At 63.0% G+C, this 109,310-nt stretch carries 121 protein-coding genes and 1 riboswitch (1 of these 122 running past the window's edge); of the genes, 59 read left to right on the top strand and 62 right to left on the bottom strand.

Features of this window, described 5'->3' with window-relative positions; genetic code table 11:
• From JQ558_RS27660 to JQ558_RS27645, 4 genes are all read left to right on the top strand, one after another.
• On the top strand, nt 1-259 hold the final stretch of the coding sequence (locus JQ558_RS27660; protein WP_212295761.1) for a hypothetical protein. The gene continues 896 nt to the left of window position 1, outside the view; only the last 259 of its 1,155 coding nucleotides appear in the window; its start codon lies off the left edge, out of view; the stop codon is at nt 257-259.
• A gap of 149 nt (nt 260-408) precedes the next feature.
• Nucleotides 409-1,392 (top strand): Tim44-like domain-containing protein, encoded by a 984-nt coding sequence (locus JQ558_RS27655; RefSeq protein WP_212204373.1) that lies wholly within the window; start codon nt 409-411, stop codon nt 1,390-1,392.
• A 179-nt stretch (nt 1,393-1,571) separates the two neighbouring features.
• A complete protein-coding gene (locus JQ558_RS27650) occupies nt 1,572-2,405 on the top strand; it encodes an amidohydrolase (RefSeq protein ID WP_212295760.1) in 834 nt (277 codons plus the stop codon).
• 316 nt (nt 2,406-2,721) lie between these two features.
• A complete protein-coding gene (locus tag JQ558_RS27645) occupies nt 2,722-3,099 on the top strand; it encodes a hypothetical protein (protein ID WP_212273283.1) in 378 nt (125 codons plus the stop codon).
• 128 nt (nt 3,100-3,227) lie between these two features.
• On the opposite strand, the gene JQ558_RS27640 is transcribed toward JQ558_RS27645, so the two are convergent.
• Nucleotides 3,228-3,677, bottom strand: a complete 450-nt coding sequence (locus tag JQ558_RS27640) for a DUF3606 domain-containing protein (protein WP_212204377.1) — start codon at nt 3,675-3,677, stop codon at nt 3,228-3,230.
• Between the two features lie 233 nt (nt 3,678-3,910).
• On the opposite strand from JQ558_RS27640, the gene JQ558_RS27635 reads away from it, so the two are divergent.
• On the top strand, nt 3,911-4,618 hold the full coding sequence (locus JQ558_RS27635) for a glutathione S-transferase (protein ID WP_212204379.1): 708 nt from the start codon (nt 3,911-3,913) through the stop codon (nt 4,616-4,618).
• Nucleotides 4,619-4,770: 152 nt separating this feature from the next.
• Here JQ558_RS27635 and JQ558_RS27630 read toward each other — a convergent pair whose 3' ends face one another.
• The 6 genes from JQ558_RS27630 to JQ558_RS27605 form a co-directional block, all read right to left on the bottom strand.
• The gene (locus JQ558_RS27630; RefSeq protein WP_212204380.1) at nt 4,771-5,130 is read right to left on the bottom strand and encodes a GFA family protein; all 360 of its coding nucleotides are present in this window, start codon (nt 5,128-5,130) and stop codon (nt 4,771-4,773) included.
• 7 nt (nt 5,131-5,137) lie between these two features.
• Nucleotides 5,138-5,812 (bottom strand): isoprenylcysteine carboxylmethyltransferase family protein, encoded by a 675-nt coding sequence (locus JQ558_RS27625; protein WP_212295759.1) that lies wholly within the window; start codon nt 5,810-5,812, stop codon nt 5,138-5,140.
• Between the two features lie 89 nt (nt 5,813-5,901).
• The gene (locus JQ558_RS27620) at nt 5,902-6,102 is read right to left on the bottom strand and encodes a hypothetical protein (protein ID WP_212204382.1); all 201 of its coding nucleotides are present in this window, start codon (nt 6,100-6,102) and stop codon (nt 5,902-5,904) included.
• A 141-nt stretch (nt 6,103-6,243) separates the two neighbouring features.
• Nucleotides 6,244-6,717 carry a hypothetical protein gene (locus JQ558_RS27615; protein WP_212273278.1) on the bottom strand — a complete coding sequence of 158 codons (474 nt, stop codon included), beginning with the start codon at nt 6,715-6,717 and terminating at the stop codon, nt 6,244-6,246.
• Nucleotides 6,718-6,789: 72 nt separating this feature from the next.
• Complete coding sequence (locus tag JQ558_RS27610) at nt 6,790-7,239, bottom strand: hypothetical protein (protein ID WP_312015036.1); 450 nt, start codon at nt 7,237-7,239, stop codon at nt 6,790-6,792.
• Nucleotides 7,240-7,368: 129 nt separating this feature from the next.
• Nucleotides 7,369-7,899 carry a hypothetical protein gene (locus JQ558_RS27605; RefSeq protein WP_212295758.1) on the bottom strand — a complete coding sequence of 177 codons (531 nt, stop codon included), beginning with the start codon at nt 7,897-7,899 and terminating at the stop codon, nt 7,369-7,371.
• A gap of 123 nt (nt 7,900-8,022) precedes the next feature.
• Between JQ558_RS27605 and JQ558_RS27600 the strand changes: the two genes are divergently transcribed.
• From JQ558_RS27600 to JQ558_RS27590, 3 genes are read left to right on the top strand one after another with little or no spacing between them, the layout of a single operon-like run.
• Nucleotides 8,023-9,690 (top strand): fumarate hydratase, encoded by a 1,668-nt coding sequence (locus tag JQ558_RS27600; RefSeq protein WP_212204385.1) that lies wholly within the window; start codon nt 8,023-8,025, stop codon nt 9,688-9,690.
• A gap of 31 nt (nt 9,691-9,721) precedes the next feature.
• A complete protein-coding gene (locus JQ558_RS27595) occupies nt 9,722-10,162 on the top strand; it encodes a MaoC family dehydratase (RefSeq protein WP_212295757.1) in 441 nt (146 codons plus the stop codon).
• Nucleotides 10,162-10,848, top strand: coding sequence for a DUF429 domain-containing protein (locus tag JQ558_RS27590; protein ID WP_212295756.1), 687 nt, complete (start codon nt 10,162-10,164; stop codon nt 10,846-10,848). Before JQ558_RS27595 ends, JQ558_RS27590 begins: the two co-directional genes overlap by 1 nt.
• A 27-nt stretch (nt 10,849-10,875) precedes the next feature.
• On the opposite strand, the gene JQ558_RS27585 is transcribed toward JQ558_RS27590, so the two are convergent.
• From JQ558_RS27585 to JQ558_RS27565, 5 genes are all read right to left on the bottom strand, one after another.
• Nucleotides 10,876-11,568: an SH3 domain-containing protein gene (locus tag JQ558_RS27585; RefSeq protein WP_212295755.1), complete on the bottom strand. Its 693-nt coding sequence runs from the start codon at nt 11,566-11,568 to the stop codon at nt 10,876-10,878.
• A 38-nt stretch (nt 11,569-11,606) separates the two neighbouring features.
• On the bottom strand, nt 11,607-11,903 hold the full coding sequence (locus tag JQ558_RS27580; protein ID WP_212295754.1) for a hypothetical protein: 297 nt from the start codon (nt 11,901-11,903) through the stop codon (nt 11,607-11,609).
• A 106-nt stretch (nt 11,904-12,009) separates the two neighbouring features.
• Nucleotides 12,010-12,564, bottom strand: a complete 555-nt coding sequence (locus tag JQ558_RS27575) for a septation protein IspZ (RefSeq protein ID WP_212295753.1) — start codon at nt 12,562-12,564, stop codon at nt 12,010-12,012.
• A 111-nt stretch (nt 12,565-12,675) separates the two neighbouring features.
• On the bottom strand, nt 12,676-13,254 hold the full coding sequence (locus JQ558_RS27570) for a hypothetical protein (RefSeq protein WP_212295752.1): 579 nt from the start codon (nt 13,252-13,254) through the stop codon (nt 12,676-12,678).
• 392 nt (nt 13,255-13,646) lie between these two features.
• A complete protein-coding gene (locus tag JQ558_RS27565; protein ID WP_212295751.1) occupies nt 13,647-15,050 on the bottom strand; it encodes a carotenoid oxygenase family protein in 1,404 nt (467 codons plus the stop codon).
• Between the two features lie 123 nt (nt 15,051-15,173).
• Between JQ558_RS27565 and JQ558_RS27560 the strand changes: the two genes are divergently transcribed.
• Entirely contained in the window at nt 15,174-15,902 is a 729-nt protein-coding gene (locus JQ558_RS27560) for a TetR/AcrR family transcriptional regulator (protein WP_212295750.1), read from the top strand.
• A gap of 126 nt (nt 15,903-16,028) precedes the next feature.
• Nucleotides 16,029-17,897, top strand: a complete 1,869-nt coding sequence (locus JQ558_RS27555; RefSeq protein WP_212295749.1) for a dihydroxy-acid dehydratase — start codon at nt 16,029-16,031, stop codon at nt 17,895-17,897.
• A gap of 53 nt (nt 17,898-17,950) precedes the next feature.
• On the opposite strand, the gene JQ558_RS27550 is transcribed toward JQ558_RS27555, so the two are convergent.
• Both JQ558_RS27550 and JQ558_RS27545 read right to left on the bottom strand, forming a co-directional pair.
• The gene (locus tag JQ558_RS27550; protein WP_212295748.1) at nt 17,951-19,354 is read right to left on the bottom strand and encodes a hypothetical protein; all 1,404 of its coding nucleotides are present in this window, start codon (nt 19,352-19,354) and stop codon (nt 17,951-17,953) included.
• Between the two features lie 245 nt (nt 19,355-19,599).
• The gene (locus JQ558_RS27545) at nt 19,600-20,217 is read right to left on the bottom strand and encodes a hypothetical protein (protein ID WP_212295747.1); all 618 of its coding nucleotides are present in this window, start codon (nt 20,215-20,217) and stop codon (nt 19,600-19,602) included.
• 200 nt (nt 20,218-20,417) lie between these two features.
• Here JQ558_RS27545 and JQ558_RS27540 point away from each other — a divergent pair, with 200 nt between their 5' ends.
• The gene (locus tag JQ558_RS27540) at nt 20,418-21,137 is read left to right on the top strand and encodes an SET domain-containing protein (RefSeq protein ID WP_212295746.1); all 720 of its coding nucleotides are present in this window, start codon (nt 20,418-20,420) and stop codon (nt 21,135-21,137) included.
• Nucleotides 21,138-21,251: 114 nt separating this feature from the next.
• On the opposite strand, the gene JQ558_RS27535 is transcribed toward JQ558_RS27540, so the two are convergent.
• Together JQ558_RS27535 and JQ558_RS27530 are read right to left on the bottom strand one after the other, a co-directional pair.
• The gene (locus JQ558_RS27535; protein WP_212273265.1) at nt 21,252-21,539 is read right to left on the bottom strand and encodes a DUF6522 family protein; all 288 of its coding nucleotides are present in this window, start codon (nt 21,537-21,539) and stop codon (nt 21,252-21,254) included.
• A complete protein-coding gene (locus tag JQ558_RS27530) occupies nt 21,536-21,970 on the bottom strand; it encodes an Rrf2 family transcriptional regulator (protein ID WP_212204423.1) in 435 nt (144 codons plus the stop codon). Before JQ558_RS27530 ends, JQ558_RS27535 begins: the two co-directional genes overlap by 4 nt.
• Before the next feature lie 84 nt (nt 21,971-22,054).
• On the opposite strand from JQ558_RS27530, the gene JQ558_RS27525 reads away from it, so the two are divergent.
• Both JQ558_RS27525 and JQ558_RS37955 read left to right on the top strand, forming a co-directional pair.
• Nucleotides 22,055-22,516, top strand: coding sequence for a group III truncated hemoglobin (locus tag JQ558_RS27525; protein WP_212295745.1), 462 nt, complete (start codon nt 22,055-22,057; stop codon nt 22,514-22,516).
• Nucleotides 22,513-22,647 (top strand): hypothetical protein, encoded by a 135-nt coding sequence (locus JQ558_RS37955; protein ID WP_283813770.1) that lies wholly within the window; start codon nt 22,513-22,515, stop codon nt 22,645-22,647. The genes JQ558_RS27525 and JQ558_RS37955 overlap by 4 nt, the downstream gene beginning before the upstream one ends.
• Nucleotides 22,648-22,673: 26 nt before the next feature.
• Here the strand turns inward: JQ558_RS37955 and JQ558_RS27520 are convergent, their stop codons facing one another.
• From JQ558_RS27520 to JQ558_RS27490, 7 genes are all read right to left on the bottom strand, one after another.
• Nucleotides 22,674-23,117, bottom strand: coding sequence for a DUF1801 domain-containing protein (locus JQ558_RS27520; protein ID WP_212295744.1), 444 nt, complete (start codon nt 23,115-23,117; stop codon nt 22,674-22,676).
• 74 nt (nt 23,118-23,191) lie between these two features.
• Nucleotides 23,192-23,680 (bottom strand): DUF1801 domain-containing protein, encoded by a 489-nt coding sequence (locus JQ558_RS27515; RefSeq protein WP_212295743.1) that lies wholly within the window; start codon nt 23,678-23,680, stop codon nt 23,192-23,194.
• Between the two features lie 14 nt (nt 23,681-23,694).
• On the bottom strand, nt 23,695-23,901 hold the full coding sequence (locus JQ558_RS27510; protein WP_212295742.1) for a hypothetical protein: 207 nt from the start codon (nt 23,899-23,901) through the stop codon (nt 23,695-23,697).
• Nucleotides 23,902-23,957: 56 nt separating this feature from the next.
• The gene (locus JQ558_RS27505; protein WP_212295741.1) at nt 23,958-24,386 is read right to left on the bottom strand and encodes an SRPBCC domain-containing protein; all 429 of its coding nucleotides are present in this window, start codon (nt 24,384-24,386) and stop codon (nt 23,958-23,960) included.
• Nucleotides 24,383-24,706, bottom strand: a complete 324-nt coding sequence (locus tag JQ558_RS27500; protein ID WP_212295740.1) for a helix-turn-helix transcriptional regulator — start codon at nt 24,704-24,706, stop codon at nt 24,383-24,385. Before JQ558_RS27500 ends, JQ558_RS27505 begins: the two co-directional genes overlap by 4 nt.
• A gap of 225 nt (nt 24,707-24,931) precedes the next feature.
• On the bottom strand, nt 24,932-25,330 hold the full coding sequence (locus JQ558_RS27495) for a hypothetical protein (RefSeq protein WP_212295739.1): 399 nt from the start codon (nt 25,328-25,330) through the stop codon (nt 24,932-24,934).
• Nucleotides 25,331-25,369: 39 nt separating this feature from the next.
• Complete coding sequence (locus tag JQ558_RS27490) at nt 25,370-25,579, bottom strand: hypothetical protein (protein ID WP_312015035.1); 210 nt, start codon at nt 25,577-25,579, stop codon at nt 25,370-25,372.
• Nucleotides 25,580-25,679: 100 nt separating this feature from the next.
• Here JQ558_RS27490 and JQ558_RS27485 point away from each other — a divergent pair, with 100 nt between their 5' ends.
• Nucleotides 25,680-26,501 (top strand): helix-turn-helix domain-containing protein, encoded by an 822-nt coding sequence (locus tag JQ558_RS27485; RefSeq protein WP_212295738.1) that lies wholly within the window; start codon nt 25,680-25,682, stop codon nt 26,499-26,501.
• A gap of 130 nt (nt 26,502-26,631) precedes the next feature.
• Nucleotides 26,632-27,444: a helix-turn-helix domain-containing protein gene (locus JQ558_RS27480; protein ID WP_212295737.1), complete on the top strand. Its 813-nt coding sequence runs from the start codon at nt 26,632-26,634 to the stop codon at nt 27,442-27,444.
• On the opposite strand, the gene JQ558_RS27475 is transcribed toward JQ558_RS27480, so the two are convergent.
• Nucleotides 27,441-27,878 (bottom strand): MarR family winged helix-turn-helix transcriptional regulator, encoded by a 438-nt coding sequence (locus JQ558_RS27475; protein WP_212204432.1) that lies wholly within the window; start codon nt 27,876-27,878, stop codon nt 27,441-27,443. The two genes, JQ558_RS27480 and JQ558_RS27475, sit on opposite strands and share 4 nt — an antisense overlap.
• Nucleotides 27,879-28,090: 212 nt before the next feature.
• On the opposite strand from JQ558_RS27475, the gene JQ558_RS27470 reads away from it, so the two are divergent.
• From JQ558_RS27470 to JQ558_RS27440, 7 genes are all read left to right on the top strand, one after another.
• Complete coding sequence (locus JQ558_RS27470; RefSeq protein WP_212204983.1) at nt 28,091-29,227, top strand: substrate-binding domain-containing protein; 1,137 nt, start codon at nt 28,091-28,093, stop codon at nt 29,225-29,227.
• 145 nt (nt 29,228-29,372) lie between these two features.
• Nucleotides 29,373-30,887: an amidase gene (locus JQ558_RS27465; protein ID WP_212295736.1), complete on the top strand. Its 1,515-nt coding sequence runs from the start codon at nt 29,373-29,375 to the stop codon at nt 30,885-30,887.
• Nucleotides 30,888-30,922: 35 nt separating this feature from the next.
• Nucleotides 30,923-31,780 (top strand): branched-chain amino acid ABC transporter permease, encoded by an 858-nt coding sequence (locus tag JQ558_RS27460; RefSeq protein ID WP_212204436.1) that lies wholly within the window; start codon nt 30,923-30,925, stop codon nt 31,778-31,780.
• Nucleotides 31,781-31,783: 3 nt separating this feature from the next.
• Nucleotides 31,784-33,004 (top strand): substrate-binding protein, encoded by a 1,221-nt coding sequence (locus JQ558_RS27455; protein WP_212295735.1) that lies wholly within the window; start codon nt 31,784-31,786, stop codon nt 33,002-33,004.
• A gap of 72 nt (nt 33,005-33,076) precedes the next feature.
• Nucleotides 33,077-34,126 carry a branched-chain amino acid ABC transporter permease gene (locus JQ558_RS27450; protein WP_212295734.1) on the top strand — a complete coding sequence of 350 codons (1,050 nt, stop codon included), beginning with the start codon at nt 33,077-33,079 and terminating at the stop codon, nt 34,124-34,126.
• Nucleotides 34,113-34,847, top strand: a complete 735-nt coding sequence (locus JQ558_RS27445; RefSeq protein WP_212295733.1) for an ABC transporter ATP-binding protein — start codon at nt 34,113-34,115, stop codon at nt 34,845-34,847. Before JQ558_RS27450 ends, JQ558_RS27445 begins: the two co-directional genes overlap by 14 nt.
• Before the next feature lie 73 nt (nt 34,848-34,920).
• Nucleotides 34,921-35,544 (top strand): ABC transporter ATP-binding protein, encoded by a 624-nt coding sequence (locus JQ558_RS27440; RefSeq protein ID WP_249142663.1) that lies wholly within the window; start codon nt 34,921-34,923, stop codon nt 35,542-35,544.
• A 118-nt stretch (nt 35,545-35,662) separates the two neighbouring features.
• On the opposite strand, the gene JQ558_RS27435 is transcribed toward JQ558_RS27440, so the two are convergent.
• Nucleotides 35,663-36,460 (bottom strand): thioesterase family protein, encoded by a 798-nt coding sequence (locus JQ558_RS27435; RefSeq protein ID WP_212295731.1) that lies wholly within the window; start codon nt 36,458-36,460, stop codon nt 35,663-35,665.
• A 166-nt stretch (nt 36,461-36,626) separates the two neighbouring features.
• On the opposite strand from JQ558_RS27435, the gene JQ558_RS27430 reads away from it, so the two are divergent.
• Both JQ558_RS27430 and JQ558_RS27425 read left to right on the top strand, forming a co-directional pair.
• Nucleotides 36,627-37,289, top strand: a complete 663-nt coding sequence (locus tag JQ558_RS27430) for a DsbA family protein (RefSeq protein ID WP_212295730.1) — start codon at nt 36,627-36,629, stop codon at nt 37,287-37,289.
• A gap of 138 nt (nt 37,290-37,427) precedes the next feature.
• Nucleotides 37,428-38,066 (top strand): NIPSNAP family protein, encoded by a 639-nt coding sequence (locus tag JQ558_RS27425; protein WP_212295729.1) that lies wholly within the window; start codon nt 37,428-37,430, stop codon nt 38,064-38,066.
• Between the two features lie 112 nt (nt 38,067-38,178).
• On the opposite strand, the gene JQ558_RS27420 is transcribed toward JQ558_RS27425, so the two are convergent.
• From JQ558_RS27420 to JQ558_RS27405, 4 genes are all read right to left on the bottom strand, one after another.
• On the bottom strand, nt 38,179-39,123 hold the full coding sequence (locus JQ558_RS27420; protein ID WP_212295728.1) for a cupin-like domain-containing protein: 945 nt from the start codon (nt 39,121-39,123) through the stop codon (nt 38,179-38,181).
• A complete protein-coding gene (locus tag JQ558_RS27415; protein ID WP_212295727.1) occupies nt 39,120-40,325 on the bottom strand; it encodes a GNAT family N-acetyltransferase in 1,206 nt (401 codons plus the stop codon). Before JQ558_RS27415 ends, JQ558_RS27420 begins: the two co-directional genes overlap by 4 nt.
• A gap of 284 nt (nt 40,326-40,609) precedes the next feature.
• A complete protein-coding gene (locus tag JQ558_RS27410) occupies nt 40,610-40,813 on the bottom strand; it encodes a cold-shock protein (protein ID WP_192734282.1) in 204 nt (67 codons plus the stop codon).
• Nucleotides 40,814-41,118: 305 nt separating this feature from the next.
• Nucleotides 41,119-42,042: an aminotransferase class IV gene (locus tag JQ558_RS27405; RefSeq protein ID WP_212295726.1), complete on the bottom strand. Its 924-nt coding sequence runs from the start codon at nt 42,040-42,042 to the stop codon at nt 41,119-41,121.
• A gap of 326 nt (nt 42,043-42,368) precedes the next feature.
• On the opposite strand from JQ558_RS27405, the gene JQ558_RS27400 reads away from it, so the two are divergent.
• A complete protein-coding gene (locus JQ558_RS27400; protein ID WP_212295725.1) occupies nt 42,369-44,288 on the top strand; it encodes an adenylate/guanylate cyclase domain-containing protein in 1,920 nt (639 codons plus the stop codon).
• A 29-nt stretch (nt 44,289-44,317) separates the two neighbouring features.
• Here JQ558_RS27400 and JQ558_RS27395 read toward each other — a convergent pair whose 3' ends face one another.
• Both JQ558_RS27395 and JQ558_RS27390 read right to left on the bottom strand, forming a co-directional pair.
• Complete coding sequence (locus tag JQ558_RS27395; RefSeq protein ID WP_212295724.1) at nt 44,318-44,947, bottom strand: ferric reductase-like transmembrane domain-containing protein; 630 nt, start codon at nt 44,945-44,947, stop codon at nt 44,318-44,320.
• Between the two features lie 19 nt (nt 44,948-44,966).
• Complete coding sequence (locus tag JQ558_RS27390) at nt 44,967-45,455, bottom strand: Twin-arginine translocation pathway signal (RefSeq protein WP_212204458.1); 489 nt, start codon at nt 45,453-45,455, stop codon at nt 44,967-44,969.
• 534 nt (nt 45,456-45,989) lie between these two features.
• On the opposite strand from JQ558_RS27390, the gene JQ558_RS27385 reads away from it, so the two are divergent.
• Complete coding sequence (locus JQ558_RS27385; protein WP_212204460.1) at nt 45,990-46,568, top strand: hypothetical protein; 579 nt, start codon at nt 45,990-45,992, stop codon at nt 46,566-46,568.
• A 46-nt stretch (nt 46,569-46,614) separates the two neighbouring features.
• Here JQ558_RS27385 and JQ558_RS27380 read toward each other — a convergent pair whose 3' ends face one another.
• Complete coding sequence (locus tag JQ558_RS27380; RefSeq protein WP_249119562.1) at nt 46,615-47,268, bottom strand: winged helix-turn-helix transcriptional regulator; 654 nt, start codon at nt 47,266-47,268, stop codon at nt 46,615-46,617.
• A 285-nt stretch (nt 47,269-47,553) separates the two neighbouring features.
• Here JQ558_RS27380 and JQ558_RS27375 point away from each other — a divergent pair, with 285 nt between their 5' ends.
• Both JQ558_RS27375 and JQ558_RS27370 read left to right on the top strand, forming a co-directional pair.
• Nucleotides 47,554-48,711: an acyl-CoA dehydrogenase family protein gene (locus JQ558_RS27375; protein WP_212204462.1), complete on the top strand. Its 1,158-nt coding sequence runs from the start codon at nt 47,554-47,556 to the stop codon at nt 48,709-48,711.
• Between the two features lie 363 nt (nt 48,712-49,074).
• Complete coding sequence (locus JQ558_RS27370) at nt 49,075-50,046, top strand: ABC transporter substrate-binding protein (protein ID WP_212204463.1); 972 nt, start codon at nt 49,075-49,077, stop codon at nt 50,044-50,046.
• Nucleotides 50,047-50,306: 260 nt separating this feature from the next.
• On the opposite strand, the gene JQ558_RS27365 is transcribed toward JQ558_RS27370, so the two are convergent.
• On the bottom strand, nt 50,307-50,885 hold the full coding sequence (locus JQ558_RS27365) for a hypothetical protein (protein WP_212204464.1): 579 nt from the start codon (nt 50,883-50,885) through the stop codon (nt 50,307-50,309).
• Nucleotides 50,886-51,401: 516 nt separating this feature from the next.
• On the opposite strand from JQ558_RS27365, the gene JQ558_RS27360 reads away from it, so the two are divergent.
• On the top strand, nt 51,402-52,385 hold the full coding sequence (locus tag JQ558_RS27360; RefSeq protein ID WP_212295723.1) for an ABC transporter substrate-binding protein: 984 nt from the start codon (nt 51,402-51,404) through the stop codon (nt 52,383-52,385).
• Between the two features lie 902 nt (nt 52,386-53,287).
• On the opposite strand, the gene JQ558_RS27355 is transcribed toward JQ558_RS27360, so the two are convergent.
• Nucleotides 53,288-53,695: a hypothetical protein gene (locus tag JQ558_RS27355; RefSeq protein WP_212273232.1), complete on the bottom strand. Its 408-nt coding sequence runs from the start codon at nt 53,693-53,695 to the stop codon at nt 53,288-53,290.
• A 186-nt stretch (nt 53,696-53,881) separates the two neighbouring features.
• On the opposite strand from JQ558_RS27355, the gene JQ558_RS27350 reads away from it, so the two are divergent.
• From JQ558_RS27350 to JQ558_RS27340, 3 genes are all read left to right on the top strand, one after another.
• A complete protein-coding gene (locus tag JQ558_RS27350; RefSeq protein WP_212295784.1) occupies nt 53,882-54,118 on the top strand; it encodes a hypothetical protein in 237 nt (78 codons plus the stop codon).
• A 172-nt stretch (nt 54,119-54,290) separates the two neighbouring features.
• The gene (locus JQ558_RS27345) at nt 54,291-55,721 is read left to right on the top strand and encodes a caspase family protein (RefSeq protein ID WP_212295722.1); all 1,431 of its coding nucleotides are present in this window, start codon (nt 54,291-54,293) and stop codon (nt 55,719-55,721) included.
• Nucleotides 55,722-55,978: 257 nt separating this feature from the next.
• Nucleotides 55,979-56,284, top strand: coding sequence for an HdeA/HdeB family chaperone (locus tag JQ558_RS27340; protein WP_212295721.1), 306 nt, complete (start codon nt 55,979-55,981; stop codon nt 56,282-56,284).
• 5 nt (nt 56,285-56,289) lie between these two features.
• On the opposite strand, the gene JQ558_RS27335 is transcribed toward JQ558_RS27340, so the two are convergent.
• Nucleotides 56,290-56,751, bottom strand: a complete 462-nt coding sequence (locus JQ558_RS27335; protein WP_212295720.1) for a PaaI family thioesterase — start codon at nt 56,749-56,751, stop codon at nt 56,290-56,292.
• 381 nt (nt 56,752-57,132) lie between these two features.
• Between JQ558_RS27335 and JQ558_RS27330 the strand changes: the two genes are divergently transcribed.
• Both JQ558_RS27330 and JQ558_RS27325 read left to right on the top strand, forming a co-directional pair.
• Nucleotides 57,133-57,411 carry a hypothetical protein gene (locus tag JQ558_RS27330; protein WP_212204471.1) on the top strand — a complete coding sequence of 93 codons (279 nt, stop codon included), beginning with the start codon at nt 57,133-57,135 and terminating at the stop codon, nt 57,409-57,411.
• Between the two features lie 84 nt (nt 57,412-57,495).
• Nucleotides 57,496-57,726, top strand: coding sequence for a hypothetical protein (locus tag JQ558_RS27325; protein WP_212204472.1), 231 nt, complete (start codon nt 57,496-57,498; stop codon nt 57,724-57,726).
• 9 nt (nt 57,727-57,735) lie between these two features.
• Here the strand turns inward: JQ558_RS27325 and JQ558_RS27320 are convergent, their stop codons facing one another.
• From JQ558_RS27320 to JQ558_RS27305, 4 genes are all read right to left on the bottom strand, one after another.
• Nucleotides 57,736-57,915: a hypothetical protein gene (locus tag JQ558_RS27320; RefSeq protein WP_212273230.1), complete on the bottom strand. Its 180-nt coding sequence runs from the start codon at nt 57,913-57,915 to the stop codon at nt 57,736-57,738.
• Nucleotides 57,916-58,752: 837 nt separating this feature from the next.
• The gene (locus tag JQ558_RS27315; protein ID WP_192734191.1) at nt 58,753-58,992 is read right to left on the bottom strand and encodes a PilZ domain-containing protein; all 240 of its coding nucleotides are present in this window, start codon (nt 58,990-58,992) and stop codon (nt 58,753-58,755) included.
• Nucleotides 58,993-59,165: 173 nt separating this feature from the next.
• The gene (locus tag JQ558_RS27310) at nt 59,166-59,339 is read right to left on the bottom strand and encodes a hypothetical protein (RefSeq protein ID WP_192734190.1); all 174 of its coding nucleotides are present in this window, start codon (nt 59,337-59,339) and stop codon (nt 59,166-59,168) included.
• A gap of 313 nt (nt 59,340-59,652) precedes the next feature.
• The gene (locus JQ558_RS27305; RefSeq protein ID WP_212204474.1) at nt 59,653-59,832 is read right to left on the bottom strand and encodes a hypothetical protein; all 180 of its coding nucleotides are present in this window, start codon (nt 59,830-59,832) and stop codon (nt 59,653-59,655) included.
• 829 nt (nt 59,833-60,661) lie between these two features.
• Between JQ558_RS27305 and recA the strand changes: the two genes are divergently transcribed.
• From recA to JQ558_RS27290, 4 genes are all read left to right on the top strand, one after another.
• Nucleotides 60,662-61,750 (top strand): recombinase RecA, encoded by a 1,089-nt coding sequence (gene recA / locus JQ558_RS27300; protein ID WP_192734187.1) that lies wholly within the window; start codon nt 60,662-60,664, stop codon nt 61,748-61,750.
• A 115-nt stretch (nt 61,751-61,865) separates the two neighbouring features.
• Nucleotides 61,866-62,435 carry a hypothetical protein gene (locus tag JQ558_RS37475; protein WP_249142656.1) on the top strand — a complete coding sequence of 190 codons (570 nt, stop codon included), beginning with the start codon at nt 61,866-61,868 and terminating at the stop codon, nt 62,433-62,435.
• Complete coding sequence (locus JQ558_RS37470) at nt 62,426-62,839, top strand: hypothetical protein (protein WP_249142655.1); 414 nt, start codon at nt 62,426-62,428, stop codon at nt 62,837-62,839. The genes JQ558_RS37475 and JQ558_RS37470 overlap by 10 nt, the downstream gene beginning before the upstream one ends.
• 56 nt (nt 62,840-62,895) lie before the next feature.
• Entirely contained in the window at nt 62,896-63,873 is a 978-nt protein-coding gene (locus JQ558_RS27290; protein ID WP_212295719.1) for a hypothetical protein, read from the top strand.
• A gap of 110 nt (nt 63,874-63,983) precedes the next feature.
• On the opposite strand, the gene gcvP is transcribed toward JQ558_RS27290, so the two are convergent.
• The 3 genes from gcvP to gcvT all read right to left on the bottom strand — a co-directional run bounded on the left by gcvP (nt 63,984) and on the right by gcvT (nt 68,541).
• Nucleotides 63,984-66,857 (bottom strand): aminomethyl-transferring glycine dehydrogenase, encoded by a 2,874-nt coding sequence (gene gcvP / locus JQ558_RS27285; protein ID WP_212295718.1) that lies wholly within the window; start codon nt 66,855-66,857, stop codon nt 63,984-63,986.
• A 162-nt stretch (nt 66,858-67,019) separates the two neighbouring features.
• Nucleotides 67,020-67,385 (bottom strand): glycine cleavage system protein GcvH, encoded by a 366-nt coding sequence (gene gcvH, locus JQ558_RS27280; RefSeq protein WP_192734185.1) that lies wholly within the window; start codon nt 67,383-67,385, stop codon nt 67,020-67,022.
• A gap of 10 nt (nt 67,386-67,395) precedes the next feature.
• Nucleotides 67,396-68,541 carry a glycine cleavage system aminomethyltransferase GcvT gene (gene gcvT, locus JQ558_RS27275; protein WP_212295717.1) on the bottom strand — a complete coding sequence of 382 codons (1,146 nt, stop codon included), beginning with the start codon at nt 68,539-68,541 and terminating at the stop codon, nt 67,396-67,398.
• A gap of 136 nt (nt 68,542-68,677) precedes the next feature.
• Nucleotides 68,678-68,768: riboswitch (glycine riboswitch) on the bottom strand.
• Nucleotides 68,769-68,968: 200 nt separating this feature from the next.
• Between gcvT and alaS the strand changes: the two genes are divergently transcribed.
• Entirely contained in the window at nt 68,969-71,647 is a 2,679-nt protein-coding gene (gene alaS, locus JQ558_RS27270) for an alanine--tRNA ligase (RefSeq protein ID WP_212295716.1), read from the top strand.
• A gap of 50 nt (nt 71,648-71,697) precedes the next feature.
• Here alaS and JQ558_RS27265 read toward each other — a convergent pair whose 3' ends face one another.
• The 4 genes from JQ558_RS27265 to JQ558_RS27250 form a co-directional block, all read right to left on the bottom strand.
• Nucleotides 71,698-72,201: a DUF3455 domain-containing protein gene (locus tag JQ558_RS27265; protein WP_212295715.1), complete on the bottom strand. Its 504-nt coding sequence runs from the start codon at nt 72,199-72,201 to the stop codon at nt 71,698-71,700.
• 159 nt (nt 72,202-72,360) lie between these two features.
• Entirely contained in the window at nt 72,361-73,578 is a 1,218-nt protein-coding gene (locus JQ558_RS27260) for an NADP-dependent isocitrate dehydrogenase (RefSeq protein ID WP_212295714.1), read from the bottom strand.
• A gap of 121 nt (nt 73,579-73,699) precedes the next feature.
• Nucleotides 73,700-74,119 (bottom strand): hypothetical protein, encoded by a 420-nt coding sequence (locus tag JQ558_RS27255; RefSeq protein WP_212295713.1) that lies wholly within the window; start codon nt 74,117-74,119, stop codon nt 73,700-73,702.
• Between the two features lie 259 nt (nt 74,120-74,378).
• Complete coding sequence (locus tag JQ558_RS27250) at nt 74,379-76,106, bottom strand: S9 family peptidase (RefSeq protein WP_212295712.1); 1,728 nt, start codon at nt 76,104-76,106, stop codon at nt 74,379-74,381.
• Between the two features lie 311 nt (nt 76,107-76,417).
• On the opposite strand from JQ558_RS27250, the gene JQ558_RS27245 reads away from it, so the two are divergent.
• Nucleotides 76,418-77,629 carry a TrmJ/YjtD family RNA methyltransferase gene (locus JQ558_RS27245; protein WP_212295783.1) on the top strand — a complete coding sequence of 404 codons (1,212 nt, stop codon included), beginning with the start codon at nt 76,418-76,420 and terminating at the stop codon, nt 77,627-77,629.
• A gap of 16 nt (nt 77,630-77,645) precedes the next feature.
• Here the strand turns inward: JQ558_RS27245 and JQ558_RS27240 are convergent, their stop codons facing one another.
• Nucleotides 77,646-79,577: a sigma 54-interacting transcriptional regulator gene (locus JQ558_RS27240; RefSeq protein ID WP_212295711.1), complete on the bottom strand. Its 1,932-nt coding sequence runs from the start codon at nt 79,575-79,577 to the stop codon at nt 77,646-77,648.
• 166 nt (nt 79,578-79,743) lie between these two features.
• On the opposite strand from JQ558_RS27240, the gene JQ558_RS27235 reads away from it, so the two are divergent.
• The 4 genes from JQ558_RS27235 to cynS all read left to right on the top strand — a co-directional run bounded on the left by JQ558_RS27235 (nt 79,744) and on the right by cynS (nt 83,563).
• The gene (locus JQ558_RS27235; RefSeq protein ID WP_212295710.1) at nt 79,744-81,132 is read left to right on the top strand and encodes a CmpA/NrtA family ABC transporter substrate-binding protein; all 1,389 of its coding nucleotides are present in this window, start codon (nt 79,744-79,746) and stop codon (nt 81,130-81,132) included.
• 166 nt (nt 81,133-81,298) lie between these two features.
• Nucleotides 81,299-82,138, top strand: a complete 840-nt coding sequence (ntrB, locus tag JQ558_RS27230; RefSeq protein WP_212273214.1) for a nitrate ABC transporter permease — start codon at nt 81,299-81,301, stop codon at nt 82,136-82,138.
• A 4-nt stretch (nt 82,139-82,142) separates the two neighbouring features.
• Nucleotides 82,143-83,054 carry an ABC transporter ATP-binding protein gene (locus JQ558_RS27225; RefSeq protein WP_212273212.1) on the top strand — a complete coding sequence of 304 codons (912 nt, stop codon included), beginning with the start codon at nt 82,143-82,145 and terminating at the stop codon, nt 83,052-83,054.
• A gap of 20 nt (nt 83,055-83,074) precedes the next feature.
• The gene (gene cynS / locus JQ558_RS27220) at nt 83,075-83,563 is read left to right on the top strand and encodes a cyanase (protein WP_212273211.1); all 489 of its coding nucleotides are present in this window, start codon (nt 83,075-83,077) and stop codon (nt 83,561-83,563) included.
• A 61-nt stretch (nt 83,564-83,624) separates the two neighbouring features.
• On the opposite strand, the gene JQ558_RS27215 is transcribed toward cynS, so the two are convergent.
• Nucleotides 83,625-84,446, bottom strand: a complete 822-nt coding sequence (locus tag JQ558_RS27215) for an oxaloacetate decarboxylase (RefSeq protein ID WP_212295709.1) — start codon at nt 84,444-84,446, stop codon at nt 83,625-83,627.
• 109 nt (nt 84,447-84,555) lie between these two features.
• Here JQ558_RS27215 and JQ558_RS27210 point away from each other — a divergent pair, with 109 nt between their 5' ends.
• Nucleotides 84,556-85,461, top strand: coding sequence for a LysR family transcriptional regulator (locus tag JQ558_RS27210; protein ID WP_212295708.1), 906 nt, complete (start codon nt 84,556-84,558; stop codon nt 85,459-85,461).
• 41 nt (nt 85,462-85,502) lie between these two features.
• On the opposite strand, the gene JQ558_RS27205 is transcribed toward JQ558_RS27210, so the two are convergent.
• Nucleotides 85,503-85,826: a DUF1476 domain-containing protein gene (locus tag JQ558_RS27205; protein ID WP_192734171.1), complete on the bottom strand. Its 324-nt coding sequence runs from the start codon at nt 85,824-85,826 to the stop codon at nt 85,503-85,505.
• Nucleotides 85,827-86,146: 320 nt separating this feature from the next.
• Here JQ558_RS27205 and purC point away from each other — a divergent pair, with 320 nt between their 5' ends.
• Genes purC through JQ558_RS27180 form a run of 5 tightly spaced genes read left to right on the top strand, consistent with a single transcriptional unit; the run spans nt 86,147 to nt 89,100 of the window.
• Complete coding sequence (gene purC, locus JQ558_RS27200; protein WP_171708996.1) at nt 86,147-86,914, top strand: phosphoribosylaminoimidazolesuccinocarboxamide synthase; 768 nt, start codon at nt 86,147-86,149, stop codon at nt 86,912-86,914.
• 10 nt (nt 86,915-86,924) lie between these two features.
• A complete protein-coding gene (purS, locus tag JQ558_RS27195) occupies nt 86,925-87,167 on the top strand; it encodes a phosphoribosylformylglycinamidine synthase subunit PurS (RefSeq protein ID WP_212204521.1) in 243 nt (80 codons plus the stop codon).
• A gap of 12 nt (nt 87,168-87,179) precedes the next feature.
• Nucleotides 87,180-87,437 (top strand): hypothetical protein, encoded by a 258-nt coding sequence (locus JQ558_RS27190; protein WP_212295707.1) that lies wholly within the window; start codon nt 87,180-87,182, stop codon nt 87,435-87,437.
• Nucleotides 87,434-88,135, top strand: coding sequence for a phosphoribosylformylglycinamidine synthase subunit PurQ (purQ, locus tag JQ558_RS27185; protein WP_212273208.1), 702 nt, complete (start codon nt 87,434-87,436; stop codon nt 88,133-88,135). The genes JQ558_RS27190 and purQ overlap by 4 nt, the downstream gene beginning before the upstream one ends.
• Nucleotides 88,132-89,100, top strand: coding sequence for a tripartite tricarboxylate transporter substrate-binding protein (locus JQ558_RS27180; protein ID WP_212273207.1), 969 nt, complete (start codon nt 88,132-88,134; stop codon nt 89,098-89,100). Before purQ ends, JQ558_RS27180 begins: the two co-directional genes overlap by 4 nt.
• 24 nt (nt 89,101-89,124) lie before the next feature.
• On the opposite strand, the gene JQ558_RS27175 is transcribed toward JQ558_RS27180, so the two are convergent.
• Both JQ558_RS27175 and JQ558_RS27170 read right to left on the bottom strand, forming a co-directional pair.
• Nucleotides 89,125-90,075 (bottom strand): DMT family transporter, encoded by a 951-nt coding sequence (locus JQ558_RS27175; RefSeq protein ID WP_212295706.1) that lies wholly within the window; start codon nt 90,073-90,075, stop codon nt 89,125-89,127.
• Nucleotides 90,065-90,553 carry a PaaI family thioesterase gene (locus tag JQ558_RS27170; protein ID WP_212295705.1) on the bottom strand — a complete coding sequence of 163 codons (489 nt, stop codon included), beginning with the start codon at nt 90,551-90,553 and terminating at the stop codon, nt 90,065-90,067. Before JQ558_RS27170 ends, JQ558_RS27175 begins: the two co-directional genes overlap by 11 nt.
• Nucleotides 90,554-90,712: 159 nt before the next feature.
• Between JQ558_RS27170 and purL the strand changes: the two genes are divergently transcribed.
• Complete coding sequence (gene purL, locus JQ558_RS27165) at nt 90,713-92,920, top strand: phosphoribosylformylglycinamidine synthase subunit PurL (protein WP_212295704.1); 2,208 nt, start codon at nt 90,713-90,715, stop codon at nt 92,918-92,920.
• 118 nt (nt 92,921-93,038) lie between these two features.
• On the opposite strand, the gene JQ558_RS27160 is transcribed toward purL, so the two are convergent.
• Together JQ558_RS27160 and JQ558_RS27155 are read right to left on the bottom strand one after the other, a co-directional pair.
• Complete coding sequence (locus tag JQ558_RS27160; protein ID WP_212204527.1) at nt 93,039-94,220, bottom strand: acyltransferase; 1,182 nt, start codon at nt 94,218-94,220, stop codon at nt 93,039-93,041.
• Between the two features lie 223 nt (nt 94,221-94,443).
• Nucleotides 94,444-94,803, bottom strand: coding sequence for a DUF427 domain-containing protein (locus JQ558_RS27155; protein WP_212204535.1), 360 nt, complete (start codon nt 94,801-94,803; stop codon nt 94,444-94,446).
• Between the two features lie 184 nt (nt 94,804-94,987).
• On the opposite strand from JQ558_RS27155, the gene JQ558_RS27150 reads away from it, so the two are divergent.
• Nucleotides 94,988-95,242 carry a BolA family protein gene (locus JQ558_RS27150; RefSeq protein ID WP_065750297.1) on the top strand — a complete coding sequence of 85 codons (255 nt, stop codon included), beginning with the start codon at nt 94,988-94,990 and terminating at the stop codon, nt 95,240-95,242.
• Nucleotides 95,243-95,263: 21 nt separating this feature from the next.
• Entirely contained in the window at nt 95,264-96,442 is a 1,179-nt protein-coding gene (locus tag JQ558_RS27145; RefSeq protein WP_212204537.1) for a low temperature requirement protein A, read from the top strand.
• Between the two features lie 53 nt (nt 96,443-96,495).
• Here JQ558_RS27145 and JQ558_RS27140 read toward each other — a convergent pair whose 3' ends face one another.
• Nucleotides 96,496-96,693: a hypothetical protein gene (locus JQ558_RS27140; RefSeq protein ID WP_212295703.1), complete on the bottom strand. Its 198-nt coding sequence runs from the start codon at nt 96,691-96,693 to the stop codon at nt 96,496-96,498.
• Nucleotides 96,694-96,978: 285 nt separating this feature from the next.
• Here JQ558_RS27140 and JQ558_RS27135 point away from each other — a divergent pair, with 285 nt between their 5' ends.
• Nucleotides 96,979-97,278 carry a hypothetical protein gene (locus JQ558_RS27135; RefSeq protein ID WP_212035102.1) on the top strand — a complete coding sequence of 100 codons (300 nt, stop codon included), beginning with the start codon at nt 96,979-96,981 and terminating at the stop codon, nt 97,276-97,278.
• Nucleotides 97,279-97,282: 4 nt separating this feature from the next.
• Here the strand turns inward: JQ558_RS27135 and egtD are convergent, their stop codons facing one another.
• Nucleotides 97,283-98,254 carry an L-histidine N(alpha)-methyltransferase gene (egtD, locus tag JQ558_RS27130; RefSeq protein WP_212273205.1) on the bottom strand — a complete coding sequence of 324 codons (972 nt, stop codon included), beginning with the start codon at nt 98,252-98,254 and terminating at the stop codon, nt 97,283-97,285.
• Nucleotides 98,255-98,357: 103 nt separating this feature from the next.
• The gene (gene egtB, locus JQ558_RS27125; protein WP_212295702.1) at nt 98,358-99,608 is read right to left on the bottom strand and encodes an ergothioneine biosynthesis protein EgtB; all 1,251 of its coding nucleotides are present in this window, start codon (nt 99,606-99,608) and stop codon (nt 98,358-98,360) included.
• Between the two features lie 306 nt (nt 99,609-99,914).
• On the opposite strand from egtB, the gene grxD reads away from it, so the two are divergent.
• The 4 genes from grxD to JQ558_RS27105 are packed head-to-tail and all read left to right on the top strand — an operon-like array spanning nt 99,915 to nt 103,409.
• Entirely contained in the window at nt 99,915-100,253 is a 339-nt protein-coding gene (grxD, locus tag JQ558_RS27120) for a Grx4 family monothiol glutaredoxin (protein WP_211996336.1), read from the top strand.
• Nucleotides 100,250-100,801 carry an O-acetyl-ADP-ribose deacetylase gene (locus tag JQ558_RS27115; protein ID WP_212295782.1) on the top strand — a complete coding sequence of 184 codons (552 nt, stop codon included), beginning with the start codon at nt 100,250-100,252 and terminating at the stop codon, nt 100,799-100,801. Before grxD ends, JQ558_RS27115 begins: the two co-directional genes overlap by 4 nt.
• Before the next feature lie 48 nt (nt 100,802-100,849).
• Nucleotides 100,850-102,133, top strand: a complete 1,284-nt coding sequence (locus tag JQ558_RS27110) for a serine hydrolase (protein ID WP_212295701.1) — start codon at nt 100,850-100,852, stop codon at nt 102,131-102,133.
• Nucleotides 102,114-103,409: a serine hydrolase domain-containing protein gene (locus JQ558_RS27105; RefSeq protein WP_212295700.1), complete on the top strand. Its 1,296-nt coding sequence runs from the start codon at nt 102,114-102,116 to the stop codon at nt 103,407-103,409. The genes JQ558_RS27110 and JQ558_RS27105 overlap by 20 nt, the downstream gene beginning before the upstream one ends.
• Nucleotides 103,410-103,412: 3 nt before the next feature.
• Here the strand turns inward: JQ558_RS27105 and JQ558_RS27100 are convergent, their stop codons facing one another.
• The 6 genes from JQ558_RS27100 to JQ558_RS27075 form a co-directional block, all read right to left on the bottom strand.
• Entirely contained in the window at nt 103,413-104,483 is a 1,071-nt protein-coding gene (locus tag JQ558_RS27100) for a low specificity L-threonine aldolase (protein ID WP_212295699.1), read from the bottom strand.
• Nucleotides 104,484-104,526: 43 nt separating this feature from the next.
• Nucleotides 104,527-105,672, bottom strand: a complete 1,146-nt coding sequence (locus JQ558_RS27095) for an alpha-hydroxy acid oxidase (RefSeq protein WP_212295698.1) — start codon at nt 105,670-105,672, stop codon at nt 104,527-104,529.
• Nucleotides 105,673-105,744: 72 nt separating this feature from the next.
• Nucleotides 105,745-106,362 carry a 30S ribosomal protein S4 gene (gene rpsD, locus JQ558_RS27090; protein WP_212273193.1) on the bottom strand — a complete coding sequence of 206 codons (618 nt, stop codon included), beginning with the start codon at nt 106,360-106,362 and terminating at the stop codon, nt 105,745-105,747.
• A 245-nt stretch (nt 106,363-106,607) separates the two neighbouring features.
• Entirely contained in the window at nt 106,608-107,387 is a 780-nt protein-coding gene (locus JQ558_RS27085) for an acyltransferase (protein WP_212295697.1), read from the bottom strand.
• Nucleotides 107,388-107,614: 227 nt separating this feature from the next.
• Nucleotides 107,615-108,001 carry a cupin domain-containing protein gene (locus JQ558_RS27080; protein ID WP_212295696.1) on the bottom strand — a complete coding sequence of 129 codons (387 nt, stop codon included), beginning with the start codon at nt 107,999-108,001 and terminating at the stop codon, nt 107,615-107,617.
• A 65-nt stretch (nt 108,002-108,066) separates the two neighbouring features.
• Nucleotides 108,067-108,846: an HpcH/HpaI aldolase/citrate lyase family protein gene (locus JQ558_RS27075; RefSeq protein WP_212204555.1), complete on the bottom strand. Its 780-nt coding sequence runs from the start codon at nt 108,844-108,846 to the stop codon at nt 108,067-108,069.
• Nucleotides 108,847-109,011: 165 nt separating this feature from the next.
• Here JQ558_RS27075 and JQ558_RS27070 point away from each other — a divergent pair.
• Nucleotides 109,012-109,310 (top strand): hypothetical protein (locus JQ558_RS27070; RefSeq protein WP_212295695.1); only part of this gene is annotated, 299 nt, incomplete at its 3' end.

The raw sequence follows: 109,310 nt of genomic DNA, 5'->3' as shown, positions 1-109,310 counted from the left end.
AGAGACCCTGCGCCAGGCGCGGGCGCAGTTCGAATTTCTGGCCAGGGAATGTGTTCGCCGCGGCGATGTCGCGACCCAGGCCATGTGCGAGCTCGGGGCCCACACCATGGATCAGGCCCTCGTGGCCGTCGAAACATCGCATCCATCGCCGGTCGGTGAGGTGGCGTTAAGCATCCTCGGGCCGATCCTTGGACCGGCCCTTGGACCGACCGCCGCCGATCCTCATCCGACTCGCCAGGTCAGCGCGGAAAACTTCTGAATTCCAGGGTTCAAACCCACAACCGGCCTAATCGTCACATCCCCGCGACTGAGGGCCGCAGCGCTTGTTCCCGTTTACGGCTTCACTTTTAAGCAGCTCTGCCCATCTTAGGGGCTGCTTCCCCATGCCGGGGAATTGAGGAAACAGATATGAATTTCACGCAACGCACGCGCGGAATTGTTCGGGCCTTCGCCATCGTCCTGTCGCTGGCGGTTCCCGCCGCGATGGCCATCACGGCGGCTGACGCCCGGGTGGGCGGCGGCAACAGCTCCGGTTCGCGGGGGTCGAAGACCTATTCGGCTCCGCCCAGCACCACCACGGCGCCCAATGCGGCGCAGCCCATGAACCGTACCTTCAGCCAGCCGGGCGCACCGGCGGCCGCTGGAGCCGCCGCAGGGGCAGCCAAGGGCGGCTTCTTCAGCCGGCCCGGTATGGGCATGATGATGGGCGGTCTCGCCGCAGGCTTCCTCGGCGCCGGCTTGTTCGGCATGCTGTCCGGTGGCGGGCTGCTCGGCGGCCTCGGCGGGATTGCGTCGATCATCGGCCTGATCCTGCAGATCGGCCTGATCCTGATCGTGGTCAAGCTGGCAATGTCGTGGTGGCAGCGCCGCCATACCCCGGCGACCGCCTATGCCAATTCCGCTGCCGGACCGGCCGCGGGTTCAGCCCCGCCGCAGACCGGCTTCGGCTCAGGAATGGGCTTTGGTCTGGGATCGAGCGCCCCCGCGCCGCTTGAGATCGGGCCTTCCGACTACGAGGCGTTCGAACGGCTGCTTGGCGAAGTCCAGGCCGCATGGTCGAACGAGGACGTCGCGAAGCTGCATACGCTGGCAACGCCCGAGATGGTGTCGTACTTCACCAAGGACCTCGAGCAGAACAAGGCCAACAACGACCTTAACAAGGTGTCCGACGTCAAGCTGCTGCAGGGCGACCTCGCAGAAGCCTGGCGCGAAGGCCAAACCGACTACGCGAGCGTCGCGATGCGCTTCTCGCTGGTCGACAAGACCCTGGAGCGCGGCACCAATCGTCTGGTCTCGGGCAGCGAAACCCCGATCGAGGCGACGGAAGTCTGGACCTTCGCCCGGCAAGCCGGCGGACATTGGGAACTCTCGGCGATCCAGCAGACCAACTGATCTTCTGCTGAACGCTAAAAGATTGAAGGCGCCGCGGTTGATTCCGCGGCGCCTTTTGCTTTGCCGGTATGGATCCGGAATAATGATTGTCGCGGCGGGGAATCCTGGGATTCCCCGATGCGCAATGCGCATCTGAGATACGGTGCTTGTGCACCATTCCGGAATGACGGAACGAGTCCATGAAGATCATCGACGCGCAGGTTCACATCTGGTCGCAAACTGTGACGCCGACGTCCGGCTTGCATCGCAAAGTCGAAAAATTCACGGCCGAGGAAGTCTTGGCCGAGATGGACGAGGCAGGGGTGGACGCCGCGCTCATCCATCCGCCGGCCGGCTGGGATCCCGATTCCAACGCGCTGGCGATCGAGGCGGCCCGGACTTATCCAGACCGCTTTGCCATCATGGGCAATTTTCCGCTGGAAGATCCTGACAACCGCAAGCTGATCCACGGCTGGCGCGCGCAGCCCGGCATGATGGGCCTGCGCTGGCCGCTGCTGCTGGAAGCGCACCAGAAATGGCTCTACGACGGCTCGCTCGACTGGCTGTGGCCCGCGGCCGAGCAGGAGGGGCTGCCGCTGGCAATGATGGGCGGACTGTTCCTGCCGAAGTTTCGCGAGATCGCCGAACGCCATCCCGACCTGAAGATGATCCTGGATCATTGCGGCCTGAACCGGCACGGACGGGACGCCGAGGCGTTCGTCCATCTCGATGAACTGGTGGCGCTCGCGCAATTGCCGAACGTCGCGGTCAAGGCGACCGGTGCGCCGCATTATTCGACCGAGCCCTATCCGTTCCGCAACATCCATGACGGGCTGCGCCGCATCTTCGATGCCTATGGGCCGAAGCGGATGTTCTGGGGCACCGACATCACGCGGATGCCGTGCAGCTACCGGCAATGCGTCACGTTCTTCACCGAGGAGCTGCCGTGGTTGAAGGGCGCCGATCTGGACGACGTGATGGGCCGCGCGCTCTGCGCCTGGATCGGCTGGGATTATGCGAGCGTGCGCGGCTGAGACATTGTTCGGTTCGGTGGCCTCATGGTTCGTCCGGCGATGCCCAGCATCGTCCGGAGACGCGCGAAGACGCGCTCCTCACCTTGAGGAGCTGAGATTTCATCCTGAGCTAGTGGACCTCATCCTGAGGAGCCGCGCGCTTGCGCGGCGTCTCGAAGGATGCAAGCCCGGATCGCCTCGTTCAGGAAGCGTTAGCGATGTTCGTCAAGGTAAATATTCTTTTCAAGTTGACGCTTGGTGTTGCTCGGCTAGATCATTCAAACGGACGAAGTTGCGTGCAACTTCACGAATTTTCTTCAAGCCAGCAGGTATTGTCATGTCTCGCGTTATTGCCGCCGCCTTCGCCACCGCGCTCGCCGCCATTGTCGCTCCGACCGCCGCGTCGGCTGGCTGCTATTCGTGCTACCAGCCGCAGCCCTGCTGCGGTCCGCAATACGTGCAGCAGGTGATCCCGGCGGAGTACCGCACCGTGCAGGAAACCGTGATGGTTTCGCCCGGCCGCGTCACCGCGTATCGCACCCCGGCGCGCTATCGCACGGTGATGGTGCCGAAGACCGTGATGGTCTCGCCCGGCCGCGTCCACTATGAACGGACAGCCCCGCGATACGCCGTCCAGCAGCGCGTTGAAATGGTTGCGCCGGCCCGTGCCTATTATGCGCCGGTCGCGCCGCGCTGCGCCACCTGCGGCTATTGAGCCTCACGCCAGCCGCGATTCCCTGACACCGTCGCCCTGTCCGGCGACGGGCCTGCGCGATCGCGGCGCTGATGCTCGAAGAAAGCTATGCCCGGCTTTGAGGCCGCCTTTCAGGCGGCCTTTTTCTTTTACTTTTTCTTTGACGCCTTCCTGGCGCTCTTCTTTTTGGCCGTTTTCTTTTTCGCTGCCTTTTTGACGGTCTTCTTGACGGTCTTTTTGGCGGCTTTCTTCTTGGTCGTTTTCTTCTTGGCCAGATAGGCGCCGACGTTTCTCGACGAATGCCCGGCGGCAGCGACGGCAGCCTTCAGTTTCGCCGGGGTGACCTTGAATTTCTTCGACCAGTAGCGGACTTCGTGGGGCTGGCTGATGGCGATCAGGGCGCGGTCGGCGGCCTTGTGCTTCTGCTCCCCGATATAGGCTTCCACTTTCCTGGCTGAGTGGCCGACCTTCTTGACGGCGGCTTTCAGCTGGGCCGGCGTGATCTTCAATTTCTTCGACCAATAGGCGACTTCGTAAGCCTCGCTCATTGCGATCAGCGCGGCATCGGCACCGCCGCGCTTCTTCTTGTTATCCGCCATCCCATGCTCCTTCGTGTTGAGGAATCCGGCACCCAGCAAGAACCTAACACGGCCTCCCGCCTTCGGACAGATTCGCACCTGTGGAGAATTCAGGCCGTGCGAAACGCAGTTGTGTGGCGACGGGCGTCAGGACCGGCCGGCATTGCGACGAACGAAATACGGATTGATGTGTTATGGCTGCAAGCAGGGTTCTTGCTACAGGTCCTTGCTACAGGTCCTTGGAGATGCCGTCGATGCGCTATCAACTGTATTACTGGCCACATATTCAGGGCCGCGGCGAATACGTCCGGCTTGCACTGGAAGAAGCCGGCGCGGCCTATACCGACGTGGCGCGAAGCGGCAACGGCACCAGCACGATGATGAAGATGATGGAGACGGCAAAGGGCACGCCGCCGTTTGCGCCGCCGTTCCTGAAAGCGGGAAACCTCGTGATCGGCCAGACCGCCAACATCCTGCTCTATCTCGGCGCGCGCCATGGGCTGGCGCCGAAGGCGGAAGCGGCAAGACTGTGGGTGCACCAGTTGCAGCTCACGATTACGGATTTTGTGCTGGAAGTTCACGACACCCATCATCCGCTTGGTCCGTCGCTCTATTACGAGGAGCAGAAGGCGCCGGCCAAAAAGCGCACCGCCGAATTCTGGAAGTCACGGGTGCCGAAATATCTGGATTATTTCGAGGGGTTGCTGGCCGCGGGTGGCGGCGGCTACGTCACCGGCCGGCGCCTGACCTATGTCGACCTGTCGCTGTTCCAGATCGTGGAGGGGCTGCGCTACGCCTTTCCCAAGCGCATGAAAGCGTTTGAAAAGAACATTCCCGCCCTGGTCGAGCTGCATGACCGCGTGGCCGCGCGGCCGAACATCAAGGCCTATCTCGCCAGCGAGCGGCGGATCGCGTTCAACGAGGACGGGATATTCCGGCGCTACAAGGCGCTGGATGTGTGAGAGGCGCAGGTCTCGTCATGCCCGGGCTTGACCCGGGCATCCACGTCTTTCTTTTTGATCTGAGCGAAAGACGTGGATGGCCGGGGATAGGCGAGCGGAAGCGACGCCGTCCTTCAGACGGCTATGTCAGGCCATGACGGTGTTCATAGCCGTCACCTGCTCCGCCCGTCCACCGGCGTCATCGTCAGCTTCGATAGCTCGATGCCGTCGATGCAGCTCACATTGAGCGCCACCACGTCGCTGCCGTCGGGCCTGGTGCCGCGCGCAAAGACGTGGACGCCGCAATCGATGCAGAGCTGGTGGCGGATCGCGTGCTTGTTGAAGAGATATTCGCGCAAATTGTCCTCGCCGGCGCGGAGGTGAAAGCTCTTCGGATCCAGGAAGGTGATATGCAGGCCCTTCTTGGTGCAGATCGAACAATTGCAGGCGGTCACCATTGCGAGGTCGGTCGTGCATTCGAACCGAACCTGGCCGCAATGGCAGCCGCCCGTGTAGGTCTTGCTTTCAGGCATGTGTCCCTCACCAGATTCCCGGAACCAGACGATAGCGCACGCGGGCGGCGTAGTCAGCATATCCCGGCAGGCCCGAGATCAGCGTGCGTTCCTCAATACGGGCGCGTACCGCAAACAGGATGGCGAACAGCGGCGCCAGCGCCACGCCCCACCAGGATCCCAGCAGCAGCGGCACGCCGATGAAAAACAGCATGATGCCGCTGTACATGGGATGACGGACGAAGGCGTAGGGCCCCGTCGAGATCACATGATGGCCGCGCGCGGCCTGTACCTTGATCACGGGGGCCGCGAACGAGTTTTCGCGAAACACCCACATGATGAAGCCTGTCGAGAGCAGGTACATCGCAAGGCCCAGCACCTGCAGCGCCACGGGGACATTGGAGGCCTGCATGCGCCGGTCCAGTCCCATCGCGACGAACCAGATCAACCCCGTGGCGGCGAACACCAGCATGAATTTCTTGTCGGCGGCCGGCTGTTCCTCGCGTGCCGTCAGCCGCATCCGTTCGGCGAGCAGCGCGGGATCGGTTTTCGCAAGCCACAGGCCGCAGGCCGGGCCGAGCACCGCCGAGGTCGCAAGGCATGCCCACGCGCCGGGCCAATGCAGCGTGCCGGCGGAGGCAAACAGCAGCGCACCCATCCCGACGACGAACAAAGTGTTCTGCAGCAACAGCTTCGCGATCATGCGGTATCCCCATTGCCTGGGCATCATGATCGCGCGATTTTTCGGCAAACTTGCGGCGTTTGGCCCGACAAGGCCAGGGCGAGCAGCCCCTAAGCGAGCTGGTCGACCCGCGTTCCCTGTCCGGGCGGCAGGGCGGCAAGCAGCGTCGGCTTCGGCAGGCGCGTGCCGTCGGCGGCGGCGCCGTTTTGTACGTCGGCGGGCTTCACTTCCGTGAGCTTTAGATCAGTTTTGGGCGCGCTGGCTTCAGGCGGCTTGATCTGCACCGGCGCGGACACAGCAGAGATATCCATCGGCATCATCCTTTTCGTTGCCTCCGACACTGGAGGCATTGAAGCGAACGATGTGTGAATCCCGGCCGGCGATCCCGCCCGATGGTGAACGGGGCGCTCGAAAATTCATTAGAATGCAGCGGATTCCCGAAGGGAGCGCCGCTACTCGTCCTTGCCGCGGGTGACCGCAATCGAAGCCTCGGTCTTGGTCCGCGTGCATTCCATGTTGAGCCGGCGGAAGCGCATCGAGACCTTGTCGCCGCGCAGGATGCCCATCCGCTTCATGCAGCGCGTCGAGCCGGTCACGACATCGGGCTTCGGAATGGTGAAGACGAGCGCGCCGGCGTTGGCGACCAGTGCAAGGAATTCCGGTTTGAATTTCCGGTCGGTCTTGGCAAAGAGCTCAAGCGAGTAATTCTGGCCGCGGCAGCCGATCGAAAATTCCTTGGTGGCGGGATGCGTCAGATAGACGATGTTGCGGGCCTTGAAGTTGACCTTGACCCCGTCGATCTGGCCGGCGAGCTGCTTGGCGACGTCGTCGCAGCGGTCGGCGCGGGCCGGCGAGGTTGAGAAAGCGGCCAGCGCCAGCGCGCCTGCGAGCAGGACCGGTCGGCGAAAGTGTCGTCGTGGTATCATTCGTAAATGCCCCTCTGGGCCCCATTGAAGCTTGCGCGGCAGCTTCCTGCAAGAGGCCTATTCGAATGTCAATCAGAAGCCGCGCGTAGTCATTGCGATAAAGAACGCCATCGTGGTGAACAGGTTGAGCAGGGTCGGCGTGCTGACCAGCGCCGTGGCGGCCCCGAGCCGCTGGTCGCGCGCCGCACAGGCGATGGCAAAGGCGGCCATCAGCGGGAACAGGATGATTTGCACTGATGTTTCCAGCGCCGCGTAAGGGCCGTTGAAAGCGAGCCCGTGCCTGATCACCGAGGGCATGTAGCTCAGCCAGGTCATGAGCATGACCGCGCCGAGCGCCATGACCGCGTGGCGCACGTAACCGATGGCCGCGAACAGCAGCGCCGACAGCGCCAGCACCGGATGGACGGCAAGGTGCACCTTGACGATGGCCGCGCCGATACCGTGACCCGGGATTTTCGACATATCCTCCAGCAGCGTCGGCGCGCTCGACATGCCCCAGCAGAGCTCGAGCAGCGCGATCACAGACAGCGCGACGCGCAGGCCGATCCGGCGCGGCGCTGACGTGGCAGGCGCGGTCCCGGCCGCCGGGGGCAGCCGCGCGCATCTCGGCCGTTGTCATCGGTGTCCCCTTCATCTTGCCGGCGTTGTGCATCAGGTCCCGCGCATGGCGAGGCCGATGGCAATCGCAATGATGGCGGCGATGTTGAACAAAGTGGGAAGGCTCACCAGTGCGGTCGCAACGAGCAGGCGACGGTCGCGCGCTGCAAGGCCGATCGCACAGACAGCCACTAGCGGAAACGCGATGATCTGCGCAGGCGACCAGATCGCGCCGAGGCCGACCGCGTCTAATCCTGACGACATCACGGTTGGCATGTATTTCAGCCAGGTCACGATGATGACAGCGCCGAGCATGACAATCGCAGGCCGCACGCGGCCGAAGGCGGCGAATACCAGGGCCGCCAGCGCCAGCAACGGGTGCATGACGCTGGCAGCGCCACTGATGGCTGCCACCTCGATTTCAGGATCACCGAAGATCCCCCATGCCACCGAAATGCCGTCGAGGAGTTCGAGCACCGCGATGATGATCAGGGCGATGCTGAGGCCGGACAGGCTAGCAGCCGGCGGGACCGGGGGAAGGGCGGCCACTGTCTCGGTCGACACTGCGGTGGGAACAGTCGTCATTCTCGATTTCGATTGCTGATGGCCATTCGGGAACCTTCCTTTTGTGTCAAAAGTCCTTAGAACGGTTCAAATGCCGGGGTGTCCCGTGGACGCTTCCGCCCCCAAAAACCTTGCGAGCCAGCCATGAACGCCCCGACCGCTTTCCCCGACCAAAAGCCCGTTCCGCCCTACAAGCACACGCCGCTGTTTCCGCTGGGCGCGGACACCACGCCCTACAAGAAGATCACGACGGATGGCGTGCGGGTCGAGAAGGTCCTGGGCAAGGACATGCTGGTGGTGTCGCGCGAGGCGCTGCGGGCGCTGTCCGAGGCCGCCTTCGGCGACATCAATCACTATCTGCGCCCCGGCCATCTGAAGCAGCTGGCCAACATCCTCGAGGACAAGGAAGCCAGCGACAACGACAAGTTCGTGGCGTTCGATTTCCTGAAGAATGCCAACATCGCCGCCGGCGGCGTGTTGCCGATGTGTCAGGACACCGGCACGGCGATCATCATGGGCAAGAAGGGCGCCCGCGTCATCACCGACGGCGACGACGAGGCCGCGCTCTCGGAGGGCGCGCGCGACGCCTATTTGCGCCGTAACCTGCGCTATTCGCAGGTGGCGCCGATCTCGATGTATGAGGAAAAGAACACCGCCAACAACATGCCGGCGCAGTGCGAGATCTACGCCGAGGGCGGCTCTTCAGAAATAGACTTGGCCTACAAGTTCATGTTCATGGCCAAGGGCGGCGGTTCCGCCAACAAGAGTTTTCTGTTCCAGGCGACGCCGTCGGTGCTGACCAAGGATCGCCTGCTGGCGTTCCTGAAGGAGAAGGTGCTGACCCTCGGCACCGCCGCGTGCCCGCCCTATCATCTGGCGATCGTGATCGGCGGCACCTCGGCCGAGCTTTGCATGAAGACGGTGAAGCTGGCGTCCGCGCGCTATCTCGATGCGCTGCCCACCCATGGATCGGCCGATGGCAACGCCTTCCGCGATCTGGAGATGGAGCAGGAGATTTTGAAGATGACGCAATCGCTCGGCGTCGGCGCGCAGTTCGGCGGCAAGTATTTCTGCCACGACGTGCGCGTGATCCGGATGCCGCGTCACGGCGCGTCGCTGCCCATCGGTCTCGGCGTGTCCTGTTCGGCCGACCGCCAGGTGCTCGGCAAGATTACGAAAGACGGCGTCTATCTCGAGGAGCTTGAGCACAACCCCGCGCAATATTTGCCGGCGGTCGAGCAGGCGCTCGGCGGCGAGGTGGTAAAAATCGATCTCAACCAGCCGATGAAGGATATTCTGGCGACGCTTTCAAAGCATCCGATCAAGACGCGGGTCTCGATGACCGGCACCATGATCGTCGCGCGCGATTCCGCCCACGCCAAGTTGCGCGAGCGGCTGGAGAAGGGCGAGCCGCTGCCGGATTATTTCAAGAACCATCCGGTGTATTACGCCGGTCCCGCCAAGACGCCGGACGGCTACGCGTCCGGCGCCTTCGGGCCGACCACCGCGGGACGCATGGATTCCTTCGTCGACCAGTTCCAGGCGGCTGGCGGATCGATGGTGATGGTCGCCAAGGGCAACCGCGCGGTCGCGGTGCGCGAGGCCTGCAAGAAGCACGGCGGCTTCTATCTCGGCTCGATCGGCGGCGCCGCGGCAAACCTCGCCGAGCACTGCATCAAGAAGGTCGAGGTGGTGGAATATCCCGAACTTGGCATGGAAGCGATCTGGCGCATCGAGGTGGTGGATTTTCCGGCCTTCATCATCATCGACGACAAGGGCAATGACTTCTTCAAGGAATTGAATTTGGGGTGAGGGCGCGTCATTCAAGAGCATCGAGGGCAGCATGGTCGAGTGGTTCGACGACCTGAAGGTCGGCATGCGCTTCAAGACCGACAGCGCTGTGGTGTCGAAGGAAGATATTATCCGCTTCGCCCAGGAGTATGACCCTCAGCCGTTCCACCTCGACGAGGAAGCGGCGAAGAAGTCCATCCTCGGCGGCCTTGCCGCGTCCGGGTGGCATACGGCCGCGATCGCGATGCGGCTCGCCGCCAACTCAAAGCCGTTCGGGCGGCATCCGCTGCTTGGCGCCGGCGTCGACGATCTGCGCTGGCTGAAGCCGGTGCGGCCCGGCGACACCATTCACCTTGAAGGTGAGGTGGTGGAGCTGACGCCCTCGCGCTCAAAACCGCACGGCGTCGCCCGCGTGAAATGGACCGCCTACAATCAAAAGGGTGAGGCGGTCTACACCTTCAATCCGATTGCGATCGTGCCAAGCCGGCCGTAGTGAGCGCGGGCGGGAGCTGCAGAGCCGTCGGCCTTGATGGATTCAGCAACGGCTGGGTCGCCGTGCGTCTTGAAGGCGGCAGACACGAAATTTCCTTCCATCGCGATGTCTCGGAAGCGTTGTCTCGCCCGTTCGATCGGGCGGGGATCGACATCCCCATCGGCATGGCCGATGACGGCGAGCGCGCGTGCGATCTGCTTGCCCGCGATAAATTGCGCCCGCACACCTCGCGCGTTTTCACGGGCGCGCGGCGCTGGATTTGGCAAGACTTCGACAATCCCGACGAAGCGAACAGGGAATGCCTGCGGCGCGGCCAGAAGCGCGTGTCGCGCCAGCTCTGGCATCTCGGACCGAAGATCATGGAGGTAGATGCGTTCCTGCGTGCGCATCGCGCGCTTGATGTCCGCGAGGTCCATCCCGAACTGGTGTTTCTGCGGTTGAACGCAAACAATCCCTTGCCGTCGAAGAAATCCGAGGAAGGAGATTCCCTTCGTCGGATGTTGCTCAAGCGAAGCGGGCTCGGCGATATCGACCAATGGCTCAGCAAGGCGCGGATCGGCACCGGCGCGAAGCGTGACGATGTGCTGGACGCCTGCGCCGTGGCGATTGCCGCGCGCGAACCTGCAGGCAGCGTCGGATCGCCGTCACCGGACGCTCTCGGCCTGCCGATGCAAATCTGGTTCTAGCGGTGCAGGCCCCGAGCAGCCACCAACTTAACTGCAATTCGTGACCTGGCTGGAGCACAGGCTGCGCCACCAGCCGCGCACGCCGTCCTGGCTTTCGACGAGGCCCCAGCAGCCGTCCTTGAAGCCGATGATGCGGAATTCGGTCAGCCAGCCGTCTTCGGGCGTGTTCTCACTACCACCCATCTTCAGGCGATACGGCGGCGGCAGCGTGCCGAGCACGCGCGGTTTCACCGACGGCTCGGCGCGGACGTTGAGGCCTTTTGGATCGCGATCTTCCGACCAGGCGCCGAGATTGCAGGGCTCGGTACCATCCGGGAGCGTCGCGCGCTTGGCCGCGAGGTCGGCGTGCGATTTTGCGAACTCGCTTTCCTGGCCGTCGGGATCGGTCATCGTGGTGTCGCGGTTGCCCCGCGTGGCGTCGCTGCGCGGTTTCAATTCCGCGGACAGCGCGCGCCCGTCCTTGTCGAGCCTCACGACAAGCACCTGGCGTGCCGCGAACACGCTGGCGGGGGACTTGGGCTCGTTCGCGCCTGCCGGATAGACCGCGAGGTATCCGGTCATCTCTGTGGTGCGGTAGGCTTCGCCCGCGACATAGCCCGCCGGCACCAGCGCCAGCGCGCTGGCGCGCCATGCCGGCTCGAGCTCGGGCGCGGATTGTGCGATCGCCGCCGTCACCAGGGAGGCGACGACGGTGATTGAAAGCAGTGCGGTCTTTTGCATGGATCAAACAGCGAGGGAGCGAAGCTGCTCCGTCCGTATCAGGCCCGCGTTCCCGTGAACGGAAAGCTGCCCATCGGGCCGATGCCCATTTCGCCGGACATGCTGTCGCCGGAAACTTTTCCGGTGAAGGCGAGTGTCAGCGGCATCGGGTTGGTGATGGAGATCTTCCAGGCGACGTCGTCGCCATTGGCGGTGCCGTCGAAGATTTCGCCGGAATTGCCGTCGGCGCCTTGCATGCCCGTCAGCGTGCCACCGGAATTCTTCAACGTCAGCGTCGCCTTGCGCTCGCCCATCGGCGTGGTCATGACGATATCCCAGTTTCCGTCCACGGCCATCTTGGTCTCCCCAATACATTTCCCAGCAACCGGAATGGTTCTGAGTTCTCCCGGCGGCGGTATAACCCATCTTGCCGCGCAAGCCCAACCCTGTTGTTTTACCGTATTACGCGCGGGCGGCCGCGCGGATGCGGCTGCCGACCAGGACGCGGAACGCGACATATTGCACGGCGAACAGAGCAATCTTGGCCCCGATCAGGACGACGGTCACATAGAACGTCCACAGCTTCATGTCGCCGGTCATCGCGACGCCGATGGTGCCGGCGGCGAGCACGAAGCACAGCCCGGCCCAGACGTAGCCTGCGGCGGTGACATATTCCGGAATGGTCTGGGTCACGATCGGCGGCATATAGCGCAGCATCCAGCCGCGCTTGAGCATGATGACGCCGATTGCAAAATGCCCGATCGCGGGTTTCGCTAGAACGAAGCGCGGATCGTGGGTCAAGAGCGTGGCGCCGCCGAGCACGATCACGAGCCCGAGGCTGGCCCAGGTCATGTAGCCGAGCTCCTTGCCCTTGATGCGGGAGTGGATCACCTGGCCGATGGCGCCTGCGATCGCGACGCCGGTCGCCAGCAACACGTTATCAGTCGCGAGATAGATCGCGATGAACACGATGGTGGAGAAAAAGTCGGCGCCCAATCTTGCGAATACGTCCTTCACTGTGTTCCTCCTTGGCGATGACGTCATTGCGAGGAGCGGAGCGACGAAGCAATCCATCTTTCTTGTTGTGGCTATGGATTGCTTCGCTGCGCTCGCAATGACGGATGGTACTTAGACTTTCGGCAGGGCGCTGGCCGGCGGCGGGCCGTACTTCGCCTTGCGGTATTCGGGATACCATTTGGTGAAATAGACCGCGCTGTTGCGCGCGGCACATGCAACCAGCAGTCCCGCCCACAGCGGCAGGCCCGGCACATAGATCAGCGCGGCATTGCCGGCCATCATCAGCAGCATCGCGCCGGTCCATGCCCAGGTGATGATGTAGTTTGCCTTGATGAAGCCGGGCAGCTTCGTGGTTTCGGCATCGACCACCTCGAGCGCATATTGCAGCGTGAAGGGTGGTTTGCCGGCCACGATCGAGCCCAGCGTAACCAGGAACATTCCGGCATCGACCGCGAACTTCACGCCGGAGACGCTGAGGTCGGGATCGATCTCGGTGACGTAACCGCCGATCGCGGTAAAGACCACGACGGAGCCCACGCCCAGGATCTTCAGCGAGCGTCCGCGCGCCATGTCGTATGCAATCACGGCGAGGCAGATCGCGGCGGCGCCGAACAGGGCGACATCGGCCGAAGTCACCAGCATCAGCAGTGCGAAGGCGCCGTAGGGGGCGAGGATCAGGAAGATCGTCATGGCAGCCTCTCAGGCTATCTTTACATCGTAAAGATAGCCTAGGGGCAGGCTGAGGAGTCGTCAAGGAAAATCTTTACAGTGTCAAAATAAATGTGGTTCGGATCAAAAACAATAAGTAATTGCAATTGGTTGTGCACGAATGGGCGCTGGGCAGCTTGATGTTTTCGCAATCGTCGAACACGACGCGATCTCAATCAGAGTCTGACCGAAAAAGCATTCGGGCGCTCCCTAACTGTCTGAAAATGAGTCGCTTTTCGTCATGGCCGGGCTTGTCCCGCCATCCACGTCTTTCCTGCTTCATGGAAGCCAAGACGTGGATGCCCGGCACAAGGCCGGGCATGACGACGTTCGATATGGGGCGCTATTTCATTGATCGCTTTTGAGTCAGACTCTCAGGTCGCACTCACCCAATTGCCATGAAAACCATCGGGCACGCGATGCCCGAGATGCACCAGCGCCACCGGTCCGGCTTCGACATCTTGCGCGTTGAACACCGCAAGGTCGCTGCGGTTTTCGCGCGCTCGCCAGACCGCTGATAGCAGCCAGCCGTCGCCCTCGGCGGCGTCTTCGCCGCGCTCGACGAAAACCGGTTCGGAAATGGTGTCGCCGGCGGGCAGGTGATATTTGCCTTTTCGATTGCCCTTGCCGTCGACATGCACGATGCCGGACAGCGCGCCGAACATCGGCAGGTCAGGATTGGCGCAGGCGTACCAGCCGTGGCTGCTGGCAAGGCCCGCGCGGCGATCGTCGATGCGTGGGAATTCGCCGGTGAGATCGTCGAGATAGGTTTGCGTGAAGCGGTCGGTATTTCCGGAGAGATCGAAGGTCCAGCGGCAATAGCGTGCGCGCGATTTTTCGGGGTCCGTCGGCGAGCCGTCGGGGTGGGTGAACAGCGGCGCTTCCTCGAACTGCATCACGTCGGCGATGATGCGGCCGCCTTCCTCCCACGCGTTCATGACGTGGAACACGTAGCAGCTCTCGGCGCGGAACCAGACGATGTCTTTCGCCGAACCGGTGCGCTTCATGACGCCGACATAGGCGCCTTTCTCCGGCTCCCAGGCGTAAGGCGGCTTGCCGCGCATCGCCCGCTCCATGCTGCCGGTGATGGGGAGGATCGGAAACAGCATGTGATTTTCGGTGACGATGAAGTCGTGCACCATGCTGGCATAGGGCGACTCAAAACGATCGAACCGCGTCACTACGCCTGACGCGTTGACTGATCCGAACGACAGAGCAGGGGTCAAGGGGCCCGCGGCGTTGTAGCCGAAGAACACCATTTCGCCGGTGACGGGGTCGATCTTGGGATGCGCCGTAAAGGGGCCTGCGATCGCGCCCTTGTAGTCGCAATAGCCCATACGCTCCAGGGTACCCGGCTCGATCTCGGTCGGCATATGGCCTTCTTCCAGCGCGAGCAGGCGGCCGCCGTGGAAGATGATGTTGGTGTTGGCGACGCCGCCGTCATTGGTGACATCAGCGGGCGCGCCCGGCAGCTTGCGGCCGAAGCCGCCGAACAGTGCGCGGCCGGCATCATGCTCGGCCTGCCATTTCGGGGTACGGACCCAGCGGTTGCGATAGCTGGCGCGGCCGTTCTCGAGATGGAAGGCGTGCAGCATGCCGTCGCCGACGAACCAGTGCGCGCCGGGCGCCTCGAATTGCGGGTTGGGGCCGTTGCGATAGAGCGTGCCGTTGAGCTCGCGCGGCAATTCGCCGGAGACCTTCAGGAACGGTGCGTCGCATTCCATCGGAATCGGCGCCAGATTGGTCCGCGCCGCGTTGGTCGCCACTTGATCGAGCATCGTCGCTTCCTCCCGGTTTGATCTTTACAACGTAAAGATATGACTACAGGGCGTGCCAGCCAACGTCAAGCAAAATCTTTACAGTGTAAAAATTGCGGCTATAAAGATTCGCAAGGGGTTCAAATGGCAAAAACGTCGAGAGAAAACAAAGTGGTCCGCACCGTCGCGCGGACGCGCAAGCCGGCAAGGGCGGCTGCCGAACGGCCCGCCGTGCGGCGGCGCAAATCTGCGGGCGATACTCCCTATCATCATGGCGACCTGCGCGATGCCCTGCTGCAGGCGGCAGAGCGGGTGCTGGAACGCGACGGGCTGGCGGGGCTGACGCTGCGCGCGGTGGCGCGCGAGGCCGGCGTGTCACATGCCGCACCGACCCATCATTTCGGCGATCTCACCGGCCTTGTCAGCGAACTCGCGGCGATCGGCTTTCGGATGTTCAACGAGGCCATGGTCGCCGCCGGCAACAGCGAAACGCATCCGATGATGAAGGGGCTGGCAAGCGCCAAAGCCTACGTCGCCTATGCGCAGGCGCATCCGGGCATGTACGGCGTGATGTTCCGCAGCGCACGACTGGATTATTCGCGCCCCTCGCTGCATGAGGCCTCCGATGCCGCGTTCGCGGGGCTGACCCGCGGTGTCGGTGCCAGCCGGCACGAGCAGATTCCACAGGATGGGTTGTCGCTGGATCAGGCCGCCGCCATCGCGCGCGCGTGGTCGCTGGTGCATGGTTTTACCACGCTGCTGCTTGACGGCCGGCTCACGGGCATTCTGGAGCGGTTGCCCGAGGGCACGTCGGTCGACCAGCTGCTGGACGCGATGCTGCGCGGGTCCGTGCCCCGGCCGCCGGGGGCCTAGGTGGCAGCATACCAGCTATCGGGCATGTGACTTCCGCGTGACTTCCCTGAGGTCGGCGCTCTATAAGGTGCGCCTTAAATCGTTTCTAATATCGACCGAACGAGCCCTGCCGGGAAGGAACTAGCTGTGACAAACTCGAAGCCCGTCCTCATCGACCGCCATCCCGGCCGCACGGCCCAAACCATCGGGATTGCGCGCGAACTGGGCGTCGATCCGGACCTGATCCACGAGCCCTCGGTCGGCGTGGTCGGCACCAAGGGCGACAGCCAGTGTTACATGGGGGTGATGGCGAAGGTCGATGCGATCCACGCCAGCCTCAAGAGCCATGTCGGCAAGGGCGCCGGCCAGATGAAGCTGCGCCTGGTGCAGCCGGAATACACCATTGCGACCTCGGACGGCATCCGCAACGGCACGCGCGAAATGCGCTACTCGCTGATCGGGCGTGAAGTGACGCACGATGCACTCTGCGAACATCTGGAGGCCACCGGGCTGCTCGGCACCATCGCCGTGGTCGCCTGCGACAAGCCGCCGGTCGGCACGCTGGCCGCGCTGCTCGAGCACGATCAGCCCGCGATCATCATGTCCGACGGCGCGATCCATCCCGGCACCGATCCGAACACCGGCGAGAAGCTCGACATCGTCAGCGCCTACCAGGTCGCCGGCAACCCCGATGCGGAATACCGCCACCACATCGCCTGCCATGCCTGTCCCGGCTACGGCAGCTGCGGCGGCATGTTCACCTACAACACCATGCAGACCTTCATCGGCGTCGTCGGCATGCAGCCGCTGCACATGGTGGCGCCGCCGTCCGACGATCCCCGCCGCCTCAAGGAGTTTCCGGACCAGCTCGTCGGCTACCTCGCGCAGATGATCGCGAAGGGCCTCAAGCCGCGCGACATCGTGGTGCGCGACTCGATCCGCAACGCCGTGATCGTCGCGATGGCCATCGGCGGTTCCACCAACGTCACGCTGCATGCGCCGGAGATCGCGCGCGCCGCAGGCTTTGCCGACTTCTGGAAAGAAGTCATGACCCCGGCCGAGTTCAATCATCTGTCGCAATACGTCGTGCCTGTTCTCACCGACGCCCGCCCGTACGGCAAATATTCGATGGTCGACATCGACGCCGTCGGCGGCGTGCAGGTGATCGTCCGTGAACTGCTGGAAGCCGGACTGCTCAACGGCGACGTGATGACCTGCACCGGCGAAACCCTGGCCGAACAGGTCAAGCGCCTCGAAACCAAACCCGCCGACGGCACGGTCATCTACACCGTTGCCAAGCCCTACAAGCCGACCGGGGGCCTGCGCGTTCTCGGCGGCAATCTGTCGCCGGAATTTTCCGCCATTCTGAAACTGGCGGGCGTCGAGGGTGGTCTGGAAGACAATCTGTTCCGCGGCAGAGCGCGCGTGTTCGAAGGCGAGCGGGGACTGCTCGAGGCGCTCGACAAGACGCCCGACCTTTTCCAGAACAACGACATGATCATCGTGCGCTACGAGGGTCCGAGCGGCGCGCCCGGCATGCCGGAAATGCTCGATCCCACCTCGCGCATCACGACGCTGTGCCGCGAGCGCGGCATCGTGGTGGCGCTGATGACCGATGCGCGGTTCTCCGGCGGATCGGTCGGCCTCGTCATCGGCCATGTCGGCCCTGAAGCCGGCCTCGGTGGCCCCATCGCCTTCGTCGAGGACGGCGACGAGATCATCGCCGATCTCAACAAGAACGAACTCAACTGCACGGCGCTGGCGGATCCTGCCGTTCTGAAGGCGCGCAAGGCTGCCTGGGACAAGGTGGTGGCGGCCAATGGCGGCCTGCACCCGAACTGCGGCGTCGCCGACACCCGCCTGTTGCACCGCGCGCGGCTCTCTGCCGTGCCGGCCACCCGCGGCGGCGGCCTGCACCCCAACCGCGAGGTCTGGGTGCGCGAGCAGCGCGAGGCAACCAGGTCGGGCTTCGTGCCTAAGAACAAGCACCGGCCGGACGCCGCAAAGGCGTTCTAGAAGCGGCCGATTGGATGTACTGGAAGCCGCGCCCTCCGGGGCGCGGAGGGACCTCAACCTATCCGATTGAGGGTGCCCCTGATGCTCGTGAACATCTCGCCGATGTTCTTGCGCATTGAATCGAGCTTCTGAAAGTCTTCGAAGATCCTGGAAATTCTCGCGTCGAGCTCGGTCTTGTTGGTGGCGATCGCTTCCACGCGCGAGGCCAGCCCCTCATCACCCTTCAGTTCGATCTCGCCGAGCGTCTTGCTCAGGATCGCGTGACCGATATTCACTTCAGCGATCAACGCCTCGATGCCGTAGACCGGCCCTTGCAACGGCGCCAGTCCGGCCTGCGACGTGGCCAATTCCTCCTTGAACTGGCCCAGCGTCGCCGAAAAATCCTGCAGGTTCCTGAGGCGCAATCGGCATTCGACGATGAATTCGTTCAGCGCGTTTTGGCGGTCGAGCAGGCTGGCGCCGCTGGAATCCGTCTCAATCGCCGCAAGTGAGCGCTCCAGATGCTTCCGACGCTCCCTGAGCTCTTCCAGGTCCAGCCGAATGGCGTCCAGAATATGGAAGCAGTCATCGATTTGGGCGACCCGCTGCTCGATCTCGCGCTTGTTCTTCGAGAGGCCCTCGACCCGCAGACTGAGCTTGTCATCCCCGCTGGATTCGAGTTCATCCAGCATCCTGGTCAGCTGGTCGCCGGATGAGCGCAGTTCGGTGATGAGGGCGTTGATCCCGGTTTCCGGCGTGCGGACGGGAACAAGCTCGGCGTGGGTCTTGGCCAGCTCTTCCTTGAAGCGGTTGAGTGTCGCCAGTGACTGCTGCAGCATGCCATGACGGTTGTGAATCGCGGATACGCTTTGGTCCAGTTCGTTGACGCGATCGCCGAGATTTTTCTTGTTGTCGTCGGCCTCGAGCTCAGTGAGCCACCGCTCAAGCTGACGCAGTCGGTCCTTCAATTCGCTGAATACCGGCTCGGCAACGCGCCGCTTTTCCGATACGACGCCGATCGTCTCCCGAAGCGCCTGCTGGCGGCGCCGGATCTCTTCAAGCCGCTCGTAGAGATCGACGGAATGGTACCGACTCTGCTGTTCGGCGATCCGTTTTTCAGTGTCCGCGAGCGTCGTCTGCAGCGATACGATGGCTTCTTCGGGGTCGCTCTTGGCGAGCGACTGGACCGAGGAGTCGAATCCGGCTTGCGCATCATGCGCGGCCACAACCCCTTGTCGCAGGCCCCTGAGGCGCTCCCGCAATAATTTGTTCTGGCGCGCCAGGCCGTAAGCCTGCCAGACGGATGAGCCGATCAGCGCTAGAGTCGTCAACATGATGGCGCCGAGCGCGAACCGCTGGGGACCTGGCAACGCCGAAAGCTGAACCGATATCTGGGCTGGATCGAGTCCCAATGTCGCGCCTGCAAAAAACGCGCAAGCGCTGAACAGCACTATCCAGGCGATGATCGGAAACCACATACCGTGATCTAATCAGACTGTGTCGTAATCGATTGAAGGGGTGTTTTTTGAGGGCAAACCGGGTCGGATGCCCGTTTCCACAAATCCACGTCCCCCTTTTGGTGGGGAACCATAACGGCTTTTGAGGTCCTGCGGTAGTCTTACAGCGCCGGCACACGCGACTTGGCGCCGCAACCCTGGCGCGTCCATGGAGAGAAGGCCGCTGGGGTCGCGTGGCGGCGGCGCCGGGCGCCAGACTTCATCCGCTAGCGCTTCGCCATGCTCGCGGCGCGGCCGGTCTCGCCGATCACCTTCACTTCATCCTTGCCGCACGTAAAACTGCGCGCGAGCTCGTCGGCGGCCTTGCGGGCAAGCTCGTTGGGATTTGGGTTGGCCTGCGCATCGATATAGGCGACGTGGCAGACGGCGCCGGGCGGCAGCTTGGTCACCGCCAGCATCGGCTTGGCGGTGGGACGGCCTTCCTTGTCCGGATCGCTGTTGTCGGCGATGTGCCAGCGCTGGATGATCGCGAACGGCTTGCCGTCCACCGCCCGCCATTCGACGGTGTTGGTGGTCGAGTTGAACGGGCCGAACCAGCTTTGCGCGGCCGGCTCCCTGGCCGCCGCGGTGCGGTTGCGGCCGACCGAGACGGTTTCGCGCGAGTCGCCTTCGCTTATCAGCACGACCAAGCCCGCCGTGCCGGGGCAGACCCGCGTCGTGCTGCCGTCGAGCTCGCTGGGCTTGCCGATCATGCGGCAATCTTTCGGCGCCGTGGACGTATAGAGGCTGCTGAATGTCTGGGCATGTGCCGGCGAAACCAGGCCAAGCGCGGCGCCTGCAGCACCGGCCAATGCCGTCAAATGCAAATTGCGGAGGCGTTTCATCCCCTGGCGTCCCTTGCCGTCGCCTTTGAGGGTCCCCTGGGCCGTTCCGTGGCCTTTGGGGAACCATGACATTCTGACGTGTGCAATCTGGGGAAGGTTCAAGGAAGCCAACCGAAATACCTGACATCGGCGCGGAATCGTCCTAGAAGAGCAGCTTCGCCATTCCTTTCACTCACCAGCGTGTCAGTAATTCAATCGTCATGGCTACAGTATCTGCGAACAAACCCTATCGCGTCGGCCGCTCCCGAACCGGGCTTGGCCTCTTCGCCACCAAACCGATCAAGAAGGGCGCCAAGATCGTCCGCTATTTTGGGCCGCTGCTGGATTCGAAGAAGAAAAAAGACGACGCGATCGAGAACAAATATCTGTTCGAGCTGACCAACCGCTGGACCATCGATGGTTCGGTGCGCGCCAACGTCGCCCGCTATATCAACCATGCCTGCAAGCCGAACGCGGAATCCGACGTCAAGCCGCGCAAGCGCAAGGTCATCATCCGCGCCATCAAGAACATCGAGCCGGGCGAGGAGATCAACTACGATTACGGCACCGACTATTTCAAAGCCTATCTGAAGCCGATCGGCTGCAAATGCGTGGCCTGCGAAAAGAAGCGCAAGAAGAAGCGCGCCGAGGCGAGGGCGGAGAAGCTACGCCTCAAGGCCAAGGCGGAGCGGAAGGCCTTGAAGGAAGCCGAGAAGCAAAAGGCGAAGGCTGCCAGGGCGCGCAAGGCCAAAGCAAAAGCCAAGGAAAAGGCCAAGCAGAAGCTGGTCGCCAAGAATAGCGCCAAGGCGAATGGGGCCACGACGAACGGCGCCAAACTCAACGGCAAGGGTTTGAACGGACACGCTCGCAAGATCGCGCCGGCAAAATCCGGCATTCTCGCAAAACCCCGGCAGGTCGGGGAAAGCCGCGCGTCGGCATAAAACCTTCCGTCATTGCGAGGAGCGGAGCGACGAAGCAATCCATACTTTGCTCGTCGCGCTATGGATTGCTTCGCTTCTCGCAATGACGACCTAACTCCTACCGAGTCTCGGTCGTCAGCCCGGCTTCCGCAGCGATCTCGGCAACGTCGAATCCCCAAAATCTACCGCCGAGCGCTGAACGATCGCGCCCGACGCGTCGACCACGACGCGAAAGCGTCGATGCTCTGAGAAGAACGTCAGCCGATGCCGGCCCTGATCCGCATCGACGCCACGCTCGGAAACGCTGGTAATCGTGCCTGTGCGCATGCCTTCCTTGAGCCGCGGCAGCGCGATGCCGAGGCCTTCGGCGACGATCGACGCGTCGATCTCCACTTCGCCATTGGCAAACTCGATCGGCTTCATGCCGCACCTCGCGCCGGGCTCGCTTTGGATCGCGCGGGATAAGCGCATTCCGCCAGCGTGGTGCCGTCGAGTTCGCGCATGAAGGCTTCGCGCGCGGCGGCGAGTTTTCCCTTCAGGCGGCAGCGCGGCAGCAGGGAGCAGCAACCGCCATCCTCACGAAAACACTCGACCAGCGCTTCGCCTTCCAGCGCGCGCACGACTTCGCCGAGCGTAATCGATTGCGGCGGCCGCGCCAGGCTGAACCCGCCGCCGACGCCGCGTTGGGTCGAAATGAAGCCGCCATCGGCGAGATCCCTCACCACCTTGGCGAGGTGATTGCGCGAGATGCCGAACTCGGCCGCGATCTCGCTGGTGGCGAACGAGCGCGCCGGCTCGCCCGCCAGCCGCATCAGGGCGCGCAGGGCAAAATCGGTGAACGATGTCAGGCGCATGGGAGGCCCTCAAAATGTGACTTGGCAGAGCATCTATAGCCGTCTAAATAGGTATTTGAAATGCCTATTTAAGGAAAGCCGCGAATGACGGGGGCAGAACGGCGTGAGGCGATCACCGCCGAGATCATGGAAAGAACCGGCATCACGGAAGCCATGATCGAACGGCTGGTGCGCGGCTTCTACGCAAAAGTCCGCAGCGATCCGATGCTGGCGCCGGTGTTCGAGGCGCGCATCACGGATTGGGAGCCGCATCTGCAGCAGATGTGCGCGTTCTGGTCGTCGGTGGCGCTGATGTCGGGCCGCTATCACGGCACGCCCATGGTCAAGCATATGCCGCTGCCGGTCGACGCCGGTCATTTCGACCGCTGGCTCGAACTGTTCGAGGCTGCGGCGAGCGAACTCTGTCCGCCGGTAGCCGCGGCCCATTTCGTCGAACGGGCGCAGCGGATCGCGGCAAGCCTTGAACTCGGTATCGCCGGCGGACAGGGCGTCATGCTCGCACCCGGCGAGAGATATCGGCGCAGCGAAACAGGAGCCCTGCAATGACCAACCAGACGCGTGCGATAGCCGCCAAGGATCAGGCCGATCCGTATTCCGGCAGCAGCCTCGTCCCGATGCTCGTCATCGGGCTGGTGCTGACTCTGGGTGGAATGTTCGCGGCGTTGGCGTTGAGCTAGCCGCGAGCGCGTGTAGCCGGACCAGGCTAGCGGGCTTTTTTCTTTGAGCTGTTCAGCGCCGCCGCGGCGCGGATCAGCGTCTTGAAGGCATCCGCATTGATTTCAACGCCTTCATGGATATCGATCGCGCGCCTGGTGTTGCCTTCGAGGCTGGAATTGAACAGCTTTGACGGGTCCTTGAGCGAAGCGCCCTTGGCGAAGGTCAGCTTGACCGCGCTCTTGTAGGTCTCGCCGGTGCAGATGATCCCGTCGTGCGACCAGACCGGAACGCCGCGCCACTTCAACTCCTCGACCACATCAGGCACGGCCTGTTTGATCAGCGCGCGGACACCGGCGAGCGTCTTGCCCCTCCAGTCGCCCAGTTCCTTGATCTTGATGTCGATCAGCCGGGAAGGGGATTCGCCTACGTTTCCTTCCTTCGACGCGCTCTTGCTGATTCTCTTGATCGGTGTCGCTTTCTTCGCGGTCATTTTCCCTCGTTCCGTTTCGTTAGTCACCACGTGCGGGCTGCTCAATTGGTGTCCGCTCATGGCTCGTCCCTCGCTCACATTCGCTCACCGGGCAATTTGCTGGCCTGCTTCACCCAGGCCGCAAGCTGAGCTTCGTCGAGTTCGTCGCCCTCGTGGATGTCGAGATAGCGCACTTCCTTGTGCTTGGATGCGCCGGGTGGAACGGGGCGCAGCGACGTGCCGCGGAAGAAAGCCAGCTTGACGTATCTCGTGAAGACATGGATGCCGAGGAACCAGCCCTGGCCCTCGATACCGTATAGCGGCGAGTTCCATTTGACGGCCTTGTACACGCCGGGGAACGTGCGCGTGATGAGCGCGTCGAGGCGGTGCCCGACATCGCTTTTCCAACCCGGCATGGCCGCGATGTAGGCTTGTACCGGCGCGTCGCCATAGGCTTTCGCGATTTGCGGATTGCCGCCCGACAGCAGCTTGGGCTTCGCGGCGACCCGCTTGGCGACGGTTTTCTTTGTGACCTTCCTTGCGACATTCTTCGCCGGTTTCCGCGACGTCTTGCTCGACTTCATGTCCGCTCCTTGCGTCAACCGCTACGCCATTTGGCGGCATAGGGCAGCGCGAACAAGTACAGGCCGCTGAACAGAAGCAGGAAGAGCGGTGGCAGCGCCAGGAAGCCCAGCCAGTCGGCATGCGTCCCCATTGCCACGGCGATGAAGTTGATGATGACGGTCACCGTAAAGGCAATGGACAGCCAGCGGTGGGTCTGTCGAATCCAGATGTTCCAGTTCAATGGAATCTCCTCTTTATTACGTGCCTGAATGTTCACTCAGCCCTGGCCTGCGGACTTCACTCCGCCCGCGCCAGGATCTGTTCCAGCTTTGCAAAGAACTCCTGCCAGCCCGCCTTGGCGCCGCCATAGGCCTGCGGCTGATCCGGCCGGAAGCCCGACTGCTCCATGCGCAGCAGGGTTCCGGTGCGCGTCGGCGTAAGCGTCCAGGCGACGACGCTCGACAGACTGTAGGCCGCTTGTTCGTGCTTGAAATTCCAGGTGTAGGTCAGCTTTTTATTCGGCTCGACGGCGAGAACCTCGCAGTCCAGCACGCCGCCCCACTCGCCGCGCAGATTGAAATTGTGACCCACAACAGGCTTGAAGTCGTTCTTCATCAGCCACTCCTCGATCAAATGCGGTTGTGTCAGCGCGCGCCAGATTTTTTCCGGCGGATGCGGGATCTCGCGTTCGACGACGACGGAGCGTGTTTCGGTCGCAGTGTTCATTGGTCCATCCTTGTGAGGAGATCTTCGAGGTCGTCGAACCGGTTCTGCCAGAAGCCGGCCATCTGGCTGGTCCAGTCGATCAGCGGCGAAAGCGCGCCGACCTGCGCGCTGTAATGGGTCTGTCGTCCTGCATGGCGGTCGCGCACCAGCCCGGCCTGTTTCAGGAGGCCGAGATGCTTTGAGACCGCCGGCTGCGAGACGCCAGCGTGCGCCGTCAGGGCGCCGACCGTCTGCTCGCCGTCGCGACACAGCCGCTCGAAGATCGCCCGCCGCGTTGGATCGGCGAGGGTTCTGAACAGTACGTCGTGAACGTTTGGCATGTGGATCGATAACCCGTTGGCTATGGGTCGTCGTATAACCATCGGGATATATGTTAGTCAAGCATGAAATGAGGTCAGTCCGATGAGGAAATAGGTCAGCTCAGCATGCCCCGTTGGTTATGCATCAGGCGGGAGGGCGTCTGCGCGAGAGAAGCCAACGGTCCACGCGAATTCGTGCCCGATGACAAGGCCTGTCATCGGGCGCGCTTTCAATGCACGTCAAGCTCAGGCGGTCACCGCGCTGTCGCTCTTGCGCAGTCCGATATATTGCAGCTCGGCAAACACGCCGGTCGCAATCGCCTGTGCGACGACGAAGAGGATGCCGAGCAGGTTCGGGCTCACCGCGCCCGAGAACAGCAAGGCGATACTGCCCAGCGTCCACGCGGCGTTGCCCACGATCACCAGCAGCACCAGCGCTTTGAGCACCGATTGCCGCGTGCCGAGCCAGCCGACCAGCGCGGTGTAGGCGATGAGAAACAGCCCGCTCTCGCGCAGCAGGGCTTCCGGCAGATTGAGGAACGGCGCGAGCACGCCGGCGCCGAGCGTAAGGGCCACCGCCGCTACGCCGCTGAAGACGGCGTCGGCAAGCAGAGCGCGGCTCAGGAATGAGGACGGGTTGATCATAGTTCTCTCCTTTGGTTTTACGGGGTGGGTGGTTGGGGGTTAGCGGAACCAGGACCGGAACTGACGCCAGCGCCGCATCGGGGACAGCGTATCGCCGATCCGGTTCTCGATCGTCTGCACCTGCGCGACCACGAAGACGCCGGTATCGTGCACCAGCGGTTCCGGCATGTTGAGGGAACGGGCCAGCGCCCAGACCGCCAGTCTGTGCAGGGCGCGAACGATGAGCAGAAACAGAGGAAGCATCAGCATGGGTCATCTCCTGTGACTGCGAAGATGACCCCGTCCGCGACCCAATTCGATTACGTGGGAGGTAATGGAAGCTGAGAAATTCGCATGGTAGGTTTTCACCATGAACGCACATGCTTCCACGGCGCGAGCCGAACGTCCCCAGCCCGTCCATATCGGCGATCACCTGCGCGAATGGCGGCAGCGCCGGCATCTCAGCCAGCTTGATCTGGCCGGTGATGCCGAGATTTCGGCGCGTCATTTGAGTTTCGTCGAAACCGGCCGCGCCGCGCCGTCACGCGAGATGGTGCTCAAGCTGGCCGAACGCCTGGAGGTGCCCTTGCGCGAACGCAACGTGTTGCTGGTGGCGGCCGGCTTTGCACCCGCCTTTCCGCAGCGCTCGCTGGACGATCCCGCGCTGAAGGCGGCGCGGACGGCGATCGACCTCGTCCTGAAGGCGCACGAGCCCAATCCGGCGCTGGCCTATGACCGGCACTGGAATCTCGTCACCGCCAACCGCATGGTGGCGCCGCTGCTCGAGGGCATTCCGGCGCGGCTATTGGGCCAGCCCTTCAATATCCTGCGCCTGGCCTTCCATCCCGAAGCGCTGGCGCCGCGCACCGTCAACCTCGCCGAATGGTCGAGCCATCTTCTGGAGCGGCTGCACCGCCAATGCGAGGCGACCGCCGATCCCGAACTGCTGAAACTCTACGCCGAGCTGAAAGCCTATCCGATGCCGGCGCGCTCCGGCCCGCTGTCGCCGGACAATGTCGCGATCCCGTTCAAGCTGCGGCTCAATGGCGAGGTGCTGAGCTTCATCTCGACCACGATGATCTTTGGAACGCCGGTCGACGTCACGCTGTCGGAACTGGCGCTGGAGACGTTCTTCCCTGCCGACGACCTGACCACGCAGCGGATGCGGGAGATCGCGGCGGCGCTCACGTAGGATGGGTGGAGCGAAGCGATACCCATCAGAAGGTGCGGCCTAAACCACCGAGGTTGATGGGTTTCGCTACGCTCCACCCATCCTACAAGTTGCGATTTACAGCGCCGTCCGCCCTTCGCATAATCGCCGTATGGACTCCCGCCAACATGCACCGTTACCCGCCAATCCCGTCGGCGATCTCCTGCGCGGCTGGCGCAATCGCCGGGCCATGAGCCAGGCCGATCTGGCGTTCGAGGCCGGCATTTCGATCAAGCATCTCAGCTACGTCGAAACCGGCAAGGCGGTAGCAAGCCGCGAGGTCCTGCTGCAACTGGCCTCCGCGCTCGGCCTGTCGCTGCGCGACCGCAATGCGCTGCTGGAGTCCGGCGGCTTTGCGCGGCAATATGGCGAGCGCGATTTGTCCGCGCCCGACGTCGCCGACGCCAAACGCGCCATCGACCTGCTGCTGCGCCGGCACGAACCGTTTCCCGCCATCGTCACTGACCGGCGCTGGAACGTGCTGCAGGCCAACGGCGCGGCGACGCGGCTGATGACGAGGCTGCTCGGGCCGGAGCGCATGACGCGTCCACTCAATCACATGCGGATGTTTCTGAGCCCCGACGAATTGCGGCCTTATGTCGAAAACTGGCCGAAGGTCGCGTCCGCGCTATTGGTCCGCGCCCGCCACGAGGCGATGGCCGCGCCGCTCGATCTGGCGCTGCAATCGACCTGGCGTGAATTGCTGAAATTGCCCGACCTGCCGGCCACGCAGTTCGACGAGCACGAAACCCCGAGCCCGCTATGCGAGGTGCGCTTGCGCAAGGGCGATGTGGGCATTGGCTTGATCGGCGCGGTGCTGACGCTCGGGACGCCGCAGGACGTCACGCTGCAGGAACTGCGCGTGGAAATGTTCATGCCGGCGGATGAAGCGTCAGAGGCTGTCCTCACCGCGCTGGCGAATTAATTCGCCTTCTCGATCAGGCTTTCCAGCAGGCGCTTCAGATCCGCCGTGGCCTTGTTGCCGTAGTTCTCGGCGATGAAGGCTTCCTGGCTCAGCGCCAGCGAGTTGAGGCGCTGGGTCAGCGCCTTGCCGCGGTCGGACGAGAACATCAAGACCTTACGCCGGTCCTCGGCGTCCTGCACTCGATAGACGAGGGCGTCGGAGACCATCCGGTCGACCATCTTGGTCAACGTCGGATGATTGAGCAGCACCGCTTCGGCAAGCTCACCCATCGAGTGTCCCTTGCCGTCCGACAACACCTTCAGGATGCGCCATTGCTCGACCGGCACGCCTTCCTTGCGGAAGCGCGCGTCGAGCTGGCGATTGATCTCCCGGTTGGCCTGCGCAAGCAGGTAGGCGAGATGCTCGGTGATGGGTTTACTGGGCGATTTGGCCAAGGCTTTGAACTGCGTAATGGAGTTTCGATGAATATTTAGCGCTCTTGCTTGAACTCTATGCACGGGAATCGTTGAATATTCAATATTTTCCACTAGGATTTTTGTTGCCGATCACCTTGCCGATGGTAGTCTGATGGCGCCGGACTAAAAGAAGCTGAAAGGAGAGCGAATTGCTCTCGCTGCCGCAATTACAAAAGTTCGGTGGGCCGCCGATGCCGCCGGAACTGCTGCTTAAGGGGTTTCCGGGGACGGGAACGGGCACCTCGGAGCCGGCGCTTGGCCCGTTTCGGGCGCCGCGCGATCGCAAGAAGTTGCGGATTGCCAATTTTGTCGGGCTGTCCGGCCCGTCGGGAATCTGGGGTCCGGCCTCCATCAACAGTACGCTGCTGGGCATTTCCGAGATCAATCGCCGCGGCGGCATTCTCGGCCGCGAGATCGAAGTCGCGTTCCATGACACCGGCGGCGATATTGACGACGTGACGCGCACCGCTTCCGACATTGTCGCGGCCGAAGACGCCGATCTCATCATGGGCTCGCATATCAGCGCGGTCAGGGTGGCGCTGCGCAAGGTCGTCGCCGGACAGATTCCCTACCTCTACACGCCGGTCTATGAGGGCGGCGAGCGAACGCCCGGCGTGATGGCCATCGGCGAGACGCCGGGGGCGCAATGGCGCCCGTCCATCGAGTGGCTCGCCAACACCAGGCGAGCGGCGAACTGGTATCTGATCGGCAGCGACTATGTCTGGCCATGGCTGTCCCACAGGGCGATCAAGAAATACATAGCTGACGCCGGCGGGCGCGTCGTTGGTGAGGAGTTCGTGCCGATCGGCGAGCACAATCACGGCAACCAGCTGGCGCGGATCCGGGCCGCGAAGCCCGACGTGGTTCTGATCACGTTGATCGGCGCCGACAGCGTCGTCTTCAACCGTACCTTTGGCGAGCAGGGGCTCGGCACCCGAATGCTCCGCCTCGCCGGAGCGATGGACGAGACGGTGCTGCTTGGGATCGGCGCCGACAACACCGAAAACCTGTTCTGCGCATCCGGCTATTTCATCGACAAGGCCTCGCGCGAGAACGACGCTTTCCGCTGCCAATACGAAGCCTCGTTCGGCCGCCACGCGCCGCCGCTCGGCTCGATCGCGCAGTCGAACTATGAGGGCTTGCGGTTTCTGGAGACGGTCGCCGCGCGTGCAGGATCGCTGGCGCGGAAGCCGCTGCTCTCGGCGGCTGCGAATGTGGACTACCAGGGCGCGCGAGGCACCGTCGGCATTCGCCGCGGCAGCGCCAGGATGCCGATCTATCTAGCAGCCGCCAACGGGATCGACTTCCGGCTGATCAAACAGTTCTGACCGCGAACGCGTAACGCTCCGCAAAAGGAGGTGTTGCAAAATAATACTTGAAAAGGAAAACATTTCCGTTTCTAGTGATGGGCGTGGGGTTGGGGCCCTCAGCAAATTTCCTTCGCGAGCCGTCAAAGAAACAGGAGAATCCATCGTGACAGTAGCGCTTCCTACTCCCGACCAACTGCGCGCGGTTGCCGACCAATGCGGTCTGGCCTTGACCGATGAGGACGTCGCTTCCTTCCGTGGGTTGATGCAGGGCTCGGTCGATGCCTACAACGCCGTCGGCGCGATGGCCGACGAAGTCCCGATCGTGAAGTACCCGCGGACCCCTGGCTATCGCCCGTCGCCGGAAGAAAATACGCGCAACGCCTGGTACCGCAAATCGACCGTCAAGGGCGCCGCCAGCGGCAAGCTGAAGGGCAAGGTCGTGGCGCTGAAGGACAACATCATGCTGGCTGGCGTGCCCATGATGAACGGCTCCGCAACGCTCGAAGGCTATGTGCCGGATTTCGACGCCACCATCGTTACCCGCATGCTCGATGCCGGCGCCGACATTGCCGGCAAGGTGCATTGCGAGAACTTCTGCATCTCCGGCGGCAGCCATACCAATGCGACCGGTCCGGTGCATAACCCGCACAAGATGGGTTATTCCGCCGGCGGATCGTCGTCCGGCAGCGCGGTCGTGGTCGCGCTCGGCGAAGTCGACATGGCGATCGGCGGCGACCAGGGCGGATCGATCCGGATGCCGTCGTCGTTCAGCGGCACCTACGGCATGAAGCCGACCTGGGGTCTGGTGCCCTATACCGGCATCATGCCGATCGAGATCTTCGTCGATCACACCGGGCCGATGACCGCAAACGTCGCCGACAATGCCTTGCTGCTCGAAGTGATCGCCGGTGACGACGGCTATGATCCCCGGATCAAGTCGCCCGAGGTGCAGAACTACACCAAGGCGCTGGGCGCCGGCATCAAGGGCATGAAGATCGCCATCGTCAAGGAAGGTTTTGAGCAGGCCGGCGCCGAAGCCGACGTCAACCGGAGCGTGATGGAAGCGGCGAAGCGGCTGGCGAGCCTCGGCGCGACAGTCGAACAGGTTTCAATCCCGCTCCACATGGTGGCGCCGGCGGTCTGGACGCCGATTGGCGCCGAAGGCATCGCCCAGACCATGATGTTCGGCGACGGCTATGGTCTCAGCCGTGCCGATCTGTACTCGACGTCACTGATGGATTTTCATCGCGGCTGGCGCGGGCAGGCGGACTCGCTGTCGGAAACGACAAAACTGTTCCTGATGCTCGGCGTCTACATCAACAATAATTTCGGGCCGCGCTACTACGGCAAATCCGTCAACATCTCGCGGCGTATCACCGCCGCCTATGACAAGGTGCTGGCGAACTACGATCTGCTGTTGATGCCGACAACGCCGATGAAGGCGACGCCGCTGCCGGCGCCCGGCGCCTCCCGGGAGGAGGTGTGCCAGCGCGCTTTCGAGATGATCACCAACACCGCGCCGTTCGACATCACGCATCACCCGGCGATGTCGATTCCCTGCGGCATGGTCGACGGCCTTCCGGTCGGGCTGATGCTGGTCGGCCGGCATTTCGATGAAATGACCATCTATCGCGCGGCGCACGCCTTCGAGCAGGCGGGAGACTGGAAGAAAATGTAAGCAGCCGAACGCCGCAATGCTGCTGGTGATGGCATATGGATAACCTGTTCGTCGCACTGTTCGAGATCCTGAGTTTCGGCGCGATCGTCGTTCTGGTCGTGCTGGGACTCGGAATCATCGCCAGCATGATGGGCATCTTCAACTTCGCGCAGGGCGAGTTCGTCCTGCTCGGCGCTTACGTCACCTATATCGTGCACAGCGCGGGCGCGCCGGTCTGGATCGGCATGGCGGCCGCCCCCTTCGTCGTCGGCGCGCTGGGATTTGTGCTGGAGCGGAGCATCGTCCGGCGATTTTACGCCGCACCGATCGTGGCGATGCTGGGCACCTACGCGCTCGGGCTGATCATCCGCGAAATCGTCCGCGGTCTGATCGGCGGGCTCTATCTGTCGGTCCCGGAGCCGCTCGGCGGTTCGGTCAATATCGGGACCATGCATTTTTCCAGCTGGCGGCTGGTGATCATCCTGATCACGGCGCTGGTGATGATCGGCAGCTATCTGCTGCTGGCGCGCACCGCCTTCGGACTGCGCATTCGTGCCTCGCTGGAAAACCCCGCGCTGGCCCGTGCCTCCGGCATTTCGACCAATGCGATCTATGGCGCCACCTTTGCCTTCGGCGCCGCGCTTGCAGGCCTTGCGGGGGCGCTGATCGTGCCGGTGTTCTCGCTGTTTGCCGATCTCGGCCTGCGCTTCCTGATCCAGGGGTTCGTTGCCGTCATGGTCGGCGGGGTCGGCTCGTTCGCCGGACCGGTCGCGGGCGCCGGCGTCATCGGCACGCTCGCCGCGGCGCTGCCCTGGATCATCCCGCCGGTGATTGCCGACGTCCTCGTGTTCGTACTTGCCATCATCTTCATCAAGTTTCGGCCGCAAGGCCTGATTTCAGGAAAAGGGGTCTAGTCCATGTCCAGCGATCACAGCCATCTCAACCGCCGGCGGTTCCTCTCCAACTTCGCCTTTGCCAGCACCGCCATTGCCACCGGTGTCGGCAGTTGGGTCGTTCGCCCCGATTGGGCGAACGCCGCGGCCGCCCCGATCAAGGTCGGCATCGCGACCGACTTGACCGGCCCGATCGGTTACGCCGGCAACGCGGATGCGAACGTCGCAAAGATGGTGGTCAAGGAAATCAACGATTCCGGCGGCTTGCTCGGCCGGCCGCTGGAATTGTTCATCGAGGACACCGCGTCGAATGAATCGGTCGCGGTCGGCAACGTCCGGAAACTGATCCAGCGCGACAAGGTCGATCTGGTGCTGGGCGGCATCACCAGCTCGATGCGCAACGCCATCAAGGACGTCATCGTCGCGCGCGGCAAGACGCTCTACATCTACCCGCAGCTCTACGAGGGCAAGGAGTGCACGCCCTATCTGTTCTGTACCGGCCCGACGCCGGCGCAGCAGTGCGACGAGTTCATCCCCTGGCTGATCAAGAACGGCGGCAAGCGGTTCGCGCTGCCGAGCGCCAACTATGTCTGGCCGCACACCCTGAACGTCTATGCCCGCAAGGTGATCGAGGCCAATGGCGGCGAGGTGGTCTTCGAAGAATATTATCCGCTCGACCAGATCGACTTCAGCGCCACGGTGAACCGGGTCATCTCCAACAAGGTCGACGTGGTGTTCAACACCGTGATCCCGCCTGGGGTCGGGCCGTTTTTCAAGCAGCTTTACGAGGCGGGGTTCCTCAAGAATGGCGGCCGGCTATCCTGCGTCTACTACGACGAGAACACGCTCAACATCAACCAGGCGGCCGAGATCGAGGGACTTGCGAGCTGCCTCGACTATTTCAAGGCGCTCACGCCTGAAGACCCCTTCAGCGCCAAACTTCATGCAGCTTACGAAAAGCAGTTCCCGGGCACGTTCCTGTTCGCCGCGGGCAGTGCCGCGACCGGGACCTATCGTGGCCTTAAACTGTGGGAGGCGGCGGTCAAGGAGGCCGGCAAGATTGATCGCGACGGGGTCGCGGCGGCGCTGGATCACGCCAAGATCGCCGAAGGTCCCGGCGGGCCCGCGGAAATGGTTCCCGGCAAGCGGCATTGCAAGATGAAGATGTACACGGCGGTTGCCAAGGGCGGCAATTATGAGATCGTCGCGCGCAGCGCCGGCCTCGTCGATCCCAAAGAATGCTGATGTAATGCTGAGCGTGGCGCTGCGGCGGCCGAAAGCCACCGTTAACTCCGGAGCAGGTTTGCTGGCCATTTGATGACAGAAACGACACAGACGACGTCGCTGCCGCTTCCCGGTCGGGTCGGCCGCCAGCGCCGATGGCGAGTGCTGCCGATCATTGAAGTCGCGGTACTGGTGATCGCCGTGCTGCTGCCGTTCGTCCTCAAGGACTATCTGACGATCTACGCCACGCGGGTCCTGATCCTGTGCCTGTTTGCGCTCTCGTTCGATCTGGTGTGGGGATATGCCGGCATCATGAGCTTTGGACAGGCCGTGTTCTTCGGCACCGCCGGTTATGGCGTGGCGCTGATTGCGCGCGACCTCGGCGTGACGTCGATCCTGCTCGTCCTGCCGGCCGGGCTTTTGATCGGTTTTGCCTTTGCGCTGCTGCTCGGCGGGTTTCTGCTGCTCGGACGTCATCCATCCAGCGTGATTTTTGTCTCATTGGGCACGCTGACCGGCTCCTACGCGGCCGACCGCGTGGCGCGGGGCTGGTATTATCTCGGCGGCCAGAACGGCATTCCCTCGATCCCGCCGATGTCCCTCGGCAGCTACGACATCACGGAAGGGCCGGTCTATTACTACCTGACGCTCGGTATTCTGCTGGCGGTCTACCTGCTGTGCCGTTTTCTGGTGCGATCGCAATTCGGTCTGGCGCTGGCAGGTCTGCGCGAGAACGAGCAGCGGATCGCCTTCTTCGGCTATCAGGTGCAGCGCCTCAAGGCGATCATCTTTTCCTTTGCCGGCGCCGTCGCGGGGCTCGCGGGCAGTCTTTATGCGTTTCACGAAGGGTTCGTTTGGCCCAACATGCTGGGCGTGGTGATCTCGACGCAGGTGGTACTCTACGTTTTGTTCGGCGGCTCCGGCACGCTGATCGGCGCGGTGATCGGCACGGTCGCGATAGAGGCGGTCAGTTTCTGGCTGTCGAACTCCTATCAGGACATCTGGCCGATCATCCTCGGCGTATTGCTGCTGCTGGTCATCCTGTTTCGCCCGGCCGGCCTGGTCAGCCTGATCCTGAGCGAGCGCGAGCGTGTCGGCAATTTCGGCCGGCTGCCGGAGGAGGGCGATCGTGGCTCTTCTTGAAGCGCGCGGCCTGATCAAGATTTTCGGCAAGCTGACGGCGCTGAACGGCGCCGATCTCACTGTTTTCGAAAACGAATTCCACGGCCTGATCGGACCCAACGGTTCGGGCAAGAGCACGCTGATGAAATGCGTCGCCGGGGCCGAGATCCCGACCTCGGGCACGGTGACGTTCGGCGGCCGCGATATCTCGCAGGCGTCGCCGGCGGAGCGGGCGCGCGCCGGCATGAGTCTGAAGTTCCAGATCACCAGTGTGCTGCCGGCATTGACGCTGTACGACAACATTCTGCTGGCGCTGCAGGCCCAGTGCTCGCTGCCCAGCCTGGTGTTTTCGCGCAGCCGCGGCGTGCTGCACGATCGCGCCATGGCGATGCTCGAGCAGTTCCGTCTGGTCGATCGCGCGGCGGAGCCGGCGTCCGCGCTGTCGCATGGCCAGCAGCAATGGCTTGAAATCGCAATGGCGCTGGCGCCCGAACCAAAACTTCTTCTGCTGGACGAGCCGACCGGCGGCATGAGCCTCGAGGAACGCCGGGTGACCGGCGAACTCCTGCAGCCGATCAAGAAAAAATGCTCCCTCGTCATCGTCGAGCACGACCTCGATTTCATCCGGGACATCTGCGACCGGCTGACCGTGCTCGACCAGGGCAGCGTGCTCGATTGCGGTTCGGTGTCGCATATCCAGTCGAGCGCCCGGGTGCAGGAGGTCTATCTCCGCCGTGCCTGATAAGGACAGATATCTCGACATCCAAAGCGTCGACGCCGGCTATGGCCGCAGCCAGGTGCTGTTCGGCGTCAGCATGGCGGTGCCGTGGCGGGGCGGCGTCGCCATTCTCGGCCGCAACGGCGCCGGCAAGACCACGCTGATGAAGGCCATCGTCGGCGAATTGCCGCTGCTCTCAGGCGCCGTCAGTCTCGATGGCCGCAGCGTCGGCGCGCTGCCGACCGAGCAGCGTATCCGCCTCGGCCTCGGCTACGTCCCGCAGGAGCACTCGGTGTTCGGCAGGCTGTCGGTGCGCGACAATCTCGCCGTCGGCGCATTGACCAACCGCGACAGCCAGGCCGTCAACCGCGTGCTGGAGATTTTTCCAAAGCTCGGCCAGCGCATGGATCAGGTTGCCGGCACATTGTCCGGCGGCGAACGCAAGATGCTCGCGATCGGCCGCGCGCTGTTGTCGAACCCGCGGGTGTTGTTGCTGGACGAGCCGACCGAAGGCGTCTGGATCGGTGTGATCGAGGAAATCACCGAGCGCCTGATCCTGCTGGCGAAGGATATCGCCATCGTGATCGTCGAGCAGCATCTCGATCTCGCGCTCCGCGTCGCGGACCGCGCCTTCGTGCTCGACCGCGGCAGGGTCGCGCTATCAGGACCGGCGCAGGAAGTCCGCGACGATCCAAGGCTGCTGCAGTATCTGGCGCCTTGAAACGCCAAACGTCGTCATGCCCGGCCTTGTGCCGGGCATCCACGTCTTTGCGGTCTCGCGGCCAGAAAGACGTGGATGGCCGGGACAAGCCCGGCCATGACGGAGAATCAACCAACCCTCACGACGCCTGCGCCTGCGCCTCGCGCCGCTCGAACGTCATCGCCTGCAGCACTTCGGCGAACGCACCCTTGCGGTCGCTCAGGGTTGCCATCGTCAGCCCCGCGCCATTGGCGCCGGCGCGGGTGCGCGAGCGGATCAGGATCCATTCGCCCTCGGGCGGGCGGAAGAAGTAGAGGCTGATCTCGGGATTGATGAACGTCCATTCGCGCATGTCGACGATCTGGCCGACGCCTGAGGCAAAATCCGCGGCCTGCACCGCCTGCAACAGCGGCGTGTTGGCCTCGCCCTCGACCATGGGCACATCGAGCCGCATCCATGCCGCGGCCGGTCCCGGCTTTTCCAGCGCGCCTTCGATGAGGCGCACCGAGACGTTCTGGAAATAGCGGCTCCATTTCTGCGCGAAGGCGGGCGGCGGCGTACCTTGTTCCGGCGGCGCATCGTTGGCCGAACTCCTGGAGTAGGGATCGGCGGGCGACTCGTTGCCCTGTGCGGTCAGCAAGGCCGTGCAGCGGCCGATCTCGGTGTCGCCGTCGGCCAGCCGGACCTGGATGGTCTTGGCCTTGCGGCCGTCGCGCAGCATCTCGGTCTCAACGCCGAAGGCGCGCAACCCGGCCGGGCGCCACAGATCGAAGGTGAGGCGGCGCACGGCAAATCCGGATGCGCTGGCCAGCCGCTCGACCTCGCGCGTCATCAGCGCCGTGGTCGCGCTGCCCTGCAGCATATCCGGCGACCACGGCCCGCCGGCATGCTCGCTGGCGCGAAAGAGGGGGCCTTCCGGCTTGAAAATGGAGGTCATGGCAGGTCTCCGCGGTTGAATCGTTGCCCGATTTCTACGGACGCCTGTCCGCGGCCACAATAACCGCGGAGGTTATGTAATGGCGGCATGCGGCGCGGGGCCTTGCCCCGGGCCTCAATCGGCTTACTTTCCGGCCATCATTTGCCGCCACCTTGGGAGCCGCGCCATGAGCTTGAAACCACTGAAGATCGACATCGTCTCCGACGTGGTCTGTCCGTGGTGCTATATCGGCAAGCGCCGGATCGAGAACGCGCTGGCGCTGGTGCCGGATGTGCCGGTCGAGGTGCGCTGGCGGCCGTTCTTCCTCAATAATTGGGTGCCGCGCGAGGGCATCAGCCGCGACGAATATCTTACCGCCAAGTTCGGCTCGGTCGAAGCCTACAAGAGCATCGCCGGCCGCGTCGTCACGGCCGCGGGCGAAGAGGGCCTGACCTATCGGCCCGAGCTCGTGAAGCGCCAGCCCAACACCACCGATTGCCACCGCCTGATCCACTGGGCGGAAGCGCAGGGCAAATCCGGCGAGATGAAGCAGCGCCTGATGGAGTTGTATTTTCGCGACGGCGGCGATCTTACCGACGTCGACGTGCTGGTGCAGGCCGCCGCCGATATCGGCCTCGATGCCGACGACGTGCGCAAGCGCCTTGCCACCGACGAGGACCTTGCGCTGATCTCGGGCCAGGCCCAGGAAGCCTCCGACAAGGGCATCTCCGGCGTGCCGACCTTCGTGCTGGCGCAGAAGTACGCGATATCAGGCGCCCAGCCCGCCGACCAACTCGCCCGCGCCATCCGTCAGGTGTCGGGCGAGATCAACGCGCAGGCGGCGGAATAGGCCGGACGTTTGCTGAGTTCGTCATGCCCGGGCTTGTCCCGGGCATCCACGTCCTTATGCGGGCACAACAAGAAATTCGTGGATGGCCGGGACAAGCCCGGCCATGACGATTAGAAAAGTGAACTCCGAGGAAACCCCATGATCTACGAACTGCGAACCTACACCGTAAAGCCCGGCACGCTCGGCGATATGGTGAAAGCGGCGAGCACGGTGTCGGCTGACATCCGCAAGAACGACTACGGCAAGCTCGAAGGCTACTGGATGACCGAGATCGGGCCGCTCAACCAGGTCCTGCACATGTGGAGCTACAACAGTTTCGAGGAGCGCGCGAAGCTTCGCGCCGAGCTCTCCAAGAATCCGCGCTGGACGGCCGAGTACATTCCGCTGATCCGTCCGCTGCTGGTTCGTCAGGACGTCCGCCTGATGAACGCGGTGAAGCCGCCGGTGGCCCCGGCATCCGCGGGCAATGTCTATGAACTGCGCAACTACCGCGGCAAGCCGGCAGGCGGCATCAAGCAATGGCTCGATGCGTTCACCGCGGTGCTGCCGGAACGCGAGAAATATTCAAAGATCGTCGGCCTCTGGCTGACCGAGGCAGGCGAGCCCAACGAAGCCTGCCACATCTGGGCCTACCCTGACCTCAACGCGCGCGCACAAGCGCGTGGCAACGCCCTGAACGATCCGGCCTGGCAGGAATTTTTGGGCAAGGGCCCAAGCTTTCTGGAAGAGATGCACTCGACCATCATGCTGCCGGCGCCGCACTCGCCGTTGAAGTAGACGCGACACTCTTCGTCATGGCCGGGCTTGTCCCGGCCATCCACGTCTTTCTTGCTTCAGTGAAGCGTAGACGTGGATGCCCGGGACAAGCCCGGCCATGACAGCAAAAGCATCACGTCCCCTTCAAATAATAATTCGCCCGTTTCCCCAGCGCGATGCGGCGCAGCACGCGGCGCATCGCCATCGAGGCGCGGAGCGGTTTGATCGCTGATGTCACCGTGCGGTAGAAGGCGAGCTTGACCGCGTCGCGAACCGGCTGCCGGCCGGGCGGCTGCTGCGGCAGACCGATGCCGCGCAGCATCGAATTGAAGAAGTGCAGATCGTTGAGGCGGCGCACTTCGCGCGTCTTCCAGGTGATCGCCATCGAGATCGAGAACTGGTCGGCGGTGCGCACCCAATGCGGCCACTGATACGGCACGTAGCAGCCGTCGCCGGCGAACAGATGAAATTCCTTGCCTCGGGCGGCAAAGCTCTCGTCATATTTCAAATTGCGATGCTTGGTCATCGAGCGCTCGATCTCGTCGTCGGAGATGATGCTGCGGTCGGTATTGTCCAGGATCGTGAAGAATTTTTCGCCGTGGATGTGCACGAAGAAATTGTCTTCGCTGTCGAGATGGAACGGCGTGGTCGAATTCGGCGAGGACACGAACAGGAAACCCTCGAGCTGTTCGAAGCCGGCGTCGGCTAAGCTGTTGAAGCCGCGGGCGCGCGCCACCGAGAGCAGGGTGTCTTCGAGCAGCTGGCGATATTCCGGTGAATTCTCCACCCGCTTGAGCACCATCCAGGCGCCGGCGGTCTCGATGCTCTTCACCACTTCCACGGGATCGAGATCAACCGAGGGAATGGCGTCGGGATCCTGGCTGATCGCGACCTTGCCAGAATTGTATTCGATCAGATCGCGCGGCAACTCAGCAGCCAATTGCGCGATGCGCGGCAGCATCAGAAGCGGATGGCCGGCCAGCTTGTGGCGGATCGCGAACGGTTTTAGCGGAAAGTCGCGGCGCAAGGCATCGTTGTCGGCTGCAATCACCGGCGCTACGGCGGTCTGGGTATTCATGAGGATTTCTCCTGGCGTTCTCTGATAAAACGGATGGCGCGGCGCGCCGGCTCGCGGGCCAGCTTGCGCAAGCTCAAGGCGGTTTGCGCCAGCGTTGCGACCACGTCGCCCCGCCGCAGCGGAATCAGCACATCGCCGATCGCGAGCCGTCCGCGCCAGATCGGATTGATCATGGGGTGGTCGGCATTGGCGGTGGAATCGACCAGCGTAATTGTGGGATCGGCGCAGAGATGCCGGGTCAGATCGAGCGTCAGCTGCACGCCCGGCGAGAATCTCGAAAAGCGTTCGTCGACGCCGAGCTTGAAATAGAACGCACGGTCCTGATGCCGCAGCACGATGGCTGCTGCCACCGGCGTCTCGCCGGCGCGCAACGTCACGATCTCGCATTGGCCGGTGGCCGCGAGCGCGCAAGTGGCACGGCGGATAAAGGCGGCATCGCCCGCGTGCTGCACCAATGCCGTGCCGCGCTTGGCTTTCCAGCCGCTGGCTTCCAGCGCCAGGAACGTCTCGAGCGCGGCCGTAACCTCGGCGGGCGTGCGCGCAACGTTGAAATGCACCTCGCCATGGTCGCCAAGCCGGTTACGCTGCCGGCGCAGCTCTTTCAGTTTCTTCGGTCCCAGCCCGTCGCGCAGCAACTCATCGGGGTCGAGGGTGGCATCGAGCGCGGCGCGGACATGCGACTGCAGCACGCGCGGCGTGAGGCCGTCGCGGGCCAGGACAGCGGTGAAGGCCTTCATCGCGGCGCCGTCCAGCGACATGTCGCGCAGCATCAGCGCGTGAGCGCCGGCCTTGCGCGCGCCGTCCAGCAGGCGCCCGGCAGCTTGCTCGGCATGATCGCGGCCCAGCACCGGCGTGGACAGCGAGCCATAGGGATCGGCGCTGACCCAAACGGGCAGCGGAATCTTGTAAGCGCGCCACATCGAAATAACCGGCATCAACCCGGTCAACTCAGCGGTATCGCTCCAGGCACTCAATGCAGAAGCACCGACGCGTCCGCGCGCGGAAGCGTTGACCGCCAATTCCCATTCCGGGAGGTAATAGCCGTTGGGCTCGGCGACGCGCTCCGACAGCGCGCGCCATTGGGCGGCGGGGATGTCGGCAAGCGGCGTCAGCGCACCGGCAGACGCCACCGACGCGCGCGTGCGCGCGGCATCCCCTGGCGATGCACGACGGACTACCGATGTCTCTGCAATCTCGGCCACTTCCCCGTTTCCCCGGTCGCGATGTCGAGCGCGGCACCAACAGGGTGCCGCCTGCTTCCATCACGTTCTGGGTGCAACGCTAGCGCAGAGAAATGGAAAATGCCGGTGGGCCGACGCCCGGATTTGAGCGGTTATGTTAACGGCTGATTCAGCATGCCGCTGCGGCAGGCTGCGAGGATAAGCGTTCAACCATCTCCGGCCGGGCAAGCGGCTGTTTTGACGGCCCGGATCGCAGGAGTGGGGACGTAGCCCCCGCCGGCGTGAACCGGCGGGAAATATCTTCGTTAGCCAACTCTCAGATTTTCAGCCGAGGTCTTGCCGCGGTTTTCTTTTTCTTCGTAGCTGACCTTGGCGCCCTCATTCAGGGAACTCAGTCCGGCCTTTTCTACCGCCGAGATATGCACGAACACATCCTTGCCGCCGCTGTCGGGCTGGATAAACCCGAATCCCTTGGTTGCGTTGAACCACTTCACAGTACCTGTCGCCACGTCCGCACTCCCTAGTTTTGATCGAGGAGGCACCCTAGGTCCGTCTGAGGGTGCTCCGCAAGGCCCTCTGGAGCGAATCGGCGGTCGGCAGGGACCGTCAGCCATCTGCTGGAACAGCTGGGGCTGTCGTTGGCCATGCGCGGATCCATGGAGCGAAACCATCGACACCGCTTCCTTGGATCCATCCATTGCCGGAAGCCAACGGGTCCCGCGAATGCGCCCGACGATAAACTCCGCGATATGCGGGTCTTGGGAAGCACCCGGATGTCGCTGCGCATCCGGGGGCTACTGTGGCTGCGCGCCGTTCATTCACCCGCTTCGGCCATCTCGTACCGGACCGGCGTGTGATGCCAGCCCTCGTCGTGCTTCTTCCAATAAATATCCTTGAGCCGCGTCGAGATCGGCCCGGGCCGGTCGTTGCCGAGGATGCGCGCGCCGATGCGCGACGCCGGCATGACGCCGCCGGCGGTGGTCGCGAGAAAGACCTCGTCGGCGTAGTCGAGCGCCGATCGCGGGATCGGCTCGACCGCCGCCTCGATGCCGAGTTCGGCGCACAGTTCCAGCACCGATTGCCGCGTGATCCCGCGCAGGCTGCCGCGATCGGGCGTCGTCACCCGTCCGTCGCGCACGACGAAGACGTTGAAGCCCGGCCCCTCGGTAAGAAAACCCTGCGCGTCGCACAGCACGGCGGTGTCGAAACCGGCATCGTGCGCCTCCATCAGGCCGGAGGTCAGGTCGTTCCACTGGTAGTTCTTCACCGTGGGATCGACCGAGGCGTCGGGCACGCGCGGCGTCGAGGCGATGAAGACATGCGCGCCGCGCGCCTGCACATCTTTCGGCACGACGTCGATCCAGGGCAGCGCATAGGCGATCAAATGGTTTTCGCAATCCGCCGGCCGGCGCGATCCCATCACCCGCGGCCGTCCGCGCGAGGCCACCATCGCGACATAGGCATCCGCAAGACCGGTGAGCGCGACACAGCGATGCAGGATTGCCTCGATCGCGGCGCGGTCTTCCGGCGGATGGATTCGCCGCTTTTCCATCGAGCGCTCGAACCGGTCGAGGTGATCTCGGAGCCGGAAGAATCCACCCTTGAATACATGCACGACGTCATAGACGACGTCGGAGCGCGTAAAACCCCAATCGGTCACCGGCAGCGTCGCCTCGGCGATCGGAACATAGCGTCCGCGGACGTAGCCGGCGCCATCGGGGTAGGGGGAGGTGGTCATGATTGTCTCCCGAGGAGAGGGATGTTCCGGGTGGCGACGTATGCATAGTACGCAAATGCAAGATACGCCGCCAGCGCAACCAAAGTCCCCCGTGGCAGTTCGATCAAATCGATGACCGTCGTTGCAGTCAGGCGTATCCGATCCGATGAGGCATCCTGAATACCCCTGCGGCGATATAGCCCGCCACAAGACCGGCAATAACGTTGAATTGTTTCGCCATGAGAGGATGAATTATATTTTGTGCAATCGGCTCGACCGGTAGATTTTCGGACGGCATTGCCGGACCAGGACCTGTTCGTGGAATAAGCCCGGCATTGGATCCGCTGATGACCATCCCCACGCCAATTCGACGTGCCGCGCCGCCTCCTCGAGAAGGAGGGCTGCCGATCACGTGGCTGCTGTCGCTAACTCTCATTGGACTGGTGCTCGCCGCAGTGCTTCCCGTCGTGGCGCTTGGCTATTATGCCGCGCGAGAGAACACAGGCCGTCTCCTGCGCGACCGCTCCGAACTTGTGCTGGATCTGGTGGTCGAACGCTTGAGCGCGCATCTGGATCCGGTCCGCGCCCAGATGACCTACCTTGCCGCGGCGATCCGCGAGGGCCGACTGGATCCTAACGACGACGCAGGCATGGCGCGTTTTGTCCTGGGAGCGTTGGCGGCGACGCCGCAGGTGGTGGGCATCTCGGTGACGCGATCCAATTTTAGCGTGCGCCGCTATGATCGCGCGGACGGCCGCAGCTACGACACGTTGGATGCGTCGGTTTTTCCCGCGGTCGTGCGCAGCGTCGAGGACGCACAGGTCGATCCCGAGCCGCGCTGGTTCGGTCCGCTGGTCAGCCCGCTGCTGGCGCAAGGTCAGGTCATTCTCGCACTGAGAATGCCGCTACGCGGGCCGACTGAGAACGCAGCCGGCGCAAGTGAAGATGACGCGGGGCCGTTTCTTGGCGTCCTGGTGGCCGCGATCTCGGTTGCGGAATTGTCGCGCTACGTTGGCGAGATCGGAGGCGCGATCGGTCAAACGCCCTTCATCCTCTCGGGCCGCGACCGCGTCCTCGCCCACCCGGCGCTGTCGATGCCAAAAACGATTGCGGGCGCCAGGGTGGAAGATCCGCTGCCCCGGGTCGATAGCTTCTACAAGGACAATGCGCTTGCCAATATCTGGGCGCGCGCGCCCAACCCGCTGTCCTCGCTCGCTCCGTTCAGGCGTTCTGAAGGTCATTTCTCCTGGATGGGCGACGGCGGCTTCGACAGCCACGTTTATGTTTACCGGCAGATTGCGGGCTACGGCGATGTTGGCTGGATTGTCGGGGTGCATTATCGAGGCTCGGATACGCGCCAGGAGCGTTGGCTCGTGCTTGGTGCCGGGCTCGGCGGTCTGGTGCTGCTCGCCCTGGCGGTGGGGGCGGCTATCATGATCGCGAGGCGGCTGGGAAGGCCGGTGCTCGGACTTGCAGAGGCGGCGGCGCGCATCGAGGCGCTGGAATTCGACGGCGTACGGCGGCTCCCGCGCGGACGCGTGCGTGAACTCAACCGGGCGGCCGGCGCCTTCGAGCGGATGGCGGCGGGTCTGGTCTGGTTCGAAACCTATCTGCCCAAGACGCTCGTGCGCCGCCTTGTCGCTCATGGCATGGCCGGGGCGCCGGAAGCCGAGACGCGCGAGGTCACGGTGCTGTTCACCGACCTTGAGAACTACACGGCGTACTCGGCCGACCGCCACGCCGCCGAGGTGGTAAGCTATCTCAACCAACTCCTGTCGCGCGTCGGGCCGCTCATCGAGGAGAGCGGTGGCACGATCGACAAATACATCGGCGATAGCATCATGGCCTTTTGGGGCGCGCCGGAGCCGCGCCCCGACCACGCCGCCGATGCCTGCGGTGCGGCGCTCGCCATAGCCGCAGAGGTGAGCGCCTTCAACGCGGAGCGCCGTGCCAATGGCCTGCATGCCTGCCGCATGCGCCTCGGGCTCCACAGCGGTACTGTCGCCGTTGGCAACGTCGGATTTTCGGGCCGGGTCGACTACACGATCATTGGCCGTACGGTCAACACTGCGCAACGCCTGGAGCAGTGCGGCAAAGAGGCGGCGGCGGAGGATGAGGTCGTGGTGCTCGTATCGGAAACGACGCAGGCTCAGGCAGGTCCGCACTTCGAATTCACACCATGCCCGTCGCTCCGCCTGGACGGCGCAGGTCTGATCGCACGCCTCATCAGGCGGATCCCTCGCGACGAAACATCGCCAGCGTCTTGAGATCCTTATCGCTATCAATTTCGCCTGGTTTACTGTCGCGTAACGCTCTCTCCGCGCAACGTCCCTCGCTTTCTCCATACCCGCAGGTCAGCCATGACTTTTATGGTCGCCGCAAGGACCAGCGCGCAAAGCGCGGCCTTCGTCATCGTCTCCATCGTCCCCTCGATCAGGATGCCGTGGACCACGCTGCCGACGACGATGACAATCGCGAGGGGCATATGGACGACACGCCACGTTCGCGCTCGCAGTCCCAATCGTCGGCGAAGTGCCGCTATGATTGCGACGGCGAAGATGGCCCACATGGCGACCACACCCCACGGGGAGAACGGCGTTGGCGATGAGAACAGAAGGGCGTCAATCATATCAGGGGGACTGGTGATCCAGAGGCCGGCGACGTGGACCACCACCGCCACGACCAGCGCGCCTCCGATCCAGTGATGTGCGCGTCGTCCACGATAAGCCGACAGTCCCGGCAAGTATCCGCCAATCAGCAAAGGCTGAACGAGCACAAGACCCAGTGCGATAATCCCTGCGAACCCGGCCAGTATGTAGAGCGGATCGCGCCATGCGAGCAGCGGGCTCGCTGCTGCAGCGGCGATCGGCACGCAAATGGCTGCTGCAAGGGCGGCCCAGATCAGGGTCACCTTCGCCAATCTCATCCCCGTGTTCCCAACTCGGTCAGGCCGGCTGAAGGACGAAGTGCGCCTCGAGGCTGGTATCTTTGGCGCTGCGCATCACGGGACGTAGAAAGACGGTTTTGAATTCACCACTGTCATAGGCGAGGTGACCATGTGGCTGGCCGAAGATCGGAATGATCTGCGGCATCTCGAGGCGGAACGCCCCGTTCTTGTCGGTGAGCGTGGCCCCATGACTACGCTCATCCCCCTCCCGCCCTTCGGTCGTGTGCGCCCAGATCTGAATGCGCTGCCCGGCAAGCGGGGCGCCGTCGCCTGCGCGGCGTACGGTGCCGGTCATCCAGAAGCCACCCTTGCCGATCCGATTCACGGTCGGCGCGCCCTTGAGGTAGTTGTTGGCCCCGCCCGGCATCGAAGGGGTCGGTGCGAGGCCTTCCGCGCGGGCGGGCACCAGCAGCCCGGAAACGCCGGTTGCCAGGACGGAGCCGCCGGCGACGAGGAGGTTGCGGCGGTTGAGTACGAACGTGTTCATGTAAGCTTCTCCTGCGACCGTGCAGTTATTTCGCCGAGAATACAACAACACGCGCGAGAGGCCCAGTTGCGGGAGGCGAAGCGCGCGACAGGGCGCAATAACAGTGTTGTGAACGGATGTGCCGTCGCTCAACCGGCGTCGTTGACGAGGCGCAGGAACTCATCCGGGAACGTGTAGCTCTCTTCCTGTCCAGCGTTTTGCTTGTGACGAGCCGTCCGCAAAACGAGGAACAGCCGAATTCCCCGCTTATGACAATTGGCAGCCCAGGCGGCAGACACTATTTGCAAACCTGGCTCTCGGCCGCACACATTTACAGTCATCTCGAGCAATCAACAGGGAGGAGCACAGTGAAAACAAAATATACAGTTGCGTTGTCGATGCTCGCTGGCATCGCAGTGGGCGCCGTCGCTATCCAGGGATTGCAGCGATGACGCGAACCGTTAGTATCGCGCGGAATGATCGCAATGTCCGCCTTGGCGCGTAAAGCGGACATACAACGACGTATCATGAGAAGTTGAGAGGGAGACCCGTTACATGAGCATTGCCGATCCCAACAAAACGATCCTGACGGGCGAGAACCCGTTTATCCGCTTGAGTCCGAAGGACGGCGAGCCGAACTCGACCGAGGCGAGCTATTGGCGGATCATCTTTTCGCCGGCTGGTCCCGGACACGTTCTCTACTTGAAGAGCGAGCTGACGGAAGGTCGGTGGCGCATTTACTCCGACAACATCGCGATGGCGCGGTGGCTGCAGTCTACCGTACAAGGCATGCTCAATACCGAACTTTCCGACACAACTATCCCCTGTGCGGACGCGCAATTCTCCAAAGCGGGAGATCCGCGCTACTTCTGGACCGAACACATCAAGTCGCACGGCGAAGACATCTCACTTACCTGGTTCGATATCGGCGAACCGCTGCTCATCCACTCGCAGCCGAACCAGATTCCCGACCGGCGCTACGGCGTGTGCACCGTGCTGATCCCGGCGCTCGGCACCCGTCTCGTCCGCAACGGCGTCGAGGCGAAAGGGCGGTCCTGGCCGCGGGAACGCGAGGGGCGGCCATTCTCGACGTCGGCGTTGGCATTCTCGGAAAGCTGGACGGAAGCGGTCTGAGGCAGAGCTGCCAATCAGATCCCTAACGGTAACGGCCTGTTTGCAGCTACACCACAGCCCTTTGCCCCTGCGCGAAGGGGCTGAGACCCAGCCATTGCTGCATCGATCTGGCGATCGAGCTGTCGCCGGTGACCTTGATGCGGCCGGCTTCGACTTCGCTGTGGAGCTTGGCGACGCCCATCCACACCGCAGTCATGGCGCGCAGGGGACAGCTGACATAGAGGTCGACGTCGTAGCCGGGATCGGTGAGGCAGAGGTCGACCTTCTCGCGCTCGACCACCAGCCACCATGATTTCCGGTCCGGCCGCATTTCCGGATAGATGAAATTGATGGTGGTGCGGCGCGGCGGCAATGGCGTGGGCTGCAGGTTGCGCCGCATGTCCCACATCAACAGCCCGGGATCGAGATTTTTCAGCGACAGCGTCGACTCGACCCAGCGCTGCCCCCAGAAACCGAGCGACATGACGATGCCGCGCAGATCTTCGCCCGCCTCGGTCAGCTTGTAGTCCATCACGCCGTGCTGACCGGTGGGGACCGCGACGATCACGCCGGCTTCTTCCAGCTCCTTCAGCCGCTTCGACAGCAGCGTCGGCGACATCCGCGGCACGCCGCGGCGCAGTTCGTTGAAGCGCGTGGTGCCGCAGAGCAATTCGCGCAGCACCAGCGCGGTCCAGCGGTTGCAGAAGATCTCTGATGCCATCGCCACCGGGCAGAACTGCCCATAGCTTCCGCGTTCGCTTTTGTCGGGCAACGGGGATCTCCTCATGCACGCGCGGGGGCAGTACAGATACTATACTGGTCTGGCCTGCCGGCGGCCATAGCGAAGCGAATAAACCAATGTTTACAGTGGCCTGTTTTCCAGGCGGCGCATCGCCGCCGCGGCAGTACACTTCCTGAACTGGAGGGATCTTGCGCCCGGGCCTAGTTTCCGGGGCATTAGACATCTCGCTTACTCGCGGATGTCCCAATGAATGGAGGGATGACCATGAGCAGCAACACCGCACGCGCCATCGATGCGACAACGCACCGCAGCCCCATCGAGATCGCCCGCGAACTTGGCCCCGTCTTCGCCAAGCGCGCTGAAACCGCCACCGACGAGGACCAGTTCGTCGCCGAGAATTTTGCCCTGCTGAAGGAAGCGGGCCTGGTCGAGGCCGGCGTCCCCACTGAACTTGGCGGCGGCGGCGCCAGCATCGATGAGCTCGCCGAAATGCTGCGCATCCTCGGCCAGCATTGCGGCTCCACCGCGCTGGCGTTTTCCATGCACACCCATCAGGTCGCGATTCCCGCCTGGCGCTGGAAGGTGCAGAAGGCGGCGCCCGTCGAGCCCTTGCTCAAGCGCATCGCTGCCGAGCGCATCTTTTTGCTGTCGAGCGGCGGCAGCGACTGGATCGGCGGCTCCGGCAAGGCCGAGAAGGTCGACGGCGGTTATCGCATCACCGCGCGCAAGGTGTTTGCCTCCGGCTCGCCGGCCGCGAACCTGTTCATGACCACTGCCGTGCTGGAGAGCGAAGGCGAACCGGCACAGGTGTTGCACTTCGGTCTGCCAATGAACTCGCCGCAGGTGAAGGTGATGGACAACTGGCGCACGCTTGGCATGCGCGGCACCGGCTCCAACGACGTCTTGATCGACGGCCATGTGGTGCCGGAGGCGGCCGTTGCGGTGAAGCGCAAGGCCGGCGAATGGCATCCGCTGTTCCAGATCATCGCAACCATCGCGTTCCCGCTGATCTATTCGGTCTATCTCGGCGTCGCCGAGAGCGCCCGCGACGTCGCGGTTGGTGTCGCGAAAAAGAAGAAGGTCGACAACCACATGATCCAGCTCGCCGGCCGCATGGACACCGAGCTGGCTGGTGCGCGCCTTGCTCGCGAACACATGCTGGCGGCGGTGCGGCTCGATGCGCCTTCGGCCGAGACCATCAACCAGGTGATGACGGGCCGCACGCTCGTCGCGCGCCACGCCATTGCCACCGTAGAGCTTGCGATGGAGCTCGCCGGCGGCGCCGGCTTCTACCGCGCCACCGGGCTGGAGCGTCGCTTCCGCGACATCCAGGCCGCGCGCTACCACCCGCTGCAGGCCGGCCCGCAGGCACAATACGCCGGCTCGATGGCGCTCGGCCTGCCGGTGGACAAGGTGTACTAGGATACGCACGGCTCCCGAGAGAAGCGCTTGAGGGGTCTGTCTCCGAAGGAGGGGCCCTTCACCCGCTCGCGATTTTTACTCTTGCGCGCGCAGAGAGAGGCATTGGAGCAGCCCGAGTGTTGATTGATGGGATGCACTTTCTCGGGAGATGGCGGACAGCGCGTGATCAACGGTTAGCTGGCTAGCGCGACGCCGTTGCGCCGCCGATGATGTCCGTTTCAACGGGCAGGGCGGACCTCACCACTGCGAGCGCGTTGACATTCGAAAATGACCCAATACGGACGTGTTCCAGAAATCCCACGCTGCTTTTCCCGACGTGCTATATTCTCGGCTGCCGAGCGGCTCGAATTCCGGTGAACGACCATGAGGCGGCGCGATTTTATTGGCTTGATCACGTCTGCAGCGGTATCGCTTCCACGGCTGGCGGTCGCGCAAAAGAAGCCCGTGCGGATCGGTTGGCTCGTATTCGGCGGTGGATCGCTGGGGCGGATCGATCAGTCGTTGAAAGAGGCGCTTTCGCAGGGCGGCCTTGTTGACGGCAGCAATCTGCAGATCATTTACCGTTATGCGAACGGCCACGCCGCGCGCCTGCCGGAGTTGGCGGAGGAACTTGTTGCGCAGAAGCCCGACCTTCTGCTTGCGGTTGGCGGTGACATTCTCAAGGCGCTGTTTGATGCAAGCAACGGCACCATACCTGTCGTCGGCGGCGTCAGCGACAGTCCGGTACGTTCAGGACTAGCCGTGTCACTGGCCAACCCGGGCAAGAATTTTACCGGTGTGACATTTCTTACCGATGAAATGGCAGCCAAGCGGATGGAGCTGCTAAACGAGGTCGTGCCAGACGCAAAGCGGGTGAGCGTAATTTTCAATCCGCAGCATCTCGATGACGAGCTTACCTTCGCACGGAAAGGAGCCCAATCGTTTAGTATCGATGTAACAGCGCATCCCATCAGCAACCCGGAAGAGCTGGAAGCCGCGCTTCGTTCAGCAAGTGCCAGTGGCGCGAACAGTTTGTTTGTGGTCGCTTCGCGACTGACTAGTTTGGTTGCCCCGAGAATTGCTCAGTACGCATTGGAGCAGCGGCTCCCGGTCATCGCTGCGTGGCGCGAATTTGCCGCCAGCGGGGCCTTGTTGTCCTATGGACCGGATAGGATCTTCGAGGCCAAGCGGCTTGCAGGTTACGTGCAGAAGGTGTTGAGGGGTACCAAACCGGCCGACCTGCCGATCGAGCAACCTGTCAAGTTCGAGCTTGTGCTCAATCTGAAAACAGCACGCATTATAGGATTGCCGATTAGCCGAGATTTAATGCTGCGCGCAGATGACCTTATCGAATAGCTACGACGGATTCCGCTTGTGGCACTTTTGGGATATGCCCCCCGATCCTGAGAATGTCCGTTCACCGGAGCAGCAAGACGGGCCGAAACCGTAACGCATGAGCGAGTGGCTGAAGTCTCCCGGCTTACAGCCGCCGAAGTAATTGGCAATGGCTGCTAGCTATTACGCCTACGTCATTGGTCATGACGGTAGTATCCGGAACCGCATCGAAGTCCTCTGTGATAGGAGGCGTGACGACGGGACGGAGCGCCCCGGCAGGATCACTCGGCCGAGTTCACGCGGATTTCGGATTGGACGAGCCTGCATCCCTTAGCTTCGGCGCAGCGGTCCATCGGAACAACAAGCATCTCCCTCAACCTGCGTTGCTTCTCTTCTTGGGAAAAAGGGGGCGCTAACTGGTCGGCTCTTCTCCGAATCTCGCTTTCCAAAGCGGCTCGCTGGTCAGGAGCAAGAGCCTTCCCAGCCGTCATTAAGAGGAAACCAACCAGGTCATGCCGCCGTAAGTCCAAATCCAGAATGATGAGCCCGAAAGGACCATCGGGGATGCTCACCCGCTTAAAAATGCAAGCGTAGCTGTCCTGGCAAAGCGAATATTGCTTCAGGTTCACGTACCGCATGCTGCATTCCGGAGGCGTTTCCATACGAACGACGCAGACCGCCAGATCCGGCGCATTTTTGTTGATGGCCGTCGGAGCGCGCGCCCCGCCAAGGCCTGGAATGCCGTCCCAAGGTTCTCCGTCGGCCTTCGTGGGGTCGGCCGCCACGGTGATGCTGATGGGTTTCCCTTCACCGGCCAGGCAGTTGGCGGGGAACACCAAAATAAACAAAATGGCCCACAACGACCGTCGGTTTATGCGCGAATGCCAACTAGCGACTCGGTGAGAGCGCCTGAACAAGCACAACCGGCGTAGTTGCATATAGGGCATCCGACAGGTTTTTCCTGACACGGGCCGCTTCATTGATGATCCTTTTGCGAGATCAAGATATTCTCGCGTACGGATGCGTCAACACCTTAGCGACAGCTCAGGAAAATCAGTGGCGCATCGGCATCCCGTCCTAAGCAGAGAGATTTGACGCCTGTGTTGCGGCGACCGGTTGAGCCGGCACGCCAGAAGCGGACGTTCCGGTCAGGTCGGCTTCTGACCGAAAACGGACATACGCGAGAAAAGTGCCTTTCAGGGCGGCATCGTGATTTCGAAGCGTGTTAGGCTTTCGCCTGCGACGATTGAACGGGGCAGTGTCCCCGGGGGCCTGGAATTTCGACAATTTGGGAGTGATACCGGCGGCGCGCGCGGCACTCTGCCGGATCTTAATTCGTCCGCACGCATGACGCCGGATCCGGCGAGGACATCGAAATGAAACGACGCGAGTTCATTACGATCATTGGCGCTGCGGCTGCATCGTGGCCGCTTGCGGCGCATGCACAAGAGCGCGTGCGGCACATCGGCGTGTTGCTGCCCGCAGCCGCGGACGATGCGGGAATGCAGGCCCGAATCGCGGCATTTCATCAGGGCCTGGAGCAATCGGGCTGGACCATCGGCCGCAACGTGCGCATCGACACCCGCTGGGCCACGACCGATGCCGCTGAGATTCGCAGGCACGCGGCGGAATTGGCCGCGCTTGCGCCCGACGTCATCCTGGCCCATGCCGCCACGACCGTGGGGCCGTTGCTGCAGGCGACCCGCACCGTACCGGTCGTGTTCCCGGCCGTCGTCGATCCGGTCGGCGCCGGCTTCGTCGACAGCCTGGCGCGGCCGGGCGGCAACGCCACCGGTTTCATGAACTACGAATACAGCCTGGCGGGCAAATGGCTGGAACTGCTCAAACAGATCGCGCCCGGCCTGACACGAGTAGCAGTCCTTCGGAATGCCGCCACAGCCTCCGGCCCAGGCCAGTTCGCCGCCATCCAGGCCGTGGCGCCGACGCTCAGCGTGGAGGTGAACCCGGTCAACGTGCGCGACGCCGGCGAGATCGAGCGCGCCGTCGCCGTCTTCGCGCGTGCTCCGAACGGCGGGCTGATCGTGACGGCGAGCCCGTTGGTGCAGCGTCATCGCGATCTGATCGTCGCGCTGGCGGCCCGGCACAAACTGCCCGCGATCTACTTCGAACGCCTCTTCGTCGCCGCCGGTGGGTTGCTCTCCTATGGGCCTGATCAGATCGACATGTATCGCCGGGCGGCCGGCTATGTCGACCGCATCCTCAAAGGCGAGAAGCCCGCCGAGCTCCCGGTACAGGCACCGACCAAGTACGAGCTGGCGATCAATCTCAAGACCGCCAAGACGCTCGGCCTCGCTGTGCCGCAGACACTGCTCGCCGGCGCCGACGAGATGATCGAATAAGGAGCCGATGTCATGCTATCTTTCGGACATCACGCGATGCCTGAATCGGGTCCGTAGTGTACGATAAGCGGACGTCCCGTGATCGCTTGAACGCATGGTTTCCGCCGGTCTCTACCTGTGCCTTGAGAACGGTGTCGCCTCGCGCGCAAGTGAAATCTTGCGATCCGCGTGCGACAAATCAACCCGACGGGCAAATCAGTTCCGGTTTTCGGAAATCATGTCAAGTCCAAAAATTCCGAAAATCAAAAATATTTCTCTTTCCTTCGACCCCAAATCACCGGTTCATTCTTGGCCATCCCGTCCCACTCAGAGGGCGTCGGCCGTCGTCACGACGAGGGGCGGGTTGCGGTGGACGTAACAGTTGCGATTGACGGTCGCGGCTGATGCGTACGGTGAAAGCGTGTGGTCCTGGCGCCCGTAACGGCGTCAAGTCTTTCGGGAGCCAACGCTTCCGAGGGGCGACGGTGGCAATAGAGGCCGTCTCACCGGGGAGAGCGCGTCATAAGCCGTAAAGCCATTGCGCAGGGAATGTCGGATGCTCTCCGCTGCCCTGTATGCTCGTGTGCAGCTTTGTTTGCACTATTCGCACATGAGACCGCGGGTGCAGCGCGCATCCGGCATTCCCTGCGCCCTCTGGATTTGGGGGCGAGAAGTTTCCAACAAACCTCGGGCGCATCGCGTCGCGAGAATGCGGGCACATATCTTCGTCGTCCCGGCCTTGAGCCGGGACCCATACGCCGCGGCCCATCGATGAGATCGCCGGCGTTAGAGACCTTGTTCCACAATGACCGCCGCGGAGTATGGGTCCCCCGATGCGCAATTGCGCATCTGAGCTCAAGGCCGGGACGACAGCGTTGTTTGAAATTCGAATCCGTTGCAACGCACCGGCTGCACCAGCCCCGCTACACCGGCTGGTAGCTCTCCGTCGCGCAGGTGTCTTCCGCCTCGACCTGGCGGCGATCGAAAATCGCGCCGTTGGAAATCGTGATGCGATAGGTTTGCGTGCCGAGCGGCTTGCCGTTCACCGAGGTCAGATCGGCTTTGACGCAGGCGGTCCAGCCCGTTCCGCGCAGCTCGGGGCGCGGCGCCGAGAACTGTACGCCCCTCGGATTGGATGCCGCCAGGAACACCGAATCCAGTTTTTCGCTGAGCAGACGCTTGAGGTCCGGCGGCGCCTCGGGCGGCGGCGGTTCGGGCGCTTTGGCGCGCATGAATTCCGGCACCGGCGAGCGGACGTCGGCAAAGCCGCAGCCTGCCAGCACAAGCGCAACGCCCGCGACCAACGCAATGTGAACAATCACCCGCCCCATCGCCGGCTTTCTACCCCGGGACGGCGAAAATTGCGCCCCCCGGCGGCAATCAAATTGTGCGGCCGAGCGGGCCGCGCCGATCAACATTTGCTGAACGGCGCATCCGGACAGGCTATCATGCCCCCGATCCCGGGATTGCCATCATCCTGGCGGAACGTCGCCGAGATGGCGAAGAAAGCAGGGGCGATGAAGACCATTACGATTGCGGCATTCATTCTGGCGTTGCTTGCGGTGCCGGCGCACGCCCAGGGCCGGCGACAGCAAGGGGGTGCTGAGGAAACGAGGGCGAAGCAGCAGGACACCAAGCCGAAGGTGGACGAGAAAGCCTACAAGGCTGCGCTCGAGCGAATTCCCGAACCGAAGGAAAAATACGATCCCTGGGGCGTCGCGCGTCCGGCGGAACCCGCCAAGAAAACCAGATAATCCAAGAATTCCGGTAAACCAAATTGATTACATCAAATCGCGCGGGCTTTATGCCTGCGACAAATTCGTCGTTGAACTGAGTCTGTGTCCCACCTCACACTGCCTGACTTGCTTGAACCTTTACCACCAGGACCTCGACCAATTTGCAGCCTGCATTGCCGGAGGTGGCCCCATGTTTCGTCACGCGCTTTTCCATTTGGTATTTCCGGCGGCGCTGCTGCTGGGCGCGCATTCCGCCTCCGCCGAAAGCCGCCTCGCGCTGGTGATCGGCCAATCGGCCTATAAATCCGTTCCGGCGCTGCCCAATCCGATCAACGATGCCAAGGCGGTCAGCAAGATGCTGATCGATTCCGGCTTCGAGGTTTCGACCGTTTCCGATCTGTCGCAAAGCCAGATTCGCGATCAGCTCTCGGAGTTCGCCGGCAAGGTCGCGTCCAAGGGCGGCGATTCGATCGCGCTGGTGTATTACGCCGGACATGGCGTGCAGATCGACGGCGAGAATTTTCTGGTGCCGGTCGACATCGATCCGAAGCGCGAATCCGACATTCCGATCCAGGCGGTGCGGCTGAACGACGTCCTGAACACGCTGACCTCGGCGCCGAGCAAGATGCGTATCCTGCTGCTCGATGCCTGCCGCAACAATCCGTTCCCCGGCATAGCCAAGAGCGCGGGCGGCGGGCTCGCGATCATCGACGCCAAGATCGGCGCGCCGAATACGTTCCTGTCGTTCTCGACCTCGCCCGGTGCGGTGGCCGAGGACGGCACGGGCAGCAACAGTCCGTACACCACCGCGCTGATCGCCGCGGCCAAGGAAACCAACATTCCGATCGAGGAAACCTTCAAGCGCACGCGCGTGTCGGTCAACAAGGCGACCGACGGGCGGCAGACGCCGTGGGACAGTTCCTCGCTGACGGAGGATTTCAGATTTTCGGGCACCCCGGTGGCCGGCCCGAAACTGGCCGCGACCAAGAAAACCGTCGAGGAATGGACCCGCGAACTGAAGGGCAAGCCGGTCGAGGCCGCGAACGAAATCATCGTTGCCGACGGCACCGATGAATCCTACGAGGCGTTTGCCAATCTGTACGCGCAGACTCCGCTCGGTGCACTGGCCCGCGACTGGCTCAATCGGCACAAGCGCATGGTGGCGTGGAACAATGCGGTCATCGCCAACACCGCGGCGGGCTATCGCGCCTTCCTGACGAGATTCCCGGACAGCGATTTGACGCCGACCGCGCGCACGATGGAAGAACGCCTGCGCAACCGTCCCGAGATCATCCCGGCGGTGGCGGTCGGCGGTGGCGCTACGCCGCAGAACGTCGCGCTGACCTGTCCCTGCACCCCGCCGGCCTCAGCGCCGCAACTGAAGAAGAACAATACGCCGATCAAGCGCGTCGATCCGGATCCGCCCAAGCGCGTCGAGCGCGCGCCGCCAAAGCGGGTGCGCGGGCCCGACTACTATGAGGATGAAGTGGTCTATCGCCGCCCGCCGCCGCGCGAGGTGTATGAGCCCGTGGGGCCGCCGGTCGGCATCGGCATCGGGATTGGCATCGGTGGCGGCGGCTATGGTGGTGGCGGTCATCAGGGCGGCCGGGGTCGATACTGAGGCGGCAATCACGTCATCGATGTTGCAAGAGAGCGCCGCCCGTGCGGCGCTTCTCGTTGCCGGCGACGTGCGAAAACCTAAGCGTGCTCTGTTTGAGAATCTCATGTAGCGCAGCGTAATTGCGAACAATCGATTCAACACACGCGGTGCTTGCGCATGCCTTTGCATTTCGATTACGACATTGACCGGGAAACGTGCTGACGCGGTTTTCCGGCATTGGTGCCGGCTTTCGCCGTCATGCGCCAAGGGAGAGCATCATGAAGACGAGTGTTTCGATTCTGTTTGCGGCGGCGCTTACGCTTCCGCTTGGACTTGCATCCGTTCCGGCGCATGCCGTCGTGCTCGATCTGTCGACCATGACCTGCAAGCAGTTCGTCGATGGTGGTGATGACACCATCAAGATGGTGCTGACCTGGATGGACGGCTGGTACAAGGGCGACTCCGACGAAGCGATCATCGACACCGACGTGTTCGTCGAGAACGCCAAGAAGTTCGGCACCTACTGCGGAAAGAATCCGACGATGAGCATCGTCAATGCCGCTGAATCGGTCCTCGGCAAGTAAATCACCTACAGCATCGCGAACGCGCTCGAGACCATCGCCACCGGCTTGTTGTCGGTGGCGCTGGAGAGCGTGACGCGGCCGAAGCTCATGGTGCGCCCGAGGCGAACCACGCGCGCATCGGCCAGCACGTCGGAGGCGGTGACCGCGCGCATGAAATGCGTGGTCTGATCGACCGTCGTCATCGGGCGATAGCCGCGATTGGCGGCGACGTTGGCGATCACCATCGCCGTGTCGGCAAACGCCATCAGCGCCTGGCCGGAGACAACGCCGCCATTGCGGCACAGCCGTTCCGAGAACGGCATGCGCAGGATCGCACCGGGCTGCCAGTCGGCCGATCCAGCCTGCGGCGGGGTGAAGTCGAAACCCTCGATCGACAGATTGAGGTCGAGCACCCACGGTGCAAACACCTCGTCCAGCACCCGCTTTGCTTCCGCGATGCCGAATGCCGCCGTCTGTTGCTGTTGCATGAATGATTGTTCCTCGGACGATATTGCGTTCCGCCCATTGTAAGGGGCATTCGGCCGCAATGACCATGGCACCCCCGCTCGGCATTCCCAAACGTCCGGCCTGCATTGGCTTGAAAATGCCAGACTTGAGGGGCATGATCGCCACTTCGGGGAGTGGGGCGCGTTCATGTTTCGCCGGGTGGTGTTGATTTCGAGCTTGATTGCCGTGGGCCTTGCGCTTAACGGCTGCACCAAATGCGGACCGATCTGGGACGACTGGATGCAATCCCCCAAATCCTGCAAGTCGGACCGGCTTTGATCGCGCGCGCTTGGCGGCGCGGCTGCGGCGGTGATATACGCCCGAAAACGCCGGGGGGAGAGTGTCCCAAAGGAGAGCCTGTTATGAGAATTCTGAGCGCGGCTGTGATGATGGTGTTGCTGACGGCGCCCGCTTACGCGCAGATGCCCAACCTGAACCTGATGCCGGAAGTCGTCACCAGGACTCCGGAGGAGAAGGAACAGGATGCGATCAAGGACAAGGCTTACAAGGAGTCGCTGAAGAAGATTCCCGACTCCAAGGCGTCTTCCGATCCGTGGGGAACCGTACGCAACAACGACACGCCCAAGGCGGCTGCGCCAGCCAAGCCGAAGACCGGCAGTGCGGCCAATACCCCTCGCTAGCCGAAAGGCCCCATAGCGCAGACTCGGAATTGTTCTCCGCCGGCTCTATATTGAACGTGTCGTCATGTGTTTCGGAGTTGCGACATGGTCATGCGTCCGCGGGATCTGGCCAGCCGGATGGCCTCTCGGCGCAAGCCGGATGACGGCTATCTGCGCGAGACCTTCACGCTGCCGCGCGAGGTAGCGCGGACGAGGGCGCGCGATTTCCTCAGCCGCTATCCCAAGGCGGCCTATTTGAGCGCGGTCGAAAGCTGGCGCGAACTGCCCGGCGGCGACATCGAATTCACGATGCGGCGGCTTCCCAGCGCAGACTAGCAGGGCGAACTAGCCAGATGCGCTTTTTTTCCGCTCGCGGTTGATCCGCAGCTGTACCCGTCGCACTGCGAGCAGATAGAGTTTGGCTTCGGTCTTGCCGGTGATGACCCTGTCGTCAATCCGGAATTGCCATTTCCAGATACCCGGCGCAACCGCAGTCACGGTGTATTCGACGCCCTTGTAGATCATGAAGCAGCCCTGTCCGACCCAAGCCGCATTCAATCCGAGATTGTCACTTTAGATTGTAAATATTATTTGATGCCCGTTGAGGGAATGGGTGGGCGCGGGGCCCCGAATTCGGAGGTCGCTTCGCGATCGGTGTGCCTGAGCTCGCGGTCGATCTTCAGCTGAACGCGGCGCATGGCGAGCAGGAGCAGTCTTGCTTCCGTTCGTCCCGACCTGACGAGGTCACCAATCCGGAATTGCCAGTTCCAGATCCCCGGGGTTTCCGATCGTGTCAGCGTATATTCTATGCCTTTGTGATTCATAGGGAATCTCCCCATGCGCCAACTGAATTAACTGAGTTGGGCGGGTAAAGTTTCCATTGTCCGATAGCGTCTATTGCGGTCGTCTAAGGTAAGCGCGCCCGTGACAGGTCGTGATCGCTATGCGAGGGGACAATCCCGCGTTCGGCTGTTGGGGTGGCCAACCCGCCTTGCCGGCGCTCCCACGAGCCGTGGCTTGTTGCTTGCCGGCAGCGGCCTGCAATGTCCGCAGAGGCAGTCTTTGACCTTCCTGACCTGTCCAAAACGCACCGCGCCGCGCAAGCGGAATATGGTCGCTTGGCGGCGCAGGCTTATACCCCGAGTGATGCAATGTCCCAGGCAGCAATATGTCTTGGCGGCCCTGCAAAAGGTTCAACGTCTCCTGTTAAAAAAATCCGATGCTGAAACGAAGCCATCGCTGCCGCCGTATCTGTCTGACGGCGGGGTGGTCCTCCAGATTATTCCCCGCTGTCGGCGACCCCGACCGTATGGCCCCATGCGGCGGGGTCGTTCTGCTGTGGCGACGCGATCGGCGCGGGGCTTAATCGAACGTGACGCCGATGCGCTTATCCTTGCGCCAGACGATATGGCACGGCCGCTTCAACTGTTCTGATGGCACGAACAATGTGAAGCGGTCCGGGATGAACAGCGGGGTCACGACCTCGAGCGCTGCGCCGGAGGCCGAGAGATTCCGAACGGTGCAATCGATCCCGCCGCCGCCGAACTCAATGGTTCCGGCCTTCAACGTGCGACGCCGCGGTGCGATCCGGGTCTCGTCCATAGCCCCATTATAGCACTGATTCACTCGCAAAGGGATGGTGGGCCGGGGTTCGCGCGGGGGTAAGGCGCGAACACAAGGCGAAAAACTGGCGACCATCCGGTTGGGAACTTTGTTCTTGTCCGGAGAACTACGGGGAAGGCCGCCAATGAAAGGCGGCCTCTTCAAAGCGTCGGTTAGGGCAGGGTTGTCGCGATGTTCCTGATGGTGCCGGTATGGAAGCGAATGACCGCCACGACATGGTGGTAAAGATCGCTCAAACGGCCGCCGCCGTTCACCGCGTCCAGTTCGTCGATGGTCAGTTCGCCGACGTTCAGTTCATCGATAGGCTTCTGGCCAATCTCAATCATGCCTCTCTCCTTTGATGGGGATTGCGACAATCACGTTGCAAGGGTGCGCTCGGATGTTCCCGTTGGCTGTGATGGCTGGCACACTCGAAACTGAGCCGCTGCACGTTTCAAATCTGGCCGGTGCCGTTTTGAAATCGCGTCGAGCGAAGGCACCGATCAATTCGCCGATCGTCGCCGCACAAGTTGCGTTGAGCGCGGTCCGCTGAGCTTCCCGCAACTGGCCGAAATCGGACATCAGGCATGGCGCCGGCGGCGTCCTCAAACAAAAGAGGCCGCCAAGGCGGCCTCTCAATTCCGGTTTGACGGACCGGCACTATCGCATGTGCAGGGTCATCTTCTGCGGCGATACCAGCGGCTGGTGCACGGCGTCCAGCAAGCGGGCGCCCAACGCCTTGAGGTACGCGTCGACGATCCGGTCGAGGATGGCGCCGCCGCTGACCTGTTCGAGTTGTTCAAACGACATTTCGCAGATTTCGTTGTTGAGTTCGGTCATGTCCGTCTCCTGTTTGCGTGGGCAGGACCATTCCCGCCACCCTGGATGACAGGGATAGGCGGTCTCGCGACGGACTGCTGTGATGATCGTCACACGACGGCTCAGATGCAAAATCGCGAAAACAACCCCATGCAAAGGAGAATGGGCGGCCGACGTCGCCGAGTGGATACCGGCCGACATTGAACACCCGAGAAGGCAAAGTCGGCCACTCAAAAGCACAGCGCCGCCAAGCTGAATAATGCTTGGCGGCGTTGCACCAGAGCTGGAAATTGCAATACCCCAGCCTGGAGAATACGTCGGGGACAGGACAAGGTTTCTAAAAAGTGCCGCAGAATTTCGGGAACAAGTGGCAATGGGCGGAGTTGTAAAGGCGCTGCCAGTCCCCAGTTGCCCCGGCAGCATAAGCGGCCCCAGTGCCTCTTCCCCGAGGCTGGGGCCGTTTCTTTGGGCGCGCCAAGACAGCTTCGAGGGGACGGCAGGCGGCAGGGCTTCGATTGCTACAGCGCGCCCTGTTTTGCCTTGCTGGAGAGAGCAACGATCAGGATAGCAATACGCTCGGAACCTTGTTCACGGTCGGAGAACTACGGGCAGAGCCGACTCGGGCGACCTCGTTTACGCGACCGGCGGGTAGCTGGGCTTCGGAAGGCTGATTATCGAAAGGGATCATTAACTTAGACCGGGACGGAAGGGGCGAAGGACCGCTCACCTTAAAAGAACATATTGCGAACAGAGAACAAAGATGGTACAAGTTCTCATCGTCAATCGAATCCCTTTAGATCCCTCGTCGTCCGTTTGTCCCGCTAGCGAATCCCCGCCATAAGGAGCACCCATGTCCGCCACTGCCCTGCGTATCGTCGAAGGATCCTCCATGGATAAGACCAAGGCCCTGTCCGCCGCGCTCTCCCAGATCGAGCGCCAGTTCGGCAAGGGGTCAGTGATGAAGCTGGGCAAGAACGATCGCTCGATGGATATCGAGACGATTTCGTCAGGCTCGCTTGGGCTGGACATCGCGCTCGGCGTCGGCGGCCTGCCGAAAGGCCGCGTGGTCGAAATCTACGGGCCGGAATCATCAGGCAAGACCACGCTGGCGCTGCACACGGTGGCCGAAGCCCAGAAGAAGGGCGGCATCTGCGCCTTCATCGACGCCGAACATGCGCTCGACCCGGTCTATGCCCGCAAGCTCGGCGTCAACATCGACGAACTCCTGATCTCGCAGCCCGACACCGGTGAGCAGGCGCTGGAAATCTGCGACACGCTGGTGCGCTCGGGTGCGGTCGATGTGCTGGTGGTGGACTCCGTCGCTGCCCTGGTGCCGAAGGCCGAACTCGAAGGCGAGATGGGCGATGCGCTGCCCGGCCTGCAGGCGCGGCTGATGAGCCAGGCGCTGCGCAAGCTCACCGCCTCGATCAACAAATCCAACACCATGGTGATCTTCATCAACCAGATCCGCATGAAGATCGGCGTGATGTACGGCTCGCCGGAGACCACCACCGGCGGCAACGCGCTGAAATTCTACGCCTCGGTTCGCCTCGACATCCGCCGCATCGGCGCGATCAAGGAACGCGATGAAGTCGTCGGCAACCAGACCCGCGTCAAGGTCGTAAAGAACAAGCTGGCACCACCGTTCAAGCAGGTCGAATTCGACATCATGTATGGCGAGGGCGTCTCCAAGATGGGCGAAATCCTCGACCTCGGCGTCAAGGCCGGCATCGTCGAAAAGTCCGGCGCCTGGTTCTCCTATGACAGCCAGCGGCTCGGGCAGGGCCGCGAGAACTCGAAGGCGTTCCTCAAGGCAAATCCCGACATGACCGCAAAGATCGAGGCCGCGATCCGCCAGAACTCCGGTCTGATCGCCGAACAGATTCTCGCCGGTCCCCCCGAGCGCGACGCCGACGGCGAAGAGCCGGCCGACGAATAGCACTTTCCGAAGTCTCGGATCGCATGATCCGGGTTTCGACATAGCGGGTGCTGAGGACGTTGAGTTGCCGACGTTCTCAGTGCCCGTTTTGTTTTGCGTATGCGGGTGAACTGACATGACGCGGTTGGTTTTGACATCGAGCGATTCGGCAGGCGGGTGTCTCCTGCGCGCCGGAGTCGGCGATATCGTTATTCCGCTTGGCTTCCGGTTCGTCTGGGACGAGTTGCCATCGGACGTGAAGCTGGAAGCCATGTTGGGGCCGGGCTCGCTGGACCATTTTCCACCGCACCGGCTTGGAGAGTTTCATTTGAAAGGGATGGGGGCGCTCGATCTCTGCGAGCGCTGCGAAGCCGTTGAATTCTGGTTTGATCCGGCCCCCAACTCGCAACTCATCCTCGTGCAGCTTCTGGATTGCTTGAGCTCGCGTGAGCGTAGTGTCTCGAAGCTGACCCTATTCCAGGCAGACGTCGACATTGCCAAACAGGTTCCGGAAGCGATTTCAGAATGGAAGCCTCCGGCTGTCAAAATCCGGAACGAGCATCTTGAAGCCGCCAGTTGGCCTGGCAGGCATATCGACAGCCGACACCTCAACAATGGGCTGATTTGCTTCAGAAGGAAGTCAGCGCCCTGCCGCAGCTTCGACAGGTCGTGCTGGAGTTACTCGAAGAGCTTCCCATGCCTTTAACCGGCCTGGGCGCGACCGAAATGCGAATGCTGGAACTGGTCGCTGCCGGTGACGCAACTCCGTTCGACGTCTTTCCGGGCCACAACAAGCGCAACACGCGACGTGTATTCGGCTATTGGGAGGTTGGCGAGCTGCTGGATGGGCTGGCGCGCGGTCCGGCACCTGCCGTGGCCGGCCTTGAGGAGGGACCGTTCACCGACGAGATGCATGCTGACGAGGTCCGTCTCGCGAGATACAGGCAGAGCAAACTGTCGCTGACCCCGCTCGGCGAGGCCGTTTTGGCGCAGGCTGAAGATTTCAGCCGGCACAATCCGATCCATCGCTGGTGGGGTGGGACGGAATTGACCAATGACAATCTGTGGCGATGGGCTCCGGCGAGCCGCATGCTGATCGCGCCTGAATAGACGGGTCCTGCTGACAGTAGCGGCGTCCTCGTATTCCTCTCAATGGGATGGTCGTGATGAAGCCTCTGATTCTGACCGGCTGGCTCGCCCCGGAATTCACCGAGCCGGAATTCGCCGATCTCGCGCTTAGTTTCTTCTTTCGCTTCGGCTGGGGACCATTGCCTTCGCCCGATGAACTCGCAACCTATCTCGGACCGCGCACGTCAGATGTTTTACGCGGCCATCACTGGTCGGACTTTGCCACCAACTGGAGCGGGAGCAAGAACCGAAGTCACAGAGACCTCAGCCTGGCCGAATTCTGTCAGCGATACGAAAGCGTCGAACTATGGTTCGACACGCGACCGAATGCTCAGTTGCAGTTGATCTGGCTACTTGATTATTTCCGGCCTTACCCGGAAACGATCGCCAGGTTGAAATTTCGTTTGGTTGACCTCGAAATGATCGGGCTTGACCGCCTCGGCAAGTGGCGGCCGCCGGTGGTCAACATCACCGAAAAGGAACTTGAGGTAGCGAGCGCAGCTTGGCGGGCATATGGGGCGCCGACCCCGAAAGGCTGCTTCGATCTGCTCGGCAGAGACTTGAGCGCCTTGCCGCTTCTCAAACCCGTCTTGATCGATCTGCTCGAAGAACTGCCGTCAAGTTCGACAGGGCTTGGCGCCTCGGAAATGCGGATGCTCGAGCTGATCGCGCGGGGATATTCGCTAACCAATGCGCTATTCTATCTCTACCAACTGCGCCAAACGCGCATCTTCGGCGAGTCGGAATTGGGCTATTTGCTGGACGGGCTTGCGCACGGCCCGCGGCCGGCGGTGCAAGGCCTCGACGAGCAACTGCGTACGCTCGATCGCGAAAAGTTGCGGGGGCGGCAAGAGGCGTACCAGCGAAGCGAGCTGTCGCTTACCGAATTCGGCGCGGCTGTTCTTGCCCACAAGGAAGACTTCAGCCGACACAACCCGATTGATCGCTGGTGGGGTGGCACGCACCTGACCAATGATAATCTGTGGCGCTGGAATCCGGCGTTGGTAGCGCCTTGATCTGTAGGATGGGTAGAGCGAAGCGAAACCCATCGCAAATGTCGATGCGCGCGCCGCCTAACGATGGGTATCGCTGCGCTCCACCCATCCTACGGTCGCGGTGACTAAGCTCACTCCGCCGCCTGAGCGTAATCCTCCACGGGCGGGCACGAGCACACCAGGTTTCGGTCGCCATAGACGTTGTCGACGCGGCCGACCGGGCACCAGTATTTGTCCGTCCGCGAGGTGCCGGCCGGGAAACAGCCCTCGGCGCGGCTGTAGGCGCGGGCCCAGGCGTCGTCGGCGATGTCGTGCACGGTGTGCGGGGCGTGGCGCAGCGGCGAGGCTTCGATCTTCCAGCGGCCCTTCTCGACCTCGGCGATCTCGTTGCGGATCGCGATCATCGCATCACAAAAGCGATCCAGCTCCGCCTTCGATTCCGATTCGGTCGGCTCGATCATCAGCGTGCCCGGCACCGGAAAGCTCATGGTCGGGGCGTGGAAGCCGTAGTCGATCAGCCTTTTCGCGATGTCGTCGACGGTGACGCCGCTAGTCGCTTTCAGCGCGCGGGGATCGACGATGCACTCATGCGCCACCCGGCCTTTTGCGTTCTTGTACAGCACCGGAAAATGCGAATCGAGTTTGGTCGCGATGTAATTGGCGTTGAGGATCGCGATCTCGGTCGCCCGCGTGAGGCCTTCGCCGCCCATCATCAGAATGTAGATGTAGGAGATCGTCAGGATCGAGGCCGAGCCGAACGGGGCGGCTGACACCGGTCCGATCGGATGCGGCACCGTGCCGTCGGTCGCGGGATGACCAGGCAGGAAGGGCGCCAGATGCGCCTTGACGCCGATCGGTCCCATGCCGGGGCCACCGCCGCCATGCGGAATGCAGAACGTCTTGTGCAAATTGAGATGGCTGACGTCGGCGCCGTAATCGCCGGGCCGCGACAGGCCGACCTGCGCATTCATGTTGGCGCCGTCGAGATAGACCTGTCCGCCATGGCCATGCACGATGTCGCAGATATCGCGGATGTGCTCCTCGAACACGCCGTGCGTCGAGGGATAGGTGATCATGATCGCGGCGAGATTTTTCGAATGCTTCTCGGCCTTCGCCCGCAGATCATCTACGTCGACGTCGCCTCTGATGTCACAGGCGACCACCACCACCTCCATGCCGACCATCGCGGCGGAGGCCGGGTTGGTGCCGTGCGCGGAAGAGGGGATCAGGCAGATCTTGCGATGTGGCTCGCCGTTTGCTGCGTGATAGCCGCGGATCGCCAGCAAGCCGGCATATTCGCCCTGCGCGCCGGAATTCGGCTGCAGCGAGATCGCGTCATAGCCTGTGATGTCGCACAGCGCTTTCTCAAGCCGCCGGAATAGCACGTGATAGCCGTTGGCCTGCTCGGATGGCGCAAACGGGTGCAGATTGCCGAACTCGGGCCAGGTCAGCGGGATCATTTCCGCCGTGGCGTTGAGCTTCATGGTGCAGGAGCCGAGCGGAATCATCGCGCGGTCGAGCGCGAGGTCGCGATCGCTGAGCTTGCGCATGTAGCGCAACAGCTCGGTCTCGGAACGGTGGGTGTGGAACACGGGATGGGTGAGAAACGCGCTGTCGCGTTTGAGAGCGGAGGGCAGCGTCTCGCGTGCGGTTACCTCGATGTCGGAATAGGCAAGCTTGCCGCCGAACGCGCGCCACACCGCTTCGACCGTCGCTTGTGTCGTGGTCTCGTCCAGCGCGATGCCGAGCGTGTGTTCACCGATGCGCAGATTGATATTTTCAGCGTGCGCCCGGACGATGATCTCGCTCTGCCTGGCACCCACATCCACCGTCACGGTGTCGAAGAACGCCTCGCTCTTCAACGCAACGCCCAGTTCTCGCAAGCCTGCCGCGAGCACGGTGGTCCGGCGATGCACGGTGCGCGCGATATGCGTCAGTCCCTCGGGGCCATGATAGACCGCGTACATCGAGGCGATCACCGCCAGCAGCACCTGCGCGGTGCAGATGTTGGAGGTAGCCTTTTCGCGGCGGATATGCTGCTCGCGGGTTTGCAGCGCGAGGCGGTAGGCCGGCTCGCCGCGCGAATCCACCGACAGCCCGACGATGCGGCCGGGCAGCGAGCGCTTCAGCCCATCGCGCACCGCCATATAGGCGGCATGCGGCCCGCCATAACCCATCGGCACGCCAAAGCGTTGCGCCGATCCGATGGCGATATCGGCGCCGAGTTCGCCGGGCGAGGCTAGCAGCGTCAGCGCGAGCAGATCGGCGGCGACGACGGCAAGCGCCCCCTTGGCGCGCAGCGCGGCAATCACGGGGCGCAGATCACGCACCGCGCCGGAACTGCCGGGGTATTGCAGTAGCGCGCCCAACACGTCCGCCTTGTCGAGATCGGCGAGGGGATCGCCGACGATCAGTTTCCAGCCCAGCGGCTCGGCGCGGGTACGCAGCAGCGCCAGCGTCTGGGGATGCACGTCCGCATCGACGAAGAACGATTTGCTCTTCACGCCAGAGAAGCGCTCCGCCAGCGCCATCGCTTCGGCCGCAGCCGTCGCTTCATCGAGCAGCGAGGCGTTGGCGACATCGAGGCCGGTGAGGTCGCAGATCATGGTCTGGAAGTTGAACAGCGCCTCCAGCCGGCCCTGGCTGATCTCGGGCTGGTAGGGCGTATACGCCGTGTACCAGGCCGGGTTCTCCAGGATGTTGCGCTGGATCACCGCGGGCAGGATGGTGCTGGAATAGCCCTGGCCGATCAGCGAGGTGAACACCTGGTTCTGCGCGGCAAGTTCCCCCATATGCGCGAGCGCTTCGGTCTCGCTCAACGCGTGCCCGAGATCGAGCGGCGTCTTCTGCCGGATCGAGGACGGCAGCGTCTGGCTCATGAGTTCGCCGAGGCTTTTCACGCCGACGCTCTCCAGCATCGCTGCGATGTCGCGGGGCGAGGGGCCGATATGGCGGCGCACGAAGTCGGTGGCGGGTTCGTTCAGGGGCTTGAAGGGCGCGTTCATGGGTGCCTCGCTGGAATATGCAATCTCGGTGTCGTGCCCGCGAAGGCGGGCATCCAGTACGCCGGGAAATCAGCGATGGAGCCGACAGGCCGCGGCGTACTGGGTCGCCCGGTCAAGCCGGGCGATGACAGCGAGTGTGTGGTCGCAATTTGCTTCATCTTCTCACGCGGTGTGCTTGGCGTAGGCGGCCTCATCCATCAGGCCGTCGAGTTCACTCTTGTCCGCAATCTTCAGCTTGAAGAACCAGGCCTTGCCGGCGGCATCGGAATTCACCAGCGCGGGCTCGGCGGCGAGCTCCTCGTTGACTTCGAGCACGTCGCCGGAGATCGGCGCGTAGACGTCGGAGGCGGCCTTGACGGATTCGACGACCGCGGCGGCTTCCGCCTTCTTCAGGCTGCGGCCGACCTTGGGCAGTTCGACGAACACGACATCGCCGAGCTGCGATTGCGCGTAGTCCGTGACGCCGATGGTGGCGACATCGCCCTCGATTCGGAGCCATTCATGGTCGGTTGTGAACAAAATCGTCATGAGACTTCCTTCAGCGTTTATAGGTGTTGGGAACGAATGGCATGGGGGCGACCTGCAGCGGCAGGCGCTGGCCGCGGACTTCGGCGAAAACTTGCGTGCCGGCTGCGGCGAGCGAGGACGGCAGATAGCCCATCGCGACGGGTGCATTGAGGCTCGGGCCAAAACCGCCTGAGGTGACCTTGCCGATCGGCTCGGCCGAGGCGCTATCGGCAAACAACACCGCGCCTTCGCGCACCGGCGCGCGGCCTTCGGGCCGCAGGCCGACGCGGCGGCGCGCCGCGCCTTTTTCAAAATGGGCCAGAATAATTTCGGCACCGGGAAAGCCGCCGGCGCGCGCGCCGCCGGTGCGGCGGCTTTTCTGCACCGACCATTCCAGCGCGCCCTCGACCGGACTGGTCGTGGTGTCGATGTCGTGGCCGTACAGACAAAGCCCGGCTTCGAGCCGCAGGCTGTCGCGGGCGCCCAGTCCGATCGGCAGCACGTCGCTGTTCTCCAGCAGCGCCGTCACAAGCGCTTCGGTGTGTTGAGCCGGAACCGAAATCTCAAAACCGTCTTCACCGGTATAGCCGGAGCGCGATGCGAAGCAGTCGTAGCCGGCCACCTTGCGCGGACCGGTGTCCATGAACTTCATCCCGCCGACGTCTGCACAAAACTTCGTCAGCGCGGATTCGGCCTTCGGCCCCTGCAGCGCGATCAGCGCGCGGTCGGCCAGCGAATCGATCACGCAGGCATCCGAAAGGTGCGCGCGCAGATGCGCCTCGTCCTCGGCCTTGCAGGCGGCGTTGACCACCAGAAACAGGTGGTCGCCGAAATTCGCCACCATCAGATCGTCTAGAATGCCGCCGTCGGGATTGGTGAACTGCGCGTAGCGTTGCCGCCCGGGCGGCACCGCAACGATGTCCTGCGGCACCAGCCGTTCCAGCGCCAAAGCCGCATCCTCGACCTTGCCGGATTTCGGCCGCAGCGCGAGCTGGCCCATATGCGAGACGTCGAACAGGCCGGCGGCGCTTCTTGTGTGCTGGTGTTCCCGGAGCACGCCGGCGGCGTACTGCACCGGCATTTCATAGCCGGCAAACGGAACCATCTTGCCGCCGCGGGCCACATGGAGCGCGTGCAAGGGTGTGTGAAGTAAAGGAGATTCGTCGCGTGCCAGCATTCAGGGACCCTCCAGGGTTCGGGGACCAGTCCCCAAAAACCCAAAGAAAGCCCCATCTGTCGCTGTGCCTGAGAGTATTATCCCGTCGGCGGACACGTCAGGGCCAAAGCCCTTCAGCGTCTCTTTCCAGATGTTAGTCCGTCACGGGGTCCGTTTGCCTGAGAGTTTCCGGGGCGGTTGCTCCTTCGGCGCCGGCGCTTAAGCCGATCTCTCCCGACGTGACGTCTTGAACAGGGGTAAGGAAAACACGGCGCCACCATGGCTGTCAACGCGCGGAAGCGGCTATCAACCAGTCTTGTGTGCTGCGGCAAGCCTATGATCCGCCTGCACAGTTTCTGGACACCGCCTTTCGCCTTGTCTAAAAGCGTTCGGCCGGCAGAAAAGGCTATTTGCGGCCTGACCCGGTCCTATTTCCGATTGGATGAACATGAGCGGCGTCAACGAGATCAGGTCGACATTTCTGAACTACTTCAAGGCGAACGGCCACGAGATCGTGGCCTCGTCGCCGCTGGTGCCGCGCAATGACCCGACCCTGATGTTCACCAATGCCGGCATGGTGCAGTTCAAGAACGTCTTTACCGGCGTCGAGAAGCGCCCGTACCAGCGTGCCACCACCTCGCAGAAATGCGTCCGCGCCGGCGGCAAGCATAACGACCTCGACAATGTCGGCTACACCGCGCGCCATCTCACCTTTTTCGAGATGCTCGGCAATTTCTCGTTCGGCGACTACTTCAAGGAGCGTGCGATCGAGCTCGCCTGGAACCTGATCACCAGGGATTTCGGGCTCAAGAAGGACAAGCTGCTCGTCACCGTCTATCACACCGACGACGAGGCGGCCGCGCTTTGGAAGAAGATCGCGGGCTTTTCCGAAGATCGCATCATCCGCATCCCGACCTCGGACAATTTCTGGGCGATGGGGGACACCGGGCCGTGCGGTCCCTGCTCGGAGATCTTCATCGATCGCGGCGAGCACATCTGGGGCGGTCCGCCCGGCAGCCCCGAGGAGGATGGCGACCGCTTCCTCGAATTCTGGAACCTCGTCTTCATGCAGTTCGAGCAGGTGACGAAGGAAGAGCGCCAGCCGCTGCCGCGTCCCTCGATCGACACGGGTCTTGGGCTGGAACGCATGGCCTGCATCCTGCAGGGCGTCGAGAGCGTCTTCGAAACCGATCTGTTCCGTCATTTGATCGATGCCACCGCGTCCGCGCTCGGAGAAGGGCCGCAGGAGCAGAACGCGGCATCGTTCCGCGTCATCGCGGACCATCTGCGTTCCTCGGCCTTCCTGATCACTGATGGCGTGCTGCCGTCGAACGAGGGCCGCGGCTATGTGCTGCGCCGGATCATGCGCCGCGCGATGCGCCATGCGCAGTTGCTCGGCGCGCGCGATCCCTTGATGCATCGTCTGGTTTCCGCGCTGGTGCGCGAGATGGGTCAGGCCTATCCGGATCTGGTGCGTGCGGAAAAGCTGATCGAGGAAACGCTGCGGCTGGAAGAAACCCGCTTCCGCAAGACGCTGGCGCGAGGCCTTTCCATTCTCGACGAGAAGAGCAGTTCGCTGAAGAAAGGCGACATGTTCGACGGCGATACCGCGTTTACGCTGTACGACACCTACGGCTTCCCGCTCGATCTCACGCAGGACGCGCTGAAATCGCGCGGCATCAGCGTCGATCTCGCCTCGTTCACCGATGCGATGGAAAAGCAGAAAGAGAAGGCGCGCGCGTCGTGGTCCGGAAGCGGCGATACCGCGAGCGAGAACATCTGGTTCCCGCTGCGCGAAAAACTCGGCGCCACGGAATTCCTTGGTTATGAAACCGAGAGCGCCGAGGGCGTGATTTCGGCGCTGGTGAAGGACGGCAAGGACGCCGACAGCCTCAAGGCCGGCGAGACCGGATCGATCGTTCTGAACCAGACGCCGTTCTATGCGGAGTCCGGCGGCCAGGTCGGCGACACCGGCGTGATGATCGGCGAGGGCGTCAAGTTCCGCGTCACCGATACGCAGAAGCGGGCCGGCGATCTGTTCGTGCATCAGGGCACGGTGGAGCAGGGCACGCTGAAGGTCGGCACCGCCTTGCAGCTCGAGGTCGACCATATCAGGCGCTCCTCGATCCGGGCGCATCACTCGGCGACGCATCTCTTGCATGAGGCGCTGCGCCAGGTGCTCGGCGACCACATCGCCCAGCGCGGCTCGCTGGTGGCGCCCGATCGCTTGCGCTTCGATTTCGTGCACCAGAAGCCGATCACGGCGGAAGAACTCGCGCGGATCGAAGATATCGCCAACGAGGTGGTGCTGGAGAATGACGAAGTCACGACGCGCCTGATGGCGGTCGACGATGCCCGCGAGGCCGGGGCGCGCGCGCTGTTCGGTGAAAAATATGGCGACGAGGTGCGCGTGGTGTCGATGGGTCGGCAGGCCCGCGAGCAGGGCCAGAACGCGCTCGGCTGGTCGGTGGAATTGTGCGGCGGCACGCATGTGCGCCGTACCGGCGACATCGGCCTCATTTCAGTGACTGGGGAAAGCGCGGTTGCCTCCGGAGTCCGCCGCATCGAGGCGCTGACCGGACGTCATGCGCGCAAGCACGCCAACGACACCATGCAGCTTGCGAGGAACGCGGCGGGCGAACTGCGCACCTCGGTCGAAGAGATGCCGGCACGCATTGCCGCGCTGGTGGAAGAGCGCAAGAAGCTCGAGCGCGACCTGTCGGATGCGCGCAAGAAGCTCGCGATGGGCGGCGGCGGCGGAGGCAATGGCGCTGCGGCTGCCGGCGGCGTGCGCGAAGTCGGCAACGTCAAGCTCCTGGCGCGTGCGGTCGAAGGCGTCGAGACCAAGGACCTCAAGAGTCTGGTCGACGACGGCAAGAAGCAGATCGGATCCGGCGTGGTTGCGATCGTCGGCGTCACCGAGGATGGCAAGGCCGGCGTGGTGGTCGGCGTCACGGCCGACCTGACCTCGCGCTTCAGCGCGGTCGATCTGGTCAAGATCGCCTCCGCGACGCTCGGCGGCAAGGGCGGCGGCGGACGGCCCGACATGGCGCAAGCCGGCGGGCCCGACGGCGCCAAGGCCGATGCCGCGTTGACGGCGATCGAACAGGCGATGGCCGGCGCGTAGCGACGCGCTACGTGATAGCCGGGGACGCGCCCGAAGACTAGGCGCGTCGATCAGGGTTTGCGCAGGAACACATAGTCCGCCGAGTAAGGCACGTTGAGGAAGCTGCCGATGGTCTCGCAGGCGCCTTCATGCTTGCCGCCCTTGGTGTTGATCCGCTGCACGGTGGTGACATCGGCCAGGACGCCGCTGCCGCGCCGGGAAGTCACTTCGAGCTTCAGCCAGGGAATGTCATTCGCGGTCGTGCCGGGGGCGTTGCCGGCGACCTTGGCGGCCACGGCGCTGCCGTCGCTGTGTTCCCAATTCGGTCCGGCGTAGTGGCGGCCGACGGTCTTGCCGTCGGCGAGCAGCGTCGCGATCGGTTCGCGGAACGACCAGATCGCCTTGCCGTCGGCGCCGGCCTTGCATTCATAGACCTGCGCGCCTTCGGCATGCAGGGTCACGACGACGGTCTGGCCTGGCGCGGCGATGGCTTCGGGAAGCGGGTCGGCGGCGCGCGTGGTCGCCGAACTCGCGAGCAGCAGGAGGGAAATCGCAGCAATCCGGATGGGAGGCATGGCGATACTCCAAAACCCGTCATTGCCGCGACAAACGCGAAGCGTTTGCGCTGGGAGCGAGAGCGACGAAGCAATCCCTTCTCGTTCAGCAGAGAAATGGATTGCTTCGCTTCGCTCGCAATGACGTTGATGGGTCTACGCTTGTAGCGACGAGGCAGCTTACTTCGCCGCCATCGCCTTGGTGAGGTTTTCCGCGACCTTGTCGAGGAAGCCGGTCGTGGAGAGCCAGCGCTGGTCGGCGCCGACCAGGAGCGCAAGGTCCTTGGTCATGTAGCCGGCCTCGACGGTGTCGACGCAAACCCTCTCCAGCGTGTCGGCAAACTTCGCCAGTTCCTCGTTGTTGTCGAGCTTGGCGCGGTGCGCCAGGCCGCGGGTCCAGGCGAAGATCGAGGCGATCGAGTTGGTCGAGGTTTCCTTGCCCTTCTGGTGCTCGCGGTAATGCCGGGTCACCGTGCCATGCGCGGCCTCGGCTTCCACGGTATCACCGTCGGGCGTCATCAGCACCGAGGTCATCAGGCCGAGCGAGCCATAGCCCTGCGCCACCGTGTCGGACTGCACGTCGCCGTCGTAGTTCTTGCAGGCCCAGACATAGCCGCCGGACCACTTCATCGCCGCCGCCACCATGTCGTCGATCAGGCGGTGTTCATAGGTGATCTTCTTCGCCTCGAACTTGGCCTTGAATTCCTTGTCGTAGATGTCCTGGAAGATGTCCTTGAACCGCCCGTCATAGGTTTTCAGGATGGTGTTCTTGGTCGAGAGATAGACCGAGTAGCTCTTGGCGAGGCCCTGGTTGAACGAGGCGCGGGCGAAATCGGCGATCGAGTCGTCGAGATTGTACATCGCAAGCGCAATACCGGCGCCCGGCGACTTGTAGACTTCGCGCTCGATCACCTGGCCGTCTTCGCCGACGAATTTCATCGTCAGCGTGCCCTTGCCGGGGAACTTGAAATCGGTGGCGCGGTACTGGTCGCCGAAGGCGTGACGGCCGATGATGATCGGCTTGGTCCAGCCGGGCACCAGGCGCGGCACGTTCTTGCAGATGATGGGTTCGCGGAACACCACGCCGCCGAGGATGTTGCGGATGGTGCCGTTGGGCGACTTCCACATTTCCTTGAGGCCGAATTCCTTCACCCGGGCCTCGTCCGGGGTGATGGTGGCGCATTTGACGCCGACGCCGACCTTCTTGATGGCGTTAGCGGCGTCGATGGTGACCTGGTCATTGGTCTTGTCGCGGTATTCCATCCCGAGGTCGAAATACATCAGGTTCACGTCAAGGAACGGGTTGATCAGCTTGTCCTTGATGTACTGCCAGATGATCCGGGTCATCTCGTCGCCATCGAGTTCGACGACGGGGTTGGTCACCTTGATTTTTGCCATGACGGAGGGGGCCTTTTTTGGAAAACCGCGCGTTTAGCGGCGGATGGGATGGTGGTGCCGTCGCTATAGCACCCGAAAACGCGGGCTGGAAGGCGATTGGCGGTGCAGATATGGCTGGTTTTCAGGCGAGCCCGAAACGCCGTTCCAGCCAGCTTCGCGCCTTGCCCGGCGGCATGGCGCGGATCACCGCGGCGGCGTTGCGATTCTGCCGGTGCTGGATCTCGGCGATGTGCAAATAGAGCCGGGCGGCACGCCAGCTGCGGTCCGGATCGCACAGCTCCAGAATTCTGCGCCACACCGCATTGGCATGGCTGGGATGCTCCGCGAAGCAGGCGCGCCAGAGAATCTCAAGCGCATAGGCCTGCGATGCGTGAGGCTCAATTCGAGAGGCCAAATCGAGGCATTTTTTGAGCTCGCGCTCGGCGTAGACAAGCCGCCCTTGCTTGAGTGCCACGCCGATCGGCCATGCCATCACGGCCACCGTGCCATAGGCGTCATGGCATGACTGAGCTTCGCGCGCCGCTTCTTCCAGGATCGACAAGGGCAAGCCCGGGTCCGCGTATTCCGCAACCGATGCTAGCGCCTGGACGCGATACCACGCATCGGGGCAGCCGCGCGCCGCGGCCAGCGCCTTGGCGGTGTCGGTCGGCGCCAGTTGCCCCGCCCGTTGACGGCCGATCAGGGATGCATGTGAAGGCCTTGGGGTATGCAGAAAGCGTTGCTGCTGGGAAGACATGAGGCTTGGTCGCGGCGCGAGCCGGCGCGGTTCGCTCCAAGGCCTGCCACAGGCTCGATCAGGATCAGAACGCCGCCTGCGTCGCCGTTCCCGCCACCACATACCAGGTTACGAACAGGCCGCAGATCAGCGCGCCCGGCAGGCTGGAGCCGGTCCGCCGCCAGGTGAAGGTCGCGACCACGGCACAGATTGCCAGGAGCGGCACGAACTGGATGGCGACGATGGTCGACAGCGGCACGAAGCCGGGATCGGGCAGCGGGTTGAACAGTTTTCCGGTCAGCCACAGCGTGCCGTATTGCAACACCAACAGCACGATGAAGCCCAGCGTCAGCGCCAGGATGTTGGTGAGATAGAGGGTGGCGCGCCCCGCCGCCATGGTCGAGAAATTCCGGTGCAGCACATGCAACGCCACCACGAAGAACGCGGTGAACGGCACCAGATAGATCAGGAAAATCAGCGCCTGCTTGGCGCTCATCAGCTTCAGCGCCACGATCCAGAACCGGAAGTCGATCTTGAAGGCGAGGTCGGCCAGCCACAGCGCCGCATAGCCGATCGCGATCGTGGCGACCGCGATGATGACCGACTGGCCTACGACCCCGGCCCGGCTGGCCCGCTTCGGCGCGAACGGCATCAGGGCCAGCGTGATCAGGGCATTGATGATCGCCCAGACCATGATCTGGTTGGTAATCCCCTGCGGCAGCCAGGCCGACGGCTTTACAAAAGTGCCGGCCAGCGCGAAGGCAGGATAATAGGTCAGCGCCGGGATGAACGCCGACAGGATGAAGGCCGCGGTCCAGCGCCGGCCGCTCGCCGCCGAATGGGCCGGCATGGTGCCATCGGCGATCTCGGGCAACCGCAGGCGGGAATACATCCTGGCTTCCAGCAGGGCATCAAAGGCCCCGATCAGGAGCGCGACAAAGCCGAGCAGGGCGATCAGCGTGCCGACTTCCTTGCGGAACCAGATCTGGTCGTCGGCCGGCAACGGCGTGCCGCCCTTCAGGGTTTTGGCGAACCAGTCGAGGCTGTAGCCGATCGCTTCATGGGAGATGTGCTCGGCCGGGTGGGTGATGGCGGGGGTGTAGAGCACCCGCGCGGTTCCCTGGGCGATGTCGCCATAGACCTTGCCCGGCTCGACCGGCCCCTGGGTGCCGAACATGGCCCACAGCTTCGGGCTCTGGGTGACGTCCCGGGCCCGATCGACGCCCCACATCAGGGTCGAAAATTCCTCGTATTGGGCGAACACGAGCGCCGTGTTCCGCGGCCAGGTCGGGGTGCCGTCGGCGGCGAACGGCTTGCCGGTGGACGAGCCCTCCAGCACCATCGACTTGTAGTCGTTGGGCATGGCGGTTGCGGCGGCCAGCACGGTCCAGCCACCCATGGAGTGACCCTCAAGGCCGATATTGGTCTTGTCGACGAAGTCGAGGCTGCGGAGGTAAGCCAGCCCGTCCGGACCACCAAAGCCGTTGGCGAAAGCGGGCGGGTCGCTATAGCCGTGACCGGTCTGGTCGAGGGCGAGGACGACATAGCCGCGGCGGGCGAATTCGATGGCAAAGCCGTCCTGGGTCTCGCGCGAATTGATGTAGCCATGGACCGCCAGAATCCCCGGCGCCGGAATCTGCGGCGTGGCATTCGCCGGGATATAGAGCAGGGCACTCATGGTGTTGCCCTTGGCGCCCTTGAACCTGACGTCCTGTATCCGGATGCCGCCGGAGGTCTGGGTCAAATGGGCCAGCAGTCCGCCGGCCAAGATGAGGAGGATGCCGACAATCGCCAACGACCATCTGCCGCGCATGGACTTCTCCTCTTGAGGCCTCAGCCGTTGAACCGGCCGCCTGTTTGTTTGCAGCTTCGCTTTGGGTGTGATTGTTAGCCTATCCGAAAGCCGTGCGCGTACAAGCCGCGAGCGATCAAGCCCAATTCAGGCTTTGACCGAACTTTCGGAAACGCTACTAAGCCCGTTGTCCGGCTTGGGAATTCTGGCCGCTGTTGCGGTCGATCATCGAGACATGGAATGAGGTTTTGAATCAGGTGCTTCGCATGCTGATTCAAAACCTTCAGAAGTTGAATCAGCTTCCGAACTAGAATCAGAAAGTGGCGCAGGATATGTCCGGGTCTGGGACCGATAAAACCAAGTCTGGTTTGGACTTAGCTGGACCTGTTGTGATCCTTGTCGAACCACAGCTCGGCGAGAATATCGGCATGGCCGCGCGAGCGATGGGCAACTTCGCTCTTTCTCGTTTAAGAATCGTGAATCCGCGCGACGGCTGGCCGAACGTCGCCGCGCAACGCGCGGCGGCCGGCGCCGACCAGATTCTGGAACGCGCTGAATTGTTCGACACGGTCGAGCAGGCGGTCGCGGATTTGACCCTGCTGTTTGCGACCACCGCCCGCGCTCACGACCAGGCCAAGCCGGTGGTGGCGCCATCAGATGCCGCCGTCGAGATCGCGGCCCATGTCGCCAACCGGATCGCTGGCGGAGTCGGCATCATGTTCGGCCGCGAGCGCTACGGTCTCCAGAACGAGGAGGTCGCGCTCGCCAACCGGATCGTCACCTTCCCGGTCAACCCCGGTTTCGCCTCCCTCAACCTGGCGCAGGCGGTGCTCTTGATCGGCTACGAGTGGTTCAAGCTGTCGACCGGCGGCACCCTCCCGTTCTCGATGCCCGAACGATCCGAGCCGGCCTCGCAACACCAGATGCAGGCCTTCTTCGACAACCTCGTCCGGGAGCTCGACAAGGTCGAGTTCCTGCGCCCGCCGGAGAAGCGGGAGACCATGCTGGTCAACATGCGCAACATCTTCACCCGGATGGACCCGACCAAGCAGGACATGCACACCCTCCACGGGGTTGTCATGGCGATCGCCGAGGGCCGCAAGGGGCCGGCCAAGGGCGGCGTGCTCGACGGCGAACAGGCGACGCGGTTGCGCGCCCTGCTGGCTGAACATGGCCAGGCGGCCTCACCGTCGGAGAGCGGCGGAACCGTCCGCGGGCTTGCCCGATTGCTGCGCCGTAACCCGACCGACGCCGAGCGGATGCTGTGGCAGGCGCTGACCCGGGACCGCCGCTTCGCCGGCCAGTTCAAACGCCAGACCCCGGTCGGCCGCCACATCCCGGACTTCGTCTCCTTCGTGCACCGGATCGCGATCGAGCTGGTCAACCCGACCGAGTCGGAGGCGATCGTCGCCGACCGCGCCGCGCGGCGGAACTGGCTCGAGGCCCGCGACTACCGGGTGGTCGAGATGCGGGTGGCGGATGTGGAGAGGGATCTCGAGGCCGAGCTGGGGCGGCTGGAGGCGAGCCTTCGGCAGGCCGGTTAAGACAAGTCAGTTCCGATCAGGCACTGGCCTGCCGCGAACGGGCGGCCGAAATCCCCAGTGCCTTCATGCGCGACGCCAGCGTGGTTGGCTTCAGGTCCAGCATCGCGGCGGCGCCGCCGGCGCCGAACACCTTGCCGTTGCAGGCGGCAAGGGCGGCCAGGATGTTGGCGCGCTCGTGATCGCGCATCTCGGCTGACGTCATCACGGCCGGCCGCACATCGCTCTTCTGGCGGCTGGCGCCGGCCGGCGAATGCGCGCCTGCATTATCCGGCAGGTCGATCCGCAACCGGCCGTTCTGCGACAAGATCGCGGCGCGCTCGATCACGTTCTGCAGTTCGCGGACATTGCCGGGCCAGTCGTAACGCTGCAGCCGCCGCGCATCGCCTTCCGACAGACGCAAATCGGACTTCAGCTCGTTGCTCTCGCTCATCAGAAAATGCTGGGCCAGCAGCGGGATGTCCTCGCGGCGGTCGCGCAGCGGCACCGACTCCACCGGAAACACGTTGAGCCGGAAATACAAATCCTCGCGAAACCGGCCGCGCTGCACTTCCTGCTTCAGGTTCCGGTTGGTGGCGGCGATCACGCGGACGTCGACGGTTCGCGTGCGCTCCTCGCCGACGCGCTCGAAATTGCCTTCCTGCAGCACGCGCAGCAGCTTGCCCTGTAGTTCCAGCGGGATTTCGCCGACCTCGTCGAGAAACAGCGTGCCGCCATCGGCGAGTTCAAACCTTCCGATGCGGTCGCGCACCGCACCGGTGAAGGCGCCTTTGACGTGCCCAAAGAATTCACTCTCGAACAGTTCGCGCGGGATCGCCGCGCAGTTGACGCGGATCAGCGGCCGGTCACCGCGGTTGCTCGCTTCATGGATGGCGCGCGCGATGAGTTCCTTGCCAGTGCCGGATTCGCCCGTGATCATCACCGCCGCCGTGGTCGGTGCGACCAGTTTGACCTGGCGCAGGGTCTTCTGGATCGCCTCGCTCTGGCCGATGATGCCGCGCGGGTTGGTCTCGATCCGGATTTCTTCCTGCAGATAGGCGTTTTCAAGTTCCAGCCGCTCGCGCAACCGGTCGACTTCGGCGAGCGCGGCGTGCAGTTTTTCGTCGGCCTCGCGGCGGTGGCTGACGTCGCGAAACACGATCACGGCGCCCACCACCGTGCCGCGGTCGCGGATCGGCGTCGATGTGTACTCGACCCAGACCGGCGAGCCGTTCTTGCGCCAGAACACCTCGCCATCGACGTTGTGGATCGCGCCATCGCGGAACGCCGCATAGATCGGACAGTCCTCATCGGGGTAGTGACTGCCGTCATGGTGGCTGTGGTGAACGATCGGATGAATGGCCTTGCCGACCAGTTCCTCGGCGGTCCAGCCCAGCATCCTTTCTGCGGCCGGATTGACGAAGGTGGTCTTGCCCTCGGCGTTGACGCCGTAGATGCCTTCGCCGGCGGCGCGCAGGATCAACTGGTTCTCGCGCTCGATGTCCTGGAACACCCGCTCGACGCGCTGCCAGGCGGCGAGCCCGCCGCGCATGTGGTCCTCGGCGGTGGCATCGACATTGCGGCGGCGCCGCTGTTCGAGGTCGCTCATCGTGAGCAGAATCAGCGCGCGTCCATCATGCGGCAGCATCGATCCCGTATATTCCAGCCGCAGCTTCTGGCTGGTGGCATGGCGCGGCGTCAGCGCGTTGGTCCAGTAGGCGCCCTTGTCGAGCACGGCCTGGCTGAACACGATCAGCGCAGGCACTTGCCCGGCATGCAGCGCGCTGAATTTGGTCTCCCGCAGCAGCGTGCGGTCATAGCCGAGCAGGGTGCAGGCGGCGGGATTGGCATCGATAATCTCGTCGCTGTCGGGATCGAGCAGCAGCGTCGGCTCGACCAGATAGTCGAAGGTGAGGGTACGCAGATCAGAATCGCGCGGCGTCGCGGCATGCAAATGCAGCGTCGGGTCCATTCCCAAAACTCCGAGAATTCGTAATTTGACTACGATTTTTCGTGTATCACGAATTCTCGTAATCACCAACAATCCAGCTAAATAGCTGCATTAATTCGGCAAACGCGGCCGGATCGGGCTGGCACACTCCTTGCGTAATTGACCTCAGCGTCACGCAGGAGGTTTCATGTCCACGTTCGACAATCCGTTCGACCCCGCCCGCCGACTCCATGCCCAGGGTTGCAGCTGCGGCAAGCACGTTAGCGATGCCGAACATGATGCCGCCGCGCAGCTTGCGCTGCAGCAGGCGGTGGCGGCTTCCGAAGAGGCCCGCTTCGAGAACGTGGTCGCATCCGCCGTGATGCGCGCGATGTTTCCGCAGGATGTGGCGCGCCGCGCCTTTCTGAAATCGGTAGGTGCGGCGACCGCCGCTGCCGCGCTGTCGCAATTCTTCCCGCTGAAGACCGCGACCGAGGCCTTCGCCCAAGGCGGGCCGCTGGAAAAGAAGGACCTCAAGGTCGGCTTCATTCCGATCACCTGCGCGACGCCGATCATTATGGCGGCGCCGATGGGGTTTTACTCCAAGAACGGCCTCAACGTCGAAGTCATCAAGACCGCCGGCTGGGCCGTCATTCGCGACAAGACCATCAATAAGGAATACGACGCAGCCCACATGCTGTCGCCGATGCCGCTCGCGATCACCATGGGCGTCGGCTCCAACCCGCTGCCCTACACCATGCCGGCGGTCGAGAACATCAACGGCCAGGCGATCACGCTCGCGGTCAAGCACAAGGACAAGCGCGACCCGAAGACCTGGAAGGGCTTCAAGTTCGCCGTCCCGTTCGACTACTCTATGCACAATTACCTGCTGCGCTATTATCTCGCCGAGCACGGCATCGACCCGGATGCCGACGTGCAGATCCGCGCCGTGCCGCCGCCGGAAATGGTCGCCAACCTGCGTGCGGACAATATCGACGGCTTCCTCGGCCCCGATCCGATGAACCAGCGCGCGGTCTATGACGGCGTCGGCTTCATCCACATCCTGACCAAGGATATCTGGGAGGGGCATCCCTGCTGCGCCTTTGCCGCATCGAAGGAATTTATCACCTCGATGCCGAACACCTATAGCGCGCTGCTCAAATCGATCATCCAGGCCACCGCGTTTGCGCACAAGGCCGAGAACCGCAAGCAGATTGCGGAGGCCATCGCGCCCGCGAATTATTTGAACCAGCCGCAGATCGTGCTCGAGCAGATTCTCACCGGCACCTTCGCCGATGGCCTTGGCAATGTCGTGAACCAGCCGAACCGCGTCGATTTCGATCCGTTCCCGTGGCAGTCCTTTGCGATCTGGATCATGACGCAGATGAAGCGTTGGGGGCAGCTCAAGGGCGACGTCGACTATGCCGGCATCGCGGCGCAGGTCTATCTCGCCACCGACGCCACAAGGCTGATGAAAGAGGCGGGGCTGACGCCGCCGACCACCACCACCAAGAGCTTTTCGGTGATGGGCAAGACCTTCGATCCAGCCAAGCCCGAGGATTACCTCGCCAGCTTCAAGATCAGGAAGGCTTCGTGATGTCGGGGGCGCAACTACATTTGCCGCTGTCGTCCCGGCGAACGCCGGGACCCATACGCCGTGTCGCCTCCATGAGGCATGATGTTAGAGACCTTCCTTCCTTACTAGAGCCGCGGAATATGGGTCCCGGCGTTCGCCGGGACGACGTGTCGGGAGATCTCGCCCGATGACCTCCTCCTTGCGTTTCCGCGCGGCGATCGTGTCGATTGCGCTGTTCGCCGCGTTCCTCGGCATCTGGCACATTTCGACGCGTGGCACCGGCACCGTCGCCAACATGACGCCGGAATACGCCAAGCTGATGGGCCTGACCGCGACCGCCGGCAAGTCGGCGATGCCGGGACCGCTCGATGTCGGCGCCAAGCTGTGGGAGCACCTGAAGAGCCCGTTCTACGATAACGGGCCGAACGACAAGGGGCTCGGAATCCAGCTCGGCTATTCCATCGCCCGCGTCGCCCTTGGATATTTCCTGGCTGTGATCGTCGCGATACCGCTCGGCTTCCTGATCGGGATGTCGCCGCTGTTCAGTAAGGCGCTCGACCCGTTCATCCAGGTGCTGAAGCCGATCTCGCCGCTCGCCTGGATGCCGCTCGCGCTCTACACCATCAAGGATTCCAGCATTTCCGCGATCTTCGTGATCTTCATTTGTTCGGTGTGGCCGATGCTGCTGAACACCAGCTTTGGCGTCGCGGCCGTACGCAAGGAATGGATCAACGTCGCGCGCACGCTCGAAGTCGGGACTGTGCGCCGCGCCTTCACCGTGATCTTGCCGGCGGCGGCGCCGACCATTCTCACGGGTATGAGGATTTCGATCGGTATCGCCTGGCTCGTGATCGTCGCGGCCGAGATGCTGGTTGGCGGCACCGGCATCGGCTACTTCGTCTGGAACGAGTGGAACAACCTTTCGATCACCAACGTCATCATCGCGATCCTGCTGATCGGCATCGTCGGCATGCTGCTCGACCAGATCCTTGCGCGGTTCACGCGCATGGTCACGTTCCCGGAGTAGAGCGATGACCGACAAATTCATCTCGATCGAAGGTATCGCGCGGCGTTATCCCGGCGCCGACGGTGGCCAGATCAGCGTGTTCGAGGATCTCTGGCTGTCGATGTCGCGCGGCGAATTCGGCTGCGTGATCGGACATTCCGGCTGCGGCAAGACCACGGTGCTCAACATCCTCGCCGGCCTCGACGAGCCCAGCGAAGGCGCAGTCATCGTCGACGGGCAGGCGATCGAAGGCACCAGCCTCGACCGCGCCGTGATCTTCCAGAGCCACGCGCTGCTGCCGTGGCGCACGGTGCTCGGCAATGTCTCCTATGCCGTCGCCTCGAAATGGCGCGACTGGGACCGCGCCAAGGTGAAGGCGCATGCGCAGAAATTCATCGACCTGGTCGGGCTGACCGGCTCCGAGCACAAGCGCCCGTCGGAATTGTCTGGCGGCATGAAGCAGCGTGTCGGCATCGCGCGGGCGCTTTCGATCACGCCAAAAATCATGCTGATGGACGAGCCGTTCTCCGCGCTCGACGCGCTGACGCGCGGCACGCTGCAGGACGAGGTGCGCCGCATCTGCCTGGAGACCGGACAGACCGCCTTCATGATCACCCATGACGTGGATGAGGCGATCTACCTCGCCGACAAGATTTTCCTGATGACCAACGGCCCCGGCGCGGTGCTGGCGGAGATCGTGGAAAATCCGCTGCCAAAGGATCGCGGCCGCATCGATCTGCACCGCCATCCCTATTACTACGCGCTGCGCAACCACATCGTCGATTTCCTGGTCAGCCGCAGCAAGACCTTTGCGGCCACTGTAGCCAATCACGATCCGCGCAACGTGCCGATCGTGCGGCCGGGCCTGAGCGAGCCGACCATCGTCGCGTCGCCGAAAATGATCGAGGCCAGCCCGGCTCAGACGATCGCCCGTTAACATTCACCAGGAGACCTGACATGAAACGCGAAGACCTCACGGAAAAGCTGCTCGACATCAAGCGCGAAAAGGGCTGGAGCTGGAAGCATATCTGCGAACAGATCGGCGGCTATTCCGAAGTGCTGATCGTCGGCGCCATCCTCGGCCAGATGAAATTGACAAAACCGCAGGCTGCGAATGCGGCTGAACTGTTCGGCCTGTCGAAGGCCGAGACCGCGATGCTGAACGAAGTGCCGATGCGCGGCACCGGCACACCGATGCCGCCCACCGATCCTTTGATCTATCGCTTCTACGAGATGGTGCTGGTCAACGGCCCGGCGTGGAAGGCGCTGATCGAGGAAGAGTTCGGCGACGGTATCATGTCGGCGATCGATTTCGACATGGCGATGGAGCGCGTCGCCAACCCGAAGGGCGACCGCGTCAAGATCACGATGTCCGGAAAATTCCTGCCGTATAAATATTACGGCGCCAGCGGCAATGTGCCGGAGTACGGGTTCAAGGAGGGATGAGGGGGCGAATGGCGAGTAGTGAGTAGCGAATGGCGCCGTCCCATTCGCTATTCGCCACTCCCTATTCGCTCCTTAAGAACGCCGCCCTGACTTCCTTGATCGGCGCCATCTCGCGCACATAGGTGAATGCGCCCTGATCCTTCATTTCGCGGGCGCATTTCAAGAACGCGGCGAGCGCCACGCGCGCCATCGCGCCGCCGACGCTGATGCGCTTGACGCCGGCGGCGGCAATCTGCGGCACGGTCAATGTCGGATCGGCAAACCCCATCACCAGGTTGAAAGGTTTTCCGATCGACGACACCACGGTGCGGATGGTGTCGATGTCGTGCACGCCAGGCGAATAAAGCACGTCGGCGCCGGCGGCCTCGAACGCCTGCAAGCGCTTGATGGTGTCGTCGAGATCGTTGCGGCCGTGCAGCAGGTTCTCGGCCCGCGCCGTCAGCGTGAACGGGAAGGGCAGCGCGCGGGCGGCCTCGACCGCCGCATGCACCCGTTCGACCGCGAGCGCGAAATCGTAAATCGGCCGCCGCGGATCGCCGGTTGAATCCTCGATCGAGCCACCGACCACGCCGGCATCGGCCGCGCGCGCGATGGCCTTGGCGGCAGTCTTCGGGTCATCGGCGCCGCAATTCTCCAGATCGGCATTAACGGGCAGGTCGGTCGCGTCAGCAATGGCACGGCAATTCTCGATGATGGCATCGAGGCTGACAGTGGCGCTGCCGAGCGTGTTGGCAAGCCCGAGGCTCGTGGTCGCGAGCGCCTCAAAACCCATCGCGGCGAGCAGTTTGGCGGTGCCGGCGTCCCACGGGTTGGGGATGATGAAGGCGCCGGGCCGCGCGTGCAGGGCGCGGAACAGTTCGGCTTTTTCCATCTGGCTGCGCATGGTCGTTTGCCTCAATTGGTTGCTTCGCGGCCAAACGTAGGAGGCTTCCTTCCATCAGTCTAATTTGTTATTTCTTTTCCTATCATCAGCTTTTTGCATGGACCGGAAAATGGACAGCGACGCGCTCAGCACCTTCCTGACGGTTCACCGCCGCGGTGGAATCTCGAGCGCCGCCAAAGCGCTGCACCGCTCGCAGCCGGCGATATCCCGGCGTATCGCGCTGCTCGAACAGGAGCTCGGCGTGCCCTTGTTCGAGCGGATCGCAGGTCGGACGATGCTGAGCGATGCGGGGCGGGTGATGGTGCCGTATGCCGAGCGCGCGGTCGCCGCTGCGCAGGATGCGGAGAATGCGGTGCGTGCACTGGCGCGGCCGGATTCGGGACCGGTCGCACTCGCCGTGGTCGGCACGCTGGCGGGCGGCCGTCTCTCCGAAATCCTCAAGCGGTTTGCCGCCGAATATCCTGGTGTCGAATTGACGTTGCGCACGGCGACCAGCGCAGAGGTCAGCGATCTGATCCGGCGCGGCGAGGCCACCATCGGCCTGCGCTACGACCGCGACGGCTCGCGCGATCTCGATTGCGAATTGCTGCAAGCCGAACGGCTTCAGGTCGTGTGCGCGGCCGATCACCCGCGTGCCGGCCGGCGGGTCGCGAAACTGGCCGATTTGCGCGGCGAACGCTGGATCGCGTTTCCGGTGCTGCCGCGGCGGCGCGAGATCACGGCGTCACATGTGTTTGCGCTGTTTCAAACCCATGGATTGGGCGAGATCAGCTGGACGCCGGTCGACAGCCTCACCGCCCAGAAGCGTCTGGTCGAAGCCGGCCTTGGCATCGCATTGCTCTCGGAAAGCAACGCTGCAGAAGAACTGAAATACGGCTCGATCTCGACCATCCGTGTCGGCGATCTCAAGGCAAGTCAAGACGTCGTGACGGTGACCCGCCGCGGCGGCTTTCTCAGCGCGGCGTCGCGGCGGTTCCTGGAGATTTTGAAGGCGCGAATGGCGAATGGCGAGTAGCGAAGTTTCTATTCGCTATTCGCCACTCCCTATTCGCAGGCTTACGTCCCCGCCTTTACTTGGGCGACGGCGGTCGCCATCAGCTCGTCCATCTTGGCGCGGAGTTCCTGCTCGGTGAGGGCGACGCCCTTGGCCTTGATATCGCCCATCACCTTGCGAATGACGTCGGAATCGCCGGCTTCCTCGAAATCGGCGGCGACCACTTCCTTGGCGTAGGCAGTGGCGGCGTCGCCGGTAATTCCGAGCTTTTCTGCGATCCAGGTTCCGAGGAGCCGGTTGCGGCGCGCCTCGGCCTTGAACTTCTGATCTGCATCGAGAGCGAATTTCTTCTCGAAACCTTCTTCGCGCTTGTCGAAAGTGCTCATATTTGAGTTCCAATCCCTGCCAGATGCACGCGGGGGCCGCGTTGTGGCGGCCCCGTCGCCTACCTAGATAGAGGGGGCGAATCGGCAAAACAACGGGCCGTTAAGCCGCAGTCTACAGGTATAAGTTGGGCCCAATTGGGCCGGGTCGATTGTGCTGGATAGCCCAATCGGATAGGTTGCCAACAGGCTTGGTTCTTGTTCTGTTTCCAGTTGGTTAAGATCAGGTTCCTGGCCTTCACGGCAGCTCCGTCGTGGTCGTAAACCCTTGTCATCCGGAGCACACCAAATTCATGGATTTCAACAAAACACGGTACATCCCTATGAGCCGTCGACGCCGCATTTATGAAGGCAAGGCCAAGGTCCTGTATGAAGGCCCGGAGCCGGGAACCCTGATCCAGCACTTCAAGGACGATGCGACCGCGTTCAATGCCAAGAAACACCAGGTGATCGAGGGCAAGGGTGTCCTCAACAACCGGATTTCGGAGTACCTGTTTCAGCACCTCAACGACATCGGGGTGCCGACCCATTTCATCCGCCGCCTCAACATGCGCGAGCAGCTGATTCGCGAGGTCGAGATCGTGCCGCTGGAGGTGGTGGTGCGAAACGTGGCGGCGGGATCGCTGTCGCAGCGCCTCGGCATCGAGGAAGGCACCCAGCTGCCGCGCTCGATCATCGAGTTTTATTACAAGAACGACCAGCTCAACGACCCGATGGTCTCCGAGGAGCACATCACCGCATTCGGCTGGGCGACGCCGCAGGAAATCGACGACATCATGGCGCTCGCCATCCGCGTCAACGACTTCCTGACCGGGTTGTTTCTGGGCATCGGCATCCGTCTGGTCGATTTCAAGATGGAATGTGGCCGCCTGTTCGAGAACGAAATGATGCGGATCATCGTCGCCGACGAGATCTCGCCCGACTCATGCCGGCTCTGGGACATCAAGTCGAACGAGAAGCTCGACAAGGATCGTTTCCGCAGGGATCTCGGTGGTCTCCTGGAGGCCTATACCGAGGTGGCAAAGCGTCTGGGTATCCTGATGGAGAACGAGCGGCCGGCGGGTACGGGTCCGGTGCTGGTGAAGAGCTGAGGCAGGTCCTGTGAAAGCACGTGTTACCGTTACCTTGAAGTCCGGCATTCTCGATCCGCAGGGCAAGGCCATCGAAGGCGCGCTGAAATCGCTCGGCGTTGACGGCGTCGCCAGCGTCCGTCAGGGCAAGGTGTTCGACATCGAACTGTCAGGCTCGGACAAGGCCAAGGCCGAGGCGGCGTTGAAAGACGCCGCCGACAAGCTCTTGGCGAACACCGTGATCGAGAATTATGCTATCGAGTTGAAAGCTTAGGGATTAGGTGCGATGGCCGACGCGACGGCAGATCTGATGCTAGAGGTGTTGAAATCGGTCCAAGCGCGACTGGCGCAAGTCGATGGCAAGCTCGACGAGCAAAAGCAAGAGATGCAGGCGTTGCGCCCGTCCCAGAACGGCATTCGTCAAGAGATTACGAGTGTGTTCCAAAAGATTTCGGGGATACACGCGACGTTGGTCCGATACGAAGGTCGTCTGGACCGTATTGAGCGACGACTTGAACTTAGTGATGTTCCGAATCTGACATGAAATCCGCAATTCTCGTCTTCCCTGGCATCAATCGCGAACGCGACATGGCGCGGGCGCTTAAACTCGCATCGGGCAACGAGGCCGCGATGGTCTGGCATGCCGAGACTGCGCTGCCCAAGGGTACCGATCTCGTGGTGGTGCCTGGCGGGTTTTCCTATGGTGACTATCTGCGCTGCGGCGCCATTGCGGCGCGGGCGCCCGTGATGGACGCGGTGCGGGATTTTGCCGCCAGTGGCGGCCTCGTGCTCGGGGTCTGCAACGGCTTTCAGATCCTATGCGAATCCGGCCTGCTGCCCGGCATCCTGATGCGCAACTCAAAACTGAAATTCATTTGCCGGGACGTGCATTTGCGGGTCGAGCGCTCGGACACTCCGTTCACGCGCGGCTACAATGCCGGCCAGGTGATCCGCGTGCCGGTGGCGCATGGCGAAGGCAATTACGCGGCCGATGAAGAGACCGTGAAACGCCTCCAGGGCGAGGGGCGGGTGCTCTACCGCTATTGCTCCGCCGACGGCGTTGTCGACGATACCTCCAACATCAATGGCGCGGCGCAATCGATCGCCGGTATCGTCAACGAGCGCGGCAACGTGCTCGGCATGATGCCGCATCCGGAAAACCACGTTGAAGACATCATGGGCTGCACCGACGGCCGCGGTCTGTTCGCTGGCCTCGTCGCGCATCTGGAAAAAGCGGCGTGATTGCCGCCGTGGGACGGCGGCTTTCGCTTCTCGCGGCGGCCCTGCTCGTTTCCACCGCCGCCCACGCGCAGGATTACCCAAAACGTCCCGTCACCATGATCGTGCCGTTCGCGGCCGGCGGCACCTCTGACGTGATCGCGCGCGTGGTCGCCGAGGAGATGGCGAAATCACTCGGACAGCCGATCGTGATCGAGAATATCGTGGGCGCCGGCGGCTCGATCGCGCTGGCGCGGGCGGCCCGCGCTGAAGCCGATGGTTACGCCATTGCCATCGGCAATGCCGGCACCAGCGCTGCGACCTATACGATCTATCCGAAACTGTCATTCACGCCGGACTCCTTCGTGCCGATCGCGATGGTGGCGAAGACCTTCGGCATCGTCGCGTTGCGCAAGGATTTTCCGGCCAGGAATCTTCAGGAATTCATCGCCTTTGCTAAGAAAAATCCCGGCAAGATCAATCTCGGACATGCCGGCGTCGGCTCGTCGAATTTCCTGATCTGCAAGAGCTTTGTGCAGGCCGCCGGCATCGATGTCACGCTGGTCGGCTATCGTGGCGCGGCTCCCGCGCTGACGGACGCGATCGGCGGCCAGATCGATGGCGTCTGCGATGCCGCGGCTTCCGTGTCGCAGGCGATCGACGACAAGCTCGTCAAGGCAATGGTGGTCGGCTCGACGGTGCGGCTCGCGACCTTGCCGGAACTGCCGACGTCGGTGGAAGCGGGGCTTCCCGAATTCGAGGCGCAAGGCTGGAACGGCCTGTTCGCCCCAAAAGGCACGCCGCCGGCGATCATCGCGAAATTGAATGCCGCAGCGAAGAGCGCGGTGGAGAGCGATGCCGTCAAAAAGCGCTTTCACGATCTGTCGACCGTCGCCCCCGACGCCAATGAGCATACCCCGGAAGTGCTGCAGCAGCTCGTGACGCGCGACGTCGAGAAATACCGCAAGCTGCTGGAAGAGAAGAAATAGGCGGCCATCCCCTTCGATGTTCGGTCAAGGTTGCCGGGCCTTCGATCTGCCGCGCAGCCGGTCGATCCACTTGCCATAGCGATCGCCGGGAATGGTCATCGCGGCGACGCCGGCCATGACCAGCACGAGACCGAGCGCAAGATTCGCCGGCACGCTTTCGCCGAGCAGCAGCACCGAGAGACCGACGCCGATCGGTATGCGCAGATAACCTTGCGCGTTGGTGGTGAGGGTGCCGAGGCGGCTCAGGCACATATAAAACAGCATCAGCCCGAACGCGCTCGAGAAGATGCCCATCGCGACGGTCGCCGCCAGGGCTTCCGCCGTAGGCTGCAAGCTCCAGGGGTGATCGACGATCAGCGATGCCGGCAGCAGCACGAGACCGCCGAACAGCAGTGAACCCGCCGCCACCACCATCGGATCGTAATCGGTCAGCCGCAGCCCGAAGATGGTGGCGCAGGCAAAGGAGAGGGTGGCGACAAGGATGACGATTTCGGCGAACACGTCCTTGCTGAGACCACCGAGCGCGTCGAGCCCGATGATCGCGGCCGTTCCGGCGAGGCCGAGGATGGCGCCAACCAGCTTCAACAGCGTCGCCGGCTCGTGCCGGGTGATGCCCCAGGTGATGAGGAAGGCGAAAATGGGCGTCGTCGAGGCCAGCACCACGGCGCTCGACGCCGGCACATATTGCTGCGCCCAGGTGATCATCAAAAACGGGATGGTCGAGTTGATGCTCTGCTGGAAGGCGAACAGCTTCCAGGCCTTGGCATCGATCGGAAGCCGCAATCCGCGCGCGTACAGGATGACGAGAAGGAATGCGGCCGCGATCAGCGAACGGGCCGAGATGAAGGTGATCGGCGGGATCGAGCCGAGGCCGATCTTGGTCAGCGGATAGGTCGAACTCCAGCAGCACGCCAGCGCCAGCAGCAACGCATAATCTCGCCAGCTGTGCTTCCCCGGGGGAATGCTAGGTGGCAACGGCGCCTGCGTCCGTCGGCGGCTTCCGCTTTACCCGCTTGATGGTGCCGGAAAAGGTGAACAGCGACCGCCCGCCCGATTTCAGCACCCCGCGCAGGAAGATCAGGGAGCCGCCGGCGCGGGTGATCTCACCCTCGCATTCGACCAGTTCGCCTTCGCGTGCCGCATCGAGGAATTCGCAGCCAAATGCCACCGTCACGCCCGACCCCTGCAGCACCGGCGAGGCCAGCGCGAACAGGCAGTAATCCGCAAACGTCATGAAGCAGCCGCCATGGACGTTGCGCTGGCCGTTGAGGTGTTTTTTCTCGACCCGGAAGGCGGCGCGGACGCGGCCGTCTTCCTCCACCCGGTGCCAGAACGGCCCGCTATGGGTCTCGAAATTGTCACGGGTCCAGGTGCGCCAGCCGGCGAATTCGCCCTCGGTTTCAACGTGCAGGTCGGGACGTTTGACGAATGCAGTATTGGAGAGGTCATTCACGAAATTGGGCCTTCCTTTGCAGGTTTAAGCCCTTAAATCCGATCCAGGCGTGATGTGCAAACGCCGATCCCGGCCTGCCTGCCGTAAAGCTCTGGACAGGGCGGAAATGCGCCCTAAAAGGCCTTTTCCCAACCCCCCGATCTTCCTATTAAGGGACCCATGAACGAGCCCCAGATCACCCCCGAACTCGTCGCCAGCCATGGTCTCAAGCCGGACGAGTATGAGCGCATCCTCAAGCTGATCGGCCGGGTGCCGAGTTTCACCGAACTCGGGATTTTTTCCGCGATGTGGAACGAGCACTGCTCGTACAAATCCTCGCGCATCCATCTGCGCGGGCTGCCGACCAAGGCGCCCTGGGTGATCCAGGGCCCCGGCGAGAACGCAGGGGTGATCGACATCGGCGACGGCCAGGCGGTCGTGTTCAAGATGGAGAGCCACAACCACCCGAGCTATATCGAGCCCTATCAGGGAGCGACCACCGGTGTCGGCGGCATTTTGCGTGACGTTTTCACGATGGGCGCGCGCCCGATCGCATGCCTCAATGCGCTCTCCTTTGGCGCGCCGGAACACCCCAAGACCCGCCATCTGGTGTCGGGCGTGGTCGCCGGCGTCGGCGGTTACGGCAATTCGTTCGGCGTGCCGACGGTCGGCGGGCAGGTGCGTTTCCACACCCGCTATGACGGCAACATCCTGGTCAACGCGATGGCCGTCGGCCTCGCCGACACCGACAAGATCTTCTACGCCGCGGCCTCCGGCGTGAACATGCCGATCGTCTATTTGGGATCCAAGACCGGCCGCGACGGTATTCACGGCGCGTCGATGGCGTCGGCCGAATTCGACGATGATTCCGCCGAGAAGCGTCCGACCGTGCAGGTCGGCGATCCCTTCGCAGAAAAACTGCTGCTGGAAGCCTGCCTCGAAATCATGGAAAAAGGTTGCGTGATCGCGATCCAGGACATGGGCGCGGCGGGCCTCACATGCTCGGCGGTCGAGATGGGCGCCAAGGGCGATCTCGGCGTCGATCTCGATCTCGACGCGGTGCCGACGCGTGAAACCGGCATGAGCGCCTATGAGATGATGCTCTCGGAAAGCCAGGAGCGCATGCTCATGGTGCTGAAGCCCGAGAAGGAACAAGAGGCCGAGGCGATCTTCCGCAAATGGGGGCTCGATTTCGCCGTCGTCGGCTACACCACGCCGAGCAAGCGCTTTGTGGTGAAGCATGGCGGCGACGTCATGGCCGATTTGCCGATCAAGGAACTGGGCGACGAGGCGCCGCTGTACGACCGGCCGCATGTCGCGTCCGCGTTGTTGCCGGTGGTGCGCGCGCAGGACGTCAAGCCGCCGATCGGGATTTCGGCTGCGCTGGAAAAGCTGATCGCGACGCCCGAGCTGTGCTCGCGGCGCTGGGTCTGGGAGCAGTACGACCACGTCATCCTCGGCAATACGGTGCAGCGCCCGGGTGGCGATGCCGCCGTCGTGCGGGTGCAGGACGGACCGAAGGGGCTTGCGCTCACTGTCGACGTGACGCCGCGTTATTGCGAAGCGGATCCGTTCGAAGGCGGCAAGCAGGCGGTAGCCGAGGCCTGGCGCAACATCACCGCGGTCGGCGGACGGCCGCTCGCGATCACCGACAATCTGAATTTCGGCAATCCGGAGCGGCCCGAGATCATGGGCCAGTTCGTCGGCTGCCTGAAGGGTATTGCGGAAGCCTGTCGTTCGCTCGACTTCCCCGTCGTGTCCGGCAATGTCTCGCTCTACAACGAGACCAACGGCCGCGGCATCCTGCCGACGCCCTCGATCGGCGGCGTCGGGCTGCTCGACGATTTCACCAAGTCCGCGACGCTCGCCTTCAAGGCGGCAGGCGAGGCGATCCTGTTGATCGGTGACACGCAGGGCTGGCTCGGACAGTCCGTCTATCTGCGCGATGTCTGCGGTCGCGAAGAGGGCGCGCCGCCGCCGGTGGACCTCGCCGCCGAAAAGCGCAATGGCGACGTGGTGCGCGGCATGATCCACGCCGGCACCGCAACCGCGGTGCATGACGTTTCCGACGGCGGACTTCTGATCGCGCTCGCCGAGATGGCAATTGCGAGCGGCATCGGTGCGCAGCTGTTGGCGGCGCCGGCCTCGATCGTGCCGCACGGCTACTGGTTCGGCGAAGACCAGGCACGCTACATCGTGACGGTGCCGGCGGCCGATGTCGGACTGGTGCTGGCGAAGATGAAGGGCGCCGGGGTGCCCTGCGCGCGGATCGGCACCACTGGCGGCGATGCGATCGCGGTGGCCGGTGAAGCACCGGTCGCGGTGGCCTCGCTCAACACGGCGTTCGAAAGCTGGCTGCCGGCTTACATGAGCGGCAAGGCGTCTTAACCCTACAGTCATGCCGGGATGGTCCGTAGGACCAGACCTCAGATGTGTAATTGCACATCGGGGAATCTCGAGATTTCGGGTTCGATGCTCCGCATCGCCCCGGAATGACGGCTCAAGTTCAAAGCACCCGCTTCGCACCCGGAATCTGCCGCAGCGCGCGCGTCAACGCCCAGCTGAACGCGACCGTTAATACGAATCCGATGGGGGCTTTCACGGTCGCAGGCATATTGAAATCGAACAGCCAATACTGCAGCCACAGCGCGATCGGATAGTGCACCAGGAACATGCCGTAGGCATCGCCCTGCATCGGATCGAGTACGCTCCTGCCGGAGTTGGCGAACCTCAGGAAATAGGCCAGGATCAGGAACAGGATGGCCACGCTGAAGACAGTGAAGCAGACAGCATAGGCCCCTTCATACCAGTCGGGCAGGTCTGCTGGATTCCCCAGGTTTTCGCGCTTGATGGAGATCAGCACCCACATGAGGTAATACGGAACGATCGCCAGGATCATCCAATCCCAGCTGACCTTCGCCATCCGGCCGTCAGCCGCGAGCAGCCCGCGATCCATCATCGCAACGCCGATGCCGGCGCCGAAAAAGAAGTAGGTTGCGTAGAGCATCACGCGGCCGTGCTGGACCGAGAACGGCCCGAACTCGAACCAATCGCTGGCACCGTAGTGAACCCGCCCGGGAATGTAGAACGCCGCGGTGACGGCAACCATGACCGCGAAGAACACCGCGGGCCGGCGGCGACCGTGCAGCGAGAGGCGATTGATCGGATCGAGAAGGTTGGGTGACAGCCGATACAACAGGCAAGCAACCAGATCGAAGCCGAGCAAGACCCAAAGGAACCAGATCGGTCCGCTCGGCCAGGGTCCGACGGTGACGGTTTTCCACCAGAATGAAGCGAAGCTGACCTCGGGATGCTGCCGCAGGGAAATGGCGTAATAGGCGATCGGAATGACGGTCAGCGCGCAGATCGCGAATGGCAGGGCAAGCCGAAACAGGCGATCCTGCAAATAATTCAGCGGTCCCTTTCGGGCAATGCCGGACCATGCGAACAGGCCAGACAGGAAAAAGAACATCGCCATGAAGAAACTGTCGGTGGCGAGCACGATCATGTCGAAGCCGAAGAATGACTTCGAGTCGGTGTGACCGTAGTAGGTGTACGGGATGACGGCGTGGTGCAGCAGCACCACCAGCGTCAGGAAGGTGCGGGCGCGATCGAGCGAAAGGTTTCGCGATTTGGCTTTTGGCACCGCGTGGGCGTCGGCATGCCCCACGGTGGAAATCGAAGTCATGCGCGCCTCCCCAGCCGCTGTTTGTCCGGAATGTTGCAGCCGGGAACCCGATCAGCAAGGCGAATCATCAAGCCCCGCGGCGCGGCATCGTCGTTCATTCGATAAAAATGTCGCGACATGCGACTGAACACGATTCGGAATTTCGCCGCATGGCAAAAAGCGCGAAGCGCGACTTCGCGCCTGACGATCCAGCCGTCAGCGCCTTGGCCGTCGGATCAGGCCCTCAGGCCACTTCCTCGATCTTGACCTTGTCCGGATAGAACGCCAGATGGCCGGCGATCTCTGCCATCGCCGGGAACGGCGTCTCATAGGTCCAGATCGAATTCTCCAATGTCTTGCCGTCGGCGTTGATGCTGAAATAGTTCGCGTCCCCCTTGTAGGGACAATGCGTGGTCCGCTCGGTGCGGGCCAACAGCGCCATATTGACGTCGCTGCGCGGCACATATTGCACCGCCGGATAGCGCGCCTCCTTGAGAGTGAGGGCCTGGGTAGTGTCGGCGATGACCACGCCGCCGGCCGAAACCCGGACGCGCTTGGGATTGGCCGCAATCGTGATCGGATGGTCGGGACCGGGAAGTTTCATGGTTCTTGGCCTCTTTTTGGGTCAGCCGGATGTGACCGGACGCCTCAGCCTGAATGGTTTAAAAGGTTTGAACCCGGGATATAGTGCCGGGCAGGATGACCTAGAAGGGCGTACGCGCTAGGTTTGGTCGTCACGGTCGCGAGAGCTGGCCGTGATTCGCAACATCTGACGGAGACATGCTGGAATGCCGATGGACGCCCACGATATCGAATCGATGATCAAGGCAGCCATACCCGATGCCGAGGTGACGATCCGCGATCTGGCCGGCGACGGCGATCACTACGCCGCGACCGTGATTTCTGAGTCCTTCCGCGGCAAGTCGAGGGTCCAGCAACACCAGATCGTCTACCAGTCGCTCAAGGGGCAGATGGGCGGCGTGCTGCACGCACTGGCGCTGCAAACCGGGGTACCTGGCGGACCTGGGGTGCCCGAAGGCTGACCGAACCTCGGAGACGCGCCAATGGCGGCGGATGCACACGGCGCGCTGTTCCGACCGATCGTGCCGCACCAGCACAGCCGGGTGACTTACGCTGAGCTGTTCTTCGACCTCGTCTTCGTCTTTGCGGTCACACAGATCTCGCACAGCCTGCTCGGCCATTTCACGCCGTTGGGCGCGCTACAGGTCACGATGCTCTTCCTCGCGGTCTGGTGGGTGTGGGTCTACACCTCCTGGATCACCAACTGGCTCAATCCCGAAAAGACCCCCGTCCGGCTGCTGCTGTTTGCGCTGACGCTCGGCGGGCTCGTGCTCTCAACCTCGATTCCGAAGGCGTTTGACGACCGCGGGCTGTGGTTCGCGGTGGCCTATGCCGCGATGCAGGTCGGCAAGACCGTGTTTCTGTGGGTCGCGACGCCACCGTCGCGTCCTCTGGCGCGGATGAATGCGATCCGGATCACGTCGTGGCTGGCGTTGTCGGCGGTGTTCTGGATCGCGGGTGGATTTGCGAAGGGCGAAACCCGGCTGGTGCTGTGGGGGATCGCGCTCGTCATCGAATATCTGTCGCCGGCGGTGCGGTTCTGGATACCCCGGTACGGCGCGTCTTCGGTTGCCGATTGGGTGATCGAGGGCGGCCACATGGCCGAACGCTGCGCGGGGTTCATCATCATCGCGCTCGGCGAATCCATCATTGTGACGGGTGCTACTTTTGCCGAGCTGACCTGGACGATCGAAAATGTCACGGCCTTCGTGTCAGCCTTTGTCGGCACCCTGGCGATGTGGTGGATCTACTTCAACAAGGGCGCCGAAGCGGGATCCGAACAGATTTCAAAATCGAGCGAACCGGGGCGGCTGGCGCGGCTCGCCTATACTTACCTGCACATGCCGATCGTGGCGGGGATTATCGTCACGGCAGTGGCCGACGAACTGGTGCTGAAGCACCCGGGCGGTCATTCCGATCTCAGGACGGTGCTGAGCGCGACCGGCGGACCGCTGCTGTTCCTGATCGGGACGATCCTGTTCAAGCACAGTTTTCGCGGCTTTCTGCAGCTCTCGCATGGTGTCGGTATCATCGTGCTGTGCGGACTGGCCTGGTTCGCGCACGACCTGTCGCCGCTATGGCTCTCGCTGCTCACGACCGCGATCATGGTGGTGGTCGCGGTGTGGGAATCGATCTCGCTCAGGTCCGACACGCCCGAGTAGACGATCCGTGCGTGCCGGTCGCGTGAGCGGCACGCCATCGCGAACTGCAAGCGCTACTTCTGGGCGACGAGGTTCTTCAGGACGAGGTCGGACAATTGGACCACAAGGGCACGAAGCCTGACGTTTTCCTCGATCAGCGACGCCAGCGCGGCGCTCGCCTCGGAATCAGCTCCCTCGTCTTCATCGTCTTGCGCCGATAAAGGTCCGAAGCGGTGCTTCTGGCTCCCGGACGTCGGATACGCATTCCCCATAACTAGATCCCCTGGCACGAACAACTCAACCCCAGCCAAGTCGCCGGAGCAGGATTGGCTGAGTCGGCGTCAAAATTTGGACATTTCGAAGGGGAAACGACAGCGCTGCTGCAGCGAATTGCTGGCGCAGAATGACGAAATTGCAAATTTGTTAAGCATTTGCTTTCATACGAGACGACGAAGGGGCTGATGCGCGGCGGCGCTGCCACCTTGTTCGCAAGTACAATCTGACCAGCGCGGTCAACTCAGTCCCCACGGCATGCCCGTGGCCGAGAACGCGCGCCGATGAAACAAAGCGAAGCACGTGCCCTGATACTCCAGCAGTGGGATGACTGGATACTGACGCAGGCGATCGATCCTGGCGGACCCACCGGCAAGGACTCGCTGCGATTCTTCTACGAGCTGCAGGACGACGGGTCGCCGCTATTGGATTTCCAATCTCGCGGGCAGGACAAATGGCGGATCATTCACGGCTGGCTTCTCGGCGCCGAGCGATTGTCCGATCATTGGATGATGCCTTCGCCACGGATCATACCCACGCGCAAGCCGCGGTCGGCGCGCGGCAAGTCCGGGGCGAAAACGTGAGGGCTCAGTCCAAGGCCGCCAGCGCGTGCACCGAGAACATCCTGTTCTTGTCGGTCCAGGACTCCCGCACCTTCCAGCCCGCGCCACGCGCCAGCGCGGTGAAGCGCTCGAAGCTGTATTTGTAGCTGTTCTCCGTGTGGATGCTCTCGCCGGGGCGGAACGAGAAATTGTGCCCGAGCACGCGCACGTTCTGCGCTTTGCGGCTGATCAGATGCATCTCGATGCGATGGCGGTCGCGATTGTAGATCGAGCGGTGGGTGAAGGCGGAGAGATCGAAGTTGCCGCCGAGCTCGCGGTTGATGCGCACTAGCACATTGAGATTGAAGCGCGCGGTAACGCCGGCTGAATCATTGTAGGCGTCATACAGCACGCGCTCGTCCTTCTCGAGATCGACGCCGACGATCATCTGCGCACCGTCGCCGAGGATCTCGCGGGCGGTGCGCAGGAAGGCGCTGGCTTCATTCGGCTCGAAATTGCCGAGCGTCGATCCCGGAAAGAAGCCGAGCTTCGGCATATTGGCGATCTCGGCCGGCAGCGCGAACGGTGCCGTGAAATCCGCGGCCACCGGATAGACGTTGAGACCGGGGAAATCCTTGCGCAGCGCGTCGGCCTGCGCCTTGAGGAAGTCACCGGATATATCGACCGGGACGTAGGCGCCGAAGTCGCTGCGTTCCAGCAGCAGGCGCACCTTCGTGGTGGCGCCGGCGCCGAATTCCACCAGCGCCGCCCCCTTCGCGATGATCGCGGCGATCGCATCGCCGCGGTCGCGCAGAATGCCAAGTTCGGTACGGGTCGGATAATATTCCGGCAGCACCGTGATCTGCTCGAACAGCTCCGACCCCGTGACGTCGTAGAAATATTTCGGCGACAGCCGCTTGGGATGCTGCGCGAGGTTGCCGATCACGTCTTCCGCAAACGCCGTAGTCTGTTCATCGAACTCGTGCGTGAGGGCCAAAGCGGGGGCATGCACATTCATGATACTCTCCTGAACGCGCTTCCCGGCGCGCTTTTGATCATCGGTTGGGCGTGATCTGGTTCGGAAAGGCGTCGTCGCCGTTCCGGATCATGCTTGAGAAAGGTCAGGCGTAGTCTGCAAGGCGCAATCCCGTGAATTGCCAGCGGTGGTGCGGATAAAAGAAGTTGCGATAGGTGATACGGCTGTGACCGGCCGGAGTTGCAAGCGACGACCCGCGCAGCACCAGTTGGTTGACCATGAACTTGCCGTTATATTCGCCGAGCGCGCCTTCGATGGCGCGATAGCCGGGATAGGGTGAGTAGGAACTGCGGGTCCACTGCCAGACGATACCGAAGGCGTCGTTCAACAGGCCGGCGCGTGCCGCGACTTCCCATTCCATCTCGGTCGGCAGATGCTTTCCGCTCCAGCGCGCGAACGCATCCGCCTCGTAATAATTGACATGGCTGACCGGAGCGGACGGATCGATCGGCTGCAATCCGCCGAGCGTCATGATCTTCCATTCGCCGCCAACCTGGCGCCAGTGGCCGGGCGCCTGCCATTGCTCGTTGTTCACGGTGGCAAAACCGTCCATCAGCCACAGCGTCGCCGTCGCGTAGCCGCCGTCCTTCATGAAGGCGAGCCATTCGGCGTTGGTGACGAGGTTGCGGGCGAGTTTCACCGGGCCGACCAGCGCGCGGTGGGTGGGCTTCTCATTGTCGAAATGAAAACTGTCGTCGGTATGCCCGACGGTATGGATGCCTTCGTTGAGAGCAGTCCATTCGTCACCGCCCCGTGTCGGGGCAGGGAAGCGCCACGCCGCATCATAGGCCGGCGGGATCGGGTTCTGGGCGAAGGCGTGCAGGATGTCGGTGAGCATCAATTCCTGATGCTGCTGCTCGTGGTTGAGACCGACTTCGACCAGCGGCACCAGTCCGGAAAGCACGTCCTCGCGCGCGGTCTGGAAGAATTTGACGACGGCGGCATCGACATGGCGCCGATAGGCGGTGACTTCGTCGGCGCTCGGGCGCGTCAGGTGACCGCGCTGGTGGCGGGCATGGCGGGGGCCGGCACTGACATAATAGGAGTTGAACAGGAAGGCGTAGTCGGGGTGAAAAACCCGATAGCCCTCGCAATGCTCGCTGAGCAGGAATTGCTCGAAAAACCAGGTGGTATGAGCGCGGTGCCACTTTGCCGGGCTGGCGTCCGGCATCGACTGGATCAGCTGATCCTCGGGACTTAAGGGCGCGGCCCGGCGCTCGGTCTCGTCCCGGACTGCGAGATAGGCGTCGACCAGTCGCTGGGCGAGGGTGCCGGAATCGGAAAAGAGTGACGGGGTGGGGGTGGCTAACGCGGCCGCGGCTACTGATTTCGTCACTGGTGGCTCCGGTTCGGGAGAGAACGTTTCTCTGGCAGACAGGTTCCTGACGGACAGTCCGTCCTAGATAGGGGTTCCCATCTGGGAAAAAAGCCTCCCGGCGCCATGATATTGATGCCATCAGACTATGAGCCGCACGGCCTTTTGGGCGCCGCGGCAAGGTTGCGCATGCCAGCTACTCGCCATTTTACTTTGGATGCACAACGGTTTGGGCTACATATATGACCAGTATCGGGGTTGAATCGGACGAGCCGGCCCGTAAGTAAGGCTTAGCCGCAGGGGGCTGTGCCCCAAAAGGAAGCGAATATGAGCATCGAGCAATTCATCGACAACGAAGTGAAGTCGAACGACGTCGTGCTGTTCATGAAGGGAACGCCGCAGTTTCCGCAGTGCGGTTTCTCGGGGCAGGTGGTCCAGATCCTCGATCACGTGGGCGTCGGCTACAAGGGCCTGAACGTTCTGGAATCCGCCGATCTGCGCGACGGCATCAAGACCTACTCCAACTGGCCGACGATTCCGCAGCTCTACGTCAAGGGCGAGTTCATTGGCGGTTGCGACATCATCCGCGAGATGTTCCAGGCCGGTGAATTGCAGCAGCTGTTCGCCGACAAGGGCGTCGCCGTCAACACGGCGGCTTCAGCCTGAGTTCGACCGCGCGCCAGATCGGCAAGGCGCGGCTGGAAGTCATCGTTGCCGACATCACCAGCTTGCGCGTTGACGCCATCGTCAACGCCGCGAATTCGTCCCTGCTCGGCGGGGGCGGCGTCGATGGGGCGATCCATCGGGCGGCCGGACCTGAACTGTTGGCCGAGTGTCGCACGCTGAATGGTTGTGCGACCGGCGATGCCAAAATCACCCGGGGCTACCGGCTCAAGGCCCAACATGTGATCCACACAGTTGGACCGGTTTGGAACGGCGGTAACCTTGGCGAAGACGATTTGCTCGCCTCGTGCTATCGCCACTCGATCGAACTTTGCCGACAGCACGATCTTGCCTCCGTGGCCTTTCCGGCGATTTCAACCGGGATCTATCGCTTCCCCGCCGAACGCGCGGCCGGGATCGCGGTCGCAACCGTGGTCGATGCGTTGGCCACGGCACCCGAAATGACCAGCGTGATATTTTGCTGCTTCTCCGAGGGTAGCGCCCGTCTGCATGAATCGGCACTGGCTGCCTTCGGGAGCCCTTGTGCCTGATGACACGCGACCGCTACACTCCCCGGGCGAATTCCGGGGAGGGGTCCAATGAATTCACGTCAAGTGCTGCGCGCGCTCGTTTGTGGCGCGCTGACGTTGAGCGTGCCGCCGCTCGCCCGCGCCGAGGGCACCTTCGATATTCCGGCGGGTGCGCGTTTCAATGAAGCAAAACTTGCCAGGATCAGCGAGTTCTTCGCAAACGAGGTCGCAACCGGCAAGATCGCCGGCGCGAACGTCCTGATCCAGCAGCGCGGCAAGCCGGTCTATCACCAGACCTTCGGCGTGCAGGATGTGGTCTCCAAGGCGCCGATCACGGACAAGACCATCTTCCGCCTGTCTTCGCTGACCAAGGCGATCACCTCGGTCGTGGCGATGCAGCTGATCCAGGACGGCAAGATCAAGCTCGACGATCCCGTCTCGAAATACATTCCGTCCTTCGCTAACATGAAGGTCGGCGTGGAGAAAAAGGCCGAGGGCGGCAACAGGACGCTCGAACTGGTGCCGATGACCCGGCCCATTACCATCCTCGACCTGTTGCGCCACACCTCCGGCATCACCTATGGCTTCTATGGCGACAGTCTGGTGCGCAAGGCCTACAAGGAAGCCAACCTCTACGCAGGCGAATTCGATCTCGCCGAGTTCGCCGAACGGATCGCCAAGCTGCCGCTGCACAACCAGCCGGGCGCGCTCTGGCAGTACGGCCATTCCACCGACATCCTGGGACGGATCATGGAGATCGTGTCCGGAAAATCCTTGCTCGAGATCGAGAAGGAAAAGCTGCTCGATCCGCTCGGCATGACCGACACCGGCTTCTTCGTCACCGAACCGGAGCGGTTGCAACGGCTCGCCCAGCCGGTGCCGAACGACAGTGATTTCCGTGTCGGCCGCCAGTACCGGACCGAGGTTCGCCAGAAATGGGAATCCGCCAGCGGCGGCATGGTCTCGACCATGTCGGACTTTTCGCGCTTTGCGCAAATGCTGCTCAACGGCGGGACGTTCGAGGGCAAGACCTATCTGAGCCCGAAGACGTTCGAGTTGATGGCATCGGACCATACCGGCAAGAATTCCGGCGTCGAGCGGGATTATTTCTATTTTCCCGGTGACGGCTTCGGCATGGGGCTTGGATTTGCCGTGCGCACCGATCCCGGCAACGCCAAGCCGCCGCCGCCGGGATCGCTGGGCGAGCTGAAATGGGACGGCGCCTCGGGTTGCTACATGGTGATCGACCGCAAGCAGGAAATGTTCTTCGTGGTTCTTGAGCAGACGCCAACCGAGCGGCAACGCGTCCAGCGCACCCTCAAGCAGCTGGTCTATGAGGCGCTGGAGAATTGACGGCGTGAAGCTCCGCGGTTTGTTCGCAGCGGCGCTGGCCGCATTCGTCGTCCTAGTCTCGTCGCATGTCGTGGGTGCCAGCGAGCCTGCGCCGGGCGCGGGAAGCTTTTCGCGCGAAGGCCTGACGCGCGTCGGCGACTATATCCGCAACGAAATCGCGGCCGGCACAATCCCCGGTGCGATCCTGCTGATCCAGCAGCACGGCAAGCCGGTGTATTTCGAGAGCTTCGGCGTCCGCGACGTCGCGACCAAACTGCCGATGAGCGCGGATACCATCTTCCGCCTCTATTCGATGTCGAAGCCGATCACCTCGGTGGCGGCGATGATGCTGGTCGAGGACGGCAAGCTCAAACTCGACGATGCCGTCTCGAAATACATCCCGGCCTTTGCGGCGACAAAAGTCGGCGTCGAGAAGCGCGCCGACGACGGCACGCTGACGCTGGTCGAGGAGCCGCTCGAACGGCCCATCACGATCACCGATTTGCTGCGCCATACCTCCGGCCTGCCTTACGGTTACATGGGAGGAGGTCTTGTACGCGCCCGCTACGCCGAGGCCGGTCTGATCCGCCGCAACCTGACCAATGCCGAATTTGCCGAGCAAATCGCAAAATTGCCGCTGGTCGAGCAGCCAGGCACGCGATGGGACTACGGCTTTTCCACCGACGTGCTCGGGCGCGTGATCGAGGTGGCGTCGGGAAAATCCCTGCTTGAGTTCGAAAAGGAACGGTTGCTCGGCCCACTCGGGATGAGCGAGACGGCGTTCATCGTCAGCGATCCGGCAATGCGGCCACGCATTGCCGAGCCGATGCCGACCGATCGCGCGATCAGCCCGGTCACCAACGTCCGAGATCCGATGGAGCCGAGGCGGATGGAGTCCGGCGGCGGCGGCATGGTGGGCACCATCGGCGACTATGCTCGCTTCGCCCAGATGCTGCTGAATGGCGGCACTTTCGAAGGTCGTCGCTACCTCAGGCCCGAGACGATCGCGCTCATGACGTCCGACCATATCGGCGCGAAAACGAAAATCGCGCGCGACTATGCCTACTATCCCGGCGAAACCAGCGGCTTCGGCCTCGGTTTTGCGGTGCGCACGTCGGTGCCGCCGAACACGTCGTGGCCGCTGGGCGAGTACCGCTGGGATGGGGTCGCGGGCACGTTCTTCTTCATCGATCCCAAGGACGATATGTTCGCGATCTTCATGGTGCAGACGCCATCGCAGCGCGGACGCATTCAGCTTGCATTGAAGACGCTGATCTATCAGGCGTTGGGAAGGTAAGCGTCAAGCCCCGCGCACGATCTCGCGCACGAAACCGACCGTCTCTTCGATCATCGCGGCCGTCACATCGAGATGGGTGCAGGCACGGATCCTGCCGTCCATCATCGCCAGCAGCACGCCGCGCTTGCGCAGAGCCTCGATCATCTTGTCGCCCGGAATGCCGGCACCGTCAGGCTTGAAGAACACGAGGTTGGTCTCGGGCTCCTGGACCTCGATGCCATTGATCTGCGAGAGGCCGCGCGCCAGCGCCCGCGCGTTGGCGTGATCGTCGGCGAGGCGGTCGACGTGATGGTCGAGGGCGTAGACGCAGGCCGCTGCACAAATGCCGGCCTGCCGCATCGAGCCGCCGAGCCGCTGCTTCCAGCGCCAGACATTGTCGATGAAATCGCGCGAGCCGGCGATGGCGCCGCCGACGGGCGCACCGAGGCCCTTGGAGAAATCGATCCAGGCCGAATCCCAGCCCGCAGCCATGTCGCGCGCGGAAATACCCGACGCGACGCAGGCGTTCAGCAGTCGCGCTCCGTCCATATGGGTGACGAGCCCGTTGGCCTTGGCGATTTCGACGACCTCATCCAGCGCGACCTTCTTCCAGATCGTGCCGCCGCCGATATTGGCTGTCTGTTCGACGCTGACGACGGTTTGCGGCGGCTGGTAGCGCGAGCGCGGGTGAAGCGCGGCACGAAACGTCTCCGGCGAGAATTGCCCGTCGTCGCCCGGCAGCGGGGTGATCTGGAAGCCGCCGAGGGCGGCATGCGCACCACCTTCGCGGGCGATGATATGTGCGCTGACATGCGCCAGGATCTCGTCGCCCGGCCGGCACCAGGACAAGGTCGCCGCGACGTTGCACATGGTGCCCGACGGCATGAATACGGCCGCTTCCTTGCCGAGCAGGTCGGCGACGCGTTCGCACAGCAGATTCACGGTCGGATCGTCGCCGATCTGTTCGTCGCCGACTTCGGCCCGCGCCATCGCCTCGCGCATCGCCGGCGTGGGGCGGGTCTGGGTATCCGACAGCAGGTTGATACGGACCGGCGCTGCCTTGGGATCGCGCGGAGGAGGGGTGTAGTGGGTCATGACTGACTCTCGTGATTTGCAAGATGACGGGGAGAGGGAGGAATTATCTGAAGCGCAGATTTTGGCGTGACAACTGGTCGATCGATCTGCACCCCATCAGCTTCATGTCGCGCTCGATCTCCGCTCGCATCAGGCCGAGTGCGCGCTCAACGCCGGCCTGGCCGGCTGCGGCGAGAGGATAGAGATAGAAGCGCCCGACGCCAACCGCTTTGGCTCCCAGCGACAATGCTTTCAGGACATGGGTGCCACGCTGGATTCCGCCGTCCATGATGACATCGATCCGGTCACCGACGGCATCGACGATTTCAGCCAGCTGATCGAACGCCGCCCGCGAACCGTCGAGCTGCCGGCCGCCATGGTTGGACAGGATGATGCCGGTGCAGCCGATCTCGACGGCGCGTTTGGCATCGGCCACCGACATGATGCCCTTCAGGCAGAATTGTCCGTTCCATAGCTTCACCATTTCAGCGACGTCGTCCCAGGTCATGGAAGGGTCGAGCATTTCGGTGAAGTAGCGCCCGATCGACATGGCGCCGCCGCTCATATCGACGTGCTCGTCGAGCTGAGGCAGTTTGAAGCCCTCATGGGTGAGGTAGTTGATGCCCCACATCGGCTTGATCGCGAACTGGGCCATGCCGGCAAGCGTCAGGCGGAAGGGAATAGAGAATCCGGTACGCAAATCGCGTTCGCGATTTCCCCCGGTGATGCTGTCCACCGTCAGCATCATGACGTTGACGCCGGCGTCCTTTGCGCGCTGCATCATGGCGCGGTTGAGACCGCGGTCGCGGTGAAAATAGAACTGATAGACCTGCGGCGTAGCGTGCGCCTTGCGCAGTTCCTCGAGGCTGACGGTGCCGAGCGAGGAGACGCCGAACATCGTGCCGTACTTCGCGGCTGCTGCAGCCACCGCGCGCTCGCCGGTATGGTGGAACAGGCGCTGCAGCGCAGTCGGGGAGCAATAGACCGGCATCGCCAGTTTCTGGCCGATCACGGTCACCGACATGTCGATGGCCTCCACGCCGCGCAGGACGTTGGGCACCAGATCGCAGCGCTCGAAGCTTTGGGTGTTCTGGCGCAGCGTCGCCTCGTCGTCGGCGGCGCCGTCGATGTAATTGAAGATCGGGGCGGGCAAGCGCCGTTGCGCCAGCTTTCGGAAGTCATGGAAGTTGTGGCAGTCGCTCAAGCGCATGGCGTTTCCCCGCGGGGCAGAAAAAAGGCCCCGGTTTTCCCGGGGCCTTTGTAGCTCGAAAATCCGCGCCGATCAGCGCGAATAGAATTCGACGATCAGATGCGGCTCCATCTGCACCGCGAACGGCACGTCCGACAGCGCCGGGATGCGGGTGAACTTCGCCGTCATCTTGGAGTGATCGGCCTCGATGAAGTCGGGCACGTCGCGCTCGCCGAGCTGGCTGGCTTCCAGCACCGGGGTGAGCTGCTTGGAGGATTCCTTGATCTCGATGACGTCGCCGGGCTTGACCTTGTAGCTCGAAATGTTGACGCGGCGGCCGTTCACCTTGATGTGGCCGTGGTTGATGAACTGGCGCGCGGCGAACATGGTGGCGACGAACTTGGCGCGGTAGACCACGGTGTCGAGGCGGCGCTCGAGCAGGCCGATCAGGTTTTCACCGGTGTCGCCCTTCATCCGGCCGGCTTCGACATAGATGCCGTGGAACTGGCGCTCGGAAATGTTGGCGTAATAGCCCTTGAGCTTCTGCTTGGCGCGGAGCTGCACGCCGAAGTCGGACAGCTTGCCCTTGCGGCGCTGGCCGTGCTGGCCGGGGCCGTATTCACGGCGGTTCACGGGGCTCTTGGGGCGGCCCCAGATATTCTGGCCCATACGGCGATCGATCTTGTACTTCGCCTCACTGCGCTTAGTCATCGCGTCCTCTTGATAAGTTTGAGTTTTGAGGAGACGCGCCCTCCTGTGCGCCGGGAACTTCCCGGTGCCGACAGGTCCGCCTCGAAAGCTCGGGGAGGACCACGGGTCGCGAAACGCAACGCGGGCCGAAAACGGCCCGCGAGCAAGCGGGTTATTAGGGGGGAAGTGCCGTTGTGTCAAACGCCACATCCCGGTTTTGACCTCGATTTCTGACCCGGAATGGCTGGGATCCGGGCCCTGATGGGTCAAGTCGCGACCGCCCGGACCGCTTTTGGCTCGGTTTGCTGCCGATTCGCCCGCAATTCCCCCGCGATTTCGGTGTTCAGCACCTGTTCCAGCCGGTTCAGCACCTTGGCAATCAGGGCGGCGTCGGTAATCCGGTGGTCCCAGCGCAGCACGACGTCGATCGACTGGTCAGGTTTCTCGACCCCGTAGCTCAGCACGAAGGGGCCCGGGCTCATGGCGTGGAGCTGGCCGGCGCCATAGGCGGCCACCGACGTGACCCCGAAACTGCCGAAATAATTGGCGCGCTGGCGGCCGAAATTCAGCCCGATCGCCCAGAACAGCCGGCGCAGCGGCAGCGGCAGCCGCGTCGTGCGCAGGATTTTGCGGAACGCCGGCACCTGTTCGATCGGCGCCTGCTTGGCATGCCGGATCATCGCGTCGACCTCCGCCAGCGACATTTCATCGGGTGCGGTGACCTTTTGCGGCAGCACGCAATCCTGGCCGTCCTCGACGCGCGCGATCGCCACCATCGCGACGCTGCGCGGCAGTTCGTAGAACGCAGGCATTGGCCATTTGACGTACAGCGTGCGCAGCACCGGTTGCTCCTTGGCGACCAGCGCGAACGCCTTGACGAAGATCGCCGCCCAGCCCGGCCGCACCGCGGCCTGCGCGCGCGCCTCCAGCAGGCCACGGATATTGAGCGGCCGCGCCAGCGAGACGAACGGCACGCGCTTCGACGCATGCATGAGGTCAGCGACGAGACGGCGCGGCAATGTTATTTTTCGAACCGTTCCGCGCATGACTCCGCTCAAGTTCCTGCAATCAACAAATCAGAAAAACAAGCGGGCCCAACGACCCGCCAGTGCCCTGATGTAGCACGAACCGGCCGGTTTGACGCCAGAGCCTTTCCGTTTCGATTGCATCGAAATGGAGCTCTGGGCCTTATTTTGAACCGTTTTCTTGACGCGAACCGAGTCTACCCACGGACCAAGTCCGAGGGCATGCTTCGCTTGAAAACGCTCCAGCCTTATGGCGCTGGTTTGGCCAAGGGTTCGCCCGCCTTGGCGACGTAAACCCCAAGCACTTTGAAGGGCTTGTCGCCGGCCTTGGCGTCGTGAACGACGCCTTCCGGGATCTGGTAGGATTCCCCGGCCTTGATCTTCACGGGCGGCTTGCCGTCGATGATGAGCTCAAGCTCGCCCTCGAGCACATAGCCGGTCTCGGCACCGGGATGGGTATGGCGGCCGGCCGCGCCGCCTGCAGGCACTTCCGCAATCGCGGTGACGGTGTTGTAGCCGGGTGGGAAGTCGAGTTTTTGCAGCGGGGTGCGCTTGATGCCGCTTTGCTGGGCAATCGCGACCCCGGCGCCGGCGAAGGCTATGACGGTCAATCCGAGCAGAATTTTCCTGATCATGATGTTTGTTCTCCCTGTGGGTAAAGACTAGCACGACACCACCGCCGGCAAAGCTGGGCGTGCAGCTAACGCTTGATCCCTTCAAAACTCGCCGCGATGCCGCGCTGAAACAGCGACCAGTCGAAGCCGAGCGCGAGCGCCACATACCCGCGCTCGATCATTTTATTGGCCTGTTCGGCCGATCGCGCGACGCCGCCGATCGGTACGCCGCTCTTGAAGATGCCTTCCTCGGCGCGCTGCATCAGCGCGACCACTTCGGGGTCGTCGGGCAGGCCACGCTTGTTGATGGATGTCGCAAGGTCGCCGGGGCCGATCACCGCAAGGTCGATGCCTGGCGTTGCCATGATCTCGTCGATGCGGTTGACCGCCTCGACATGTTCAATGGTGATCATGCAGATCATGTCATCGTCGGCGGTCGCCATGTAGTCCGGCATCGACACGCCCCAACGGAACGGCGCGTGAAACGGCCCCCACAGCCGGTCGCCCTTCGGCGGATAGCGCACGCTGCGTACCGCCTTTTCGGCATCGGCCGCGTTGCAGATCATCGGAAAATTGATGCCGAGCGCACCGATGTCCATCGGCGCCTTCGCCAGATGCGGCTCGTTGGCCGCGATCCGCACCATCGGCACGCAGGGCGTGCCTGAAGTGGCCGTGATCATCGCATGCGCTGAGCCGAGATCGATCGGGCCGTGTTCGAGATCGACGATGATCCAGTCAATCCCGGTGCGGGCCATGATCTGCACCGTCTGGATCGAGGGGATGGTCGCGATGGCGCCGAAGGTCGGACGCTTCTCGCGCCATTGCTGACGGAGACGGTTGAGGGGCGTGGAGGGAGCGGAGGTCAAATGGAAATTCCGTTTGGCGGGGAGGGCGGATGCGCGCAGGATAGCATATGATGCGCGGGTGCTAATGGCTCTCTCCGCGTCATTGCGAGCCACCGGGTCGCGCGAATGCGCGCCCGATGACAGGCTCCGCGAAGCAATCCACCTATCCGCGCGCCGAGGCATGGATTGCTTCGCTTCGCTCGCAATGACGGCGATGGTGTAGCGCCACACCATGCTGTCATCCCCGCGCACGCGGGGATCCAGTACGCCGCGGCTTCTCAGTTCAATCATCAGGTCTCTGGGATACTGGATCACCCGCATGCGCGGGTGATGACAGCTGAATATGTGTTCGCGATCTCGCGGCGCATTGCGCCCGAGCTTTGCCAGAAATTCCTTGCCCTCGAAAATGAGGGCGCAGGGAAGACCGGGTGCGCGCTGCACCCGCGGTCCCGTGTGCGGTTAGCACAAGAAATGCTGCACACGAG

Source organism: Bradyrhizobium sp. AUGA SZCCT0160 (genome assembly GCF_018130105.1).
In the GTDB taxonomy this organism is placed as follows: domain Bacteria; phylum Pseudomonadota; class Alphaproteobacteria; order Rhizobiales; family Xanthobacteraceae; genus Bradyrhizobium.
This window is presented reverse-complemented; position numbering and strand designations above follow the sequence as displayed.

Bases quoted from the DNA above. Each gene is read 5' to 3' on its own strand.
- JQ558_RS27580 (WP_212295754.1), bottom strand. From the start codon at position 11,903: ATGGCCGTGGACGGAAACTGGGATATCGTCATGACCACGCCGATGGGC.
- purL (WP_212295704.1), top strand. From the start codon at position 90,713: ATGAACGAGCCCCAGATCACCCCCGAACTCGTCGCCAGCCATGGTCTC.
- JQ558_RS27355 (WP_212273232.1), bottom strand. From the start codon at position 53,695: ATGGGGCGGGTGATTGTTCACATTGCGTTGGTCGCGGGCGTTGCGCTT.
- JQ558_RS27320 (WP_212273230.1), bottom strand. From the start codon at position 57,915: ATGATCTACAAGGGCGTCGAATACACCGTGACTGCGGTTGCGCCGGGT.
- JQ558_RS27315 (WP_192734191.1), bottom strand. From the start codon at position 58,992: ATGGACGAGACCCGGATCGCACCGCGGCGTCGCACGTTGAAGGCCGGA.
- JQ558_RS27585 (WP_212295755.1), bottom strand. From the start codon at position 11,568: ATGCAAAAGACCGCACTGCTTTCAATCACCGTCGTCGCCTCCCTGGTG.
- JQ558_RS27625 (WP_212295759.1), bottom strand. From the start codon at position 5,812: ATGATCGCGAAGCTGTTGCTGCAGAACACTTTGTTCGTCGTCGGGATG.
- cynS (WP_212273211.1), top strand. From the start codon at position 83,075: ATGAAACGCGAAGACCTCACGGAAAAGCTGCTCGACATCAAGCGCGAA.
- JQ558_RS27145 (WP_212204537.1), top strand. From the start codon at position 95,264: ATGGCGGCGGATGCACACGGCGCGCTGTTCCGACCGATCGTGCCGCAC.
- JQ558_RS27570 (WP_212295752.1), bottom strand. From the start codon at position 13,254: ATGACGATCTTCCTGATCCTCGCCCCCTACGGCGCCTTCGCACTGCTG.
- JQ558_RS27340 (WP_212295721.1), top strand. From the start codon at position 55,979: ATGAAGACGAGTGTTTCGATTCTGTTTGCGGCGGCGCTTACGCTTCCG.
- JQ558_RS27565 (WP_212295751.1), bottom strand. From the start codon at position 15,050: ATGCTCGATCAAGTGGCGACCAACGCGGCGCGGACCAATCTGGCGCCG.
- JQ558_RS27100 (WP_212295699.1), bottom strand. From the start codon at position 104,483: ATGACCCACTACACCCCTCCTCCGCGCGATCCCAAGGCAGCGCCGGTC.
- JQ558_RS27190 (WP_212295707.1), top strand. From the start codon at position 87,180: ATGGCCGACGCGACGGCAGATCTGATGCTAGAGGTGTTGAAATCGGTC.
- JQ558_RS27605 (WP_212295758.1), bottom strand. From the start codon at position 7,899: ATGACGACTGTTCCCACCGCAGTGTCGACCGAGACAGTGGCCGCCCTT.
- JQ558_RS27595 (WP_212295757.1), top strand. From the start codon at position 9,722: ATGGTCGAGTGGTTCGACGACCTGAAGGTCGGCATGCGCTTCAAGACC.
- JQ558_RS27305 (WP_212204474.1), bottom strand. From the start codon at position 59,832: ATGACCGAACTCAACAACGAAATCTGCGAAATGTCGTTTGAACAACTC.
- JQ558_RS27105 (WP_212295700.1), top strand. From the start codon at position 102,114: ATGAGGCGCTGGAGAATTGACGGCGTGAAGCTCCGCGGTTTGTTCGCA.
- grxD (WP_211996336.1), top strand. From the start codon at position 99,915: ATGAGCATCGAGCAATTCATCGACAACGAAGTGAAGTCGAACGACGTC.
- JQ558_RS27080 (WP_212295696.1), bottom strand. From the start codon at position 108,001: ATGATCAGGAAAATTCTGCTCGGATTGACCGTCATAGCCTTCGCCGGC.
- JQ558_RS27540 (WP_212295746.1), top strand. From the start codon at position 20,418: ATGGCTACAGTATCTGCGAACAAACCCTATCGCGTCGGCCGCTCCCGA.
- JQ558_RS27345 (WP_212295722.1), top strand. From the start codon at position 54,291: ATGTTTCGTCACGCGCTTTTCCATTTGGTATTTCCGGCGGCGCTGCTG.
- JQ558_RS27480 (WP_212295737.1), top strand. From the start codon at position 26,632: ATGGACTCCCGCCAACATGCACCGTTACCCGCCAATCCCGTCGGCGAT.
- JQ558_RS27460 (WP_212204436.1), top strand. From the start codon at position 30,923: ATGGATAACCTGTTCGTCGCACTGTTCGAGATCCTGAGTTTCGGCGCG.
- JQ558_RS27430 (WP_212295730.1), top strand. From the start codon at position 36,627: ATGAGCTTGAAACCACTGAAGATCGACATCGTCTCCGACGTGGTCTGT.
- egtD (WP_212273205.1), bottom strand. From the start codon at position 98,254: ATGAATGTGCATGCCCCCGCTTTGGCCCTCACGCACGAGTTCGATGAA.
- JQ558_RS27440 (WP_249142663.1), top strand. From the start codon at position 34,921: ATGGCGGTGCCGTGGCGGGGCGGCGTCGCCATTCTCGGCCGCAACGGC.
- JQ558_RS27250 (WP_212295712.1), bottom strand. From the start codon at position 76,106: ATGCGCGGCAGATGGTCGTTGGCGATTGTCGGCATCCTCCTCATCTTG.
- JQ558_RS27110 (WP_212295701.1), top strand. From the start codon at position 100,850: ATGAATTCACGTCAAGTGCTGCGCGCGCTCGTTTGTGGCGCGCTGACG.
- JQ558_RS27405 (WP_212295726.1), bottom strand. From the start codon at position 42,042: ATGACCACCTCCCCCTACCCCGATGGCGCCGGCTACGTCCGCGGACGC.
- JQ558_RS27335 (WP_212295720.1), bottom strand. From the start codon at position 56,751: ATGCAACAGCAACAGACGGCGGCATTCGGCATCGCGGAAGCAAAGCGG.
- JQ558_RS27470 (WP_212204983.1), top strand. From the start codon at position 28,091: ATGCCGCCGGAACTGCTGCTTAAGGGGTTTCCGGGGACGGGAACGGGC.
- JQ558_RS27620 (WP_212204382.1), bottom strand. From the start codon at position 6,102: ATGGATATCTCTGCTGTGTCCGCGCCGGTGCAGATCAAGCCGCCTGAA.
- purC (WP_171708996.1), top strand. From the start codon at position 86,147: ATGAGCCGTCGACGCCGCATTTATGAAGGCAAGGCCAAGGTCCTGTAT.
- JQ558_RS27455 (WP_212295735.1), top strand. From the start codon at position 31,784: ATGTCCAGCGATCACAGCCATCTCAACCGCCGGCGGTTCCTCTCCAAC.
- JQ558_RS27485 (WP_212295738.1), top strand. From the start codon at position 25,680: ATGAACGCACATGCTTCCACGGCGCGAGCCGAACGTCCCCAGCCCGTC.
- JQ558_RS27360 (WP_212295723.1), top strand. From the start codon at position 51,402: ATGAAACGACGCGAGTTCATTACGATCATTGGCGCTGCGGCTGCATCG.
- JQ558_RS27205 (WP_192734171.1), bottom strand. From the start codon at position 85,826: ATGAGCACTTTCGACAAGCGCGAAGAAGGTTTCGAGAAGAAATTCGCT.
- gcvT (WP_212295717.1), bottom strand. From the start codon at position 68,541: ATGCTGGCACGCGACGAATCTCCTTTACTTCACACACCCTTGCACGCG.
- JQ558_RS27545 (WP_212295747.1), bottom strand. From the start codon at position 20,217: ATGAAACGCCTCCGCAATTTGCATTTGACGGCATTGGCCGGTGCTGCA.
- JQ558_RS27160 (WP_212204527.1), bottom strand. From the start codon at position 94,220: ATGACTTCGATTTCCACCGTGGGGCATGCCGACGCCCACGCGGTGCCA.
- JQ558_RS27600 (WP_212204385.1), top strand. From the start codon at position 8,023: ATGAACGCCCCGACCGCTTTCCCCGACCAAAAGCCCGTTCCGCCCTAC.
- JQ558_RS27655 (WP_212204373.1), top strand. From the start codon at position 409: ATGAATTTCACGCAACGCACGCGCGGAATTGTTCGGGCCTTCGCCATC.
- JQ558_RS27085 (WP_212295697.1), bottom strand. From the start codon at position 107,387: ATGCGCGGAACGGTTCGAAAAATAACATTGCCGCGCCGTCTCGTCGCT.
- JQ558_RS27515 (WP_212295743.1), bottom strand. From the start codon at position 23,680: ATGAAGTCGAGCAAGACGTCGCGGAAACCGGCGAAGAATGTCGCAAGG.
- JQ558_RS27395 (WP_212295724.1), bottom strand. From the start codon at position 44,947: ATGAGATTGGCGAAGGTGACCCTGATCTGGGCCGCCCTTGCAGCAGCC.
- gcvH (WP_192734185.1), bottom strand. From the start codon at position 67,385: ATGACGATTTTGTTCACAACCGACCATGAATGGCTCCGAATCGAGGGC.
- JQ558_RS27450 (WP_212295734.1), top strand. From the start codon at position 33,077: ATGACAGAAACGACACAGACGACGTCGCTGCCGCTTCCCGGTCGGGTC.
- JQ558_RS27215 (WP_212295709.1), bottom strand. From the start codon at position 84,446: ATGCGCAGCCAGATGGAAAAAGCCGAACTGTTCCGCGCCCTGCACGCG.
- purQ (WP_212273208.1), top strand. From the start codon at position 87,434: ATGAAATCCGCAATTCTCGTCTTCCCTGGCATCAATCGCGAACGCGAC.
- JQ558_RS27390 (WP_212204458.1), bottom strand. From the start codon at position 45,455: ATGAACACGTTCGTACTCAACCGCCGCAACCTCCTCGTCGCCGGCGGC.
- JQ558_RS37475 (WP_249142656.1), top strand. From the start codon at position 61,866: ATGACGCGGTTGGTTTTGACATCGAGCGATTCGGCAGGCGGGTGTCTC.
- JQ558_RS27560 (WP_212295750.1), top strand. From the start codon at position 15,174: ATGGCAAAAACGTCGAGAGAAAACAAAGTGGTCCGCACCGTCGCGCGG.
- JQ558_RS27640 (WP_212204377.1), bottom strand. From the start codon at position 3,677: ATGGCGGATAACAAGAAGAAGCGCGGCGGTGCCGATGCCGCGCTGATC.
- JQ558_RS27310 (WP_192734190.1), bottom strand. From the start codon at position 59,339: ATGATTGAGATTGGCCAGAAGCCTATCGATGAACTGAACGTCGGCGAA.
- JQ558_RS27630 (WP_212204380.1), bottom strand. From the start codon at position 5,130: ATGCCTGAAAGCAAGACCTACACGGGCGGCTGCCATTGCGGCCAGGTT.
- JQ558_RS27350 (WP_212295784.1), top strand. From the start codon at position 53,882: ATGAAGACCATTACGATTGCGGCATTCATTCTGGCGTTGCTTGCGGTG.
- JQ558_RS27370 (WP_212204463.1), top strand. From the start codon at position 49,075: ATGAGGCGGCGCGATTTTATTGGCTTGATCACGTCTGCAGCGGTATCG.
- JQ558_RS27150 (WP_065750297.1), top strand. From the start codon at position 94,988: ATGCCGATGGACGCCCACGATATCGAATCGATGATCAAGGCAGCCATA.
- JQ558_RS27140 (WP_212295703.1), bottom strand. From the start codon at position 96,693: ATGGGGAATGCGTATCCGACGTCCGGGAGCCAGAAGCACCGCTTCGGA.
- JQ558_RS27520 (WP_212295744.1), bottom strand. From the start codon at position 23,117: ATGACCGCGAAGAAAGCGACACCGATCAAGAGAATCAGCAAGAGCGCG.
- JQ558_RS27435 (WP_212295731.1), bottom strand. From the start codon at position 36,460: ATGACCTCCATTTTCAAGCCGGAAGGCCCCCTCTTTCGCGCCAGCGAG.
- JQ558_RS37470 (WP_249142655.1), top strand. From the start codon at position 62,426: ATGCCTTTAACCGGCCTGGGCGCGACCGAAATGCGAATGCTGGAACTG.
- alaS (WP_212295716.1), top strand. From the start codon at position 68,969: ATGAGCGGCGTCAACGAGATCAGGTCGACATTTCTGAACTACTTCAAG.
- JQ558_RS27135 (WP_212035102.1), top strand. From the start codon at position 96,979: ATGAAACAAAGCGAAGCACGTGCCCTGATACTCCAGCAGTGGGATGAC.
- JQ558_RS27265 (WP_212295715.1), bottom strand. From the start codon at position 72,201: ATGCCTCCCATCCGGATTGCTGCGATTTCCCTCCTGCTGCTCGCGAGT.
- JQ558_RS37955 (WP_283813770.1), top strand. From the start codon at position 22,513: ATGACCAACCAGACGCGTGCGATAGCCGCCAAGGATCAGGCCGATCCG.
- JQ558_RS27225 (WP_212273212.1), top strand. From the start codon at position 82,143: ATGACCGACAAATTCATCTCGATCGAAGGTATCGCGCGGCGTTATCCC.
- JQ558_RS27095 (WP_212295698.1), bottom strand. From the start codon at position 105,672: ATGCGCTTGAGCGACTGCCACAACTTCCATGACTTCCGAAAGCTGGCG.
- JQ558_RS27420 (WP_212295728.1), bottom strand. From the start codon at position 39,123: ATGAATACCCAGACCGCCGTAGCGCCGGTGATTGCAGCCGACAACGAT.
- rpsD (WP_212273193.1), bottom strand. From the start codon at position 106,362: ATGACTAAGCGCAGTGAGGCGAAGTACAAGATCGATCGCCGTATGGGC.
- JQ558_RS27615 (WP_212273278.1), bottom strand. From the start codon at position 6,717: ATGATACCACGACGACACTTTCGCCGACCGGTCCTGCTCGCAGGCGCG.
- JQ558_RS27650 (WP_212295760.1), top strand. From the start codon at position 1,572: ATGAAGATCATCGACGCGCAGGTTCACATCTGGTCGCAAACTGTGACG.
- JQ558_RS27325 (WP_212204472.1), top strand. From the start codon at position 57,496: ATGGTCATGCGTCCGCGGGATCTGGCCAGCCGGATGGCCTCTCGGCGC.
- gcvP (WP_212295718.1), bottom strand. From the start codon at position 66,857: ATGAACGCGCCCTTCAAGCCCCTGAACGAACCCGCCACCGACTTCGTG.
- JQ558_RS27245 (WP_212295783.1), top strand. From the start codon at position 76,418: ATGTCCGGGTCTGGGACCGATAAAACCAAGTCTGGTTTGGACTTAGCT.
- recA (WP_192734187.1), top strand. From the start codon at position 60,662: ATGTCCGCCACTGCCCTGCGTATCGTCGAAGGATCCTCCATGGATAAG.
- JQ558_RS27235 (WP_212295710.1), top strand. From the start codon at position 79,744: ATGTCCACGTTCGACAATCCGTTCGACCCCGCCCGCCGACTCCATGCC.
- JQ558_RS27500 (WP_212295740.1), bottom strand. From the start codon at position 24,706: ATGCCAAACGTTCACGACGTACTGTTCAGAACCCTCGCCGATCCAACG.
- JQ558_RS27375 (WP_212204462.1), top strand. From the start codon at position 47,554: ATGAGCAGCAACACCGCACGCGCCATCGATGCGACAACGCACCGCAGC.
- JQ558_RS27490 (WP_312015035.1), bottom strand. From the start codon at position 25,579: ATGCTGATGCTTCCTCTGTTTCTGCTCATCGTTCGCGCCCTGCACAGA.
- JQ558_RS27505 (WP_212295741.1), bottom strand. From the start codon at position 24,386: ATGAACACTGCGACCGAAACACGCTCCGTCGTCGTCGAACGCGAGATC.
- ntrB (WP_212273214.1), top strand. From the start codon at position 81,299: ATGACCTCCTCCTTGCGTTTCCGCGCGGCGATCGTGTCGATTGCGCTG.
- JQ558_RS27535 (WP_212273265.1), bottom strand. From the start codon at position 21,539: ATGAAGCCGATCGAGTTTGCCAATGGCGAAGTGGAGATCGACGCGTCG.
- JQ558_RS27155 (WP_212204535.1), bottom strand. From the start codon at position 94,803: ATGAAACTTCCCGGTCCCGACCATCCGATCACGATTGCGGCCAATCCC.
- JQ558_RS27380 (WP_249119562.1), bottom strand. From the start codon at position 47,268: ATGGCATCAGAGATCTTCTGCAACCGCTGGACCGCGCTGGTGCTGCGC.
- JQ558_RS27260 (WP_212295714.1), bottom strand. From the start codon at position 73,578: ATGGCAAAAATCAAGGTGACCAACCCCGTCGTCGAACTCGATGGCGAC.
- JQ558_RS27240 (WP_212295711.1), bottom strand. From the start codon at position 79,577: ATGGACCCGACGCTGCATTTGCATGCCGCGACGCCGCGCGATTCTGAT.
- JQ558_RS27425 (WP_212295729.1), top strand. From the start codon at position 37,428: ATGATCTACGAACTGCGAACCTACACCGTAAAGCCCGGCACGCTCGGC.
- JQ558_RS27645 (WP_212273283.1), top strand. From the start codon at position 2,722: ATGTCTCGCGTTATTGCCGCCGCCTTCGCCACCGCGCTCGCCGCCATT.
- JQ558_RS27400 (WP_212295725.1), top strand. From the start codon at position 42,369: ATGACCATCCCCACGCCAATTCGACGTGCCGCGCCGCCTCCTCGAGAA.
- JQ558_RS27530 (WP_212204423.1), bottom strand. From the start codon at position 21,970: ATGCGCCTGACATCGTTCACCGATTTTGCCCTGCGCGCCCTGATGCGG.
- JQ558_RS27385 (WP_212204460.1), top strand. From the start codon at position 45,990: ATGAGCATTGCCGATCCCAACAAAACGATCCTGACGGGCGAGAACCCG.
- JQ558_RS27495 (WP_212295739.1), bottom strand. From the start codon at position 25,330: ATGATCAACCCGTCCTCATTCCTGAGCCGCGCTCTGCTTGCCGACGCC.
- JQ558_RS27330 (WP_212204471.1), top strand. From the start codon at position 57,133: ATGAGAATTCTGAGCGCGGCTGTGATGATGGTGTTGCTGACGGCGCCC.
- JQ558_RS27550 (WP_212295748.1), bottom strand. From the start codon at position 19,354: ATGTGGTTTCCGATCATCGCCTGGATAGTGCTGTTCAGCGCTTGCGCG.
- JQ558_RS27290 (WP_212295719.1), top strand. From the start codon at position 62,896: ATGAAGCCTCTGATTCTGACCGGCTGGCTCGCCCCGGAATTCACCGAG.
- JQ558_RS27210 (WP_212295708.1), top strand. From the start codon at position 84,556: ATGGACAGCGACGCGCTCAGCACCTTCCTGACGGTTCACCGCCGCGGT.
- JQ558_RS27635 (WP_212204379.1), top strand. From the start codon at position 3,911: ATGCGCTATCAACTGTATTACTGGCCACATATTCAGGGCCGCGGCGAA.
- JQ558_RS27525 (WP_212295745.1), top strand. From the start codon at position 22,055: ATGACGGGGGCAGAACGGCGTGAGGCGATCACCGCCGAGATCATGGAA.